Source organism: Streptomyces sp. NPDC086777 (genome assembly GCF_040702065.1).
Taxonomy (GTDB): Bacteria; Actinomycetota; Actinomycetes; order Streptomycetales; family Streptomycetaceae; genus Streptomyces.
Window position 1 is genome coordinate 112809 of sequence record NZ_JBFBJI010000005.1, and the last position, 114731, is coordinate 227539.

Annotated in this window: 100 protein-coding genes and 11 pseudogenes (2 of these 111 cut by a window edge); 57 read left to right on the plus strand and 54 right to left on the minus strand. The window is 69.5% G+C overall.

The window, feature by feature from the left end; translation table 11 throughout:
* Both AB0472_RS09430 and AB0472_RS09435 read left to right on the plus strand, forming a co-directional pair.
* Positions 1 to 783 carry the 3' portion of a hypothetical protein gene (locus AB0472_RS09430; RefSeq protein WP_366354840.1) on the plus strand. It extends 222 nt beyond the left edge of the window, so only the last 783 of its 1005 coding nucleotides appear in the window; the start codon falls outside the window, past its left edge; the stop codon is at positions 781 to 783.
* Between the two features lie 87 nt (positions 784 to 870).
* Positions 871 to 1437 carry a hypothetical protein gene (locus AB0472_RS09435; protein ID WP_366354842.1) on the plus strand — a complete coding sequence of 189 codons (567 nt, stop codon included), beginning with the start codon at positions 871 to 873 and terminating at the stop codon, positions 1435 to 1437.
* A 28-nt stretch (positions 1438 to 1465) separates the two neighbouring features.
* On the opposite strand, the gene AB0472_RS09440 is transcribed toward AB0472_RS09435, so the two are convergent.
* The 4 genes from AB0472_RS09440 to AB0472_RS09455 form a co-directional block, all read right to left on the minus strand.
* Positions 1466 to 1885: an SRPBCC family protein gene (locus AB0472_RS09440; RefSeq protein WP_366354844.1), complete on the minus strand. Its 420-nt coding sequence runs from the start codon at positions 1883 to 1885 to the stop codon at positions 1466 to 1468.
* A gap of 30 nt (positions 1886 to 1915) precedes the next feature.
* On the minus strand, positions 1916 to 2929 hold the full coding sequence (locus AB0472_RS09445) for an aldo/keto reductase (RefSeq protein WP_366354846.1): 1014 nt from the start codon (positions 2927 to 2929) through the stop codon (positions 1916 to 1918).
* Positions 2930 to 2996: 67 nt separating this feature from the next.
* A complete protein-coding gene (locus AB0472_RS09450; RefSeq protein WP_366354847.1) occupies positions 2997 to 3767 on the minus strand; it encodes an SDR family oxidoreductase in 771 nt (256 codons plus the stop codon).
* Positions 3768 to 4183: 416 nt separating this feature from the next.
* Positions 4184 to 4711, minus strand: coding sequence for a hypothetical protein (locus AB0472_RS09455; RefSeq protein ID WP_366354849.1), 528 nt, complete (start codon positions 4709 to 4711; stop codon positions 4184 to 4186).
* Positions 4712 to 4855: 144 nt separating this feature from the next.
* Between AB0472_RS09455 and AB0472_RS09460 the strand changes: the two genes are divergently transcribed.
* Positions 4856 to 4987 (plus strand): hypothetical protein, encoded by a 132-nt coding sequence (locus tag AB0472_RS09460; protein WP_366354852.1) that lies wholly within the window; start codon positions 4856 to 4858, stop codon positions 4985 to 4987.
* A 439-nt stretch (positions 4988 to 5426) separates the two neighbouring features.
* Here AB0472_RS09460 and AB0472_RS09465 read toward each other — a convergent pair whose 3' ends face one another.
* The 3 genes and pseudogenes from AB0472_RS09465 to AB0472_RS09475 all read right to left on the minus strand — a co-directional run bounded on the left by AB0472_RS09465 (position 5427) and on the right by AB0472_RS09475 (position 7939).
* Complete coding sequence (locus AB0472_RS09465) at positions 5427 to 6029, minus strand: hypothetical protein (protein ID WP_366354853.1); 603 nt, start codon at positions 6027 to 6029, stop codon at positions 5427 to 5429.
* A gap of 22 nt (positions 6030 to 6051) precedes the next feature.
* Positions 6052 to 6270, minus strand: a pseudogene (locus AB0472_RS09470) (ATP-binding protein); the annotation flags it as partial.
* Between the two features lie 106 nt (positions 6271 to 6376).
* Positions 6377 to 7939 carry a hypothetical protein gene (locus AB0472_RS09475; protein ID WP_366354854.1) on the minus strand — a complete coding sequence of 521 codons (1563 nt, stop codon included), beginning with the start codon at positions 7937 to 7939 and terminating at the stop codon, positions 6377 to 6379.
* A 904-nt stretch (positions 7940 to 8843) separates the two neighbouring features.
* On the opposite strand from AB0472_RS09475, the gene AB0472_RS09480 reads away from it, so the two are divergent.
* Complete coding sequence (locus AB0472_RS09480) at positions 8844 to 9101, plus strand: hypothetical protein (protein ID WP_366354856.1); 258 nt, start codon at positions 8844 to 8846, stop codon at positions 9099 to 9101.
* A gap of 223 nt (positions 9102 to 9324) precedes the next feature.
* On the opposite strand, the gene AB0472_RS09485 is transcribed toward AB0472_RS09480, so the two are convergent.
* Both AB0472_RS09485 and AB0472_RS09490 read right to left on the minus strand, forming a co-directional pair.
* The gene (locus AB0472_RS09485; RefSeq protein WP_366354858.1) at positions 9325 to 10227 is read right to left on the minus strand and encodes an SDR family NAD(P)-dependent oxidoreductase; all 903 of its coding nucleotides are present in this window, start codon (positions 10225 to 10227) and stop codon (positions 9325 to 9327) included.
* Between the two features lie 73 nt (positions 10228 to 10300).
* Positions 10301 to 10864: a TetR/AcrR family transcriptional regulator gene (locus tag AB0472_RS09490; RefSeq protein ID WP_366354860.1), complete on the minus strand. Its 564-nt coding sequence runs from the start codon at positions 10862 to 10864 to the stop codon at positions 10301 to 10303.
* 132 nt (positions 10865 to 10996) lie between these two features.
* On the opposite strand from AB0472_RS09490, the pseudogene AB0472_RS09495 reads away from it, so the two are divergent.
* Positions 10997 to 11122: pseudogene (locus tag AB0472_RS09495) on the plus strand (IS110 family transposase); the annotation flags it as partial.
* A gap of 107 nt (positions 11123 to 11229) precedes the next feature.
* Here the strand turns inward: AB0472_RS09495 and AB0472_RS09500 are convergent.
* Complete coding sequence (locus tag AB0472_RS09500) at positions 11230 to 12198, minus strand: hypothetical protein (RefSeq protein WP_366354862.1); 969 nt, start codon at positions 12196 to 12198, stop codon at positions 11230 to 11232.
* A gap of 145 nt (positions 12199 to 12343) precedes the next feature.
* Between AB0472_RS09500 and AB0472_RS09505 the strand changes: the two genes are divergently transcribed.
* The 3 genes and pseudogenes from AB0472_RS09505 to AB0472_RS09515 form a co-directional block, all read left to right on the plus strand.
* Positions 12344 to 13108 carry a helix-turn-helix domain-containing protein gene (locus AB0472_RS09505; protein ID WP_366354864.1) on the plus strand — a complete coding sequence of 255 codons (765 nt, stop codon included), beginning with the start codon at positions 12344 to 12346 and terminating at the stop codon, positions 13106 to 13108.
* 41 nt (positions 13109 to 13149) lie between these two features.
* Positions 13150 to 13704 (plus strand): dihydrofolate reductase family protein, encoded by a 555-nt coding sequence (locus AB0472_RS09510; RefSeq protein ID WP_366354866.1) that lies wholly within the window; start codon positions 13150 to 13152, stop codon positions 13702 to 13704.
* Between the two features lie 32 nt (positions 13705 to 13736).
* A pseudogene (locus AB0472_RS09515) lies at positions 13737 to 14078 on the plus strand (ATP-binding cassette domain-containing protein); the annotation flags it as partial.
* Between the two features lie 234 nt (positions 14079 to 14312).
* Here the strand turns inward: AB0472_RS09515 and AB0472_RS09520 are convergent.
* Positions 14313 to 16346, minus strand: a complete 2034-nt coding sequence (locus AB0472_RS09520; protein WP_366354868.1) for a fibronectin type III domain-containing protein — start codon at positions 16344 to 16346, stop codon at positions 14313 to 14315.
* Between the two features lie 73 nt (positions 16347 to 16419).
* On the opposite strand from AB0472_RS09520, the pseudogene AB0472_RS09525 reads away from it, so the two are divergent.
* Positions 16420 to 17067, plus strand: a pseudogene (locus tag AB0472_RS09525) (NmrA family NAD(P)-binding protein); the annotation flags it as partial.
* A gap of 104 nt (positions 17068 to 17171) precedes the next feature.
* Complete coding sequence (locus AB0472_RS09530; protein ID WP_366354870.1) at positions 17172 to 17567, plus strand: hypothetical protein; 396 nt, start codon at positions 17172 to 17174, stop codon at positions 17565 to 17567.
* Between the two features lie 400 nt (positions 17568 to 17967).
* Here AB0472_RS09530 and AB0472_RS09535 read toward each other — a convergent pair whose 3' ends face one another.
* The 6 genes from AB0472_RS09535 to AB0472_RS09560 are packed head-to-tail and all read right to left on the minus strand — an operon-like array spanning position 17968 to position 23661.
* Positions 17968 to 18732 carry an ABC transporter ATP-binding protein gene (locus AB0472_RS09535; protein WP_366354872.1) on the minus strand — a complete coding sequence of 255 codons (765 nt, stop codon included), beginning with the start codon at positions 18730 to 18732 and terminating at the stop codon, positions 17968 to 17970.
* Positions 18729 to 19529, minus strand: a complete 801-nt coding sequence (locus AB0472_RS09540; RefSeq protein ID WP_366354874.1) for an ABC transporter ATP-binding protein — start codon at positions 19527 to 19529, stop codon at positions 18729 to 18731. The genes AB0472_RS09535 and AB0472_RS09540 overlap by 4 nt, the downstream gene beginning before the upstream one ends.
* Complete coding sequence (locus AB0472_RS09545; protein ID WP_366354876.1) at positions 19526 to 20395, minus strand: ABC transporter permease; 870 nt, start codon at positions 20393 to 20395, stop codon at positions 19526 to 19528. The genes AB0472_RS09540 and AB0472_RS09545 overlap by 4 nt, the downstream gene beginning before the upstream one ends.
* Positions 20392 to 21357 (minus strand): ABC transporter permease, encoded by a 966-nt coding sequence (locus tag AB0472_RS09550; protein ID WP_366354878.1) that lies wholly within the window; start codon positions 21355 to 21357, stop codon positions 20392 to 20394. The genes AB0472_RS09545 and AB0472_RS09550 overlap by 4 nt, the downstream gene beginning before the upstream one ends.
* Complete coding sequence (locus tag AB0472_RS09555) at positions 21357 to 22871, minus strand: ABC transporter substrate-binding protein (protein WP_366354879.1); 1515 nt, start codon at positions 22869 to 22871, stop codon at positions 21357 to 21359. Before AB0472_RS09555 ends, AB0472_RS09550 begins: the two co-directional genes overlap by 1 nt.
* Before the next feature lie 49 nt (positions 22872 to 22920).
* Complete coding sequence (locus AB0472_RS09560) at positions 22921 to 23661, minus strand: DUF1684 domain-containing protein (protein ID WP_366354881.1); 741 nt, start codon at positions 23659 to 23661, stop codon at positions 22921 to 22923.
* A 428-nt stretch (positions 23662 to 24089) separates the two neighbouring features.
* Between AB0472_RS09560 and AB0472_RS09565 the strand changes: the two genes are divergently transcribed.
* Positions 24090 to 24470 carry a hypothetical protein gene (locus AB0472_RS09565; protein WP_366354883.1) on the plus strand — a complete coding sequence of 127 codons (381 nt, stop codon included), beginning with the start codon at positions 24090 to 24092 and terminating at the stop codon, positions 24468 to 24470.
* A gap of 290 nt (positions 24471 to 24760) precedes the next feature.
* Here the strand turns inward: AB0472_RS09565 and AB0472_RS09570 are convergent, their stop codons facing one another.
* Positions 24761 to 25330: a GNAT family N-acetyltransferase gene (locus AB0472_RS09570; RefSeq protein WP_366354884.1), complete on the minus strand. Its 570-nt coding sequence runs from the start codon at positions 25328 to 25330 to the stop codon at positions 24761 to 24763.
* A gap of 293 nt (positions 25331 to 25623) precedes the next feature.
* Positions 25624 to 25749, minus strand: a complete 126-nt coding sequence (locus AB0472_RS09575; RefSeq protein WP_366354886.1) for a hypothetical protein — start codon at positions 25747 to 25749, stop codon at positions 25624 to 25626.
* Positions 25750 to 26126: 377 nt separating this feature from the next.
* Here AB0472_RS09575 and AB0472_RS09580 point away from each other — a divergent pair, with 377 nt between their 5' ends.
* Both AB0472_RS09580 and AB0472_RS09585 read left to right on the plus strand, forming a co-directional pair.
* A complete protein-coding gene (locus tag AB0472_RS09580; protein WP_366354888.1) occupies positions 26127 to 27155 on the plus strand; it encodes a LacI family DNA-binding transcriptional regulator in 1029 nt (342 codons plus the stop codon).
* A 141-nt stretch (positions 27156 to 27296) separates the two neighbouring features.
* Positions 27297 to 28457: an extracellular solute-binding protein gene (locus AB0472_RS09585; RefSeq protein WP_366355182.1), complete on the plus strand. Its 1161-nt coding sequence runs from the start codon at positions 27297 to 27299 to the stop codon at positions 28455 to 28457.
* A gap of 398 nt (positions 28458 to 28855) precedes the next feature.
* On the opposite strand, the gene AB0472_RS09590 is transcribed toward AB0472_RS09585, so the two are convergent.
* The 3 genes from AB0472_RS09590 to AB0472_RS09600 form a co-directional block, all read right to left on the minus strand.
* Positions 28856 to 29344, minus strand: a complete 489-nt coding sequence (locus AB0472_RS09590) for a lipocalin-like domain-containing protein (protein ID WP_366354890.1) — start codon at positions 29342 to 29344, stop codon at positions 28856 to 28858.
* 79 nt (positions 29345 to 29423) lie between these two features.
* On the minus strand, positions 29424 to 31001 hold the full coding sequence (locus tag AB0472_RS09595; protein WP_366354892.1) for an aldehyde dehydrogenase (NADP(+)): 1578 nt from the start codon (positions 30999 to 31001) through the stop codon (positions 29424 to 29426).
* Entirely contained in the window at positions 30998 to 31627 is a 630-nt protein-coding gene (locus AB0472_RS09600; protein ID WP_366354894.1) for an isochorismatase family cysteine hydrolase, read from the minus strand. Before AB0472_RS09600 ends, AB0472_RS09595 begins: the two co-directional genes overlap by 4 nt.
* A gap of 170 nt (positions 31628 to 31797) precedes the next feature.
* Between AB0472_RS09600 and AB0472_RS09605 the strand changes: the two genes are divergently transcribed.
* Positions 31798 to 32412 (plus strand): TetR/AcrR family transcriptional regulator, encoded by a 615-nt coding sequence (locus AB0472_RS09605; RefSeq protein WP_366354896.1) that lies wholly within the window; start codon positions 31798 to 31800, stop codon positions 32410 to 32412.
* A gap of 453 nt (positions 32413 to 32865) precedes the next feature.
* On the plus strand, positions 32866 to 33348 hold the full coding sequence (locus AB0472_RS09610; RefSeq protein WP_366354898.1) for a hypothetical protein: 483 nt from the start codon (positions 32866 to 32868) through the stop codon (positions 33346 to 33348).
* A gap of 11 nt (positions 33349 to 33359) precedes the next feature.
* On the opposite strand, the pseudogene AB0472_RS09615 reads toward AB0472_RS09610, so the two are convergent.
* A pseudogene (locus tag AB0472_RS09615) lies at positions 33360 to 33573 on the minus strand (IS5/IS1182 family transposase); the annotation flags it as partial.
* A gap of 1135 nt (positions 33574 to 34708) precedes the next feature.
* On the opposite strand from AB0472_RS09615, the gene AB0472_RS09620 reads away from it, so the two are divergent.
* Positions 34709 to 35449 carry an SGNH/GDSL hydrolase family protein gene (locus tag AB0472_RS09620; RefSeq protein ID WP_366355184.1) on the plus strand — a complete coding sequence of 247 codons (741 nt, stop codon included), beginning with the start codon at positions 34709 to 34711 and terminating at the stop codon, positions 35447 to 35449.
* Between the two features lie 106 nt (positions 35450 to 35555).
* The gene (locus tag AB0472_RS09625; RefSeq protein ID WP_366354899.1) at positions 35556 to 36272 is read left to right on the plus strand and encodes a hypothetical protein; all 717 of its coding nucleotides are present in this window, start codon (positions 35556 to 35558) and stop codon (positions 36270 to 36272) included.
* A 54-nt stretch (positions 36273 to 36326) separates the two neighbouring features.
* On the opposite strand, the gene AB0472_RS09630 is transcribed toward AB0472_RS09625, so the two are convergent.
* The gene (locus AB0472_RS09630) at positions 36327 to 37334 is read right to left on the minus strand and encodes a hypothetical protein (protein ID WP_366354901.1); all 1008 of its coding nucleotides are present in this window, start codon (positions 37332 to 37334) and stop codon (positions 36327 to 36329) included.
* Positions 37335 to 37560: 226 nt separating this feature from the next.
* Here AB0472_RS09630 and AB0472_RS09635 point away from each other — a divergent pair, with 226 nt between their 5' ends.
* The gene (locus AB0472_RS09635) at positions 37561 to 38421 is read left to right on the plus strand and encodes an aldo/keto reductase (RefSeq protein WP_366354903.1); all 861 of its coding nucleotides are present in this window, start codon (positions 37561 to 37563) and stop codon (positions 38419 to 38421) included.
* Between the two features lie 48 nt (positions 38422 to 38469).
* Positions 38470 to 39402 carry an aldo/keto reductase family oxidoreductase gene (locus AB0472_RS09640; protein ID WP_093508572.1) on the plus strand — a complete coding sequence of 311 codons (933 nt, stop codon included), beginning with the start codon at positions 38470 to 38472 and terminating at the stop codon, positions 39400 to 39402.
* A gap of 107 nt (positions 39403 to 39509) precedes the next feature.
* Here AB0472_RS09640 and AB0472_RS09645 read toward each other — a convergent pair whose 3' ends face one another.
* Positions 39510 to 43745 carry a S8 family serine peptidase gene (locus AB0472_RS09645; protein WP_366354905.1) on the minus strand — a complete coding sequence of 1412 codons (4236 nt, stop codon included), beginning with the start codon at positions 43743 to 43745 and terminating at the stop codon, positions 39510 to 39512.
* 213 nt (positions 43746 to 43958) lie between these two features.
* Between AB0472_RS09645 and AB0472_RS09650 the strand changes: the two genes are divergently transcribed.
* Positions 43959 to 45008 (plus strand): helix-turn-helix domain-containing protein, encoded by a 1050-nt coding sequence (locus AB0472_RS09650; protein ID WP_366354907.1) that lies wholly within the window; start codon positions 43959 to 43961, stop codon positions 45006 to 45008.
* Positions 45009 to 45259: 251 nt separating this feature from the next.
* Here AB0472_RS09650 and AB0472_RS09655 read toward each other — a convergent pair whose 3' ends face one another.
* A complete protein-coding gene (locus AB0472_RS09655) occupies positions 45260 to 45853 on the minus strand; it encodes a helix-turn-helix domain-containing protein (RefSeq protein WP_366354909.1) in 594 nt (197 codons plus the stop codon).
* A gap of 99 nt (positions 45854 to 45952) precedes the next feature.
* Between AB0472_RS09655 and AB0472_RS09660 the strand changes: the two genes are divergently transcribed.
* Positions 45953 to 46927, plus strand: a complete 975-nt coding sequence (locus AB0472_RS09660; protein WP_366354911.1) for a zinc-binding dehydrogenase — start codon at positions 45953 to 45955, stop codon at positions 46925 to 46927.
* A 166-nt stretch (positions 46928 to 47093) separates the two neighbouring features.
* Here the strand turns inward: AB0472_RS09660 and AB0472_RS09665 are convergent, their stop codons facing one another.
* The 3 genes from AB0472_RS09665 to AB0472_RS09675 form a co-directional block, all read right to left on the minus strand.
* A complete protein-coding gene (locus tag AB0472_RS09665) occupies positions 47094 to 47912 on the minus strand; it encodes a transferase (RefSeq protein WP_366354913.1) in 819 nt (272 codons plus the stop codon).
* On the minus strand, positions 47909 to 49174 hold the full coding sequence (locus AB0472_RS09670) for a glycosyltransferase family 4 protein (RefSeq protein ID WP_366354915.1): 1266 nt from the start codon (positions 49172 to 49174) through the stop codon (positions 47909 to 47911). Before AB0472_RS09670 ends, AB0472_RS09665 begins: the two co-directional genes overlap by 4 nt.
* A gap of 194 nt (positions 49175 to 49368) precedes the next feature.
* The gene (locus AB0472_RS09675) at positions 49369 to 50397 is read right to left on the minus strand and encodes a LacI family DNA-binding transcriptional regulator (RefSeq protein WP_366354917.1); all 1029 of its coding nucleotides are present in this window, start codon (positions 50395 to 50397) and stop codon (positions 49369 to 49371) included.
* Positions 50398 to 51063: 666 nt separating this feature from the next.
* Between AB0472_RS09675 and AB0472_RS09680 the strand changes: the two genes are divergently transcribed.
* The 4 genes from AB0472_RS09680 to AB0472_RS09695 all read left to right on the plus strand — a co-directional run bounded on the left by AB0472_RS09680 (position 51064) and on the right by AB0472_RS09695 (position 56663).
* On the plus strand, positions 51064 to 52374 hold the full coding sequence (locus AB0472_RS09680; RefSeq protein WP_366354919.1) for an extracellular solute-binding protein: 1311 nt from the start codon (positions 51064 to 51066) through the stop codon (positions 52372 to 52374).
* Entirely contained in the window at positions 52371 to 53273 is a 903-nt protein-coding gene (locus AB0472_RS09685; protein ID WP_366354921.1) for a sugar ABC transporter permease, read from the plus strand. The genes AB0472_RS09680 and AB0472_RS09685 overlap by 4 nt, the downstream gene beginning before the upstream one ends.
* Before the next feature lies 1 nt (position 53274).
* On the plus strand, positions 53275 to 54171 hold the full coding sequence (locus AB0472_RS09690) for a carbohydrate ABC transporter permease (RefSeq protein ID WP_366354923.1): 897 nt from the start codon (positions 53275 to 53277) through the stop codon (positions 54169 to 54171).
* A 110-nt stretch (positions 54172 to 54281) separates the two neighbouring features.
* A complete protein-coding gene (locus AB0472_RS09695) occupies positions 54282 to 56663 on the plus strand; it encodes a glycoside hydrolase family 3 N-terminal domain-containing protein (RefSeq protein WP_366354925.1) in 2382 nt (793 codons plus the stop codon).
* Positions 56664 to 56820: 157 nt separating this feature from the next.
* On the opposite strand, the gene AB0472_RS09700 is transcribed toward AB0472_RS09695, so the two are convergent.
* On the minus strand, positions 56821 to 58008 hold the full coding sequence (locus AB0472_RS09700; protein WP_366354927.1) for a fumarylacetoacetate hydrolase family protein: 1188 nt from the start codon (positions 58006 to 58008) through the stop codon (positions 56821 to 56823).
* 47 nt (positions 58009 to 58055) lie between these two features.
* A complete protein-coding gene (locus tag AB0472_RS09705) occupies positions 58056 to 59792 on the minus strand; it encodes an IlvD/Edd family dehydratase (RefSeq protein ID WP_366354929.1) in 1737 nt (578 codons plus the stop codon).
* A 102-nt stretch (positions 59793 to 59894) separates the two neighbouring features.
* On the opposite strand from AB0472_RS09705, the gene AB0472_RS09710 reads away from it, so the two are divergent.
* Entirely contained in the window at positions 59895 to 60671 is a 777-nt protein-coding gene (locus AB0472_RS09710; protein WP_366354931.1) for a FadR/GntR family transcriptional regulator, read from the plus strand.
* A gap of 268 nt (positions 60672 to 60939) precedes the next feature.
* Here AB0472_RS09710 and AB0472_RS09715 read toward each other — a convergent pair whose 3' ends face one another.
* The 4 genes from AB0472_RS09715 to AB0472_RS09730 form a co-directional block, all read right to left on the minus strand.
* Complete coding sequence (locus tag AB0472_RS09715; RefSeq protein ID WP_366354933.1) at positions 60940 to 64056, minus strand: family 78 glycoside hydrolase catalytic domain; 3117 nt, start codon at positions 64054 to 64056, stop codon at positions 60940 to 60942.
* Between the two features lie 721 nt (positions 64057 to 64777).
* On the minus strand, positions 64778 to 65287 hold the full coding sequence (locus AB0472_RS09720) for a hypothetical protein (RefSeq protein ID WP_366354934.1): 510 nt from the start codon (positions 65285 to 65287) through the stop codon (positions 64778 to 64780).
* On the minus strand, positions 65284 to 65835 hold the full coding sequence (locus AB0472_RS09725) for a SigE family RNA polymerase sigma factor (protein WP_366355185.1): 552 nt from the start codon (positions 65833 to 65835) through the stop codon (positions 65284 to 65286). Before AB0472_RS09725 ends, AB0472_RS09720 begins: the two co-directional genes overlap by 4 nt.
* Positions 65836 to 66626: 791 nt before the next feature.
* Complete coding sequence (locus AB0472_RS09730; RefSeq protein WP_366354936.1) at positions 66627 to 68465, minus strand: GAF domain-containing protein; 1839 nt, start codon at positions 68463 to 68465, stop codon at positions 66627 to 66629.
* Positions 68466 to 68635: 170 nt separating this feature from the next.
* On the opposite strand from AB0472_RS09730, the gene AB0472_RS09735 reads away from it, so the two are divergent.
* From AB0472_RS09735 to AB0472_RS09750, 4 genes and pseudogenes are all read left to right on the plus strand, one after another.
* Positions 68636 to 70021 (plus strand): MFS transporter, encoded by a 1386-nt coding sequence (locus tag AB0472_RS09735; protein ID WP_366354937.1) that lies wholly within the window; start codon positions 68636 to 68638, stop codon positions 70019 to 70021.
* 148 nt (positions 70022 to 70169) lie between these two features.
* Positions 70170 to 71651 (plus strand): AMP-binding protein, encoded by a 1482-nt coding sequence (locus AB0472_RS09740; protein ID WP_366354938.1) that lies wholly within the window; start codon positions 70170 to 70172, stop codon positions 71649 to 71651.
* A gap of 668 nt (positions 71652 to 72319) precedes the next feature.
* Positions 72320 to 73756: an ATP-binding protein gene (locus tag AB0472_RS09745; RefSeq protein WP_366354940.1), complete on the plus strand. Its 1437-nt coding sequence runs from the start codon at positions 72320 to 72322 to the stop codon at positions 73754 to 73756.
* Between the two features lie 313 nt (positions 73757 to 74069).
* Positions 74070 to 74201 (plus strand): annotated as a pseudogene (locus tag AB0472_RS09750) (IS5/IS1182 family transposase); the annotation flags it as partial.
* A gap of 500 nt (positions 74202 to 74701) precedes the next feature.
* On the opposite strand, the gene AB0472_RS09755 reads toward AB0472_RS09750, so the two are convergent.
* The 3 genes and pseudogenes from AB0472_RS09755 to AB0472_RS09765 all read right to left on the minus strand — a co-directional run.
* Complete coding sequence (locus AB0472_RS09755; protein ID WP_366354942.1) at positions 74702 to 75073, minus strand: PRC-barrel domain containing protein; 372 nt, start codon at positions 75071 to 75073, stop codon at positions 74702 to 74704.
* Between the two features lie 196 nt (positions 75074 to 75269).
* Positions 75270 to 75431: a hydrophobic protein gene (locus AB0472_RS09760; protein ID WP_356377247.1), complete on the minus strand. Its 162-nt coding sequence runs from the start codon at positions 75429 to 75431 to the stop codon at positions 75270 to 75272.
* Between the two features lie 194 nt (positions 75432 to 75625).
* Positions 75626 to 75802, minus strand: a pseudogene (locus AB0472_RS09765) (RNA polymerase subunit sigma); the annotation flags it as partial.
* 266 nt (positions 75803 to 76068) lie between these two features.
* Here AB0472_RS09765 and tkt point away from each other — a divergent pair.
* Positions 76069 to 78237, plus strand: coding sequence for a transketolase (tkt, locus tag AB0472_RS09770; RefSeq protein WP_366355186.1), 2169 nt, complete (start codon positions 76069 to 76071; stop codon positions 78235 to 78237).
* A 318-nt stretch (positions 78238 to 78555) separates the two neighbouring features.
* Positions 78556 to 79197: a hypothetical protein gene (locus tag AB0472_RS09775; RefSeq protein ID WP_366354944.1), complete on the plus strand. Its 642-nt coding sequence runs from the start codon at positions 78556 to 78558 to the stop codon at positions 79195 to 79197.
* Positions 79198 to 79217: 20 nt separating this feature from the next.
* On the opposite strand, the gene AB0472_RS09780 is transcribed toward AB0472_RS09775, so the two are convergent.
* Both AB0472_RS09780 and AB0472_RS09785 read right to left on the minus strand, forming a co-directional pair.
* A complete protein-coding gene (locus tag AB0472_RS09780) occupies positions 79218 to 79358 on the minus strand; it encodes a hypothetical protein (protein WP_366354945.1) in 141 nt (46 codons plus the stop codon).
* Positions 79359 to 79764: 406 nt separating this feature from the next.
* Positions 79765 to 80352: a DinB family protein gene (locus AB0472_RS09785; RefSeq protein WP_366354947.1), complete on the minus strand. Its 588-nt coding sequence runs from the start codon at positions 80350 to 80352 to the stop codon at positions 79765 to 79767.
* 103 nt (positions 80353 to 80455) lie between these two features.
* Here AB0472_RS09785 and AB0472_RS09790 point away from each other — a divergent pair, with 103 nt between their 5' ends.
* From AB0472_RS09790 to AB0472_RS09820, 7 genes and pseudogenes are all read left to right on the plus strand, one after another.
* Positions 80456 to 80758, plus strand: a complete 303-nt coding sequence (locus AB0472_RS09790; protein ID WP_366354949.1) for a transposase — start codon at positions 80456 to 80458, stop codon at positions 80756 to 80758.
* Positions 80759 to 81234: 476 nt separating this feature from the next.
* Positions 81235 to 81702, plus strand: a complete 468-nt coding sequence (locus AB0472_RS09795) for a hypothetical protein (RefSeq protein WP_366354951.1) — start codon at positions 81235 to 81237, stop codon at positions 81700 to 81702.
* 232 nt (positions 81703 to 81934) lie between these two features.
* A pseudogene (locus tag AB0472_RS09800) lies at positions 81935 to 82282 on the plus strand (alpha/beta hydrolase); the annotation flags it as partial.
* A 328-nt stretch (positions 82283 to 82610) separates the two neighbouring features.
* Positions 82611 to 83171: a winged helix-turn-helix domain-containing protein gene (locus AB0472_RS09805; RefSeq protein ID WP_366355188.1), complete on the plus strand. Its 561-nt coding sequence runs from the start codon at positions 82611 to 82613 to the stop codon at positions 83169 to 83171.
* Positions 83099 to 83658: pseudogene (locus tag AB0472_RS09810) on the plus strand (transposase). Before AB0472_RS09805 ends, AB0472_RS09810 begins: the two are co-directional and overlap by 73 nt.
* A gap of 77 nt (positions 83659 to 83735) precedes the next feature.
* Entirely contained in the window at positions 83736 to 84374 is a 639-nt protein-coding gene (locus AB0472_RS09815; protein WP_366354952.1) for an SMI1/KNR4 family protein, read from the plus strand.
* A gap of 143 nt (positions 84375 to 84517) precedes the next feature.
* Positions 84518 to 85282, plus strand: a complete 765-nt coding sequence (locus AB0472_RS09820; RefSeq protein ID WP_366354954.1) for an alpha/beta hydrolase — start codon at positions 84518 to 84520, stop codon at positions 85280 to 85282.
* Between the two features lie 57 nt (positions 85283 to 85339).
* Here AB0472_RS09820 and AB0472_RS09825 read toward each other — a convergent pair.
* From AB0472_RS09825 to AB0472_RS09835, 3 genes and pseudogenes are all read right to left on the minus strand, one after another.
* Positions 85340 to 85454: pseudogene (locus AB0472_RS09825) on the minus strand (IS630 family transposase); the annotation flags it as partial.
* 83 nt (positions 85455 to 85537) lie between these two features.
* On the minus strand, positions 85538 to 86188 hold the full coding sequence (locus AB0472_RS09830; protein ID WP_366354956.1) for a hypothetical protein: 651 nt from the start codon (positions 86186 to 86188) through the stop codon (positions 85538 to 85540).
* A gap of 210 nt (positions 86189 to 86398) precedes the next feature.
* On the minus strand, positions 86399 to 87508 hold the full coding sequence (locus tag AB0472_RS09835; protein WP_366354958.1) for a hypothetical protein: 1110 nt from the start codon (positions 87506 to 87508) through the stop codon (positions 86399 to 86401).
* Positions 87509 to 87926: 418 nt separating this feature from the next.
* Between AB0472_RS09835 and AB0472_RS09840 the strand changes: the two genes are divergently transcribed.
* Positions 87927 to 88649, plus strand: coding sequence for a hypothetical protein (locus AB0472_RS09840; RefSeq protein ID WP_266637508.1), 723 nt, complete (start codon positions 87927 to 87929; stop codon positions 88647 to 88649).
* 121 nt (positions 88650 to 88770) lie between these two features.
* Here the strand turns inward: AB0472_RS09840 and AB0472_RS09845 are convergent.
* The 4 genes and pseudogenes from AB0472_RS09845 to AB0472_RS09860 form a co-directional block, all read right to left on the minus strand.
* A pseudogene (locus AB0472_RS09845) lies at positions 88771 to 89590 on the minus strand (transposase family protein).
* A gap of 53 nt (positions 89591 to 89643) precedes the next feature.
* Positions 89644 to 90522 carry a hypothetical protein gene (locus tag AB0472_RS09850; RefSeq protein WP_366354960.1) on the minus strand — a complete coding sequence of 293 codons (879 nt, stop codon included), beginning with the start codon at positions 90520 to 90522 and terminating at the stop codon, positions 89644 to 89646.
* A gap of 376 nt (positions 90523 to 90898) precedes the next feature.
* Entirely contained in the window at positions 90899 to 91735 is an 837-nt protein-coding gene (locus AB0472_RS09855) for a YihY/virulence factor BrkB family protein (protein WP_366354962.1), read from the minus strand.
* 56 nt (positions 91736 to 91791) lie between these two features.
* Entirely contained in the window at positions 91792 to 93000 is a 1209-nt protein-coding gene (locus tag AB0472_RS09860) for a phospholipase D-like domain-containing protein (protein ID WP_366355190.1), read from the minus strand.
* A gap of 233 nt (positions 93001 to 93233) precedes the next feature.
* Here AB0472_RS09860 and AB0472_RS09865 point away from each other — a divergent pair, with 233 nt between their 5' ends.
* The gene (locus AB0472_RS09865; RefSeq protein WP_366354964.1) at positions 93234 to 93659 is read left to right on the plus strand and encodes a DUF4259 domain-containing protein; all 426 of its coding nucleotides are present in this window, start codon (positions 93234 to 93236) and stop codon (positions 93657 to 93659) included.
* 53 nt (positions 93660 to 93712) lie between these two features.
* Complete coding sequence (locus AB0472_RS09870) at positions 93713 to 93991, plus strand: hypothetical protein (protein WP_366354966.1); 279 nt, start codon at positions 93713 to 93715, stop codon at positions 93989 to 93991.
* Here the strand turns inward: AB0472_RS09870 and AB0472_RS09875 are convergent.
* The 3 genes from AB0472_RS09875 to AB0472_RS09885 all read right to left on the minus strand — a co-directional run bounded on the left by AB0472_RS09875 (position 93988) and on the right by AB0472_RS09885 (position 95812).
* Positions 93988 to 94272 (minus strand): hypothetical protein, encoded by a 285-nt coding sequence (locus tag AB0472_RS09875; protein ID WP_366354967.1) that lies wholly within the window; start codon positions 94270 to 94272, stop codon positions 93988 to 93990. The genes AB0472_RS09870 and AB0472_RS09875 overlap by 4 nt on opposite strands.
* 380 nt (positions 94273 to 94652) lie before the next feature.
* A complete protein-coding gene (locus AB0472_RS09880; RefSeq protein ID WP_366354969.1) occupies positions 94653 to 94862 on the minus strand; it encodes a hypothetical protein in 210 nt (69 codons plus the stop codon).
* Between the two features lie 17 nt (positions 94863 to 94879).
* Positions 94880 to 95812, minus strand: a complete 933-nt coding sequence (locus tag AB0472_RS09885) for an NmrA/HSCARG family protein (RefSeq protein ID WP_366354971.1) — start codon at positions 95810 to 95812, stop codon at positions 94880 to 94882.
* 42 nt (positions 95813 to 95854) lie between these two features.
* Here AB0472_RS09885 and AB0472_RS09890 point away from each other — a divergent pair, with 42 nt between their 5' ends.
* Positions 95855 to 96643 (plus strand): TetR/AcrR family transcriptional regulator, encoded by a 789-nt coding sequence (locus tag AB0472_RS09890; RefSeq protein WP_366354973.1) that lies wholly within the window; start codon positions 95855 to 95857, stop codon positions 96641 to 96643.
* Positions 96644 to 96758: 115 nt separating this feature from the next.
* Here the strand turns inward: AB0472_RS09890 and AB0472_RS09895 are convergent, their stop codons facing one another.
* Positions 96759 to 97127, minus strand: coding sequence for a hypothetical protein (locus tag AB0472_RS09895; protein ID WP_366355191.1), 369 nt, complete (start codon positions 97125 to 97127; stop codon positions 96759 to 96761).
* A 410-nt stretch (positions 97128 to 97537) separates the two neighbouring features.
* Here AB0472_RS09895 and AB0472_RS09900 point away from each other — a divergent pair, with 410 nt between their 5' ends.
* Positions 97538 to 97960 carry a transposase gene (locus AB0472_RS09900; protein ID WP_366354974.1) on the plus strand — a complete coding sequence of 141 codons (423 nt, stop codon included), beginning with the start codon at positions 97538 to 97540 and terminating at the stop codon, positions 97958 to 97960.
* 133 nt (positions 97961 to 98093) lie between these two features.
* Here AB0472_RS09900 and AB0472_RS09905 read toward each other — a convergent pair whose 3' ends face one another.
* Positions 98094 to 99443, minus strand: coding sequence for a GAF domain-containing SpoIIE family protein phosphatase (locus tag AB0472_RS09905; protein WP_366354975.1), 1350 nt, complete (start codon positions 99441 to 99443; stop codon positions 98094 to 98096).
* A gap of 242 nt (positions 99444 to 99685) precedes the next feature.
* On the opposite strand from AB0472_RS09905, the gene AB0472_RS09910 reads away from it, so the two are divergent.
* The 12 genes from AB0472_RS09910 (at position 99686) to AB0472_RS09965 (ending at position 112695) form a co-directional block, all read left to right on the plus strand.
* On the plus strand, positions 99686 to 100132 hold the full coding sequence (locus AB0472_RS09910) for a hypothetical protein (RefSeq protein ID WP_366354977.1): 447 nt from the start codon (positions 99686 to 99688) through the stop codon (positions 100130 to 100132).
* Positions 100133 to 100449: 317 nt separating this feature from the next.
* Entirely contained in the window at positions 100450 to 100818 is a 369-nt protein-coding gene (locus tag AB0472_RS09915) for a YrdB family protein (RefSeq protein ID WP_366354979.1), read from the plus strand.
* 542 nt (positions 100819 to 101360) lie between these two features.
* Entirely contained in the window at positions 101361 to 101555 is a 195-nt protein-coding gene (locus AB0472_RS09920; RefSeq protein WP_366354981.1) for an EF-hand domain-containing protein, read from the plus strand.
* A gap of 23 nt (positions 101556 to 101578) precedes the next feature.
* Positions 101579 to 101884 carry an EF-hand domain-containing protein gene (locus AB0472_RS09925; RefSeq protein ID WP_366354983.1) on the plus strand — a complete coding sequence of 102 codons (306 nt, stop codon included), beginning with the start codon at positions 101579 to 101581 and terminating at the stop codon, positions 101882 to 101884.
* 1265 nt (positions 101885 to 103149) lie between these two features.
* Positions 103150 to 104142, plus strand: coding sequence for a LacI family DNA-binding transcriptional regulator (locus tag AB0472_RS09930; RefSeq protein ID WP_366354985.1), 993 nt, complete (start codon positions 103150 to 103152; stop codon positions 104140 to 104142).
* 113 nt (positions 104143 to 104255) lie between these two features.
* Positions 104256 to 105527, plus strand: a complete 1272-nt coding sequence (locus tag AB0472_RS09935; protein WP_366354987.1) for an extracellular solute-binding protein — start codon at positions 104256 to 104258, stop codon at positions 105525 to 105527.
* 9 nt (positions 105528 to 105536) lie between these two features.
* Positions 105537 to 106496 carry a sugar ABC transporter permease gene (locus AB0472_RS09940; protein ID WP_366354989.1) on the plus strand — a complete coding sequence of 320 codons (960 nt, stop codon included), beginning with the start codon at positions 105537 to 105539 and terminating at the stop codon, positions 106494 to 106496.
* A 1-nt stretch (position 106497) separates the two neighbouring features.
* A complete protein-coding gene (locus AB0472_RS09945) occupies positions 106498 to 107391 on the plus strand; it encodes a carbohydrate ABC transporter permease (protein ID WP_366354991.1) in 894 nt (297 codons plus the stop codon).
* 6 nt (positions 107392 to 107397) lie between these two features.
* Positions 107398 to 108471, plus strand: coding sequence for a glycosidase (locus tag AB0472_RS09950; protein WP_366354992.1), 1074 nt, complete (start codon positions 107398 to 107400; stop codon positions 108469 to 108471).
* On the plus strand, positions 108468 to 109685 hold the full coding sequence (locus tag AB0472_RS09955; RefSeq protein ID WP_366354994.1) for a Gfo/Idh/MocA family oxidoreductase: 1218 nt from the start codon (positions 108468 to 108470) through the stop codon (positions 109683 to 109685). The genes AB0472_RS09950 and AB0472_RS09955 overlap by 4 nt, the downstream gene beginning before the upstream one ends.
* Positions 109682 to 111322 (plus strand): glycoside hydrolase family 13 protein, encoded by a 1641-nt coding sequence (locus tag AB0472_RS09960; protein WP_366354996.1) that lies wholly within the window; start codon positions 109682 to 109684, stop codon positions 111320 to 111322. Before AB0472_RS09955 ends, AB0472_RS09960 begins: the two co-directional genes overlap by 4 nt.
* Positions 111319 to 112695 carry a phosphomannomutase/phosphoglucomutase gene (locus AB0472_RS09965; RefSeq protein WP_366354998.1) on the plus strand — a complete coding sequence of 459 codons (1377 nt, stop codon included), beginning with the start codon at positions 111319 to 111321 and terminating at the stop codon, positions 112693 to 112695. The genes AB0472_RS09960 and AB0472_RS09965 overlap by 4 nt, the downstream gene beginning before the upstream one ends.
* 45 nt (positions 112696 to 112740) lie before the next feature.
* On the opposite strand, the gene AB0472_RS09970 is transcribed toward AB0472_RS09965, so the two are convergent.
* The gene (locus AB0472_RS09970) at positions 112741 to 113673 is read right to left on the minus strand and encodes a pyridoxamine 5'-phosphate oxidase family protein (protein WP_366354999.1); all 933 of its coding nucleotides are present in this window, start codon (positions 113671 to 113673) and stop codon (positions 112741 to 112743) included.
* Between the two features lie 165 nt (positions 113674 to 113838).
* Between AB0472_RS09970 and AB0472_RS09975 the strand changes: the two genes are divergently transcribed.
* Positions 113839 to 114459, plus strand: coding sequence for a CGNR zinc finger domain-containing protein (locus AB0472_RS09975; RefSeq protein WP_366355001.1), 621 nt, complete (start codon positions 113839 to 113841; stop codon positions 114457 to 114459).
* Between the two features lie 239 nt (positions 114460 to 114698).
* Here the strand turns inward: AB0472_RS09975 and AB0472_RS09980 are convergent, their stop codons facing one another.
* On the minus strand, positions 114699 to 114731 hold the 3' end of the coding sequence (locus tag AB0472_RS09980) for a BTAD domain-containing putative transcriptional regulator (protein WP_366355003.1). Its footprint extends 2844 nt past the window's final position; the window shows 33 of its 2877 coding nt (coding positions 2845–2877); its start codon lies beyond the right edge, outside the window; its stop codon occupies positions 114699 to 114701.

Sequence of the window (114731 nt, forward strand, 5' to 3'; positions counted from 1 at the left end):
ACGGTCTCCCGGTACGGCGTCGACGTCCGTGTCGGCATCGGCCCGACCGTCACCGTCGCCGCGACCGCCTCGGCGCAGGTGGAGCGCCCCGGCGGCGTCCTGGCCATCGAGGCCGCCGACGCCGCCGGCTGGCTCGCGCTGCTTCCGGTGGAGGACCTGCACGGTATCGGGCCCCGACAGGCCGCCACCCTCAAGCGCTACGGCGTCGACCGCGTCGGCCTGCTCGCCGCGCTGCCGGCCGCCACCGTGCAGCGCCTGCTCGGCAGAGCAGGCCGTTCGGCCGTCGACCGGGCCCGCGGCATCGACCCCCGCACCGTCACCCCGCGCCGGCTGCCGGCTTCCGCCAGCGTCTGGCACCGATTCCCCCACGACGTCTTCGACGGCGCCGCCGTGCGCGCGGCCCTCCTGGGCCTGGTCGTGCAACTCGGTGCCGAGCTGCGCCGCCGCGGACAGGCCGCGCGCGCTCTCACGCTCACGCTGACGTTCGCCGGCGGACCGGCATGGGAGAAGACCCGCCGCCTGACCGACCCGTCCGGGCACGAGGACGACCTGCGCCGGCTCACCTACCAGCTCATGGACGCCGCGGGCCTGCAGCGGGGCCGGCTGACCGCGCTCGCGCTGCGCGCCGAGGACCTCGTCGACGGTGACCAGGTCGCCGAGCAGCTCAGCCTCGATGCCGCCCGCCAGGCCCGCCTCACCGTCGAGCAGGCGGCCGACCGGATCCGGGAGAAGTTCGGGCCCGGCGCGATCGGCCCGGCCGCCACCTACCGGCCCGCCTCCTGACCACCACGCTCACACCCGCTCAAGGCACCGCGCCGGCACCTGCCCGCCGGGGACCACCCGCCACAGGCTGCCGCCGCACTCGCTGTAGTGCGACCACCCGCCCCGGCCGACGGCGGCGATGCACGACGTCACCCGCTCGCCGCGGCGCAGGTGCCGCACGATCCGGGAACGCGTCGTCGCGACCGGTCCTCGTTCCAGGCCGGCTTGCGTACCAAGACGCGCTGGACGGCCTTCCATGTACCGGCGCCCGGCGTGGTTCCGGCGGCCACGGCCGACGGCGCGGTGCTCGGTGTGGCGCCCAGTGCGACGGCGCCGGCCGCCGTGGTGAGCAGGGCTCGGGTCAGCTGCCTACGGGATCCGCCCAGAGACGACCAAGATCGGAACGAGGCAGAGGCATGGTTCATCGAGCCTGCGCTCTACGCATTCGGGCGCCGACAAGTCGCGGCGGCCCTGCTCAACCATGCGCTGCCGGGCACGGACGCCGAGCAAGCGGGTGCAGAGCGGGCCTGCTACTGCGCCCATTTGCCGCTGCGTGCCGACCGCTCACCGGCCTACGCGCCCAGCGGGAGTCGCGATCCGGCTCTCGACGACTCCCACGACGTGGTGGATAAGTGGCTGCAGGGCACCATCTCACCCGACCGCAACGAATCCTGATCCCGCGCACGCGGTTACGGGACAAGCTTCAGCCGCTGAGGTGCTTGTGCAGAGCATCCAGGCCGTTACTGTAGATTCCGGTGAAGAGATCGACGACTTCTTCTTCCGTGGCTCCGTCGGGAACGAAGCGGCCCGACCACTGCACCTCGGCTGCGTTCTCATTGCCGCTGATGCCGTACACCTGCAAGGTCGACAGATAGTCGACGACCGGGAAGGGCGCCTGCACGATGTGGTAGCTGTAGTACCGCTTGTCCTCGTCGAACGACATGAGCCGTTCCACGATTGCTTCACCGTCGGGGTTCTTGAGGTGTCGTACCCGGCCGCCCGCCGAGAAGGTGCTTTCGGGTATGTAGGGAAGCCAGTCGGGCAGTGATCCGAACCCCCCGATCAGTGCCCATACCCGAGCGGGTGAGGCTGGGACGACCCTGCTCACCGATGTGGATGCCATGTCGCTCCTCCAGAACTCGCGGGCTGGCTGTCATGCCCCGTCGGGCAGTGGTGCCAGGTCGCTGACCAGGCCAGAGGCGCGCAGGTCAGCCCAGAACTCGACGGGAACCTTTTCGTTGAGCGCGGCATGGTCCTCGATGGTGTGGGCCGGCTGCGTCGCGCCCGGGATCACGGCTTTGGCAACCGGATGCGCGAGCGAGAACTGGAGAGCGGCGGCTTTGATGCTCACACCGTGCCTGTCGGTGAGTTCCTTCAACCGGTCGACCTTTACCACGATCCCGGGCGGAGCAGCGACGTACTCGAAGTGGGTGCCGCCGGCGAGGATGCCGGAGCTGTACGGGCCTCCGACAACCATCCCGACGTCCTGCTCCTCTGCCATGGGCAGCAGTCGTTGCAAGGCGTGGGCGTGGTCGAGCAGGCTGTATCGCCCAGCCAGAAGGAATCCATCCGGTTGCGGCTCTTCGAGTGCGAGAGTGATTTCGATGGGTTCGGTGCGGTTGACGCCGAGTCCCCAGGCTTTTATGACGCCTTCGTCTCGCAACTTGGTGAGGACACGAAAAGCTCCGGTGCGTGCCTCTTCGATTTTCTGCAGCCATACGTCGCCGTGAAAGTCCTGTGCGATGTCGTGCACCCACACGATGTCCAAGCGGTCGGTTCGCAGTCGATTCAAGCTGTCCTCGATGGAGCGCTTCGTGGCATCGGCCGTCCACACGTGGAGCATCTTGTTGGGGCGCCCGTAGGCGAAAAGGTTTCCCTTCTCTCCCAAGTCGCGCTCGGTGGGATCCTCTTCCTCGTCCAGAATGACGCGGCCGACTTTGGTGCTGAGCACGTAGTCGTCACGGCGACGGCCGGACAGGGCCTTCCCCAGGCGAATCTCCGACAGTCCTGAACCGTAGAACGGTGCGGTGTCGTAGTAACGTGTTCCTTGCTCCCAAGCGGCATCTACCGTCGCTACAGCTTCTTCCTCGGGAACCGAGCGGAACATGTTTCCGAGCGGTGCGCAGCCAAACCCTATATCTGCCGGAAGTATTTGATCGAGTTTCACAACATTTTCCTTCCGTATGACTGGTGGTGTGCGGAAATCTCAACTCATTCCAGTTCAGCCGGAAGTGTCATGGGTAAATCGTGGGCACCATGCCGCCGTCCACACTCAACGCCGCACCGGTTGTAGCCGATGCCTGCTCGGACGCGACGTAGGTGACGAGATTCGCTATCTCCTCGGGACGTATCAAGCGTTTGAGCAGAGAAGCCGAGGCGCGACCTGTGGACACATATCGGCGTTCCTGCTCGTCGTCCGGTAGCTCTGGATAGAGCCTCGACAGCATCGACTGCACGCCCTCGGTCAGAGTCGGCCCTGGTAGCACGCAATTGACGGTCACGCCCGTACCGGCGACTTCCTGAGCAATACCCCGGGACACGGCCAACTGGGCAGATTTCGTCGCCCCGTAGTGGACCATCTCGGTCGGGGTTTGGATACCGGCCTCACTGCTCACGAAGACGACACGACCCCATCCTCGGTTCACCATTCGAGGCGCGTAGTGACGTGTCAAGCGTATTCCTGAAAGCACGTTGACTTCGAACAGTCTGAGCCAGTCGTCGTCGGTGATCTCGAAAACAGGTTGGATTTCGAACACCCCGGCACTGTTCACGAGAATGTCCACGTCGGGCAATCGACCTACCAGACCCGCGGCCCCCGCTGCCGTACCGACATCCCCGGCGACGCCGCGAACACCCAGTTCCTTCGCAACCTGTTCCACCGTCTCGGGCCTGCGTCCATTGATGACAACGTCCGCTCCGACGGCGGCGAGCCCTCGCGCGATGGCTTCACCGATACCAGAGGTCGACCCGGTGACCAAGGCGCTACGGCCATGCAAGTCGATCATCGTCAGCCTTCCATCCGGCGGGCGAGCGGGATGACGGTCGCCGTGAGACTCTGTGGCCGGCACAGTCCCTCTCCCACTCATAGAGGGCCACTTCGTAGTTGTCAGAAGGCGGGAGGCCGCTCCGGTGTGAGGACTTGAGGATTTCCGCACATGCGCTTGATCACGAAACGTGACCCCGGCACGCCCGGGGTATCCGTGACGCCGTGAGGTCCGCCCCTGCGTTGGCCCACCGGTGACGCCGCCGGCGACTGACACCGTCAGAGAAAAACGGTCCTGGTCAGTGGCTCTCCCGCACTGGTAATCGTAGACATAACCTCAGCAGAGGCGCATCCCGAGAGCCGACGAGGCGACGTCGGGCGGCCTTGTCCACGAGCTGCCGAACTTCCGCTACGGCGATGGGACTTCCGAGGGCCGCGTCATCGAGTCGAACCTTTCAGGTCGCCTGCCGCTCTTCCCGCACGGACGGACGCACGGCGTTCATGAACCAACACGTCGGACAGCCGCCGGGAGTAGCCGTCACTCGCAGCGGTCCAGGACGCGTACGGGTTGACCTGTACGGGCGCCCGCAGCCAGCTTTCGAGTTCGGCGGCGAGGCCGCCGATCGGCTCGTGCTGGTGGTCGACCTGGTCGATCGCGAGGGAGGCACCCTCGACGAGGCTCTGGTGCAGCTGGGCCGGGTGGACGGGCTGCCACACCGTGGATCGGCGGGTGGTGGCGGCCGCCGGGTACCGGTGCAACGGAAGCGTGTCGCCGTCGCGGGCCAGGCGCAGACGGGGCGGCTCGAGTCGGTGTTGCGCCACCATGTCGTTGACGACGTCGAGGGAGACCAGGGCGCCCAGTTCGGCCCTGGACAGGGCTCCGGGAATGTGTCGGTAGCCGCGGTGCAGCGTCTGGGCCAGGAACGCGTCCTGGCCCAGACGCTCCGCGATGCCCAGCTGCGTCATCGTCGGTTTCGGCCCGTCAGTCGTTGCCGTCGGAACGGCCGGTGCGGCCGCCGTCGGACGGAGTCGTCCCGCGGCTGCCGGCCGCGGCGATGGCCCGCCGACCGCGGGATCAGTCCGGCGGACTGCCCCGCTACGGTCGGGGTCGTGCTGGTGTTCGTCGACATGGTCCGTCCATACGTGCCTGCCCCGCGGGATCTGACGGACACCGTCCCCCGCGCCCGCCGCTCCGCCAATCAGCGTGCCGCGCGGCGCATCCAGATGCGCTGCCGGACGTGAGCGCCCTGGAGGCCTGGCGTCTGGCATTGGGCTGGTCACGCGCAGAGGCCATCGAGCGGGTCGCCGCGCTCCACGTGGCCGCTGGGCTGCGGCCACGTGGTCTGACGGACGGGATGCTGTGCCGCTGGGAGCACGATGCGGGCCGGTGGCCGGACGACGAGTACACCGTGATGCTGTGCCGGGTCTACGGGGCCCGCCCCGAGCAACTCGGACTGGACCGCTGCCGGTGGCCGTCGGACAGGACAGGTTCCGGTACGGCGGGATCACACCGCCGCCGATGACGGGCACGGCCCGCGCGAACAGGAGCCGGTGCACATGACCACGGACGCGGGACTGCCGGCGGTCCGCGAGAGCCTGTGCCTGGCTCTCCTCGCCAGTCCCGAGGCCAGTGAGTGCTCCACCAAGTACGGAGATATTTGCACCAGAGAGGTCGGGACAGTCAGTGCCCTCTGGTGAGCATGGCGGTGGTAGGGAGGTGAATCTCCAGCACGACTGCGGTGCCGGCCACGGTACGGTCCTCGTGCATGTTGATCCGTTGGCCAGCTTCGATGTGCGTCCAGTGAGCGGGGGTGAGGGGAACGAGGCGGACAGTGGCTCGGCCGCCCGGCTCCAGAACAGGCATGTCCTCAACCCAGAGCCCGGCAATGCTCACCGAGGCTCCCCCGGTGGGTGAGGGGTTCCCGATGTCCCACATGGGCCGCAGAACACCGTGACCGGAGATTGGTGTCTTGCGTCGAGCCTCTGCGACTGGACGGAGCGTCAGATCCGCCCGGATCATTCCGTTTCGGATCTCGGAGCATCGCCAGTGGCACCAAGCCGCGCTCCGCTCGAGGCCAAGTTGCTCAGCCGCCTCGGCAAGTCGCTCCCAGAACGTCAGGGGCAGCGGTTGCCTGTTGCCGAGTTCCTCGAGCAGGCTCAGAGCGATCTGCCATTCGTCGTGGGCCAGGTAGTCCCAAACGTCTCGCACCGAGATGTCGTTTTCGGTGGCGACCTCTTCCGGGACCAGGAGGGAAGCCGACTCGAGCATCTCGGTGACATCCATGGGGTCATTGTCGACCACGGCGTCAGGCTGCGTCGTCCCGCTCGTGTTCGGTGCCGGCGAGCCGGTTCCTGAGCCGGTAGCTGTGTCCGTTGCTGGAGATCACTGCGCAGTGGTGCAGGGGGCGGTCGAGGATGGCGGTGGCGAGGACCTCGCCGGCGAACGGCTGTCCCCGTTCACTGAAGGTCTTGTGCGAAGTCAGGATGATCGAGCCCTTTGCGTAACGCTTGGAGATCACCTGGAAGAAGGCCAGTTGGCGGCCGCGCCCGGAGCCCGGGACGGCACAGCGTGCGCCGAACTGCTCGCCAGCACGGGGGCGGCCGCCTGAGGCCACCCCCGCACGCCGCCCGTCAGTCGTCGGTCACCGTGATGCGCAGTGGTCCGCCGGGCACGGGCAGGCCAACGCCGTTGGAGTAGCCGTACTGGCTGTACAGGTCACCCGCGTCCGTGAGCGTGAAACCGACCGTGTACACACCGGGCGTCAGGCCCTCGTACAGAGGCACCAGCAACTTGAGCGGGCCGTTCGTCACGGAGCTGATGCCGCCGGACATGCCGCCCACCGGTTCCCCGGATGCGTCGTACACGGTGAGGCTGAAGCGGTTGACGCCCACGAACGACGTCACGTCCAGGGTCAGTACGGCGTTGCGCCGCAGGGTGCTGGCGGGTACGGACGTGACATCGAGCGAGGCGGAGTTCACCACCGGTGCCGCCGTGTCCGGGATCTGGGTGGCGACCAGGTCCAGCACCGGCCCGTGGAAGTCCGTGCCGTACGCCGCCGTGTCACCGGCGCCGTCGGTGATGCCGATCCCCGTGACCGCGCACTTCCTGGTGTAGATGGGCGGCACGGTGGCCGCCACTGAGATCGAGCCGTCGTCCGCGATCTCGGGGTTCTCCGTGACCGACCCGCCGCAACCATCCAGCAGCACCGTCACGGAGGCGATCCCGTCGCGGAAGTCGGCCGGCTTCATGGTGACCGCCAGCCGCGCGGTGCCGTTCCAGTTGTTGTACTGCCCGGGGCTGATGGCGAAGTCGGTCGCCCGCACCGTGCCGTTCTGCGTGACGTGCACCGGGTCCTGGGAGAGGTCCCGGGAGACACTGACGGTTCCCGAGGCGTCGGTCAGCCTGAGCCGCGAGATGGACCAGGACCCGGCGGGGGCGCCGGCGGGGATGGTGACGTCGACCGTGCACCAGACGTCATGGCTGTCGTAACCGGGGTAGTCTCCGCACTGCTGTGAACCGTCGGTGTTCGGCACCAGCCGGAACGTTCCGCTCGCTGTCGCGCCCTGCGGGCCGGCGAGGACGAGCCGCCCGCGGAAGAACCCGGACTCGTCGTCGGTGATGTTCAACCGATACCGGGCGGTGACGGAGGCATCGGCGTTGTACAGGTACTCCGGCTGGTCCACCACCTGTCCGAGCTGGTCGTACGCCGGCCCGGTCGAGTCGACGAGGTGCGTGGCGGTGAACTCTGCACCGTACCGGGCCAGCCCCTGCCGCCCCACGGCCAGCGTGGCGCCCCGGTCGTCCTTGGCCTCGGCCCTCACCACGGCCCATCGGGCCGTGGGCTGAGCGGCGTACTGCGGTACGGGGAAGGCGTAGCTGTAGTGCGCGGACGCCATACTGCCGTCGACCGGGTTCGCCTGGTAGGGCCACTCCGGCTGGAAAGAGAACGTCAGGGCTTGCGGCGCCCCGACGAGACGTCCGTCGGTCCCGACCTGCTGCACGGTGAGGGATCCCAGCATGTCGGTGGCCGCCGTGTCACCGTCCTGGACCGTCCAGTCGATCGTGACCGTGCCGTCGCCGGAGGAGGCATCGACGGTGCTCGACTCGACGGACAGCGCCGTCAGTTGGATTCCGGTCCGCTGTTGCCCGTTGTCCGCCTGCGCTGGTCCGGCCGCCAGCGTTGCGAGCAGCATCCCTCCCACGGTTGCGGCGAGCAGTCCGAATCTCCACGGTCTCTTCCTGACCTTCACGACGAGAGCCCCTCCCTGCACGGTGAGATCTTGCTGAGCCGAGGGATGGTAACAGCGCAGGTCTGGCGACCCCTTGCGAATTTACGATGCCCTGCGGGCATCATGGTGGACAAGACGTCCCAGACTTCGGTCCGTTGGGGTCTCGCTGCGCCCTCACCCGCCAAGAAGACGAGGCTGCCGCGCCAACAATGCCGCGGCAGCCGCGACACCTCCGCGAACACGGAGCGGACAGACGGGCCACGGACCGGGCGAGGGTCCAGGGCGGGACACCTCCGCAGGCGCAGACCAGACAAGCTGGACGCCGACAAGGGATACGGCTACGACCACATGCCGCGACGGTTACGCGACCGGCCCGACCGAACGGAACGGGCGATCGCTCGGCTTCGTGTCGCATCCGCCGCGGTCGGACGGTCGGCCCTTGATACTGGCGCCTGCACGTCAACCTCTTCGTGGCCATTTCGCCTGACGGTTGCGTCGTAGCCATCCGGAGAGAGGTCAGCGGCCGCGATCCGGGGGCGGCGCCCGCGGATATGATGATGGCATGTACACACGGGGGCGTCGGCTCAAATTCACAGCGGTATCGGTCGTAGTCGTCTTGGCCTTGACCGGATTCTCGTCGGGGCACGGGCACGGAAGCCGCAGTCATCACGACAGCGACGGGGGCGGGTGCAGCAGTTCCCGTCAGGATCACGACGCTTCGACGCCCGCATCCGGAGGCAGCAGTTCGCACGGGGGTGATGCACACGCCAGCACGCCCAGCGGTTCCTACCCTTCACACCCCACCCGGCGTTCCACCCCCTCCGCGTCGCCCTCTGCGTCCGCCCTGCCGCTCAAGGACGGCACCGCGGTGCTCGTGCGGTGCGCGAGTGCGGACGACCCGTACGCCACCATCAAGGTCAGGAATCCGAACGCACGCGAAGTCGTCTTCACCACGAAGATCAGCTTCAAGGACCGAAACGGCTTCACCTTCATGGACGGCGTCCATCAGGTGTCGGTACCCGCGAAGGGCACGAAGAGCCTCCGCGTCGCCGCCGCGGGTGCGGGAGCGGCGCTGGCCCAGCTCGATCACTGCGAGGTGCAGCCGACCGCCACCGCCGACTGGTAGGCAACCGCGGTGGCAATCCGCGGCGTGGACGGCATCCGGGTCATGGACGACGCGGACACGAACCGGCGAATCGCGGAGGTGACGTGGTGGTGAGGGCGCAGGGCTCCTGCTCTCGCTGCTCGGCCTGAGGCCCTGCGGCCGGCGCGCCGACAGGGTCGTCCTCCGGAGGCTCACCGCGTCGAGGCGGGTTCCGCGTCCGCTGGTCGCGGCCAAAAGTCCTTCCTCAGACGTGCACCGTCTCCAGTAGTGCACGGGTCTCGGCGACTACCCGCGCGTTGAACGCCGGGTCGTGCACCTGTGCGGAACCCCGCATGGGTTGTCCCTTCTCGTCGTAGTAGACGCCGGTGGTGTCCGATTCGTCGGTGAGTATCCGGGTGATCATGCGCGCAGCGGTGCCCGGGTTGGTCCAGTACTTGATGAGCGGGGCCAGCGGTGAGAGCACGTACTTCGACAGCAGACGCAGGAACAGGCCGGCATCACGGCCGAGATTCGTGCCGGGAGCGAAGCCCGGCTCGATGGCGTTGAATCGCAGTCGGGGTGTTTCGCGGGCGAAGGCGAGTACCGTTGCCAGGTTGCACTGCTTGGACGTGGCGTAGGCGTCTCCGCCGGGCAGTTTCGAGCCGCCGGGCTTCCACTCGCCACGCGTGCTCGCGTCGGCGGAGATGTATCGGGCGCCGCGGAAACCGGACATGGTGGCGGCCCTGCGCTCCGGATCCTCTACGGCCGAGACGATGAACACCACCTGTGTGCCGTCTTCGAGGTGGGGCACGAGCGTCTCGGTGAACACGAAAGGCCCGATGTGGTTGGTCGCGTAGGCGATGTCCCAGCCGAGGGCGTTCGTGCCGGGACGGTTGGGGAAGATCCCGGCGTTGTTGAGCACGCCAGTGATCGGAAGGCCGAGCTCGGTGATCTGAGCGACGGCGCGTCGCACGCTCGTCAGGTCCGAGAGGTCGCAGAGGACGGACACGGCCTTTCCGCCTTCGCCTTCGATGCTGCTGCGTACGTCATCGAGCTTGGCGGCGTTGCGCCCGACCAGCACGACGGTGCCGTGTTTGGCCAGTTCGAGGGCGGTGCGGCGGCCGAAGCCAGAGGTCGGGCCGGTGATGACGTAGACCTTGTCGGGCATGATACTCCTTAGATGTCTGACTAGTCAGTCATTGATGGGTGCGCGTGAGCTTGAGGGAGTGACTCGGGGCGGGTCAGCCGATCATGCGCCAGAGTGCGTCGAAACCGGACTGCTTGTGCTCGTCGGCGCGGTCCGGGTCGCCGATGATGTAGTCGATGGTGGCCTCGGCCAGGGCATTGGACAGCGTGAACACCAAAGCCGCCGGGGTGTCGCGCATCGGGCCGTTCGCCCTGCTGCGCTCCAGGATCTCTCCGATGCCTGCCATGGCCCGATTGGCCAACTCGTGGGTGGCCGCCGTGATCTCGTCGGAGACCTGGAGGTGGGCCAGAGTGCGGCGCTTCAGGGGATTGGCCGTTGCCCAGTCCATCCATCGCAACCACATGTGCAGCATCTGGGTGCGCGCATCGGCTGCGGGCAGGCCGCCGAGTGCGGCTGCCCCCATGTCGCCCTTCAACTCCAGGTAGAGCTGGTTCAGCAGATCCGCTTTGGTGTCGAAGTAGGTGAACAGTGACCCGTTCGAGACGCCGGCCTCCTTCGCGATCGCCGCCGTCGCCGCCCCCAGCCCCTGAGCAGCGATGATTCGCGTTGCGGCGGCGATGATCGCCGCGCGCTTGTCGTCGCTCCTCGGTCTGGGCATGAGGACAGTCTGTAGGAGAGTGGTTAGTCAGTCAAACCTAGAGGGTCACTCTTCCCCCGACGTACACCCCATCAGATATCAACGCGGCCACCCGCTTGAGCTTCGGTCGACTCGGTGGCGGTTGATCGGGTCTCTCGCGCCTACTGCGACAAGAAGATCACCCAGGGCAGGCACCACACCCAGGCCCTGCCCTGGCTCGCCCAGCGCCGGGTCGGCGTCCTCTTCGCCATGCTCCGCGACGGAACCTTCTACGAACCCGGACAGCCGCGGCCAGCAGGACTTCGACGGCCGCAGGCACTTGCGCCTGAGCGGCAAAATGCAACGGTGTCCAACCCTCGGCGTGAACAGCCCCCAGGTCGGCGTCCTCAGCCAACAGCGCGCTCAGGCCGTCCACGTCCCAGCCCCCGGCCCCCGGCCCCCGGCCCCCGGCCCCATGGTGCACCGCGGTCCGCCCCAACCGATCCCGATGCGCCATCCCGGCCATCCTCACCCGGCTTGACGAAGCAGATAGGGGCACCCCCGGGGGCCGGGCAGACCTCAGAACGGGGGCTCGTCGTGCCATGGGCCGACCGATGGCTCGGCGGGCGGCCAGGAGCTGGTCCGTTGGAGAACGATGATGGCGTCCTCCTCGCCGCTGCGGCGTGCGGTGTGTGGCGTGCGGCGTGCGGCGTGCGGCGTGCGGCGTGCGGCGTGCGGCGTGCGGCGTGCGGCGTGCGGCGTGCGGCGTGCGGCGTGCGGCGTGCGGCGAGGGCATCGAGGTGGGCCAGGCCGTCCTCGGGGTGGTTCTGGTCGGTACACAGGGTGCTCAGTGTGTGAAGGATCCAGTCGTTCCCGCTGCGGGAGTCGGCCTGTGCGCGCATCACGTCGATCGCCTCGTCGCCCCGGCCGTGCCGGGCCAGGAGGTGCGCGAGCAGCACGGCCGTGTTGGTCCGGTGAGCAGCTGATTCGTCGGTCTGCCGGTACACCGCGATCACGCCCTCGACGTCGCCGCGCTCCTCCAGCAACGCCGCGAGCCGCCGCGCGGCGTGCCCGAGGCCATCGGCCGTCGCGTAGGCCCGCGGTTCTTCAATCCGCCCATGCCGCGCGAGCAGGTCGGCGAGCTGGTCACAGCCGTTGAGCGAGGTGCCATTTCGGGTGTGCAGCAGGGCGACCGCCTCATCGACGTGGCCCCGGCGCTCGCGAATCGCGGCGAGCAGGCTGACTGCCGTGTCAGGGTCCAGAGCCTGGCAGCACCACGGGGAGTGGTCCGCGTCATGCTTGAGGACGTGGCTACCAGCCCACTGGACCCGGACGAGTGGGACGCCCGGCAACGCGTTCTGGCCAGGATCCGCCATCGCTCGGTGATCGCCCGGACTGCCGCTGTACCCGGACTCTCCACAGCGACTCTCTGTGCTACGTCTTCGCCCCGCCGGACGGCGGATGCGGTGCAGCCGTGCTCCTCCTCGCGCATCTCGCACGCGCTCTGGCCGTCCGGACGACGTGGCACACTGGCTGCTCGGCAGCGGTGAACGGGAGGTCATCCGGTTGGGTCTGGAGATCGAGAGCAGGCCGTCGGAGCTGCCGTACATCGAGCGGGTATGGCGCAGCCACAGCGACGAAGTGAGCCGGATGACGTCGGTCGCGGCATCGCACTGGGAGCTCGTCTTCTGGGAGCACCACGGCCAGGTCCAGGCGGCCGTACTGGGTCCAGAACCCAAGGCATGCCTGGCCCCCGTACCCGAGAACGCCACGTTCTTCGGCATCAGCTTCGCCCTCGGCACCTCGATGCCGCACGTCCCGATCAGCCGGCTCGTGGGCAGTAGCGCGGAAATACCCGACGTGACGCGGCGCTCCGTCTGGCTGAAGGGCTCCGCTTGGCATCCGCCCGATTACGACAACGCGGAGGCGTTCGTGCGGCGCATGGTGCGTGAGGGCGTCGTGGACTGCGACCCGATCGTCCCCGCCGTGCTCGCCGGCGCCACCCCCGATGTCTCGGAACGCACCCTCCAGCGCCGCTTCGTCGCGGCGACGGGCCTCACACGGGGCGCCATCCGGCAGATCCACCGCGCCCGCGAGGCGGCGGTACTGATCCAGGAAGGTGCGTCGGCCCAGGACGTCGCGCACCGGCTGGGCTACTTCGACCAGCCGCATCTGGCGCGGTCCTTGACCCGGTACATCGGCCGTACCGCCACTCGGCTGAGCTGTCCGGACAGGTCGGAGCCCCTGTCGCTTCTGTACAAGACCTCGGCCACGACGCCCGCGTAGTTTTCCTGACGTAGCCGACGGGAACTCATCACGGAGGAATCATGCGCAAGGTCGTTTCGGGCCTGTTCGTCTCGCTCGACGGCGTCGCCCAGTCGCCGAACGAGTGGCAGTTCGCTTTCGACGAGGAGATGGGCGCGGCCCTGGGGAAGACGCTGGAGACGGCCGACACGATTCTGCTGGGCCGGGTGACCTACACCGAGTGGGCCGGATACTGGCCTTCGGTGACCAGCGGCGAGGACGCGGGTTTCGCCAAGTGGATCAACGATTCGCCCAAGTACGTCGTCTCCTCCACCCTGGACAGCGTCGAGGACTGGGCGAACAGCGCGCTCGTCAACGGCGATCTGGCGGCCGCAATCGAGGAACTCAAGGCCGGAGAGGGCAAGGACATCACGGTCGCGGGGAGCCCGACGCTGGTACGTTCGCTGCTGGAGCAGGACCTCCTGGACGAACTGGTACTGCTGATCCACCCGGTAGTGGCCGGCGAGGGCCGCAAGAAGCTGTTCGCCGACGATGCCGCCCTCAGGAAACTGGAGCTGGTGAGCGCCCAGCCGACCAGCAGCGGAGTGATCATCGCGACCTACCGTCCGGCGCACTGAGCACTGCTCGGCGCGGGCTTGCCACAGCAGGGTTGGACCGGTCGCGCTGCCTGCGAGCCACGCCGGCGCCGGTGCCGTCCGTGCGGGACCTGAACGTCTCCCTCCCCGGCAAGGCCGGTCCGGTACGAGCCGTACGGGCCGTGAGCTTCGACGTCCACCCCAGGCACATGCTCGGCATCGTGGGCAAGTCGGGGTCAGGCAAGTCCGCGACGGCGATGGGCATCATGGGGCTGCTGCCCGGGTCCGCGAGCGTGTCGGGCCGGGTGCTGCTGGGCGGCCGTGACCTGGTCGGACCTGACGACCGACAGCTGTCCGCAGTCCGCGGCGACGACATCGGCATGGTCTTCCAGGATCCGCTGTCCGCGCTTGCCCCATGTTCCCCGTCGGCCGGCACCACCATCTCACCGGGCTGGGCCCATCCCTCGGAGGACCGCTGTCTCTTCTGCGGCTCCGGGCCGAGACACACATGCCGCAACGGCGGGCGGCCTCATCCTGACGAGACCGCCCGCTGCACCGGTCACCTGCGGCTCCGGTGAGGGTGTTGTCGGCTTGTTCCCGGGCGGAGGCAGAACGCTCCTCGGTCCGACGCCGGGTGTGCATCGCTCCTGTCAGGCCGGCTGCCAGGAGAGGATCGCCTGGTACTGCGACTCGATGCCGGCTGCCGCGATGATGCTCGACGGAACCTGGGCCGCTCCCGTGATGGCATGATTGTTCTGTATCAGGACTTTCTTGTTGTCGTAGTCGGACGGACCGTTCGGCCAGTAGTCGCCCTCGATGTCCGTGGGGTCGTACGTTCCGTCTTCCGCGGTGTAGTTGACGTGTTTGCTGCCCCACGGCGAGACGTTGATGTTCCACACCGCGTTGCCGAGGATCGACACGTAGGTGGCGCCGTTGTCGGTGTACAGGACATGGCCGCCGGAGGTGTTGAGCTGATCGTGGACGACGTTGCCGGTGACCTTCTCGCCGCTCGCCATCGAAGTGCCCGTGATGCCGTTGGTGTAGACGGCACCGCCGTCGCCGAGCAGTGACATGTGGTCATAGATCAGGTTGTTCGAGACCGTGTTGTCGTTCGAGTAGTTCGGCTGTGCGGGCAGGCTCACCTTGTCGGGCCAGCCGCCCCAGCCGATGGAGATCGCCGTGTAGGGCACGTGGTCGATCTGGTTGTGGGTGATGGTCGACGTCTCGATGTATCCGGCGTCGATGGCGACCCCGCCGTGGTATTCGGCGGCGGTGTCGTAGAAGTGGCTGTCTTTGACGGTTATCCCGCTGGTGTGCTGTAGCGAGTTGCTGGGCTGTGGGATGTCCACGCCGCCCAGGTCGAGGCCGTTGCCGGAGATGTCGGTGAACACGCATGCGGTGACGGTGTCGTTCTGCGAGCCGTTGCCGAGATCCAGTCCGGCCGCGCCGAGATGGACGAAGTAGTCGTGGTCGAAGTGGATGCTGCTGTCATAGGTGAACCGCACCGCGCCGGGCATCTTCGTCCAGTTGCCGTAGGGGCAGGTGCCGCCTGACACGAACGTGCACAGTCCCTGGGTGGCATAGCCCGTGCTCCCGGTGACCTGGTACGTCGCCTGGATCTCCGAGAAACCCGTGCCGGTGTTGGAGGTCGTGTAGTTCGCGTAGCTGAACTGGATGCCCTGGAAGCCGACGTGGCTGGGCTCGTCCGAGGACTTTCCGGAGGTCGCCATCAAGGTGTCCAGCGAGGGCGCCTCGACGTCCGCGGTGGCCAGGTTCTCCCCGGAGCGGGGAATGTAGTAGAACCGGTGCTCGGTCCTGTCCAGGTAGAACTCGCCCGGCTTGTCGAGGAGTTCGTAGGCGTTCTCCACCGCCGTCGGCGCCTCGGTGATCGACTTGCGGCCGACCAGGTTGTAGGTGCGGCCCGAGTCGTCGGTACGCATGACCCGCTGGGTGGAGTTGTTCCAGCAGGGCTGGGCCATGGTGATGGTGGTACTGGTGACCGAGGCGACCGGGCAGCGCGGCTCGGTCCACAGTCCGAGTCCGCCCCGGTAGACGAACTCCATCGCCGACGGATTGCGCCAGTCGGCCATCGGGTCACCGGACGCCGTGGTGTATCCGGTCGCCGTCTGCTTCACCGACACCGGCAGAGCGCCGGTCGCACGCTGGGCGCGCACACCGTCCACGTACAGTTGCCGGGTGTCCAGCCCTGCGGGGGCCGGGGCGGCCCAGATGCTGCTGCCCGCGCCGGTCCGCGCCCAACCGGTGATCTGGACACCGCCGCTGACGACCGGGGACTCTCCGGACGCCGCCTTCCACCAGACGGTACCGGCCGTACCGCCGCCGGAGTCCGCAGCGGTGAAAGTCAGCGTCTTGGCCAGCCTGTAGACGCCCCCGGCCAAGGTCACGGTGATCGGTCCGGACGTCGACCTGTCGATCGCGCGGACCGCCGTCTGCGCCTTGGTCAGCGTCCGGAAGGGAGCATCGGCACTGGTCCCCGGGTTGCTGTCACTGCCTCCGGGCGAGACGAAGTAGGTGACCGCACTCGACGCGCGTGCGGGCAGGGTGAGCGCCCCGACGGCCAGGAGCGTGCACAGAAAGGCCGCGACGATCCTGTAAGGCCCGATGAATAAGCGGAACGCATGGGCGGGTTGCGCGAAGCGCACCCGGTGTCTGCTTGTAAACATGCAGGCAAAGTAGAAGCATGATCTTGAGGCGTCAATGACGAGAGATGGAAACATCGGATCAATACTCGGGTGCGTCGACCTCATCGAAGGCGCGAGGGCCGCCAGAGTGCCGCAGTTCGTGCACACGTCCGTCACCGGCGCCGGCCAGCACACCGAGACTCCCGGCCGGGCCGGAGGCCGCTGGGCATTGATGGAACCCACCCTGGGCGCCAAGAGCGCGATCCAGGACCGGGTCCGCGCGGCCGGCTTCCCCGCCTGGTGAGCGTCCTGAACCCCGAGACCCAGCTGTCCCTGGTCGCGGTGGACGACATCGGCAGGGCAGCTGCCGCGGTCATCACCGCGCCGGAGCGATTCGCCGGGGTCGAAATGGAGTTGGCGAGCGACTACCCGTCGATGACGGAAATCGCCGAGGTCCTCTCACGTGCTCTGGGCACGCAACTGCCCGCGCAGGACATGACCGAGGAGGCAGGACATGACCGAGGAGGAAGCCCTCGCCACCGGAATGCCGGCGACGGGCGCCACCCACGAGTGGCTGAACGTGGCCGGCCAGCCGGGCCGCCCGCAGTACGCGACGGACCTCGGCATCCCAGTCACCGGCTTCGAGGAATGGACGCAGCAGCACATGCGGCCCACCGCCTGGTCCGTCACAGGTGGGCCGGGTCCGCTCCGGCTACGACGCCCCCCATCCTCACCCACGTTTCGATCCCCTTCGAAACGTTGATGGGAACAAGCCCCTTGGACTTACGGTGCTATCCGTCAGCACGAACGGACTGTCGTGGCACGCCTCGTCGCAGCAACGAACCAGGAAACCCAGGGGGACCATCCATGGCCACACGCACTCTGCGCAACGGGCTCCTCGCCGCGCTGGCCGCGGTCGGAATGCTCACCGTCACCGCCCAAGCCGCCTCGGCACAGCCCAGTTCCGGGACGACGGCCGCGGCGCCGCAGTCCGCCTCACTGGTCTACATGACCACACTCGTCAGCCAGTGGACGCACTGGACGCCCGACTGGCACGACTCCTCCCACGCAGGCACCCTCTACGCGGGCAGCAGCTACTTCTTCTGCTACACCTACGGCCTCACGTACTCGGACCTCGGCCGCCAGAGCTCGGTCTGGCTCAAGACGGACGACGACTTCGGCAACCACAACGTGTATGTGAGCGACGTCTACCTCAACGCCGAAGGATTCCGCAACGACATCCTGTGGCTCCCCAAGTGCTAGCCGGAGAGCCTCCCACGGACCCCGCCGCGTTTGCGTAGGAAGAACACGGATACGCCCACCTCCTCGCCGCTGGAGCTGTCCTCGCGGCGGCGTCGGCAACATCCCCGTGCGGCCGTCCGCTGACGGTGACAGCCACCTTCCGCGTGCTCGACCCTCATTCCTCTCCGCGTTCGCAGCCATGGGGCGACCCGGCATCGCGGGCCTGCTACGACATGGAGATCAGTCCAGGGCAAGCACCGCACCCCGCCCGTGCTCCGCCTCGCCGGACGCCGGACCGACGTCCTCATCATGCAAGGGACCCCAAATTCCCGCGTTCGAGTTCGAGCGGTTGTGGGCCGAAGCACGGCGGGCTCTCGGCGGTTCGGCCTGACTCGATGCCAGCCCTCGTCATCAGCCTGACTCAGGCGGGCAGCCGGGGCACGCTGTCGATCAGCCGCTGGGTGTACGGGTGCTCCGGTGCGCCCAGTACCCGGTCGGTGGCGCCCTGTTCGACCAGTCGGCCGCGTTCCAGCACCGCGGTGCGCTCGCACAGGGAGGCGACCACCGACAGGTCGTGGCTGACCATGACCAGGGTGAGGTCGCGCTCCTGCTTCAGTTCGGCGAGGAGGTCGACGACCTTCACCCGGGTCGTAAGATCGAGCGCGCTCACCGGTTCGTCGGCGAGCAGCACGCGCGGGTCGCAGACGATGGCGCGGGCGATGGCAATGCGCTGCCGCTGGCCGCCGGAGAACTCGTGCGGGTAGCGGTCGGCCGCGTCGGCGGGCAGTCCTACCCGCTCCAGGGCGGCGGCCACCTTCGGTGCCGCTGTCGTATGGCTGTCCAGGCCGAGGGAGCGCAGCGGTTCGGCGACGATGGCGGCCACGCGGCGGCGCGGGTCCAGGGAGGAGTACGGGTCCTGGAAGACGCACTGGACGCCCCGCCGGAAGCGGCGCAGCTGCCGCCGGTCGCGCGGGGCGAGGGGGTCGCCGTCGAAGCGGACCGTGCCGCGGGTGGGGCGGGCGAGGCCGAGCAGGAGGCGCAGCACGGTGGTCTTGCCGGCGCCGGACTCGCCGACCAGCGCCAGCGACTGTCCCGGTTCGACGGCGAGGGACACGCCCTGGACGACGTCGGTGCCGGCGCCGCGGTAGCGGACGGCCACGTCGTCGAGTTCGAGTACGGGGGTCATCGGGCGCTCCTCAGGTCCAGGGCGGCCTCCAGCTTGCGGGCTCCGGCGACGAGCGTCCTGGTGTACTCGGCGGACGGCGTGCCGATCACGTCGAGGACCGGCCCCTCCTCGACGGCCCGGCCGTCCTTGAGGACGAGGGCGCGGTCGGCGATCTTCGCGACGACGGCGAGGTCGTGGCTGACGAACAGCACGGCCATCCCGCGCTCGCGCACCAGGGTGTCGAGCAGGTCGAGCACCTCGGCCTGCACGGAGACGTCGAGGGCGGTGGTGGGTTCGTCGGCGATGAGCAGGTCGGGCTCGCAGGCGAGGGCCATGGCGAGGGCGACGCGCTGGCGCTGGCCGCCGGAGATCTCGTGCGGAAAGGCGCGGGCGATCCGGCCGGGTTCGGGCAGCCGGACCTGGTCAAGCGCCTCCCCCACGGCGGTCCGCAGCTGCCTGCCCTTGAAGCCGGTACGTCGGGCGAGCGGCTCGGCGATCTGCCGGCCCACCCGCATCAGTGGGTCGAGGGCGGTCAGCGGTTCCTGGAAGACCACGGCCGCCCGGCGTCCGCGGACCGCGGTGAGCTGTTTCTCGGTGGCGCCGACGACCTGTGTGCCGGCCAGTGCCACGCTCCCCTCGGCGCGCATCCCGTCGGGCAGTAGGCCCAGCAGGGCGAGGGTGGTCAGGGACTTGCCGGAGCCGGACTCGCCGATCAGGCCGAGCCGTTCGCCCGCGTCGATCCGGAAGGAGAGGTCGTCGACCAGGGTGCGGCCGTCGGCGGTGCGCACGGTCAGGCCGGCTACGTCGAGGAGGGTCATGACCGCCTCTGTCGGGTCGCCGGGTCGAGGGTGTCGCGCAGCCCGTCGGCGATCAGGTTGACGCCGACGACCAGCAGGACCAGCAGGATGCCGGGGGCCAGCGCGCCGGCCGGGGCGGTGGTGAAGGTGGCCTGGGCCTCCTGGAGCATGCGGCCCCAGGAGGCGTTGGGCGGCGGCGCGCCGAGACCGAGGTAGGACAGGCCGGCCTCGGCCAGCACGGCGAGGCCGAACTGGAGGGCGAGGTTGACCACGAGGGTGGGCCAGATGTTGGGCAGCACGTGCCCGGCGACGGTGCGGGGCCAGGAGGTGCCCGAGGTGCGGGCGGCGGTCACGTAGTCCTGCGCGAGGACCCGCTTGACCAGGATCCGCACCAGCCGGGCGACCACGGCGCTCTGGGCCAGGCCGATGGCGAGGACGGCGGAGCCGAGGGTGGCCGAGCGGGCGGCGACGACGAGCATCGCCAGCAGCAGTGTCGGGAAGGCGATCAGGATGTCGAGGAAGGCGGCGAGGGTGTCGTCGAGCCATCCTTGCGCGAACGCGGCGAGCACCCCGAGGGTGACGCCGAGCAGCGCGGCGATCAGCACCGAGCCGAGACCGGCCTCGACGGCGATCCGCGAGCCCGTCATCAGCTGGGTGAACAGGTCCCGGCCCAGCTTGTCGGTGCCGAGCAGGTGTCCGCCGCCGGGACCGGCGAGCCGGCCGCCGGAGGTGTCGTCGGTGGCGTACGGCAGCCAGACCAACGAGACGAGCGCGAGCAGCACGATCAGGCCGGTGAGGGTGCAGCCGGCGAGGAGGGTCGCCGAGCGGCGGCGGCCGCGGGCGGGCGCGGTGACCGGGGCCTTGTCCAGGACGTCGGTCGTGGTCATCGGGCGCCTCCCGACAGCCGGCCGCGCAGCCGCGGGTCGACGATCCGCTGCACGAGGTCGGCGACGAACCCGATCAGCAGGACAGCGAGCGTGGAGACGAACAGGACGCCCTGGATCACCGGGTAGTCGTGCTGGGCGATGCCGGTGGCGAGCAGGGAGCCCAGGCCGGGCAGGGCGTAGACGGACTCCACGACGACCGCGCCGAGCAGGGTGGAGGCGAGTTCGATGCCGAGTACGGAGATCACCGGTACGGAGGCGTTGCGCAGCCCGTGCCGCCACATGGCCGCCGGGAAGGACGCGCCGAGGGCGCGGGCGGTGCGCAGGTGGTCGCTGCCGAGGACGTCGAGGGTGGCCGAGCGGACGTAGCGGATCAGGGAGGCGCTCATCACCAGGGCGATGGTCACGACCGGCAGGACCAGGGAGCGGACGGCGTCGGCGGGCGCGGCCCAGCCGTCCTGCGGGAAGCCACCGGAGGGCAGCCAGCCCGCGTTCAGTGCGAACACCGCGATGAGGATCATGCCGAGCCAGAACACCGGTACTGCCATGCCCAGCTGGGAGACCCCGCTGAGCAGGGCGCCGTACCAGGTGTGCCGTTTGTGGGCGGCGACGAAGCCGACGGGCACGGCGACGAGGACGGCCAGCACGAACGCGGCCAGCGTCAGGGGGACGGTGACGTTCAGGCGGGCGGTCACCTCGGGGCCGACCGGCAGCGAGCTGACGAAGGAGGTGCCCAGGTCGCCGCTCGCCAGCTGCCCGAGCCAGTGGGTGAACTGCTCGGGCAGCGGCCGGTCGGAGCCGATCGAGTGGCGGGCCGCGGCGATCTGCTCCGGGCTGGCGCCCACCGCGGTGAGCGCGTTGGCCGGGTCGCCGGGCAGCAGGCGCAGTAGAACGAAGAGCACCACGCTCGCCATCACCAGCGACACCACCAGGAAGGCGAGGCGTCTGAGGAGGTAGCGCCCCATCAGTCCTTCTTCTTGATGTCGAAGGCGTAGAACTGGGAGTTCAGGCCGTTGAGCGGGTAGCCGGAGAGCTTGGTGCTCGCGACCACGATCTGCGGGTACAGGTACAGCCAGTCACTGGCCGCGTCCTCGGCGGTCTGACGGTTGACCTTCTTCAGCAGGTCGGTCTGCTGCGCGGTCGTGGTGGCCTCCTCGGCCTGCGCGACCCACTTCGTGACCTGCTTGTTGTCGTAGCCCCAGTAGAAGTCGGGGTTGCCGTACCAGACCAGGTCGCGGTCGTTGACGTGCTCCTGGAGCGTCGCCGTGAAGTCGTGGTTCTTGTAGACCTTGGTGTACCACTCGTCGGGCGTGATCGTGTTGATCTTGACGTCGATGCCGACCTTGGCCAGCTGCGCCTTGATGAAGGTCGCGGCCGTGGGGTGCGGGTCGTAGTTGGGGGTGTCCAGGGTGAAGGAGAAGCCCTTGGCGTAACCGGCCTCGGCGAGCAGCTGCTTGGCCTTGGTGACGTCGTAGGCGTTGACCTTGGTGAGGTCCTCGTACCAGGGGTCGGTGGGCGGCACCATCGAGCCGATGAGCTTGCCGTAGCCGCCCCAGACCGACTCCAGGAGCTTCTTGTCGTCGATGGCGGCGGAGACGGCCTGGCGCACCTTGACGTCGGTGAAGGGCTTGGCCTTGTCGTTGAAGGCGAGCAGCAGCTTGGTGGTGGAGTTGCCGTCGTTGACCTTGTAGTTCTGGTTGCTCTTGAACTGGTCCAGGGCGTCCGGGGACTGTTCGCTGGTGACCACGTCGACGGCGTTGGTCAGCAGGGCGTTGTTGAGGGCGGTGGCGTCCTTGAAGTAGTGGAAGACGACCTGCTTGTTGGCGGCCTTGTCGCCCCAGTAGCCGGCGAACCGGTCCAGGCTGAGCGCCGAGCCGCGCGTCCACTTGCCGAGGGTGTACGGGCCGGTGCCGTCCTCGCTGGTCTTCAGGTTCTTCGCCTGGGAGTTGATGATCCAGACGTAGGAGAGGTTGTAGACGAAGGAGATCGACCGCTGGGACAGCGTGACCTTGACGGTGTGCGCGTCGGGGGTGGCGATGTCCTTGACGACCTCGAGGTTGCTCTTGCGGGCGGACTGCGAGTCGTCCGCGAGGACCTTCTGGAGGCTGTACTTGACGTCGGCGCTGGTGAGTTCCTTGCCGCTGTGGAACTTCACGCCGCTGCGCAGGGTGAAGGTGTAGGTGAGGCCGTCGGCGCTGGTCGTGTAGTCCTTCGCGAGGAGCTTGTCGACCTTGCCGTCGTCGGTGAGACGGAAGAGTCCTTCGTAGACGTTGCCGTTGAGGGCCTCGGTGACGCCCTGGCCGCCGCCCGCGGTGTTGTCGAGGTTCTGCGGCTCGTACAGGGAGCCGATGTTGACGGTGGCGTCCTTGTCCCAGGTGCCGCCGGAGGCGCTGGTCGCGGAGCCGCCGCAGGCGGTGAGGGCGAGCGCGAGGGTGGCGGTGGTCGCGGCGGCGTACAGGGCGGGCTTGTTCAGTCTCATGGCGTGCGTGCGCTTTCGTGCTGCGGTACGGGGAGGGGGCGTCGGGCGATCAGTGCTGTGCGGCGAAGCCGTCGCGGAAGACGGGGCGCTTCTCACCGGCCTCGACGGGCAGGTGGAAGCGGTTCTGCCGCGGCGGCATCGGACAGTTGTACTGATCGGAGAAGCCGCAGGGCGGCACGAAGGCCCGGTTGAAGTCGAGGACCACCCGGCTTTCGTCGGCGGTGCGCTCCACGAACAGGAAGCGGCCGGCGCCGTAGGTGGTGTCCCCGTTGGTCGGGTCGCCGAAGACGAGCAGCAGGGTGCCGTCGTCGTCGAAGGCGCTGAGGGTGTACTCGCGGCCGTCGACGGTGAGCGTGATGTCGCCGGGGACGACGAGGTCGCGGCTGCCGCCGTTGTCCCGGATGTGTTCGAAGGCGATCCGGCGGGCGCCCGGGACCGGGGTGTAGGCGGCTTCCAGGACCCAGGCGGGGTCGTACGGGAAGGTGTCGACGCCTTCGAAGTGGCGGATGGCGGGCGCGTCGGCGTCCCAGAAGCGCAGGCCGTGCTCGGGCTCGCCGGTGACGAGGTCGGTGCGGCTCAGCGTGGTGACCGTCACAGTGTCGGGCTGCCCGGCCCGGGCGGCGTCGGCGTCGGCCTCCTCCCCCGCCGGGAGCCAGCGGGTCTCGACGAGGGCGAGGTTGCCGGTCGGCGAGGTGAGCGCACGACGGCGCCCGGCACGCCAGGCGTCCCAGTCCTGTCGCGGGTCGACGGGGGCCGGGGAGGCGAAGGAGACGGACACGTCGGTACTCATTCGGCTAGCTGGGGTGGACCGCCACGGAAAGTCACAACGTGGCCAAAGCAAGTACTTTATCCGCCATAAGATCGCCTAATGTCAAAACCCGTCTCGGTCATTGAGACGGCTGATGGACGACGTCACGGCCGTTCGCGCCATGGCCACGGCGGTCCGGGTGGACGCCATTCGAGTCGCATGCTCGCAGTCGACGAGATGTCGTTACTATTGGTAATCATCCGGCTTCGAGGATCCGGTCCCACAGCAAGGAGATCCGTGACGCCCGAGCCCGCGCGCTCGCACTCCCGCCGGACGTTCCTCTCCACGTCGGTCGCGGCCATGCCGACGCGGCGACCAGGGCCGCGACCGGGGCCGTCGGCATGCGGGCCCGGGAGAGCCCGGCCAAGCCGGTCCCGGCGAGCGAGAGACAGAGCATCCGGCCCTTTCGCGTGCACGTTCCGGAGCAGGACCTGGCCGAGCTGCGCCGCCGGATACGGGCGACCCGCCGGCCCGGCCGCCGGACGGTCCACGACCAGTCCCAGCGCGTCCAGTCGGCGACGCGTGCGGGCGGAGCCACCGCGGCGACGCTCGGGGCATGGCTGGTCTTCGAGAACGAGGCCGCCGTCTCGATGGCCGCACTGGTGTGCTTCAAGTCCGGCGAACGGAGCCGGGTGATCCACCGTCCTGGTGTCCAGGGCCGTCACCGAGGTGCCCACCGTGGCTTCACCTCGCAGGACCACCGCGATCTACTCGTGCGGGCTCACCTTCAGCTCGGCGGTCCCATCGTGGTGGTCTGGGACCATCTGAATGTTCATCGCCGCGGTCGATGACGTGCATACGCGGCGGAGCACGGCTTGCTCACCATCGTCCAGCTGCCAGTTGTGCGCCCGGCCGCAACCCGGTCGACGAACACCAGACGATGCTTCGGACCGGCACCGGCCTCGCGACGGCGACCCGCCGCGCCGTTCCCGCAGCGCAGAATCCTGCTGCGCCTCCCCTGCCGGGGCGAGCTCAGCGACGTGTTCGGCAGGATGCCGCCGGGATATGCCCGACAGGGCACGGTGAGACGAGGCCGCGCAGGCTGATGACTTCACATCCAGGGCCCCGCGCCCCACAGCGCCTACGCCTGCCGCCGCTCCCACTGCTCCTTCGTGATCTCGTACCGCACACCCCCGTGTTCGGAACCCTCGACCGTCATCATGTCGTCCGGCGTGGGGATGCTCTCCACGAGCGTCATCCCGAGCTTCTCCATGACGTTGCGCGAAGGGCGGTTCACGGTCATCGTCTCGGCCCAGACCATACGGATGCCGAGCTCGGCGAACCCCTTCGCCAGCAGCGCCTGCGAGACCTCCGTGGCGTAGCCCCGTCCCCAGGCCGCCTGGCGCAGGCGGTAGCCGAGCTCGGCCTCCTCACGCGGGCCGCTGCGCAGCGGACGCAGGCAGAACCAGCCGACGAACGCGCCGCCGTCCTTCTCGTGCGCGGCGAACAGGCCGAGGTCGTGATCCCAACGCTCGTAGCCGGCGAGGATGCCGGGGATGGCGAGGTCGCGGACCTCCTCCGGCGGGGTCGGAGCGCCGCCGGTCAGGTAGCGCATCACCGCCGGGTCGCTGTCCAGCTCGATCAGCAGGTCCGCGTCGGTGGCCGCGAAAGGGCGCAGGATCAGGCGCTCGGACTCCAGGTAGGTGGTCACGGGAGGATCATGGCCGAGACGGGTCGGACGGTCCAGGGAGTTTTCGAGCCGCCTCCGTCACCGGGCGGGGTGCTGGAGGAGCAGCATGGCACGGCCGCCTGCACGGTCACCGCCGAGGACCCGACCTCTGTCGCTCCCCAAGTCGTAAGTCCTACAGCGCTTGAGCTCGACTCGGTCGGGGGTCTCGGTGTCGGCGGGTCAACTACGCAGGGTTCGGCAGGACTTCGGCGAGGAGTCTCGCGCCGGCCGAGGTAGTTCTGGAAGGCAGTCGGCTGGCTGGGTGCGGGGCTTCCTCAGCCGGTGACAGTCCGGCCGAGGCGCTCGATGGTGACGGCGATGGCCGTCACCACGTGCTGAGCATCATGGTGACAGTTCTGCATCATGATCTGCCGCACGGCCTGAACGCGAGGGCCGGTCATGCGGTCCGCTCCGTACCGGCAGAGCTGTTCCACGAGCCGGACGGCGTCGTTTCCGGTGGCAAGGATCCTGGTCGTGGGCTCGGTGGGGTTCCTCCCAAGAAGGATCGCTTCGTCGAACCGGTTCGCGGGTACCTAGCAGTGGGAAAAGCCTTGCGGCAACACATCTGGAGCCGGCGGGACCATGGACAACTCGGGTTGCAGCACTGCTTCGAGAAGTTTCGGCGCAGGCATTGACAGCCCTCCGAGTCGTTCCTACCTTCGCTTCACCGAACCGGTTCGACAATCAGTGCTCGATGAGTTTCACCGCAGTACCCTCTCCCATCAGCCTCTGCGGCCGGACGGTCCGGGGCGTGAATCGGTTCGAGTAAGGAGCCGCTGTGAACATCGGTGAGATCGCCCGGCGAGCCGGTGTCTCGCGCTCCACCGTCTCGTACGCGCTGAGCGGCAAGCGTCCCGTGTCGGACGGTACGCGCCGCAGGATCCAGGAGGTCATCGACGAACTGGGTTACCGTCCGAACGCCAGCGCACGGGCCCTGGCGAACGGCCGGACCAGCACGATCGGCCTGGTGTTTCCGCCGGCCGGAAACCACTACACGGGCATGCAGCTGGACTTCATCGGCAGTGTGGTGGAGGCGGCCGCGGTCTACGACTACGACGTGCTGCTGTCCCCGAGCGGCGCGAACAGTGACCGCTCTTTCCAGCGGCTGCTGGGAGAGCGACGCGTCGACGGCGCGATCCTGATGGAGATCAGGCTCGAGGACGACCGGATCGATCACCTGGCCGCCCTGGACCTTCCCTACATCGCCATCGGCCGCACCGCTCATCCGGACGGCGGCTGGTGGGTCGGCCTGGACCACACCGCGCTGGCGGCGGCCTGCGTCCATCACCTCGCGGACCTCGGTCACCGCCGGATCGCCCTGGTCAACCGGCCCAATCAGCTGCTGCGGGCCGGGTACGAGTCCGCGCACCGGGGCCTGGACGGCTTCACCAAAGCCGCCGCCGAGCGCGGGCTGACCGTACGCACCTACTGCTGCGGAGACGACGCCGCCTCCGGCCAGGCCTGCCTGGAGCAGATCCTGCGCGACGACCCTGCCACCACCGCCCTGGTCACCCTGAACGAGGCCGCGCTGGGCGGTCTGTACCGGGGGCTCGCCCGGGCGGGCCGCCATGTGCCGCGCGACTTCTCCGTCACCGGGATCGTCGCCGCCCGTTGGGCGGAGACCGTCACCCCGCAGCTCACCGCGGCCGACGTGCCGGCGGAGGAGATGGGCCGACTCGCCGTCGACCTGCTGGTGGAGCGGCTCGACCATCCCGAGGCGCCGCCTCGCCACCACCTCCTCGTCCCGCCGATCTCGCTGCGGGCCAGCACCGGCCCGGTCACCAGTACACCGTCCGCCGACGCCTGACCCCGTTCGCCCGCTCGCCTCTTCCCTGCCGGCCCCACGCATCCCGAGCACCCGATACCTGACCGTCGGCATTCGGCATGTCCGCTTCCCGCTGTCTCCCCAGCAACGGCACACGTGTGCCCGAACATCAAGGAATGGGCGCTGAACAGATCTGCCAGACGCCGTCTCACCGCCGCAGCGCTGACCGCCGTCGCCGTGACCACCAGTGCGTCCGCTTGCTCCTCGGGGTCGGGCGGCACCGGCACCAACGGCGCCGACGGCGGCTCGTACGCCATCTGGGATCCCTATCCGCAGTTCGACAGGACGTCGGCCTGGGCGAAGCTGCTGGACGGTTGCGGCACCGAAGCCGGGGTGAAGGTCAAGCGGACCGCGTTCGACACCAGCGACCTGGGCAACAAGACACTGCTCGCTGCTCAGCAGGGCAACTCACCGGACGTCCTCATCGTCGACAACCCCGTGGTGTCGACGCTGGCCGAGGCAGGGGTGCTCACCTCCACCGGCGACAACAAGCTGGACACCTCGAAGGTCGACCCCAACCTCCTTGCCGCCGGACAGTCCGACGGCAAGGTCTATGGCACACCGATCGGCGCGAACACCCTCGCCCTCTACTACAACAAGAAGGTCCTCAAGGCGGCGGGTGTGGACATCGCCTCCGTCAAGGACTGGACCTCACTGACGGCGGCGCTGGCGAAGGTCAAGCAGGCCGGCAAGAAGGGCATCACCTTCTCGGCGATCGGCACCGAGGAGGGCAGCTTCCAGTTCCTGCCCTGGTTCTGGGGTGCCGATGCCAAGCTGACCCAACTCGACTCCCCTCAGGCCGTCTCCGCTCTCTCCCTGTGGAAGAACTGGCTGGACAAGGGCTACGCGCCCAACTCCGTGCTCAACAACACCCAGACCACCAGCTGGCAGGAGTTCGCGAGCGGCGACTTCGCGTTCAGCGAGAACGGCACCTGGCAGCTCGCCAACGCCGACAAGGCCGGCTTCGACTACGGCGTCCTGCCCATCCCGGCCGCCGCAGGAGGCAACGCCGCGGCTCCTACAGGCGGCGAGCTCGTCACCATCCCCGTCCAGAAGGACACCGGTCGCTACGCCACCGCGCAAAAGCTCGTGTCCTGCCTGAGCAACAGCCAGAACCTGCTCCACACCGACACGACCCTGTCCTACGTGGCCCCCACCAGCGACGACCTGGGCACCAAGTACCCCAAGATCTCCGAGCAGATGTGGAAGGCGGTCCAGTCCGCCCTCAGCGGCTCCACCTCGCCCAAGGACGCGCTGACTTCGGCCCAGTCCGCGGCCAAGTGACGTGAGTTCCATGAAGCAGACGACCCGTCCGCCGGACCGCCGGACCGCGGGCGTCCGGGACGGGGCGGCCACCGCCGCCCCGTCCCCGGCCCGCACCAGGAAACGCCGCCGGCGCTCACCGACCGTCTGACCCCCACTCTGTAACCACGGGGCGGCCCGGCACCGCCGAAGCGCCCGGCCGCACCCACCCCGACCTCGCCCCCCTGACACCGTCGCGCGCGAATCACGCCGACGACCGAGGAGCGGGCGGTGTCCACCAACTTTCCGAGTGCGGCCGGAGGCATCGTTTCCCGAATCCGACTGCCATGGCACGTACCGCCCATCCAGACGCCCCGCCCGAAGAGCCGCGCTGCAAGCACGCCCGACCGGGCCGGCCCGGCAGTGGCCGCCGGTCCGGTTCAGGGCAGTCTGCTCCACGTGAGTTCAGCGGTGCGGTCCGCGCCCCACAGGCGGGTGGGGGTGGCGACGCGGAGCACGAGCAGGGGGCCGTCGAAGCTCACCTGCCGGACCTGGGACCGTCCGATCCAGTTCGGGAAGAGGCTGGTGGTGACGTGGTGCTCGACGGTGGCCGGCCCGACGACCTCGAACGGGCCGCCGTACGCGAGATAGCCGGCCGCGGCCCGGGCGAGCTCGTCGTCCGCCGCGTCCTCCAGGCGCGCCGACCGCAGAGGTGGGCGGTCGCCGCGGCCCAGTTGGGCGGACATGTATCCCTCGGGGGTGTAGACGATCAGGCCGTACGGCGTGGGGCCCAGCGGACTGATGACCTCGCCGTCGGTGCTCGTGGCGGTGTACGACACGAGCCGCCAGGCGCCGAGCAGCCTTTCCCGGACACGGTCACGCGCCGCGCGCGGCCGGTTCTCCGTCTCCGTTCGGTCGGTGAGGGACATGACAGGGATGCCTTTCGTTTCGGGAGAGCGGACGGGCTCCGTCCTGGAGGGGCGGACGGAGCCCGTAGGGAGTCGTCGGTCAGTGCCGACCGGGTTCGCCGTCGACGAGCCGCCAGACGCGCAGCGGGTTCGCCTGGCGCAGCGGCTCAGGCAGGAGGTCGTCCGGGAAGTTCTGGTAGGTGACCGGGCGGACGAACCGTTCGATCGCGCCCATGCCCACGGAGGTGAAGCGGCTGTCGGAGGTCGCTGGGAACGGGCCGCCGTGGGTGGTGGCGTGGGAGACCTCCTGAGGGATCGAGAAGGCGTTGAACACGATGCGTCCGGTGCGCCGTTCCAGGATCGGCAGGAGCCGTTCGGCCGCGGCGCGGTCGGCGCCGTCGGCGTGCAGGGTGGCCGAGAGCTGTCCGCGGAAGGCACGGGCCACCTCGAACAACTGCTCGGCGTCGGTCAGCCTCACCAGCAGGACCGCCGGGCCGAAGACCTCCTCGCGCAGGGCGGGTTCGGCCAGCAGCCGCTCGCCGGTGACCTCGTACAGCAGGGCCTGGCCGTCCCCGGCGCGGGCCGGGTCCGTGCCCGTGCCGACCAGGGCGGCGCCGCCGTCCTCCATACGCCGCGCGTTGCGGGTGTAGGAGTCGTGGATGCCGGGCGTGAGCATGGTCCGTGCCGCCGCCTTGCGCACCTCGGCGGTCGCGGCGTCCCGCAGCTCCCCGAAGCCGGGTCCGTCGACGGCGAGGAGGACGGCGGGCTTCAGGCAGGCCTGCCCGACGTTGTACATCGCGCGCTGCACCAGGCCGCCGCCGATCTCCGCGCCGCGGGCCACCAGGGCCGCGGGCAGGACGAACGTCGGGTTGACGCTGGTCATCTCGGTGAACACGGGAATGGGGTCGGGCCGCAGCTGGGCCCGGCGGTACAGGGCCATGCCGCCGCCCTCGGAGCCGGTGAAGGTGACCGCCCGTACCAGAGGGTGGTCGACCAGCGCCTCGCCGATCTCGTTGCCGGCGCCGCGGACGAGGGAGAAGACGCCTTCGTGCAGTCCCGCCTCGGCGACCGCCTGCTGGATGGCCCGGCCCTGGATCTCGGATCCACCGGGGTGGGCGTTGTGGGCCTTGACGACGACGGAGCAGCCGGCGGCGAGCGCGGAGGCGGTGTCGCCGCCCGCCACGGAGTAGGAGATCGGGAAGTTGCTGGCGCCGAAGATCACGACCGGGCCGAGGGCCACCTTCTGCAGCCGGTGGTCCATGCGCGGCGTGGGCCGGCGGTCCGGCTGGGCGGTGTCGACGGCCGCCTGGAGGAAGCGGCCCGCACGGACGACGTCGGCGAACCTGCGGAAGACGCCGGCCGTCCGGGTCGCCTCGCCTTCCAGCTGGCCGGCCGGCAGACCGGTCTCCAGCGCGGTACGGGCGGCGAGCTCGTCCCTGACCGCCTCCAGTTTGTCCGCGACGAGGTCGAGGAACGCGGCCCGCTCGGCGAGTGAGGTGTGGCTGTAGCTGTCGAAGGCGTCGTCCGCGAGGCGGACCGCGCGGTCGACCTCGGCCAGGCCGCCGAAGGCGAACTCGGGCTCGATAAGTCCCCCGGTGGCGGGGTCGAGCGCCTTCATGGTCCCGGCGGTGGCGGACACCCGGGCCGCGCCGATCAGCAGTTCTCCGGTCAGGGTCATGCGTGTGCTCCCTCGAACGCGGCGATGAGCTCGTCCGCGGTGGTGATGGCGTGGGCGTAGGTGGGGCCGTTCAGCTCGTGCGCGGCGTGCATCATCTCGGGCTTGAAGGCGGCGGTGGCGTCGCGCACCAGCGTCACGTGGTAGCCGAGTTCCATGGCGAACCGGCCCGTGGACTCGATGCAGGTGTTCGCCAGGAGCCCGACCAGCACGACGTGGGTGATGCCGTGCTGCTTGAGCTGGAAGTCCAGGTCGGTGTTGGCGAACCCGCTCTGCGCCCAGTGCTCCGCGACGACGACGTCCGCCGCCTGCGGCTGAAGGTCCGGGTGGAACTCACCGCCCCAGGTGCCGCGGGCGAAGCTGTGCCGCTCCATGATGCTGAGCTGGGTGGGGTTGGGGTGGTCCCACGTCTCGTAGTCACCCGGCTCCCAGCGGCGGTGCGGAACGAACACCACGCGTACGCCCGCCTCGCGGGCGCAACCGATGACGGAGCGCAGGTGGTCCAGCAGACCGGTCTCGTGCGCCATGGACTCCAGGCGCGGCCAGATCAGGCCGCCCTCGGACAGGAAGTCGTTGTAGGGGTCGATCAGGAGAACGGCCGTGCGGTGTGGGTCATAGCTCTGGGACATGGTTCCAGCTCCAATCTGGCTTATGCCTGACATCCAGATTAAGGATTATGGGCATCATCCTGAAAGTCAAGCGCATGACCTCCCACCTCACCTTCGACGTGCTGGTGTATGATGACCGTCATCCAGATGTGTGAGGCGCACCGCGTCGATCCACGAGAGGCAGGCACGGCATGGGCCACTCCCAGGCGGAGAAGGCGGCGAGCCGCGAGCGAGTCCTGCGGATCGCCGCGCGCAAGGTCCGCACCGACGGCATCGGCGGCCTCGGCATCGCGGACCTCATGAAGGAGGCCGGGCTCACGCACGGCGGCTTCTACAAGCACTTCGCCTCACGCGACGACCTCGTCACCCAGGCCGCCGCCGCCGCCCTCGCCGAGGGTTCCGCCAAGATGGAGCGGGCCGCGCGGAAGAACGACCAGGACGCGCGGGCCGGCCTCCTCGACGCGTACCTCGCCAAGCAGCACCGCGACACACCAGGCACCGGCTGCGCGCTGGTCCCCCTCGGCGCCGCCGCCGGACGTGACGACACCGGGGGCGACCTCCACCTCAAGGAAGCCTACGAGCGGCAGGTCCGCGCCTACCTGGACCTGATCGCGGGCCTGGACGATGACACCGACGACGCCGACGCCACGGACGCCAGGGCCGAGGCCGTACTCACGCTCAGCGCCCTGGTCGGCGCCGTGCTCATGTCCCGGGCCGTGGCCGACGAGGGACTCTCCGACGAACTCCTGGAAACGGTCAACGCCCAGCTCAAGAAGCGCGGCCGGGCCCTGCCCCCGTCCGCCTGACCCGTCCGCGGGGACCGGCTCGCTCCGCTCGCGTACGAGGTGCCGGAGCCGGACTCCCGGCACGTCCCTCACGGACGCCGCCGTCCCCCTCACCGACGCCCGGGCGCCGTCCGCGGCCGGCCGGTGCCCCTACCCGCACCCTCGGACCGCGGCGGAATCCCGCCCGCGCGGGGATCGGACCGTTCTTCCCACGCCTGCCGTGACGGCACCCTGCGGGGCGAAGCAGCCGGTCCGGGGAGTCCGGCCGGATCCGCTTCCCGGCTGTGTTCGGGGAGCCCTCGACGGGCGCACAACACCGAGACCGGGCTCCGCGCCTTCCCGCGGGGTTCCAGCCTCGACGCCGCGGCCTGGCCCCTGCAAGCGCGCCGACGCCGTAGGTCGCGGCCGACAATGATCACGCGCGGCGGTTCTTCTCGGTGGAATCGGGTGACTTCCTGTGGGAGGGTCTCGCACGTGATCAGTCAGGATGGCGTCCGGGTCCGCGAGCTCGTACTCGTGGAGGGAGTTCGCCCTGCGGACGTTGTGCGTGCTCATCGCGAAGCGCTTGACGTGCTGCGTTCAAGCATCGACACAGCCCATATCGACGCCTACAGCGATGACGCCTGGCCGACGGAAGTCCTGCCCTCGTACGAGCACGCGCTGTCACTGGCTCGGCAGGAGGTCGTGAGCGGTGCCCGGTCCAGGCGGTCCGATCCTGGAATGGGGATCGACCTCGATGTCCGAGACGACGGGCACTTCAAGGTGCTGACGGACTTGGCACCCTACACAATCCACGCCGAAGGCCGGCGGCACGGCCGACTGGTCTTCAGCGCCAGCGACTCGGGAACGGCCCTGTGGATTGAGGTCACGCAGGAACAGGAAGCAGAGCTACTGTCCCGGTTGGGTCGGCTCGGGATCCCATCGGATGTTCTCACTGCCCTGCCCCCTGGGCGCTGAGTACCTGCCAGTCAGGGCTCGCGAAGCCAGAGGCTCAGCCAGGCAATCCGCAGCCCGGCCCGGTAGGTCCGCGGGCTTGTTGGAGTGGGTTGCCGGCCGCTGCCGCACGGTACTGCCGAGTCGGCTGAAGCACCTCTCAACGACGTTGCGGCACTTGTACGCCTCCGCGTCGAAGGCGGGTGGTCGGCCGTCGCAGAAGGCTCGACGGAGCCCATTGGCCCCTACCGGCGCCTGGCCCCGGACTACGAGACCGGCGCGGCCCACTCCGAAACCATGATCCGCCGGACAAGGATCGGCAGCATGGTCCGCCGACTCACCCGGGGCCGCTCGGCAACCCGACCAGGTCCTCGACCGCTCTCACGCGTCGTCGGCCGACACAGCGCACGTCCCCTCACGTGTCGCACAACCCGCCCCACGGCGCGCTGAACCCGAGCCGGTTCGGGTAGAACTCGGCCCAGTCGTCCTGCTCCTCTCCGGGCCCACGCCGTCGGCACCAACCAGCAGTTCGGCCTGCCGACCTGACGGGGCAGAAGGCAGTAAGGACCCCCTGCAAAATGCTCCGTCGCACACGCGTGTGACGGAGCGCGGCGCACTGCGAGTGAGCGCAGGACGCGCGCAGGTCGCATTGCGACGGAGGGCCAGGTGTTACGCGCGTAAATTCTGCGACCGACGGCTTGCCGACAGCCTCTGGGGTCACGATACTTCAGAATTGAACTTGTCAGGAGCACGTCCAGCCTGTCCAACCGGCGGGCCCGTATGCCGCACCCACTCGCCCCTCTGACCCGCATCCCCCCACAGGAGGAACGCATGCGGATCAAGAAGCCCAGCACCGCGAGACGCACGGAACCGATCGCCACAGCGCCCGGCCCGATGACGGCAACCACCCCGACGACCCTCCCCATCACCCGCACGGACGGATCTCCGCCGAGGATCAGCCCGCCCTCCCGCGACCATGCGGCGGGAGCACCTCACGGAGGCCGCCGACCCGCCACCGTCGCGTGCGCACCTCGACTCCCACTTCAAGGCCCGTGACCGGCATACCGAACCCGTACGGCACCGGCATGCACTGACGGCCGCCCTGCCGCGCCCTCGCGGCACGCACACCACCCCCACCGGCCCGCCGGGGGTGTCTCACCGCCCTCTCGCGGCGGCCCTCCCTGTTCACCGGCGCCCTGGTCCCGCTCCCCCGAGACCGGAGCGCGAAGGCGGAGTGCCGCAAGAGGGTTGACCTGTCATGCACACAGCAAACTCACGCTCCTTTCGTGCGCCACCCGATGGAATCCGACATTCCACTTCTGGAGGTCCCGTGAGATCGACCAAGTCGCTGTCCCTGCTCGCAGCTCTGGGCGCCGCAGCCCTCATCGGCCTGGGCCTGGCCGCTCCCGCCGAGGCCGCCGGACCGGTGTACGTCGCGCTCGGCGACTCGTACTCCGCCGGCAACGGCGCGGGCAACTACGACAGCGCGAGCGGCAGCTGCCACCGCAGCCTCAGCTCCTACCCCTACCTCTGGAAGAACGCGCACGCCCCGTCGTCCTTCGCGGACACGGCCTGCTCCGGCGCTGTCACCACCGACGTGACGAACTCCCAGCTCGGCCCCCTCAACTCCGCGACCACGCTGGTCTCCGTCACCATCGGCGGGAACGACGCGGGCTTCGCCGACGTCATGACGGCCTGCGCCACGGATTCGGACTCCGACTGCGTCAACAGGGTCAACCAGGCGGAGACGTTTGCGCAAAACACCCTGCCCGCCCGCCTCGACGCCACCTACGCCGCGATCCGCGCCAAGGCCCCCAACGCCAAGGTGGTCGTCCTGGGTTACCCGCACCTCTACACCCTCAACGTCTTCTGCATCGGGCTCAGCGACACCAAGCACCGCAAGATCGACGAGGCCTCGGACGTCCTCGACAGTGTCATCCAGGGCAGGGCCGCCGCGCACGGCTTCGTCTTCGGCGACGTCCGCACCACGTTCAACGGGCACGAACTGTGCTCCGGCGACGACTGGCTGCACTCCATCGTCATCTCGCCGACCTGGGAGTCCTACCACCCCACCGCCACCGGCCACGCGTCCGGCTTCTACCCCGTCCTCAACGCCAACAGCTGACCGGCCCACGACCGCGCGCAGGCACCGGGCTCCCGGGGTGCCTGCGCGCGAGGCACAATGACCCATGGATGCCCGCCGCGGCGGGCCGGGGCGAGGGGGCGGCGACGTGGCGCACTGGCAGGGAACCGACTTCACCGTGGACGGTCGCGAGCCGACCAGCGCCGAGGACCACTACCAGATCGGTCTGCACTGCTGGAACAGCGCGCAGCACCGCGCCGCGGCCCCCTATTTCCTGGAGACCGCCGCCTCCGCCGGTCACGACGCCGCCGTTGAACTCTTCGGGCACATCGCCTATCTGCAGGGCCACTACGCGATCGCGGTACCGCTGCTGCGGCGGAGCACCGAATCGCCGCGGGCGGCCTACTACCTCGGCACGCTGTACCACCAGGGCTGCCCCGAGGCGGGTATGGCCCAGTCGCTCGACGACGCAGCCCGCCACTACCGGGCCGCGGCCCGGCTGGGCGAACCCGAAGCCATGCTGGCCCTGGGCGAGTTGTACCTGGAGCGGCTGCTGCCGCTGACCCGGACGCCCGCGGAACACGCGCTGGAGCACTTCCTGGCGGCCGCCGAGCGTGGCCACCCCTACGCCCAGTACCGTGCCGCCGAGCTCTACCGCACCCTCTACCAGGACACCGGACGCGCCGCCGCCCTCTACCGGTCCTGCGTGGACAACCCGATGACCGGCCGCCATCCGCTCGGGTCGATGATGACCCTGCAGAGCCAGGCACACCTGCGCGAGGAGGCGGCGACGCGGGCGGCCCGCGCGGCGCAGCAGCGGCGCGACGCCGTCAACCCCGTGGAGCGACGGGGCGACTTCATCTGAGCGGTGCGGCCGGGCAGTACCTGCCCCACCCCCCTGGTGCCGCGCACCGGCCGGTCACGCGCACGCCAGCTCCCACAGGAAGGCCGAGAGCGTCCGTACCAGCTCCCGCGTCTCCTCGGTCTGGACCCGCAGGGTCTCCGGTACGCGGGACAGCTCCCAGTCGGCCGCATCCCGCGGCTCCTGCCGCTCGGCCGCCCACAGCAGCCGTATCTCCTCGGTGCTGGTCCGCAGCTCGGCGCAGGCGCGAGCCGTGGCCTCCAGGGCCTGCGCCGGCGGCTCCGGGGTTCCTGCGTCGTCGCGCGGCATCGCCTCTGCGGCCCCGGTGAGCACGTCGGCGAGGACGACCAGATGCGTCGCGCGGGCCAGCCAGCCCGGGGCCCGGCCACCCCGCGCGCCGGTGACGGCGGCCGGTTCCCGGTCCAGGGACAGGCGGCCGTACAGGGACCGCTCCCGGGCGCCGGGCCGCCAGGTCCCCTGCTCCCGGAGCACGTCGGCCCGCCGCATCGCCTGCCGGGCCAGCGCGATCACCGCCGGCCAGTCGCCGCGCTCCCAGTCGGGGGTCGCCAGGATCTCCCGGACGCGGTAGCCGACCGTCGCCACCGGCCGCACTCCGGCCGGGGCGGCCCGCGGGAGTTCGGGGGTGAGATGGGCGAGCAGGACGGTTCTGGCCCTGGCCACCGCCTCGACGCCGCCCACCCCGATCCCGCCGTCGCGGGCCGCATCGGGCATCGGGCCCGCCGCCGGCGGAGCGGCCGCGGGGTCGCAGTGGCGCAGGACATCCGCCAGGGGGACCTCGTCGACGAGGATCCCGGCGTCGTAGGCGGTGCGCCACAGCAGGAGACCAAGGGTGTGCGGGCCGCTCCCCCACGGCCACTTCACGCGTGCGCCCGGATCAGCGACGTGCCGCCGGGACGCCGACGCGCCGAAGAGGAGATCCTGCTCCTGGTACCACGCGGTCATCAGGCCCCCCTGACGACAGGCCCGCTCCCAGGCGCCGCACCCGCACACGGCCCGGTGCCGCGACTCCCACCCGTCCGCGTCCAGCTCCACCTCAGCGTCCACGCGACGAACCGTACCCGTGCGGCGGGACGGTGCCGCACACACCGTCCGGGCGTCCGGCAGGGGCGGCGACGTGGACGCGCCGGACACATTCAGCGATTCCCTTTCTCAATGTCATGACCAACAACTGTTGGACCTCTGAATCATCGATTCCTAGGCTCGGCCGAGCAGGCCTTCCGTACGGGAAGACCTCGACCACCTGTCTTCCACACCCCGGAGGAAACGTCCGATGAAGCAACGCACGATCGGCGGACGGACGGTTTCGGCGATCGGGCTCGGCGGTATGCCGATGTCCATCGAGGGCCGCCCCGAAGCCCGCAGGTCGATCGCGACGATCCACGCCGCGCTGGACGCCGGTGTCACGTTCGTCGACACGGCGGACGCGTACCACCGCGACGCCGCCGAGGTAGGACACAACGAGGAGCTCATCGCCGGGGCCCTGCGCACGTACGGCCGGGGAGCGGACGACGTGCTGGTCGCGACGAAGGGGGGTCACCTGCGGCCCGGCGACGGCAGCTGGACCGTGAACGGTGACCCGGCCTATCTCAAGCGGGCCGCCAAGGAGTCGGCCAAGCGCCTCGGCGTCGAGGCGATCGGCCTCTACCAGTTCCACCGTCCCGACCCGCGGGTCCCGTACGCCGATTCGATCGGCGCGATCCGTGACCTGCTCGACGAGGGCGTGATCCGCATGGCGGGCATCTCGAACGCCACCGTCGACCAGATCGACGAGGCGAACCGGATCCTGGGCGGTCGCCTCGACTCGGTCCAGAACCAGTTCTCGCCGAGGTTCCGCTCCAGTCTGCGCGAGCTGGAGCACTGCGCCGAACTCGGGATCGCGTTCCTGCCCTGGAGCCCACTGGGCGGCATCGCGAACGCGCCCGAACTCTCGGCGCAGCAGGCCACCTTCCGCGAGGTCGCGGACGAGGTCGGCGTCAGCGTCTACCGGGTGACCCTGGCCTGGCAGCTCGCCCTGGCGCCCGTGGTGGTCCCGATCCCCGGGGCCTCCCGCCCCGAAAGCATCCGTGACTCGGCGGCCGCCGCCGACGTCGAGCTCACCGCGGAGCAGATTTCCCGCCTGTCGGCGGCCTGAGGTGCCCGGCACCGCACCGCCCACCCACTGATGGACAAGGACCCGATCGTGAAGACGTTCAAACTGCCCGGCACCGACATGGTCGTCCCGAACATCGTGCTCGGCCTGATGCGCATCCAGGACAAGAGCGACGCCGAGGTACGCGAACTCCTCGCCACCGCGATGGACGCCGGCATCACGTTCCTCGACCACGCCGACGTGTACGGCAGCGAACTGCACGGCTGCGAGCGCCGTTTCGCCGAGGCGATGCGGCTGAGCCCCTCGCAGCGCGAAAAGCTGATCATCCAGTCGAAGGCGGGCATCGTCCGCGAAGGCCCGTACTTCGACTTCTCCTACGAGCACCTCGTCGAGTCGGTGGACGGTTCGCTCAAGGCTCTCGGCACCGACTACCTCGACATCCTGCTGCTGCACCGTCCCGACGCCCTGGTCGAACCCGAAGAGGTCGCGCGTGCCTTCGACGACCTGGCCGCGGCGGGCAAGGTGCGGGCCTTCGGCGTCTCGAACCACACCCCCCGCCAGATCGACCTGCTGCGCCGCCATGTCAGTCAGCCGCTGGTGGCGAACCAGCTCCAGCTGTCGATCACGCACGCCCCGCTCGTCGCGCAGGGCGTCGCGGCCAACATGCAGGGCCTGGACCAGTCGGTCAGCCGTGACGACGGTCTCCTGGACTACTGCCGACTGCACGACATCACCGTGCAGGCCTGGTCGCCGTTCCAGGCCGGATTCTTCGACGGGCCCTTCCTCGGCTCCGAGCGCCACCCGGAGCTCAACGCCGTCATCGACCGCCTGGCGGCGAAGTACGGGGTGCCATCCCTTGCCATCGCGACGGCCTGGATCACCCGCCACCCGGCCCGGATGCAGGTGGTCATCGGCACGACCACCCCGCAGCGCGTCGCGGACGCCGCCCTCGGATCGGACGTCCCCCTGACCCGTGCGGAGTGGTACGAGCTGTTCCGCGCCGCCCAGTACATCGTTCCCTGACCGTCGCCCCACCCGGACAGCGGCGAGCCGTACGCTCGCCGCTGTGCGGCGGGTCCACGGGCGCTTCGAGCCGCCCGCGGACCCTGACGGCCGACCGGTGGACCCGGTCAGTAGGAGAACTGCTGGATCTGGCTGCCGTCGCCCGCGTAGGTCCAGCCCGTGCGGGTCGCCGGGTCGAGCTGGACGGCGCGTTCGTGATGCGAGTCGAGCCGTCCGTTGTAGGCCCCGAACTGTGGGTACTCCACGCCGCTGACCGTTTCCACCGTCCTGCCGGTCCTCAGGTCGACGACGGCGATGCGGCCGGTGGCGTTGTTGTCGGTGAAGCCGTACTGCTGGAAGCCTCCCGTGGGTTGCAGGTCCGGGTAGCGGAAGCCGAGGAGCGCCAGGTGGTGCCGGCCGTCGACCGCGAGGGCGACGGGTGCCTGTGCCGTCCCCACGTCGACCGGGTCACCGCCGCCCAGCGGCGCCAGATACCCGGTGCCGGGGAAGTTGACGCTGATGGAGTGGTACCACGTCTCGTAGAGGTGGCCCTCTTCATCGGAGGCGAGGGTTCCGGCGCACGGAGTTCCGCCCGGCCCCTGGGTGACCGTTCCCGTCTCCAGGTCGACTTCCGCCACCGTGCCGGAGCCGCTCGCGGCCAGGCAGTTGACGGTGGACCCGGTCTTCTGCGCGGTGAAGACACCGGTCGTCCGGTCCAGCTCCAGCAGCCCGTAGGGGGCGCCGCCCACCGCGGCGGAGTCGAGCTGGAGAGGTGTGCCCAGGGTGCCGGTCGCCGTGTCCACGGGCAGGACGAAGCCCGCCCGGTCCCCGACGCGGGACGCCAGCACGGCGGCCCGATGGCGTTTGTCGTCCACTTGTCCGCCGGTCACGACGTACTGGTCGTCGACGCGGGCGGGACGTCCGACGGCGTCACCGGTGCTCGTGTCGTAGGTCTCCAGCCACTGTTCGCCGGTGGTGGTCTGCTTGTGCAGCACGAGTACGTGGTGGGAGGAGTCGACGCCGAACACCTCGTAGATCGAGCCGTAGGCGGGGTCGCCGGTGAGCTTGCGCCCGTAGGTTCCGTCGGCGGCGTCGTAGTCGTAGACCGAGCCCTCTCCGGTGGGGCTCTCGACCGAGGCGACCGACGTTCCTCCGGGGACGATCGCGAAGTCGGTCAGGTTGGTGCCGTCCGGGGCCGGTCCGTCGTCGTAGGCCAGCAAGGACGTCGGCGACGCCTGTCCGAGGATCCCGCCGTTCCTGTCGAGGGCGAAGACCCGTACGTCGTAGGCGGTGGACGAGGGCAGCCTGAGCGCCTGCGCGTCGAACTTCGCCGTGCCCCGCGTGCCCTTCAACGAGCGGTGCAGCGTGGCCGGGCTGTCCACTCCGTCGTGGTCGCGGACGGTGCCGTTCTGGTTGCTGACCAGGTTGTAGGAGCCGTACATGTTCGGGCCGGGGGCGGAGAACTCCAGGAGCGTGCCGGACGCGCCCTTGACCCGCGACACGTCGTAGCTCACGGAGAACCGGGGCGCGGCCCGGGTGATCTCCAGCAGATGTCCGGACCCGGCGGACGGTCCGGCGGACGGCCCCCCGGACGGCTCGGCGCCCAGCGCCGGTGCGTCGGGGCGCTGCGCGATGCTTCCGCCGTCGACCCGGACCGAGGCGAACTCCCCGTACAACGGCACGCCCTTGGCGCCGCCGGTGGGATTCTGGACGACGCCGATCCCGTAGATGCCGCCGCCCGCCGTGAAGGCGCCGGCCGGGACGGTGACCGTCCCGCTCGGTGCGGTCAGCGGGACGCGGTAGGAAGCGGAGAAGATGGGAGCCGCGGCCGGGCTGAAGTGGCCGACCCCCGACACGACCAGCTCGGGCGAGCTGACGTTGCGCACTCCGGTGAGGTCGTAACGCACCCGCACCGAGTGCCCCGCCCCGACCACGGGCTGGACCACCGGGGCGAGTGCCTCGTCGTATCCCCCGTCGGTGGGGCCGAAGGTCAGCTCGTGGCGCGCGGCGGCGAGCACCTGGCGGCCACGGCGCACCTCGAAGGTGAGGGAGAGTCGGCGGTCGGTCGTGGCGGTGACGGGCAGACCCGCCGCGGTGAGCATCTGTGTGGGCGTCAGCCGCACCGCGGGAGTGGCGGAGGTGAACTCCCGCTTCCCGATGCGCAGCACGTACTCGATGCCCTTGTCTCCCGTCAGGCCGGTCACGTCGGCACCGATCGTCACCGGTCCCACCAGGCCCTCCCCGGTGGCACCGGAGCCCGTGCCCGGTCCCGCCAGGTCGATGCGGCCCGGATCGGTGGATTCCAGGAAGCTGCCGCCGAGGCCGCCGATGGTCTGGCGATGCGCCACGGACAGCCGCACGATCCTGGCCGCTCCGGTGCCGGCGGGTCCGGTGCCGGTGGCTCGGCCGTGTGCCTCGGCCAGTACGGCCTGGACGGCCGCCGTGACGTCGAGCTGCGGGCCCACGTGCAGTGGCCGGTCGATCTGCGGCGGCGTGGGGACGGCGCGGCCCGTCCGTGCCAGCAGCGAGCGCACGTCGTCGGGTGACGGGTGCCGGCCGGTCAGCCGCGAGGTCTGCAGGACGACCGCGGCGGCGGCCGCAATCTCGGGGGCGGAGGCGGAGGTGCCGCCGCTGAGGACCTCCGCGACGGACTGCGCGGTCTGCCCCTGGTGTTCGAAGGCGGGTATGCCGTCACTGGGCGCCGAGACGTCCACGCGCGTGCCGAAGCCCGAGGAGAAGACACCGGAGCCGTTGAGCCGGGTGGTCGCCCAGGTGCCGGCCGTCGAGGCGGCGCCGCCGTCCTGCGGGGGAACGGACAGCGTGTCGTCGGTGGTCGTGCCGCCCGCGGCGATCGCCCCGGAATCCAGGACCCGGGTGGGCGTGGTCGACATCTGGTCGTCGTCGATACGGGTGGTGTCGGCGGGCTTGCGTGTCACGTCGGTCGGTGTGCTGCCGCCGTCCGGTCCGACGGCCGCGTTGGTGTACAGGCGGGTGCCGTCGTTCGACGAGACGACGACGGTGATGCCGTACTGCCGCACGATGGAGGCGATCACCGACTGCTGGACGGGGTCGTCCTCCAGATAGCGGCCGGGCATGCCGTAGGCGTCGGTGCCGTAGCCCAGGCTGGCGGTGATCACGTCGGGCCGTGGTGTCTGCCGGGCCGCGGCCAGCAGGGCGACGGCGATCTGACTGAACGTCGGCTCCTGCGGGACGACGAGCCGGTACTTGGCGCCCGGGGCGATGCCCAGCAGATCGGAGTCCCCGCTGCCCTGCATCCCCGGGCGCTGCGCCTCGTGCGGGAGCGGCGACATCACGGAGAAGTCCAGGAGCACCTCGCCGAGCGCCGGGTCCTGTCCCTGGGTCGAGCCGGCCGGGTCGAGGGCACCGGTGGCGTCCGCGGTGTAGGTGGGGATCAGCGGCATGGTGGGGACGTCCAGGTACCGGTGGCCGTCGCGCAGGACGGTCGTCGGACCGGTCGAGCCGAGGTCCGGCGTGGACTCGTCGGTGAGGTCGCCGATCGAGACGTTGGTGATGGTCTCTCCGGTGCCCGGCAACTGGCCGAACTTTCGCTTGAGCAGGCTGTAGGCACCGGTGGCGTCGACGCCGCCGGCGTTGAGGAAGCTCTGCGTCGAGGTGGCGAGGGCCGCGTTGCCGGGGATCCCGTCGGAGCCGGTCGTGCCGCTGTGCCCCGCCTTCGGCGTGTCCCGTCCGTCGACGTCGGCGCCGCCGGCCGCGGTCGCGGTTCCCGGTGCGCGCAGGGGTACGGCGCCGGTGTTCATCGGCGAGACGGTCTGGTCGGGTTCCGCGTAGACGACGCCCGGTGTGGCGGCCAGTGTCCGGGCGGCGGCGGTGGCGTCGCCGCCGGCCAGCTGGACTACCTGGACCTTGGACAGGTCGATTGCGCCGGCGCCGAGCTTCGCCCGGGCGGCCGTGTGCAGTGCGCGGCCCTGCGCGGCGGTGAGTCCCGGGACCAGGGGCCGGATGGAGACGGCACGGGCGCGTCGCAGGGCGGCGTTCACCCCGGCGTCGGAGGTGAGCGGGGTGCGGACCCGGAGGTCGCTCCGCGCGCCCTTCGGTTCGCCGGTCACCTGGGCGTCGGGCCCCAGCACCACGAGGACCTGGTGGGGGCTGTCCGCCTTGGTCCGCACGGGATCGGGCTTCAGGAAGGAGCCCAGGGGACCGAGCGCGGAGGCACCCGGCACGGCTGACGGGGCGGGCGCGGCGAGCGCGTCCTTCGAGCCGGTACCGGACGCCGTGGCAGCCGCTCCGGACGCGGCCGCGTACTGCACGGGCGCGCCGAGCAGCAGGGCCGCGATGGCTATGGCTCCGACGCCACGAGCGACCGCTCGTCTCCGCCGTTTCATGGGCACTCCACTTCTTGCGTGAGGAGATCGGGGAAAGAGTGGGCGTCGGCCGTCTGAACGGCGCCGACGCCTGGGGAATCTGTCAACCCGTGGGAGCCGGCACAAGGTGGGGGCCGTGGCGGACTTCCGTCAGCTGGCAGCGATCGGCCACGGGAGCCGCGGGGCGACGCGGTCCGCCCTTGGCCCAGGGGCGGACGCGGGCGGGAGCGGACCGTGCGCGAGGATGGCGTGGTGGCCGCGTCGTGGCAGGTGACGGCCGGTGGAAAGCGGATACCGGAGCTGGAATTGGAACTTGACGTCGTCGGCCTCAGCGACGGATCGCAGCTGGTCTACACCGCCCTGGTCGGGCTGCCCCGGGGTAGCGCCTCCGAGATCGCCGAAGCCTGCGGCATGGGTGCGGCGGTGGCCGGCCGTCATCTGTCGGCCCTGGTGAAGAACGGCCTCGCGATCAGGTCGGCGGGCCGCCCGCCTCGTTTCACGGCCGCCGCTCCGGACGTGGCCGTCACCGAGCTCATCCGGGAGAGCGAGCGCCGGCTCGACACGGCCCGCTCCCTGGTCCGGCAGCTCGCCGAGACGCATCGCGAGGCCAACCGGATCAGCGACCCGAGCATCGCCGTGGAACTGCTCACCGGTCACGAGGACATCAATTCGGCCTTCCAGCGGCTCACCGGGAGCGCCCAGCACCGGATACGCGCCTTCGACCGGCCCCCCTATGTCAACCGCCCCGGCAGCGATCTGGACAACCAGCGCCGGCGGCAGCACACCGGTGTCGCCCATCGCGTCATCTACGACCGGGCCGCCGTGGCGTGGCCGGGCCGGCTCCGCGACGACATCCTGCCGAGCGTGCGGGCCGGTGAAGAAGCCAGGGTGCGGGCGGAGTTGCCGCTCAAACTGGTGATCGCCGACGACCGGTCGGCGATCATCCCCTTCAGTCTCGCCACGGGCGGCCATTCCGTGGCCTATCTCATCCACCGCTCGCCCATTCTCGCCGCGCTGGAAGCGCTCTTCGAGGCCGAGTGGGAACGTGCGACCCCGCTGCGGGACACCAGCCCGCCGGCCGCGCGGAGCGACGGCCCGGACGCCGACACGCGTGCCCTTCTGGGCCTGCTCGCATCCGGCTGCACGGACGCGGCCATCGCCCGCACCCAGGGCTGGAGCGAGCGCACCACCCAGCGCCGTATCCATCGCCTGATGACCGAACTGGGCGCGGCCACCCGCTTCCAGGCGGCAGCCCAGGCCGCCCGCCGCGGCTGGCTGCAGTGAGCGGCGCTCCGGCGTCGCCGCCGCCGTCCACCCTTCGGTCGTCCCCCGGGCCGCTGCGCCCGTTCCGCCTCACGGAAGACCTCCCAGGCGTCCGCCACGACCACGCATCCTGGACATCCACGTCGCCCCAGACGGCTGCAGCGCCGAGATCGATGAATTCCTTGTCGATGCCCAGCCCGTCCGCTTGGTCAAGTTGAAGCCGCGTGCCTGACATCACGCCGGGGTGGCCGACCCGGCGAACACCCTTCTCCCTACGCGCTACTGATCCGGGTGTCTGACGCAGCGTCGGCGACGCGGAGGCCGTCGATCATGAAAGCGGCGAAACGGCGTACTGCCGCGTCACGCGTGGAGGCGGGTGCGGCGGTGAGTCCGCGGCCGGCGAGGAGGATGACGACGAAGTCATCGAACACGAAGTCCGGACGTAGCCGACCTGCAGTCTGCGCGCGGCGGATGATGGTCGAGACGACACGGCCCAGCTCCTCGCGGTGTGCCGCGAGGTCGAGGACGTCGGGGTGCGCCGACATGAACGCGTCTGTGAAGCCCTGGTTGCGGGCGTTGAGGAGCAGGGTGCGCTCGACGACGTCACAGAACCCGCGCCACGGATCCGGGTCGGCGGTGCCGTCGTAGACGATGGAGCTGCACTCGGCGAGCTCTTCCTCGAACGCCTCGAGCACCAGGTCCCGCTTCGTCGGGAAACGGCGGTACAGGGTCGCGGGCCCGACGTCCGCACGCCTGGCGACCTGCCGCATCGTCACCTCCAGCCCGGACTCCGCGAAGAGCTCCCGGGCCGCGGCGAGGACACGGTCGCGATTCTCCCTCGCGTCGACACGCAGCAGGTGAGTCATCCTTCAGGCGATCCCTCTCACAACAGCAAGTGGACGCATGCGTCCGGTTACGTTCGATCGTACGGGAGTCAACCGGCTCGAACCAGCAAGGAGCAATGCATGCGAGCAGTCTCAATCCGTGCCTTCGGCAGCCCGGACGGCATGGAGGTCGTCGATGTCCCTGTCCCCAGCCCGAGCGCAGGCGAGGTGGTCATCCGGACCGCGGCGATCGGGGTCGGCGGAGTCGACGCGGTGATCCGACGCGGCACGCTGGGTGCACTCGGCCCGGCCATGTCTCGCGACGGTCTGGTGCCGGGAAGCGAGGTGGCTGGGACGATCACGGCCGTGGGAGCAGGCGTCGAGGCGTCGTGGCTCGACCGACGCGTCTGGGCGTTCACCGGCGTCTCCGGCGGCTACGCCGAGCACGCGGTCGCGAGGATCGGGAACGTCACGCTGCTTCCCGCCGACCTGACGCCCGTCGACGCGGTGACACTCGGCAGCGCGGCCCCGGTGGCGCACTTCGCCCTGCAGCAGGCGCACTTCGCCAAGGACGAGACCGTGCTGGTACGTGGCGCGGCCGGCAGCATCGGCATCGCAGCCGTCGAGATCGCAGCCCGAGCCGGCGCACGGGCAGTCGCGGTGACCGCGTCGTCGGCCGAGCGGGGCGAGCGGCTGAAGGAGTACGGCGCCACACACGTGCTCGACCGTGACGGGAACAGTACGCGCGCTCCCGAGCCGGCCGACTTCGATGTGATCGTCGACGTCGTCGCCGGGCCGGCGCTGCCCTCGTTCCTCGCGCGGCTCGCACCCAAGGGTCGACTGGTGCTGGTCGGCCTCGTCGCCGGGCCTCCTCCGGCGGACTTCGGGTCGGCGCTGCTGAGCCGGTTCCGGCAGTCGGTGTCGGTCGCGACCTTCAGTCTGGACACGGTGCCGCGAGCTGACCTGGCCCGGGTACGTGCCGACCAGTTCGAGACCGCGGCGCGAGGCGATCTCAGCGCCGTCGTCCACGCCGTCCTCCCGCTCGAAGCCGCGGCGGACGCCCACCGGCGGATGGATGCCGGCGAGGTCTTCGGGCGTATCGTCCTGACACCGTGACCCACTGCCGCCCGGTCTCAGGCTGGTGCACAGTCGCTCGACACAGCGGTGCCGCATCGCCTCCAGGCGCCTGCCGGGCACGTTCCCCACCAGTGACCGACCGAGTGCGGCCGCTGCCGACGAACTCACGGCCGGATCCGGGGGAACGACCGCAGGAGACGTACGGTCAGATCCTGTCCGCACGTACGGAGAGAGCGTTGTCGACCGTGTAGTAGGGCCGCACGACCACGCCGCCGATCACCGCCGCGGGGAGAACGAAGATGTCCTTGCGGTCCGCGACGTCGTCGAGGAGACGGCCGATCCGGACGGAGGTCTCACCGTCGACCCTGACGGACAGGTCCCAGACACGGTTCCCGGGACCGGCGTCGCCGGCCAACTCCCCGTAGTCCACGGTGAAGGAGAACCCACGGCCGTCCTTCTCGGCCACCGGCACGACGGTCCGCCCGGTGTCGCCGCCCCGCACGCGCAGCAGCACGGCCGGGGCCTCACCGACGGTGGCGCCGTGCAGCCGTGCCCTGACGGTCATCGAGCGGTCCGTGACATCGACGCCCTCGACCTCTGCGTGGGCGGTGCGCAGCCACGTCCGCAACGCCAGGTAGCCGTTCCTGGTGACGTACGGGACACGTACGGCGACCGGTGCCGGCCAGTCGCGCAGGTGGCCGTCGACGAGGGTCCGAAGGTCCCGCAGTCCGGGACGCAGTCGCTGCCGTGGCGCGCCGGGTTCGGGGACCAGGTAGACGTCCCACCGGCCCTCGGCGAGCACGGGCCCCGGCTCCAGGACGGCGCACGGTCGGCCGTCCGCCGCCGGCTCCAGGTCGAGGGCGTGCAGGACCTCCTCGGGCTGCCCCTCCTCGGGGCGCAGCCGCAGCAGCAGACGGCCCGTGGCCGACGGTGCCCGCAGCGAGAAGGTGAGGCGGCCGTCCGTGTCTGCCGTGCAGTCGGTGCGGAGGTCGGCCATGGCCGTCGTGCTCTGTCCGGTGGTCATCGCTTTCCCCTCCGTACCGTGCGCAGCGCGCCTGACGCCACGGTGTACGCGACGTCGCGTGCGGCAAAGCCCCGGCTGACCAGGGCGTGTTGTATCCGTCCGCGTTCAGCGGACACCTCTCGCCCGGACCCGCGTGCGGCCATGGCCTCGTCGATCAGGCGCTCGGCCTGCTCCACGACCGGTACCGGGCCGAACCGTCGCGCGTTCTCCAGTGCCCTGCGGCCCATGTGCCGACGCCGCTCCTCGTCCTGTACGAGTTCCAGCAGTGCGGCGCTCATCGCCTCGCGGTCTGCGACGGGGACGAGCCGGCCGTCGGTGCCGTCCTCGATGATCTCGCCGGGTCCGTACGGGCAGTCGGTGCTGACGACCGGCAGACCGCAGCGCATCGCCTCCACGATGGTCATGCCGAACGGTTCGAAGTCGGCCGCGGTCGCGCCGATCGAGCCCTTGACCCACTCCGCCTCCATGGGTGCGGCCGCTCCCATCAGGAAGACACGGTCGCTCAGGCCGAGGTCCTCGATGAGCCGGCGCAGCCGCGCCTGTTCCGCGCCCTTGCCGTAGATGCGCAGTCGCCAGTCCGGGTGGGCGGCTGCGACCGGGGCGAACGCCTCGATGAGGAGGTCGTAGCGCTTCACCGGGACCAGTCGGCCGGCGGCGACGATCACCTTCGCGGTGCCGTCCGCCGCGGGCAGCACCGGGTCGGGGACACTGTTCGGGAGGGCCTCCACCCGGACGCAGGGCAGGCGCATCTTGCGTCGGTAGGAAACGGCGTCCGCCTCGGTGACCGTGGTCAGCACGTCGAGCCGGCGGTAGGCCCGGCGCAGCGCGGTGCGCAGCCGGGGCGAGTGGTTGTCGAGGGTGAGGTGCTCCTGCCCGATGCGGACGACGTGCTCCGGCGCCTGGCGTGCGAGGTGCACGTTGAGCCCCGGCCGGGTGCCGATGACGACGTCGGCGTCGGTCCGCGCCAGATGTTCGCCGATCCGCAGGTCGGTCAGTTCGCTGTACTGCCGGTAGCGGTATTCGGCGGCGGGGAACACCCGAGCCGGTTTGAGATGCAGAGGATGTTCCTTCTCGTGTCTCAGATCCACCAGCGGCCTCAACGACACCCGCGGGTCCAGGGCGAAGTCCGGGCGTTCCCGGTGCCGCAGTACCGAGACGATCTCCACCTGGTGCCGGTCGGCGAGTGCCTGGGCCAGGTTGAAAGTGGTGGTGATCGTGCCTCCGATCCCGAATGCGTTGTGGAGCAGGAAAGAGATCTTCATGGCGGACTAGACCGCGCCGGGGGCGGCTTCGTTGCCCCCTGTTATCCGTCTGTTGTCTTGCACGTCATGTGCCGGACAGACGCAACGGCACAACGCCGGGCGTAGGCGGCAGTCACCCGCAGTGCCCCGTCTCCCGCCCGGGCCGTCGAACCGGCCGGCGCCGAGGACGCGTGGCGGACGCCTCTCACCCGCGATCACCCGCGCGCCTGAGTGCCTGCGCGGGGCGGTGCGGTGGAGGTGCGGACCACGAGCTCGGTGGCAAGTTCGATGTGATGGGACTCGACCTTCTCCCCGTTGGCCAACCGAAGGGCGGTGCGCAGGGCCGCACTGCCCATCTCGCGCAGAGGCTGGCGCACTGTGGTGAGTGGCGGTGAAGCCATCTGGGCCAGGCTCGTGTCGTCGAAGCCGACCACACTCAGGTCCTCGGGAACACGCAGACCTCGGGTGCGAGCGGTCTCGACGGCCCCGAGGGCGATCTCGTCGTTGCCCGCGAAGATCGCCGTCGGCGGCTCACGCAGATCCAGCAGCGCCGTGGCACCGAGCAATCCGCTCTCGTACGTGAACTCCCCGGGCCGGATGTAGACGTCGGGGACCTGCTCTCCGCCCGCCTCCATCGCGGCGCGGTAGCCGTGCATCCTTGCCTGGTTGCACACGGCCATGGCCGGTCCGCCGAGATACGCGACGCGGCGGTGGCCCAGTGAGAGCAGGTGCTGTGTCGCTGCCAGGCCTCCGGCGAAGTTCGTCGCCCCCACGCTGTTGACCCGGCCGTCCGGCAGGTGCAGCGGGTCCAGCACGACCAGGGGCAGCCCGGACCGGGCCAGTTCGTTCAGGTGTGCCGTGGTGTAGACGCTGGTTATCGCGATAACGGCCCGCCGTCCGGCCGAGACCAGGTCGCGGGCCCAGTGGGGGGCACGGGACGCCCTGCTGATCACGACCGAGGCTCCCAGCTCAGCAGCGGAATCGATGATCCCTTCCAGGGTCTCGGCCACGTACGACTTGAGCGCGCCCTTGAACTGCACCTCGATGGTGGGACTCTCGACAGCCTCGATGTGGCGTAGCACGGGTGCGAGATACTCGTGCTGATGGAGTAGTTCCTGCACCCGGGTGCGTGTGTGCGGCGCCACGTCACCGCGGCCGTTGAGCACTTTGGACACGGTCGCGACGGAGACCCCGGCTGCCTGGGCGATGTCCGCCAACGTGGTCCGCCTGGCGTTCGGTCGCATCGGTTCCTCTCACCTGTAGTCCACCCGTCGGGCGAGCCGGCGGGCGAGCCGGCGACACGGGTGGAACCGGTCAACAGTACGGCAGTCTCGGCCCTGAGCTGGACCGGACGGCCGGGTCTCCGTCCGGTACGGCGCCGGCCTACGGGCGGCAAGGGCCGTCACCCACTCCGTGTCCGTGGGCACCGGGGCCACGACGAAGCCCGTGGTCGGCCTCGTGCGCGGGCAAGCCCCCGGATCCCCCGCGAACGCATGCTCCGCGTGGGCCAGTTGCGGCGGGGACCCATCCGCCGTCCCGTGGACGATCACAGACCGGGCCGCTGTGGGGTTCCGCAGCGGCTCGGCAAGGGGGTCTCGTCCTCGTCCTGCACCCGGGGCACCGGCTCCGGTCGGCACCCAGTGACCTGCGCCGACAGTGCGGCAACCAGCGAACCGCCCACACTCCGACGAACGTTTTCGAAACTGTTTCGGTCTGACACCGGATGCTCTTCACGCCATGTCGCCCCAACAGATCCAGCTCAAGAGCCACTGACAACATCCCTACACACATCTTGACACTGCGTCAGCTCGAAACCTAATTTGCACAACCAGAGCTCTGCGAAAGAGATTTCGAAACGTTTTCACCATGACTCGCGAGAAGCCGACGGCTCTCGAGTGCGGAGAAAAGACATGGCGCTCTCCCGACGCACCCTCCTTGGCCTGGCCACCGGCGTACCGGTCTCCGCGGCACTGGCGGCCTGCGGATCGTCCGGCCCCAGCAAGGGCGCAGGCGTGGCCACGTACTGGTATCTGAACGGCCAGCCGCAGGAAGGCGTCAGAACCGGTGCGGTGAACGCGTTCAACGAGGCCCACCCCAAGCAGCACATCAAGGGCACCACCTTCCAGAACGACGCGTACAAGACGAAGATCAAGACCGCCATCGGTGCCGGCCAGGCGCCCACCATCATCTGGGGCTGGGGCGGCGGGACGCTGCGCACCTACGTCGAAGCAGGCCAGGTCGAGGACCTCACCTCGTGGTTCGAGGAGCACTCCGAGGTCAAGAAGCGACTGTTCCCGTCCTCGTTCGGTGCCGCGACCGTCGACGGCAAGATCTACGCGATGCCGTGCGAGACCGTCCAGCCGATCATCCTCTACTACAACAGGAAGGCCTTCGACCAGATCCACGCGCAACCGCCGCAGTCCTGGGACGACGTCATGGCGCTGGTGCCCAGGTTCAACGCGAAGGGGATAGCGCCGTTCTCCCTGGGCGGCCAGTCCCGGTGGACCAACATGATGTGGCTGGAGTTCCTGTTCGACCGCATCGGCGGTCCCGAGGTGTTCCAGGCCATCATCGAAGGCGAGAAGAACGCCTGGTCCAACCCCGACGCCATCAACGCGCTGACCAAGGTGCAGGACCTTGTCAGGGCCCACGGGTTCGTCAAGGGCTTCTCGTCCATCACCGCGGACTCCAACGCAGACCAGGCACTGCTCTACACCGGCCGGGCGGCGATGATGCTGCACGGCGCCTGGTCGTACGGCATCCAGCAGGCGGACGGCGGGGACTTCGTCTCCAGCGGCGCGCTGGGCTACATGACCTTCCCGCCCGTGGAGGGCGGCAAGGGAGATCCGAGCGACACCGTCGGCAATCCCGCACAGTACCTGTCCGTCTCCTCGAAGGCGGGTGCCGAGCAGAAGAAGATCGCGAAGGACTTCTTCGCCACCGGTGTCCTCCAGGACGCCGAGGTGAAGAGGTGGATCGACAACGGGTCCGTTCCCATCCGGCTGGGCACGGAGAAGCTGCTGGCCGCCTCGAAGAGTGCCGATTTCCTGCAGTTCACCTATGACATCGCCAGCAAGGCCAAGGTATTCGGCCAGTCCTGGGACCAGGCCCTCCGCCCGACGGCCGCCGAGACCCTGCTGGACAACATCGTCAAGCTGTTCCAGCTGTCCGTATCGCCGCAGCAGTTCGCTCGCAACCTCAACGAGGTCACCGGCAAATGAGTGCACTCCACGACCATCCGCCACGTCCTGGGTCCCCCGGCGTCCTGACCTGGCTGGCCATGCCGGCGCTGGTGGTGTTCGTCGCCTTCGCGGTGATTCCGCTGGTCGGTGTCTTCGCGCTGAGCTTCACCACATGGGACGGGATCGGCGCGATCCACCTCTCGGGCCTCGCCAGCTGGCGTGCGGTCCTCACCGATCCGGGACTGCCCCACGCGCTCTGGGTGACCTTTCTGGTCATGGCGGTGTCCTGGGCCGTTCAGACACCCGTGAGCATTCTGCTGGGCTCGTTCCTGGCCGGCCGTCAACGCTATCGAGCGGTGCTGGGCGTGGTGTACTTCGTTCCCCTGACGCTCAGCTCCGCGGCGATCGCGATCGCGTACAAAGCGCTGCTGGACCCCAACTTCGGGCTCGGGGCGGGGCTGAAGATCCAGGCGCTCAGCCAGGACTGGCTGGGGAGGCCGGGCCTCGCCTTCGGGGTCGTCGTGTTCGTCGTCTCCTGGCAGTTCATCCCGTTCCATTCACTGATCTACCAGGGCGGCGTCCAACAGATCCCGAAGTCCCTCTACGAGGCGGCGCAGTTGGACGGAGCAGGACAGGTCCGGCAGTTCTTCAGCATCACGCTGCCGCAGCTCAGATACACGATCGTCACCTCGTCCACGCTCATGGTGGTCGGATCCCTGACCTTCTTCGACCTCATCTTCGTCCTGACCGAAGGCGGCCCCGGCGATGCCACCCGCGTGCTGGCACTGGACATGTACAAGCGAGGATTCCAGGCCAGCCTGATGGGACCGGCCAGCGCCATCGCGGTCATCCTGGTCCTGATCGGCCTGGCCCTCGCCCTGCTGCTGCGCCGGCTGGGGGGCCGGGATGCCGGAGCGAGCCAGCTCGAGGGGGCCTGAGGTGCCCACCACGGTGACCGAGCCGCGCCGACCGCGGGAAACCACCCTCCGCAGGCGGCAACGGCCCTTCCCGCACCCGGCCCGCCGGCGCAACTGGGTCGGTGGCCTTGCCGGATGGCTCTGGTTCGTCGTCGTCGCCGTACCTCTGTACTGGACCCTCATCACCAGCCTCAAGGCGCAGAGCCGCTACTACACGAGCAACCCCCTGGTGCCCTCGGCCGGCCCCACACTCGACAACTACCGGCTGGTCGTCGAGTCCGACTTCCTACGCTATTTCCTCAACAGTGTCGTGGTCACGGCCGGCGCAGTCCTCCCGGCGGTCGTCTTCTCCTTCATGGCCGCCTACGCGGTCGTCCGCGGTTGGCGCATGCGGATCCTGCGGGTGATGAACGGGCTCTTCCTCATGGGTCTGGCCATCCCGCTCCAGGCCACGGTGATTCCGGTCTACCTGATCATCATCAAGCTTCACCTGTACGACAGTCTGCTGGCGCTGATCCTCCCGTCCATCGCCTTCGCCATCCCACTGTCCGTGCTGGTGCTCAGCAACTTCGTCCGGGACATCCCGAAAGAGCTCTTCGACTCGATGCGTATCGACGGCGCCTCCGAGTGGACCGCACTGTGGCGGTTGGCGGCACCCCTCACCCGGCCGGCCATCATCACGGTGACCATCTTCAACGCACTGACCATCTGGAACGGTTTCCTGCTGCCGCTGATCCTCACTCAGAGTCCTGACCGTCGAACCCTGCCGTTGGCGCTCTGGACCTTCCAGGGCCAGTACGGCGTCAACGTCCCTGCCGTCCTCGCCGCGGTCGTCCTCACCACGCTGCCCGTCCTGGTCCTGTACGCGTTCGCCCGTCGGCAACTGCTGAGCGGTCTGACCGCCGGCTTCGGCCGTTGACTACGTCGTGCCGCCGGGCCGCCCCGCGATCCGGGTGCATACCCAGCTCCGCCCGTCTACCCGTTCGCCCATCGGTCCCCGCTCAGGGGGCCGACAGGCATGGGAGGAAAGTGAATTCCCACGTGGCTGCAGACAACTCCCCCGCCGTCCCGGTCTGGAACGACCCGACCGTCCCTGTCACCGCCAGGGTCGACGCCCTGATCGACGCGATGACCTTGCAGGAGAAGACCGCCCAACTGTACGGAGTGTGGGTGGGCGCCTCCGATCAGGGCGGTGAAGTAGCCCCCCACCAGCACGACATGGAGGAAGCCGTCGATCTCGACGCGCTGCTGCCCGACGGACTGGGCCAGCTGACCCGCCCCTTCGGCACAGGCCCGGTCGACCCCGCCCTGGGCGCACTTTCCCTGGCTCGCACCCAAACCCGCGTCGCCGCCACGAATCGGTTCGGCATCCCCGCTCTCGCCCACGACGAGTGCCTGGCCGGTTTCGCCGCATGGGGAGCGACGGCCTATCCCGTTCCGCTGTCCTGGGGCGCCACCTTCGATCCGGACACGGTGCGGCGCATGGCGGCCGCCATCGGCCAGGACATGCGCTCCGTGGGCGTCCACCAGGGACTCGCGCCGGTCCTGGACGTCGTGCGCGACGCCCGCTGGGGCCGCGTCGAGGAGACCATCGGCGAGGACCCCTATCTCGTGGGCACCATCGGGACCGCCTACGTGCAGGGCCTCGAGTCCGCCGGGATCGTCGCCACCCTCAAGCATTTCGTCGGCCACTCCGCTTCGCGTGCCGGGCGCAATCTCGCGCCCTCCTCCGTAGGACCCCGTGAACGCGCCGACGTGCTGCTGCCCCCCTTCGAGATGGCGGTCCGTGAAGGCGGCGCCCGGTCCGTGATGAACGCCTACACGGACACCGACGGCATGCCCGCCGGGGCGGACGAGGAACTGCTCACCGGACTGCTGCGCGACACATGGGGCTTCGGTGGAACTGTTGTCTCGGACTACTTCGCCGTCGCCTTCCTCCGAACCCTGCACGGCATCGCGGCCGACTGGGACGACGCCGCCGGAACGGCACTGCGCGCGGGCATCGACGTGGAACTCCCCAATGTCAGGGCATACGGCGTACCCCTCACCGAAGCCGTCGCCGACGGCCGTGTGCCGGAGGCGCTGGTCGATCGCGCGCTGCGCCGAGTGCTCACTCAAAAGGCGATGCTCGGGCTGCTCGACCCCGACTGGAGCCCTTTCCCCGCCGCACTCGACGGAGCGGACCTGGTCGATCCGGCCGCGCTCCGCGGCCGGATCGACCTGGACGGACCGCAGAACCGCGCGCTGGCCCGTGCGGTCGCCGAGAAGGCGGTCGTGCTGCTGAGCAACGACGGCACCCTGCCTCTGGAGAGGCCCCGACGTATCGCCCTGCTCGGCCCCAACAGCGACGAACCCGTCGCCGTACTGGGCTGCTACTCATTTCCCCAGCACATCGGCACGCACCATCCTGCGACCCCCCTCGGTATCGAGTTGCCCACGCTTCGCGAAGCTCTCACCGAGGAGTTTCCCGACGCCGAGATCACGGTCGCCCGCGGAACCGGTGTGGACGACGGAGATCTCCTCGATATCGGCGAGGCGGTCGGGGCGGCGCGCGAGGCCGACGTCGCCGTGCTGGTGCTCGGTGACCGCGCCGGGCTCTTCGGGCGCGGCACCAGCGGCGAAGGCTGCGACGCGGCGACCCTGCGGCTGCCCGGTGCGCAGCAGCAGTTGCTCGACGCCCTCCTCGACCTCGAGACACCCGTGGTCACGGTGCTGCTCTGCGGACGACCGTACGCTCTGGGCCGCGCCGTCGAGGAGTCCGCAGCGATCGTGCAGTCCTTCTTCCCGGGGGAAGAAGGCACGCGCGCGATCGCCGGAGTGCTCAGCGGCCGCACCAATCCCTCCGGCCGTCTCCCGGTCAGCGTCCCGCGCGGGCCGGGCTCCCAGCCGGCCGGCTACCTCGGGGCCCGGCTGGCGCACGCCAGCGACGTGTCCAACATCGACCCGACCCCCGCGTTCGCCTTCGGCCACGGGCTGACCTATACGCGGTTCGACTGGACGGATCTGGTCGTGGACGTGCGGGAGACACCGACGGACGGCGAGTTCGCCTTCGCTTTCACGGTCCGCAACTCGGGTGGGCGGGCCGGCACCGAGGTCGTCCAGCTCTATCTCCACGACCCTGTCGCGTCCGTCGTCCAGCCGGTGCAACGCCTTGTCGGATACACGCGGGTGGACCTCGAACCGGGCGCTGCACGGCGTCTGCACGTCACGGTCCCGGCCGACATCGCCTCCTTCACCGGACGCGACGGGCGACGGGTCGTCGAACCGGGTGAGCTGGAACTGTGGTTGGCCGCCTCCAGCACGGATCGACGCCTGACGGCCGCCGTCACGCTCACCGGGACCGTTCGTCACGTGGATCACACGAGGCGCCTGCACGCCTCGATCCGCCAGGAGCCAGTCGGCCAGGCGTGAACCCGGGTGCGCAGCGCACATCGCGGCGGCGCTGCGCACGCGCGGTCCGGGGCGTCCCCGTACTGGCCTGGCGCGACGGAGACGGGGAACCTCGGTGTCGGCGGCATCAGGGGATGGCCGCCAGGCTCGCGTGGCCAGGCGGGAATCCGGGGTTCCGTCACAGCACGCCTCGCCGGGCGAGGTTGCGCATCAGGGCTCCTACACCGTATGTCCACGGCGCGGCCTGCTCGCTGGGGATGACGGTGTTGACCAGAGCGCCGAGGCGCGGGCTGGAGATCCGCACCAGGTCGCCGTACTCGTGGGTGAAGCCCGCGCCCGGCGCCTGCCGGTCCTCGGTGGGAGCGAACAGCGTTCCGGTGAAGAGCACGAAGCCGTCCGGATGCTGGTGGTGCGGACCATGTGTGGCGGCCACCAGGTCCATGACGTCGCGGCTGATCTCCCGCATGGAACTCCTGCCGCGCAGCACGTATCCGTCCGTCCCCTCGACCCGCAGGTCGACGTCGAGACCGCGGACGGCTTCGAGGTCGAAGCCGTCGTCGAGCAGGCGGACGAAGGGGCCGATCGCGCACGAGGCGTTGTTGTCCTTGGCGCGGGACAGCAGCAGGGCGCTCCGTCCCTCCACGTCGCGAAGATTGACGTCGTTGCCGAGTGCCGCTCCCCGGATCCGGCCGTGCGAGTCCGCGACGAGGACGACCTCGGGCTCGGGGTTGTTCCACACCGAGGTGCCGAGAACCCCGATGTACGCGCCGGTACCGACCGCGGACAGTACCGGGGCCTTGGTGAACACTTCCGGGTCAGGACCGATCCCGACCTCCAGGTACGGCGACCACAGTCCTTCGGAGACCAGCACTTCCTTGGCCTTGGCCGCCTCCGGGGACCCGGGGCGGACGCCTTCGAGCGTGCCGCCCACCACCTGTCCGAGGCGATCCCGGACCATGGCGGCCAGGGCCGGGTCGCCGCCCGTGCGTTCCTCGATGACGCGTTCCAGCAGGCTCCGGGCGAAGGTGACGCCGGCGGCCTTGATCACCTGCAGATCGACCGGGGCGAGCAGGTGCGGAACGTCACGGCGGCCGACCGGTGCCCCGAGCAGGTCGTCCAGGCGCCAGACGTGTCCGCCGTCGGCATCGCGGACGACCGCCGCCGCGTCGTCGCGTTCCATGAGGTCGGAGACGGTGGGTACGACGGCCGTCAGGTCGACGACATGCTCGCCCCGGACCGCGGCCACGCACGGTCCGTCCCACTCGGGGTGATGGACGCGTGCGACGAGCGCGGCTCGGTCGGCGTCCTCCGGCAGGACGGTTCCGGCGGTCAGGACCGGCCGCGGATGCGCTGCTTGCGGTTCCACGATCAACGCTCTCCTGGATTCGAGGTGTGCGGCGCCTGGATCGGTGCTCAGTGGGAGTCGCGGGGGACCTCGTGTCCGCGGTTGCCGCGCAGGAAGCCGAAGTCCGCGCCCTCGTGGGCCTGTTGCACGTTCTGGGTGTAGAGCCAGGTGTAGCCGCCGGTGTACCGCTCGGCCGGCGCGCGCCACGCCAGCCGCCGGCGTGTGAGTTCGGCGTCGTCCACGTCCAGGTGCAGGGTGCGGCTCGGGACGTCGAGAACGACGAAGTCCCCGTCGCGCACCAGGGCGAGTGGCCCGCCGACGGCGGCCTCGGGTGCCACGTGCAGGACCACCGTCCCGTACCCGGTGCCGCTCATCCGTCCGTCGCAGACGCGCACCATGTCCTTGACGCCGGCCTTCAGGAGCTTCGCGGGCAGCGGAACGTTGGAGACCTCGGGCATGCCGGGGTAACCCTTGGGGCCCGCGTAGCGGATCACGATCACGGTGTTCTCGTCGATGTCGAGTTCGGGGTCGTCGACCACCTCGTGGTACGCCTCCGGGGTGTCGAAGACGCGCGCGGGTCCACGGTGGGTGAGCAGGTGCGGGGACGCGGCGGACTGCTTGATCACGGCACCGTCGGGGCAGAGGTTCCCCCGGAGGACGGCGATACCTGTGCCGGCCGGCTGGAAAGGGGCGTCGAGGCCGGTGATGACGTCGGAGTCGGCGCGTTCGGCGTGCTCCGTGTTCTCGGCGACGGTGCGGCCGGTGACCGTGATCTCTTCGCCGTGCAACAGTCCGCCGCGCAGCAGTTCGGCCATGACCACGGGCAGTCCGCCCGCGTAGCAGAAGTCCTCCATGAGGTACTTGCCACTGGGCATCAGGTTGACCAGGGTCGGCACCTCCCGGACGAGGTCGTCGAAGTCCTGCAGACCCAGGTCGACACCGACGCGCCCGGCGATGGCGATGAGGTGGATGACGGCGTTCGTGGAACCGCCGATGGCCGCGTTCACCCGGACGGCGTTCTCGAACGCCTCCGGCGTCAGGATCCGCGAGGGGCGCAGGCCCTCCTCCACCATGCGAACGATGCGCTGCCCCGCCGCCTGCGCGGTCTCCATCCGACGTGCGTCGACCGCCGGCCAGGCCGCGGACCCCGGCAGTTGCATGCCGAGCGCCTCGGCCAGACAGGCCATCGTCGACGCGGTCCCCATCGTCATGCAGTGCCCGTGGGAACGGGCCATGCACCCTTCCGCGAAGAAGCACTCCTCCGCGGTCATCCGGCCGGCTTTGAACTCCTCCTCGAACTTCCACACGTGGGTGCCGGATCCCACGTCCTGCCCGCGGTACTTTCCGTTGAGCATCGGTCCGCCGGTGACCATGACGGCGGGCAGGTCGACGCTCGCAGCGCCCATGAGCATGGCGGGTGTCGTCTTGTCACAGCCTGACAGCAGCACCACGCCGTCCAGGGGGTTGGCCCGGATCAGTTCCTCGACCTCCATCGCCATGAGGTTGCGATAGAGCATGGCGGTGGGGCGCATGAGGGTCTCGCCCGTGGCCATGGTGGGGAACTGCAGAGGCAGCCCGCCCGCCTGCCACACTCCCCTCTTGACCGCTTCCGCGACCTGGGTCAGATGTGTGTTGCACGGTGCGAGTTCGGAGGCGCTCGTCGCGATACCGATGACGGGACGCCCGTCGAACACCTCGTGGCCGAGCCCTTGGTTGCGCATCCAGGAGCGGTACACCATGCCGCTGCGCCCCTGTGCGCCGAACCATGCCTGGCTCCGGCTGCCGGCTTCTCGACCGTCGGTCATGCACACACTCCCGTGGCTGTGACGTGGTCCGCTTCGGGTGTGGCCATGGGGTGGGGACCCGCAGGCCTTACCCTGTGAGGCAATCATTGAATGATTCGATGAATGGCGTCCAGGGGGTGGGCGGACATCGTGATGGACTTCCCGACCATGCACCAGCGCGTGGTCGACGAACTCGGCCGACGGATCGTGGGCGGCGGCTGGAAGCCCGGCGACTCGCTGCCGGTCGAGGACGCGCTGGCCGCCGAGGTCGGCGTCAGCCGAGGGGTCCTGCGCGAGGCGGTCAAGGCACTGGTGGCGAAGGGGATGCTGCACGTGCGCCCGCGCACGGGTACACGCGTGCTGCCCCCGAAGCAGTGGAACCACCTGGACCGGGACGTGCTGCGCTGGAAACAGGCCGAGAACGCCACGGCTCTGCTGCGTGACACCGGTGAACTTCGCCGGATCGTCGAACCCGAAGCGGCCCGGCTCGCTGCCGGCCGGGCCACTCCCGACGATGTCCGAGCCCTGTACGGCCATGTGGCGGCCATGGAGGCCGCGGCGGCGGAGCCCGGCGGCACGGGGTACATCGAGGCCGACATCGCCTTTCACCAAGCCCTGCTCGACGCCAGCGGCAACCCTCTCCTCGGCTCACTGGGCCGGGCTGTCGACGTCGCGCTGGAACACAGCTTCCTCGTCAGCACCCGGACCCCCGGTGCGGTGGAAGCCTCGATGCCGGGTCACCGGGCCATCGTGCGAGCCGTCGAGGCCCGGGACGGCGCGGCCGCGGCGGCCGCCGTACTGGCTCTCATCGAGGCAGCGGAAAGGGACATCGCGCAGAGCCCGATCAAGGGATCCGCTTCGAAACGGCCCGACACCCGAACGACGCGGACACAGAGGTGAACGTCGGCCGGGACGGGGTGTCGGCGCCCCGGACCGACCGCACCTGACCTACGAACGGTCCACGCCGACGGGGCCTGAAATCCGGGCCCGGGGAGACCACCAGCTGATGCTCCGCACTGGCGCCGCCGGTGGGTTCTGACTCCGGTTGCCGATCGGTGATGACACCGGCCCCTGCCGGCCTGCGCTCTGGTGGCGGTGGAGTGGCGTGCGCCGGTTCCGTCAGAGAGGCGGAGTCCTCTGACGGAACCGGACGGGACGGGTGAGTGTCTCAGCTGTGGCCGGTCACGGTGAACTTCCAGTGGCCGGAGCCGACCGTGTAGACGCTCTCGTCGTCGCCGCTGTTCCGCGGTCGCGCACCGGAAGTGGCTCGGACGGTCACATGGGTCTGCCCGAGGTGCGGGACATGGACGGTCGCGGTGCTGCCGACCGGGATGGTGACGTCAAGGGTGGTGCGGTCGCCGTCGTTCGTCCAGGAGCTGGAGACCCGGCCGCGGACGGTCGCGACGGATGCCGCCGCGTGGCGCAGGCCCGGCGGGATCTGCGGGTCGACGGCCAGGGTGCTGTAGCCGGGGCCGGTCGGCCGGATGCCGCCCAGCTGCGTGTAGAAGGACGTGTTGATACCGGCGAACATGGCGTGGTCGTGGCTCTCCATGCTCGAGGCGTAGGTCCACTCCTCCCACGAGGTGGTCGCCCCCTTCGTGATCTCGTAGCCGAAGCCGGGGTAGGTGCGCTGGTCCAGTACCTTCAGCGCCACGTCGGTCCGGCCGACGACGGCGAGCGCGTCCATGAGGTAGCGGGTGCCGAAGATGCCTGTGTCGAGGTGACCGGCGTCCTTGGTGAGGATGGTGTCGACGAGCTGGGCACCGACCTTGTCGACGTTCTCCGCGGGGACCATGCCGAAGGCGAGCGGCAGCACGCTGGTCGTCTGGCGTCCGTCGCCGTAGGTGTCGCCGGCCGCGTTGAGGAACTCGGTGTTGAACGCCTGTTTGATGGCGTCGGCGAGGTCGGTGAAATGCGCGGCGTCGTCGCGCCGGCCGAGTGCCTCGGCCGCTTTGGCGACATCCACGGCCTGAAGGTACGACAGGGCGGTGTTCACCACCGAGACCTCGCTGGTGCAGTTGCCGGCGTTCGGGTTGCCGAGGCCGCCGTTCGCGTTGGAGCTGCGGTCGGGCGGGCACCAGTCGCCGAACCCCCTGTCGGCCGGCCAGATGTGTCCGGGCACGTCGGTGGCGTTGGTGTCGACGAACTTCTTCATCGCCGGGTAGGCGGTCGCGAGTGTGGCGCGGTCGCCGTACTGCTCGTAAAGAGCCCAGGCCAGGGTGATCTGGTCGCCGCCCATGTCGGGCTGCTGTGCGTTGCCCCCGTCGTTGGGGAGCGGAGTGCCGGGCGGCATGTCCTGGAGGTAGTCGGCGTAGAAGCCGTCCATGCCGAACTCCCGGACGGAGGCGTCGTGATAGGCCTGTACGTCCATGCCCGGCGGGGTCCGTTCGTCACGGACCGGGTTGTCGGTGGGCAGGCTCATCGAGTTGTTCAGGATGGTCCACCTGTTGTTCTGCCAGATCCGGTCGAGCAGCGCATCGGACGAGGAGAACGTGCCGGTCGACGCCACGTCGGCGTGCGCCACTCTGGCGTCGAGGCTCTTCGTTGTCGGAGTGCCCGGGTAGCCGGTGACCTCGACATAGCGGAACCCGTGGTAGGTGAAGCGGGGTTCGTACGTCTCGGTACTGCGAGCACCTGCCAGGGTGAAGCTGTCGGTGGCCGCCGCCGCCCGGTTGGTGGTGGTGTCGAGCATGCCGTCGGCACCGACCTCCTCGGCCGTCCGCATCCGTACGGTGGTGCCCGCCGCGCCCTTGACGTGCAGCCGCTCCCAGCCGGCGATGTTCTGACCGAAGTCGTAGACGTAGACGCCCGGTTTCGGCTCGGTGAGCCGCACCGGCGCGAGCGTGTCGGTGACCCGGATCGGCGGCAGGGTGGCGGCCGCCAGTGTGCCGGTCGGCGCCTGCACGGTCCGCACCGGCTGCCAGCCGGTCGCGTCGAAGCCGGGCTTGTCCCACCCGTCCTTTTCCGACTGCGCGTTGTAGGACTCGCCCGCGTAGATGCCGTTGCTGGTGATCGGGCCGGTGGACCAACTCCACTTGCTGTCGGTGGTGATGGTCTGCCGACGGCCGTCGGCGTAGGTGACGTCGAGCAGCATCACCGCCTGCTGAGGGCCCGACCAGCGGAAGCCGTAGGGGCTGAACCGTTCGTCGTATCCGTTCCCGAGCCACAGCCCGACGGTGTTCGCACCGCTCCTGAGGTCGTCGGCGACGTCGTACGTCGTGTAGAGGTCGCGCTTGTCGTACGGGGTGGCGGCCGGGGCCAGCACCTGGTCGCCGACCTTGGCACCGTTGAGGTGCAACTCGTAGAAGCCCAGGCCGAACACATAGGCTCGGGCGGTCGCGATCTTCGTTCTGTCGAGGGAGAACGCGCGGCGCAGCATCGGCGCGTCGGGTTCCGCGTCGAGCAGTGTCGGGTCGCCCCGGGGTTCGAGCTGACCGCCGGTGACCGGGCTGTCGGGGAAGAGCGGGTCGGGTGAGGTGCTGAAGCCGTCGGAGAAGAGAGCGGCGCCGTCCAAGCCGTGAACCGCGATGTTGTCGTACAGGGCGTCCTCGGCGACACCGTTGGTCACTGAACTGCGGAAGCCCAGGGTGCCCGTGCTCAGGGTGGTGTCGGTACGGGAGTCGACCTGGGCGCCGTCTATCGAGGTGGTGATGCGGCTGCCCTCGGCTCTGATGGTCAGGTGGTGCGGGGCGTTGACGTTCGCGGTGGTGATGACCGGACTGAGATCTACTTCGCCGAGGTTGGTGAACCGGCCGCCGGACTGGACGTGCGGACGCAGCAGCACCTTGCCGGCCGCCTGTGCGGCGTTGACCTGCCACATGTAGTAGTCCTGTGCGTCCTTCACCCGGAACAGGACACTCGCGGCACCGGTCTTGATGGTGAAGTCCGCGTCGAGGGTGAAGTCCGACCAGGAGTAACTGTTGCCGGTGTCCGGGCTGATCCACTGGGCGCCCTGCCAGTCCGCCGCGTTCAGCAGACCGGTCTCCCAGTGCCCGGTCGGGCTCCAGCGGGAGGCCCTGCCGTGCGCGTCCCACACCCGCACGGTCCAGTAGTAGGCACGCGAGGAGGTCAACTCCGGTCCCCCGTAGGCCACTCCGACCGAGTCCGCGTCGGACACCCGGCCGCTGTCCCAGACGTCCGCATCCTCGGTGGTCAGACGCTTCGGGCTGCTCGCCACCAGGATGCGGTATGCGGTCTGCCGGTCTCCACGGGCGGAGGAGTGCAACTGCCAGCCGAGGCTGGGCCGGGTGTCGTCGGTGCCGAGCGGGTTCGCCGCGTGGTCCACGGTCAGTTGTCCGACGGAGATTCGGCCGGACGCGGCTACCGCGACTCCCGGACCGCCAGGCGACACCCCGAAGACCACCGCCCCCACCAGGGTCACAACCGTGAGCCATCGTGATGACTTCCAGCGCCAGCGACTGTGCACGGGCTTCCCTCCAGGTCTCGGCAGAACCACCACCGCGGAATGAAACGTTTCAATCGACTTGGACGTTGGCAATGTACGAGCGCGTACCGTCGGGGTCAATGGATCAGACCAGTCGGCTCTTCCTGTCGCGACGGCGTCTGCCGCGGCGAAGGCCGGCCATTCGTCGCGTTCTCACGGTCAGGCGATCTCCGCGAGGCGGACTCACGGGCCGGAGAGGGGGCGAGCTGGATGACCACGTGTGTATCGGTTCAATCCGACGGCGCCGTGGTCGGGCAGGTGGCGCGGAGTGTGCCGGGTGGCTTCCGGGAATGCCCTGAGAAAGCCCGGGTCCGGATACCGGTACGGCATGATCCGGCGGCTGTCGGCCGCGACGGCGGGGGCGGGGCAGGTGAACCGGTGGGTTGCGACGTCCTCCTGATACGGCTGGTCGACGATCTGTCCGGGTGATCCGGGCGGACGGACATCGTCCGGGGGTGGACGCATGCTGGAATGCTGGGGGTTGGTGGCCCCGGTTCCGACGGGGCCACCAACCTCTCGACCTCCGTCCGGCCTCGGTGCGGTCAGGCCGGTTCCGTCAGGGTCAGCGGTAGCAGGTGGTCACGAGGACCGTGTCACCCGCGTGGACGACCGTCGGGGCGTGCGGCGAAATCGCGACGACCGCGTCCTCCTGCTTCTTGCAGTCGGACATCTTGACCCGGGTGAAGGTGGGCGTGAGGTCGAAGTGGACGAGCGCCACCCTCGCCCTGGACGCGCTCGCACCGGCCAGCTGCTCCTTGGCGATCCTCCCGTCGCTGGTGCGGACGAGCAGGGTGGTGCTGTCGGCGGCGTTGCTGCCGGCAGCGGCCTGCTGTGAGGAGTGCGCAGTGCCGCCGACCGCACCGGCGGCCAGAGCGGTGCCCGCACCGCAGGCCACGGCCAGCGCGGTGGCGATGCCCGCGATGGCGGTGGCCCGCTTGCGGCGGGCCCCGCGCTCGATGACGGCCGTGTCGAAGTGCGGCGCGTCGGCGGTGTTCACGAAGTCGTTCATGGCGTTCACCAGTTCCTGTTCGAAGAGTGTGCAGCCGGAAGGCTGCGAATCGCGTGAACTCATCGGATTCCTTCCGTGGGCTGCTGTGGCGAAGAGCCGGAGAGTGCGGGGAACTGGCCTCTGAGCTTGTCGATGCCGCGAGCGAGCTGGGACCGCACGGTGCTCGGTGAGATCTTCAGGTCGGCCGCGATCTCGTCATCCGACAGGTCGTGGAAGTACCGCAGTACCACGACCGTCCGCATGCGCATCGGCAGCCCCTGCAGGGCCCGCACCAGTTGGTCCCTCGTGTCCACCTGCCCGTACTGGTCCCCGGGGGCGGCACGGTCGCCGCCGTCCTGGTGCGGGACCGTGCGACGAAACCTCCGCCACCGGTCGTTGACCAGGTTCACCATGATCCGCCGCACGTAGGCCTCCGGAGAGTCCTTGCCGGCGATGGTGCGCCACTTGCGGCACGCCCGCTCCAGGGTCTCCTGGACCAGGTCCTCCGCGGTCTCACGGTTTCCCGTCAGCACCAGGGCCCCACGGAACAGCACGGCCGACCGGGCGACCACGAAGTCGTGGAAGTCGTACTCCGACTCCGACCCCGACTCCCCCGGTGCGGGCTCACTGATTCCGACACGGACATCGCGCTCGGTTGCCAGGTCCACATCCCCATCCCTTCCTGTCACCCCTCCTCGACGGGGAAGCGGTCTCGTGTGCTGCACGCACATCGTGAGACCTGGCTCACAATGCCCGGCCAACAGGATGTTTCTGCAGACCATCGCCTCCATCCGCCGGTTCGGCCGGCCCGTCCCGACCCCGACCTCGGCGTGTGGCCCGGCGACCACCCCCTCGACCTGCGGTCCGTCTTCGCGTCCCCGATCCCCACCACGGTGATCTCGCACGGTCCAGCGCGACGACTCCGGGGCCCTTCTTGCGAGCCGGATGCCGGATGCCGGATGCGGCGGCGTGGCTCTCGCCGAGCCATCCCTGGAGTGTCTCGGCGGATGCGAACGTGACGGTCTCCAAGCCCTGACGTACCCGTGCGGCGAACCACATGCGGCCGATCACCACGACATGTTCGGGCACGGTCCCGCATGCGGGCCGTCCGTGGACACTCGTGATCATCCCGGTTCCCGCCGCGGAACGGTCATCCAGGGGCTGCGTGCTCGCACGGGCTACGACCTGGCCGCCCGACCTTGACAGGGTGTCGGCACTCCCCGTCCCGGCGCGCCGCTCCGCCGGGCGGACGGCGGCCGCGCCGATGTCGAGGTCCCGGCCCGGTTCGCCACCACCGGCCCGGACCGGAGAAGGGGTAGCGTCCGCGGCGGCCCGACCGCGTCACGTTCGGCGGAGCGCGGGGCCGGCGGCTTGGCCGGCGCGCGGAACCCCGTCCGGGACCGCGCGGTACGGGCGACGCCGCTCACCTTCTCTCCGGTACCGGTCCGTCGGGCACCCGCCTCAACTGATGCAGCCGCAGCGCGAGATGTACGCGCAATCCCCGGTCACCGGCGCGCCAGTCCTCTCCCAGGATCACGCCGATGCGGTCCAGCCGCTTCAACAGGGTGTTCGTGTGGATGTGGAGGGCGTGGGCGGTCCGGCTGAGGTTGCCGGAGTGGGTGAAGAAGGCGCCGGCGGTGGCCACGAGGTGCGTGCAGCGGCGGCGGTCGTAGTCGAGGAGGGGGCCGAGCGTGTCGGAGATGAAGTCCCGCAGTTCATGGGCGCGTCGGGGGTCGAAGGCAAGGGCGTACATGGCGTAGTGGCGGGTGGTGGCTCCGCGGTCGTTGTCGCCGAGGGAGCGCATGACGTCGAGGCAGCGTTGGGCGAGGGTGAAGGAGCGCGCGCGGTCGTGGCCCGTGACGCGGTCGACGACCACGAGGGTCGGGGAGCCCAGGCGGTGCCGGAGCCGGTGGTGCAGCGCCGCGGCCGCCGCCTCCGGGTCGTCGGTGTGCAGCAGCATCGTCCCCCGGCCCAGGTATTCGCCCGCGAGTCCGGACCACTCGGGTGATGCGGCGTGCAGTTCGCGGACGACGTCGGCGGCGGGACGCCCGGGGCAGTCGGCGGCCACGAGGACGTCCAGGCGGTCCACGTCGACGCCACGGGCGAGCGCGCGGTCGCGCAGGGTCGGGTGGACGGGGTGGAGCGGGGGGTGGGACAGCAGTTCGGTGAGCAGTTCGCCCCGCACCCGCTCCTCCGCCTCGACGCGCGCCTCGCGCATGAGCACGAGCAGGCCCGTGATCTGCGCGGAGCGCTCCAGCATCCGGACGTCCGCCGAGTCCGTGGCCGCCCGCCGCCGCAGGGACAGGGAGCCGAGGTGGCTGCCGTCGGCCTGGATGGCCGCCACGCTGAGGACCGTACCGTCGTCGCCACGGCCGTGGACGCACCGGCCGGTCCGCCGTGCCTCCTCCAGCAACTCCCGTTCCGGTGGCGGGTCGACGTCTGGCGTCGCGGCTCCGGGGAACCGGCTCGCGACGACCTTGTCGTCCCGGTCCCGTATCGTGACCGCACCCCCGAGGTGGTCCACGAGCGACTGCGCGATGTCACCGGGCCCGCCGCCCGTCAGCACCACGTGGGTGAGCGCCTCGTGCACCGCCGCGGCCAGTTCCATCGTGGCGACCTGGTCCTCGATGACGCGGTAGGCGTCCCGCAGCCGCCGCAGTGCCACCCGGCTCTCCTCGTAGAGCCGGGCGTTGTTCAGGGCGATGGCGGCGTGGTCGGCGAAGGCACTGAGGAGGGCCACCTCGTCCTTCGGGAAGGGGCGTTCGGTGCGGTCGGCGGCGAAGAGGACACCGATCACCCGGTCGCCGACCAGGAGCGGTACGCCGAGGAGCGCCACGAGCCCTTCGTCGCCGACGAGCCGGTCGAAGCCCGAGTTGTGGTCGATGCCGTCGGCCGCGCGGTAGTCGCTGACCCAGTAGGGGGCCCTGGTCTCGATCACCCGGCCGCCCAGACCGGCCCCCGGGGGCATCCGCGCGGACGAGAACTCCGGTGAGATGGTGCCCGCGGACGCCCTGAGCATGAGGTTGCCGTCGGCGTCCAGGAGTGAGAGGTACGCGAAGTCGCTGCCGATCAGTTCGTGTGCCTCCCGGACGATCGACGGGAGCACCACGTCGACCTCCCCGAGCACTGCCAGCGAACGGGCCGTCGCGTACAGGCTGGTCAACTCGCGCTCGCGGCGCAGACGGTAAGCGGCCAGTTCGTGGTGTTCGGCGTCTCCACCCTGATCGCGAGCACCCTGCGCGTCAGAGTCGGTGCGTGGCATCGGTCCGGCCTCCACGAGAAGCGAGCAGGTGGAGATTTCCTCCACCGTGTGAGGGCCAGGAGTGTATCCCCGTCCCATCCTGCAAAGCGCTTGCTCAGCTCTACTCTCGCCGCACGACACAGAGCTGTGACGCGGGTCGCAGCCCTACCGAGAACCGAGGGATGCCTCCCATGGCCTCTTCCGCGCAGGCCCCCATCCAGGGCGACAGCTCCGGCCCCGCCACCGCCTCCGGACGCCGCACCGGCTGGCAACTGCTCGTGGCCGGACTGATCGGCAGCTCGATCGAGTGGTACGACTTCTTCCTGTACGGTACGGCGGCGGCCCTGGTCTTCCCGCACGTCTTCTTCCCGCACTCATCCGCCTTCATGGGCACCCTGCTGTCCTTCAGCACCTTCTGGGCGGGCTTCGTGGCCCGGCCGCTCGGCGGGCTCCTCGCCGGTCACTTCGGTGACAGGTACGGCCGCAAGCCCACGGTGGTCGTGTGCCTGACGGGCATGGCCGTCGCGACGTTCCTCATCGGCTGTCTGCCGAGCGCCGCGCAGGTCGGCACGCTCGCCCCGGTTCTGCTGGTGCTGCTGCGCTTCGTGCAGGGTGCGGCCGCGGGCGGCCAGTGGGGCGGCATCGCGCTCCTGCTCACGGAGTCGGCACACCCCAAGCGCCGCGGCTTCGCCGGCACCTTCGGCCAGACGAGCGTCCCGGTGGCGGTCATCATCGTGAACCTGATCTTCACCACGACCAGCACCGTCGTATCGAGCGACGCGTTCCTGAGCTGGGGCTGGCGCATCCCGTTCCTGCTCAGCGCGGTCATGTTCCCCGTCGTGCTGCACATCCAGCGCAAGGTCGAGGACACCCCGGACTTCCGCGAGCTGCAGGAGGCGGCGGCCAGGACCACGCAGGCACGGGTGGTACGGGCTCCGGTCGCGGAGGCCGTTCGCCGCAACTGGCGTAGGATCCTGCTCGGTTGCGGCACGCTGTCCGCCACGAACAGCCTCTTCTACGTGAGTGTCACCGGCCTGCTCAGCTACGGCACCACGACGCTGCACATGGACCGCAACTCCCTGCTGACCGCCACCCTGCTCAGCTCGGCCCTCATGGCGGGCATACTCCCCTGCGCCGGCCACCTGTCGGACCGCTTCGGCCGGCGCAGGCTCATCCTCGTCGGCGGGCTCGGCGTGGCGGCCTGGGCGTTCCCGTACTTCGCGCTGGTGGACACCGCGTCGGTCCCGCTGGTCTTCGTCGCCGTGACCGTCGGCTTCCTCTTCCAGGGGCTGACCTACGCCCCGATGGCCGCGTATCTCGGCGAGCTGTTCGCCCCCGACGTCCGCTATTCCGGTGTCTCCTTCGCCTACCAGCTGTCCGCCATCGCCGTCAGTGGCAGCACGCCGGTCCTGATGACCACCGTGATCGCCAAGACCGGAACGACCACCCTGGTCGCGCTCTACATCACGCTCATGGGTCTGATCACCTTCCTTAGCGCGTGGTTCCTGCCCGAGACGAACCCGGCGGAGGTACGGGCCGATCCGGAGAAGCTGCCCGGAACCCAGCTGTACGCCTGAACGGTCGGCCGGAAGCCCTCTGGACGCCCCGGACACGCTCGGCTTCCCGAATGCCCCCTATGTTGTTTACGCCCCGTCCGCTCCGAGCCTTGCGGACGCCACCGGCGGCCCCGGCATCCCGCACCCGGAACCACGAGGAGAGATCGTCATGTTCACCCCCCGACCGGGGTTCCCCCTCGGTGACATCCCCAAGGCGTACGCGGCCGAGCGTCCCGAGGCCGTCGCGATCCGCTCCGGGAAGGACCAGCTGACGTGGGCGGAGCTGTTCCGGGTGAGCGGCGAGATCGCGCGGGGACTGACGCAGTCGGGCGTGACGAAAGGGCGCATCGTCCCGCTCGTACTGCCGAACGGCGTGGACGTCGTGGCCGCGGCCTTCGCCTGCCTGAGACTCGGTGCCGTACCGCAGCCGCTGTCGACGCGGCTTGCGCCGCCCGAGGAGGAGGCGATCCTCACGCTGTCCGATCCGGCGGTGGTCGTCGGCCTCGATCCGGGCGCACCGGTGGGGAACGGCCGGTTCAGGGCGACCACGGTCGCGGAACTGCGCCGTCAGCGGGCCGGGGGTGCCGACCTCGTGACAGAAGTGGGTCCCTCGTGGAAGGCGCCCACCTCGGGAGGATCGACCGGCAGGCCGAAGATCATCCTGTCGGGGGCCGAGGGGGCGTTCAACCCCTTCGACATGGAGGCGTGGGGCCTCAGGCCCGGCGAACAATCCCTTGTCACCGCGCCGGTGCACCACAACGCGCCCTTCTCCACTGCCATGACCACGCTGTTCAACGGCGGCACGGTCACCCTTCTGGAGCGATTCGACGCCGAGCGGGTGCTGGCCGAGGTCGAGCGACACGGGATCACCTGGGTGTATCTGGTGCCGACGATGATGCGACGCATCCTGGCGCTGCCCGAGAGGACCCGCGACCGCTACGACCTCTCCTCGCTGGTGTCGGTGTGGCACTGCGCCGAACCGTGCCCGCCGGCGACCAAGCAGGCGTGGATCGACTGGCTCGGCCCCGACCGGATCTGGGAGCTGTACGCCGGGACCGAGGCTCAGGCCGGCTGCACCATCTCCGGTACCGAGTGGCTGGCGCACCGGGGTTCGGTGGGCCGCCCCACCTGGGGCGAGATCAAGATCATGGGCTTCGACGGCACGCCGGTGGAGGAGCCCGGGGTGGCCGGTGAGATCTTCATGCGTGTCGCGGAGGGCAAGCCCCCCGCATTCCGCTACATCGGCGCCGAGACGGAGGAACGCGACGGCTGGTCGACCCTCGGCGACATCGGCGAGTTCGACGCGGACGGCTATCTCTACCTCCACGACCGCCGCTCGGACATGCTCCTGGTCGGCGGGGTCAACGTCTATCCGGCCGAGATCGAGGCCGCGCTCACCGAGCACCCGCACGTCCTGTCCGGAGCGGTCATCGGCCTGCCGGACCCGGACCGCGGCAACCGGGTGCACGCCATCGTCCAGATCGAGGAAGGCCGTCCGACGACGGCCGAGGAGATCGACGCGTTCCTGGCCACCCGCCTGTCACCCCACAAACGGCCTCGGTCCATCGAACTGGTCACGACTCCCCTGCGTAACGCAGCAGGCAAACTGCGGCGCTCCGCGCTACGCGCCGAGCGCCTGTCGTCGCCGTGACGACCGGCTTCGAGGCCCCCAACTCGCCCTCGCCGCCCGCGACCTCCAAGACGGCCGCCGCACCACCGCCGGCCGGCATGGTGATGGCGAGGTCCGCCAGGCCGGTCGCGCCGGCGTCCGGGCCGGGCAGCGGACCGGGTTACCTGGGCACGTGGATACTTGGGCACGTGGATCGCCCACAGGCCCAGCGCGTCGTCCGGGAGCGCACGCGGTCGGCACGGGTCATGCTCCAGGTGGAGGGGCCGCTGCCGTAGCGGTGGAGGGTGCCGGCGTTGGCCGCGGCGTACCCGGCGCGGCGCCCCGAGTACCGCTCTGGTTTCCCGCCCGGCTCTTGCGACCGTAGGTCTTGGTCATACGGCTCTCGCATTTCCCGCGCCCGACGCCATGACCCGGCGCGCGCGACGAAGAGCAGCATGTGGATGGCTTCAACAGCCTTATGGACGTTCGGAGTTGACGTACGCCTCGCAGGCAAGGTGACCACCGGAACGCGCGCCGAAGTCCGCGCACACGCCGTCTCGGCAAATATGCCAGAAAGGGAAATTTGCGCTAATTTGGCGTCCATTGACTACGTTCCGGGCGGTAGGCACGAGAAGCGACGGCGGCAAGGAGGTGGCTTGTGAGGTGGACGTCCGGGAAGCGTCACCACCGTGCCGAGATCTGGAGAAGACGTGGGGTCTCCGCGTGAGCATCTGCAATGCGACCTCGACGAGTTGCGTGGCCTGTTCCTCTTCGAGGACCTGACAGAGACCCAGCTCTCCGTGCTGTGCCGAAAGGGTCATGTCGAGTTGTTCGGGCCCGGGTACGCCTACCGAGAGGGCGAGCCCGCACGGTGCTTCTATGTGATGCTCGAAGGCGACATCGCCCTGTACCGCCGAGTGGGCGAAGAAGACGTGGAGCTCAGCCGCACGCGCCGGCCGGGTGTCCACGCGGGCGCCTGGCGGGAGGTCCTCGGTGACCGCGTGCCCCAGGTGTACGACAACTCACTGCGTGTCCTCGCCCCCACCCGCCTCTACGTGCTGGAGGCGGAGCTCTACGGCCGGCTGATGCGGCAGTGGTTTCCGATGGCGCTCCATCTGCTGGAGGGACTGTTCTTCAACCTGAAAAACATCCAGCTCGAGGCCGGGCAGCGTGAGCAGTTGCTCGCCCTTGGGTCTCTGGCAGCGGGACTCACGCACGAGCTCAACAATCCGGCCACGGCCGCAGTGCGCGCCAACGCCCTGCTGCGCAGGCGGGTCGACGACATGTACGACACCATCGAGGCAGTCGCGGGGCACGGCAGGGAAACCTTCGTCCAGCTTGTGGCGCTGCAGCGGCGGACCGTGCTCCATCCGCTGCCGGCGGCTCAGGAGAGTCCGCTGGACGCGGCGGCCCGGGAGGACGAGTTGGTGGACTGGCTGCAGACGCACGGTGTCGCGGACGGCTGGGCCATGGCGGCGACACTCGCGCAGGCGGGCCTGGATACCCAATGGCTCCGGCAGGTGGAGCGGACCGTGGCCAGCCCCGCCGCGCTGACGGACGCACTGCGCTGGCTGCACTGCACCCTCGACATCCGCCTGCTGACCAGCGAGGTGGAGGACGCCACCACCCGTGTGTCCGCGCTCGTCACCGCAGCCAAGGGGTACGCACAGCTGGACAGAGCGCCGGAACGCGACGTCGATGTCCGTGAACTCCTTGACAGCACGCTGCTGACGCTCACCCACCGAATCGGCCAGGGTGTCCGTGTCGTGCGTGCGTACGATCCGGCTCTGCCGCGGGTGCCGGGACGGCCCGCCGAGCTCAACCAGGTGTGGACGAACCTCATCGACAACGCTGTCGAGGCGATGAACGGACAGGGCACGCTGACGGTTCGCACCGGCCACGACGACGACTGGGTGTGGGTCGACGTGTGCGACACGGGACCCGGTGTGCCGAAGGACCTCCGGACACGCGTGTTCGAGCCGTTCTTCACCACGAAGGACCCGGGCGCCGGCGTCGGCCTCGGCCTCGACATCGCATGGAGGATCGTCGCCAACAAGCACCACGGCGCCCTGTCGGTCGCCTCCGAACCCGGCGACACCCGCTTCACGGTCCGCCTCCCCCGACGACTGCCTCCTACCGCTGGCTGATGACCAGTCTCCCGAGCCCGACCCGTCAGCTCGCTCCGAGCAGGAGCCGGGCCTCGCCAACCAGGGGCTGTGGTTCTTGAATGGCGATGATCATGGTGTGGCGCCAGGGGATCTGACGGGCCCGCAGTGGGCTCAGTTTGAGCCGTTGCTGCCGGTGAGAAAGAAGGCGGGCAGACCGCGGACGTGGACACGTCCGCAATTGATCCACGGGATTCGGTGACGGCCCCGAGCACACACCCCGTGACGGGACGTCCCCGAGCGGTACGACCCCTGGGACCGGATCTACGACCTGTTCCGCCGGTGGCAGCGCGTTGGCACCTGGAAGCGGATCTTGGAGCAACTGCAGGTCCAGGCCGACGCGCAGGGGCTGATTACCTGGGACGTGAGCGTGGATTCGGCCGTCTGCCGTGCCCACCAGCAGGCCGCCGGTGCGCGCAGAAAAGGGATCTGCAGCGCGAGCCGCCCAGCGGGATCGACACCGAGCCGGACGACCACGGCCTCGGACGTTCCGGCCCGGCCTTGGACCCGCTCGCCGCCGCCATCGACGGTGAATCCTTGCGCCTCAATGCCGTTCGCGGCCTTCAAGAGCGGCATACTCCCATCCTCCACAGCCCTTACATACGTTCGACTCCCCTCGGCACCTGCCGGGGCCGAACGCCGCGGCGGGAGCCCACCAGGCCCGTCTTTCGATTGGCCGGACTGGCGCCACCGACGGTGGGGCCAAGTTCGTCGCCGACCCTGTCTCTTCGGACCTGACGGGTCCCTGATCCGCGTCGCGGCCCGGGCCTGGCAGGTCGGTAGAGGGAAAGCCCGATCGGGCGCGGAAGCTAAAGACGCGTGGGGGCTCGTTCCAGGTGCGCATACATCGCCCGAACGTGTACCCGATACACGAGAGCCCCGGGACTCGCCGAGGAGTCCCGGGGCGTGCTCGGGGCGAGCACCGGATCACACCAGCGGGCCGCCGAACGGGAACCCGCCCGCGCCGTAGTACGTGACCAGCTCGTCGCGGTAACCCTGGTCGCCGAGATGCTTCTCCCGGTGGAACTCAGGGGCATCCTTGATCTGTTGCCTGGCGAGACCGACGAAGATCTTCTTCTCGTCCGGGTCGATGCTCACGACCGTACTCGCCGGCAGCATGACCTCCTTGCCGAAGATCCACACACCGGTGTCGACCACCAGGTAGGCATCATCGACCTCGTCGGAGTGCTTGTCGACCTTGCCGATGCTGCCGTCCGTGGCCTCGACCTTGTAGCCGGTGAGGTCGGCGCCCTCCAGACGGCCCGCGGTCGGCTTGTAACTCCACACGTTCTCAGTCACGCGAAACACAACTCCTTCGGTAGGCGGGGGATGATGGGGGATTACCCGCCGATCCCCCTTTTCTGTACGTCGTCGAGAGCCGATTCATCGCCCGCCTTGGTTGCGAGTGCCCGCCCTCCCGAGTTGCATCCCTCATATCCACGCCAGAATCCATAGATATCGACGACTTCGCGCGGGCAGTCTTTTCACCCGTCAACTACCAGCGATACCAGCGGCCACTACCGCCCTTCGGGCGTGCGACGAAGCCGACGAGCCACAGGACAAGCACGACGATCGCGACCCACCAGAGAATCTTTAGCGCGAAACCTGCACCGAAGAGAATCAGGGCCAGCAGAAGAACGAGAAGCAGGGGAACCACGGTTATCAACCTCCGGTCCACCGTGTGCCCGTCAATTCTCCGTCCACGCCTGGGAGGCCGTAGCGGGATCTTGTCGAAGAGTCCCGTGGGGGGCGGTGTCACGATTCGGCGACTCGCCGGTGTGTACCCGGCCGCGGGTCGTGGACGACGGCTCGCGGGAGCCGACGGGACCGCATCGGGCAGCCTACGCAGGCACGTCGTAGCTGCTCGCACTCAAGCCGCGCCTTGACCTCCTCGGTGTTGTCCCGGGTGACCGCGGCTTCGGCCGAGCACATCCGGTCGATGACGCGGCGGTGGGCCGAGCTGAGGATCCAGTTGACGGCCGCCCCTCGGTCGAAGCGGTATCGGGGCGCGACGCGACATCCCTCGACTCGACGTGGCCAGGCGCGGCAACAGACGCCCTTCGGATGAGTCGGACGCGCTGCCGGGGGTAGCCGGAGCGTGCAAACCGATCGGCTTTCCGTACTCCACCGGCGAAAACACAGACTGTTTCGCCGGACGTGTCGAACAACGCGAAGGCGGACTCCGGCTCCGATCGGTCCCTGCACGGCAGAGCCGACCACCGGAATGTCCGAGGAGCAACGCCATGACAAGTGAGCAGCCCGCCCGTGCGACCGGGCTCGACCGGTCCGTGACGATGCCCGTGACGGATCGGGTGGGGTGGGACGCGACGGACATCCGGGCGGTGGACACCGTGCGGGTGCTGGCGGCCGACGCGGTACAGAAGGTGGGCAACGGCCATCCCGGTACGGCCATGAGCCTCGCCCCGCTGGCACACCTGCTGTTCCAGAACGTCATGCGGCACGACCCGGGCGACGACCAGTGGCTGGGCCGCGACCGGTTCGTGCTCTCCTGCGGGCACTCCAGCCTGACTCTCTACATCCAGCTCTACCTGACCGGCTACGGCCTGAAGCTGTCGGACCTCCAGGCGTACCGTACCTGGGGATCGGCCACCCCCGGCCACCCCGAACACCGGCACACCCGAGGGGTCGAGATCACCACGGGTCCGCTGGGCCAGGGGCTGGCCAGCGCGGTCGGCATGGCGATGGCGGCCCGGCGCGAGCGCGGTCTTCTCGACCCCGACGCCGAGCCGGGCAGCAGCCCCTTCGACCATCACGTCTATGTCGTCGCCTCCGACGGCGACATGATGGAAGGCGTCACCGGCGAGGCCGCCTCCGTCGCCGGCCACCAGGAACTGGGCAACCTCGTCGTCTTCTACGACTCCAACCACATCTCGATCGAGGACGACACCGACGTCGCTTTCAGCGAGGACGTCCCCGCCCGCTTCGCCGCCTACGGCTGGCACGTGCAGACCGTCGACTGGACGAGCACCGGTAGGTACGTCGAGGACGTCGACGCCCTGCTGGCCGCCGTCCGTGCCGCACAGGACGAGGACGGCCGGCCCTCGCTGATCATGCTGCGCACCCTGATCGGCTGGCCCTCCCCCACCAAGCAGAACACCGGCAAGGCCCACGGCTCCGCGCTCGGTGAGGACGAGGTCGCCGCGACCAAGCGACTGCTGGGCTTCGACCCCGAGCAGCACTTCGCCGTGGAGGACGCCGTCCTCACGCGTACCCGCCAGGCCGCGGATCGCGGGCGGCAGGCGCACGCCGAGTGGGACGAGGCGTTTGCGGCCTGGCGGACGGCCAACCCCGAGCGGGCCGCGCTGCTGGACCGCCTCCAGGCGCAGCGGCTGCCGGACGGCTGGGCCGGGGCCCTGCCCGACTTCCCCGCCGACCCCAAGGGGATGGCCACCCGCGCCGCGTCGGGCGAGGTGCTCAGCGCCCTCGCCCCGGTCCTGCCGGAGTTGTGGGGCGGCTCGGCCGATCTGGCCGGGAGCAACAACACGACCATGGACGGCGAGCCGTCCTTCGTGCCCGCCGACCGCCAGACCAACGACTGGAAGGGTGGCCCCTACGGCCGCACCCTGCACTTCGGCATCCGTGAGCACGCCATGGCCGCGATCCTCAACGGCATCGCGCTGCAGAGTCTGACCCGCCCCTACGGGGGCACGTTCCTGACGTTCTCGGACTACATGCGCCCAGCGGTACGCCTGGCCGCCCTGATGAAACTGCCCACCACCTATGTGTGGACCCACGACTCGATCGGCCTGGGCGAGGACGGCCCCACTCACCAGCCCGTGGAACACCTGGCCTCCCTGCGAGCCATCCCGGGCCTCGACGTGGTCCGCCCCGCCGACGCAAACGAGACCACCGCCTGCTGGCGCACCGTACTCGAACACCGGGACCGTCCCGCCGCCCTGGTCCTGACACGGCAGAACGTACCCGTGCTGGAGCGCGGCAGCACCGCACACGCGCCCGCCCGGCACGCCGCCCGCGGCGGCTACGTCCTCGCCGACACGGCCGGAAACGGTACGGCCCCGGATGTCATCCTCGTGGCGACCGGCTCCGAGGTGCACATCGCCCTGGCAGCGCGCACGCTGCTGGAGGCCGACGGCCTCGCGGTGCGGGTCGTGTCGATGCCCTGCCGGGAATGGTTCGCCGCCCAGCCGTCGGCCTACCAGGACGGGGTCCTCCCTCCCGCCGTGCGGGCCCGGGTCAGCGTCGAGGCCGCCGTGGGCCAGGGCTGGCGGGAGGTCGTCGGCGACGCCGGACGAATCGTCAGCCTGGAGCACTACGGCGCCTCCGCCGACTACGAGCGCCTGTACGCGGAGTTCGGCATCACACCCGAGGCGGTGGCCACAGCCGCCCGCGACAGCATCCGCGACGCCGACGGGACCCCGCGCCCCGGCGGCGACCGCCAGTCCTCCGCCCCCGCCGGCGGCGGCACCGCGGACCGCCCCTGACAACGCGAACGCCGGTCCCGCATCCGTGCCTGCACGTGACGGGAACCAACTTCAGCGCCACGATCACGATGCCCGTTCCCGATCCTGGGGCGTGCTCCCAAAACGCGGCCCCGGCTGTCGACAACGGCGCGTGGCCGACGACAACACCTTCGACGTCCCCTCCGGCCAGGCCCCTGTGAGGCGCGCCGTGATGCGGACGAGCCGATTTCCTCGCTCAGGTGAGGACACAGTGGAGGATCAATCGTGCCGCGAACACGTGAGGAAGCCCGGTTCAGACATCCGCGGCACGAACGCCGAGGAGAGGCGCGGCTGCCAGGCGTGGCAGCGATCCTCATCGCCATCGCGCTGTACCTGTTTCTGCCCCAGCGGCTCCTGATCGCCCCCCGCTACGTAGTGCCCGCCCTGGAGGGGGTCCTGCTCATACCTCTCGTAGCGATCAATCCGCGACGGCTGACCCGGCAGACGCGGGCGTTTCGCGTGCTCTCGCTGACGCTGGTGGCCGTCATCGCGGCCAGCAACCTCCTCGCGCTCGGAACGCTGATCCATGAACTGGTGTCCGCGGAAGTGAAAGACGGCCGGGAACTGCTGGTGGCCTCGTTGCAGATCTGGCTCACCAATGTGATCGTCTTCGGTCTGGCGTACTGGGAACTGGACCGCGGCGGACCGGTCAGCCGGACCCAGGCGCCCCGTGAGAAACTGCCGTTGGCCGACTTCCGATTCTCACAGGACGAGAACGACGACGCCGTCCAGGAGATCTCCGACGGCTCCAGCAAGACCTCTGACTGGGTGCCCACGCTGATGGACTACCTCTACGTATCGGTGACGAACTCCACGGCCTTCAGCCCCACGGACACCATGCCGCTCTCCTCACGCGCCAAGTTCCTGATGAGTGTGGAAAGCGTCGCCGCTCTACTGACGTCGCTCCTCGTGATCGCCCGCGCGGTCAGCATTCTGCGCTGAAGGCGTTTGTCGGTCCGTTCTCATGGGCGGCCGACGCAGACGCGCCACACCAGGACGGGGCCGCCGGTGGTGCCGTCCGCCCGGGCCGGCGAAAGTCCTGTGAACAGAGAGGCGGACAGCGCGGTCGCTGTGGCGGCGGCCAGGAAGTCGCTGCGTCTCATGATGGTCCCCCAGAGAATCGGTCGACTCTGCGATCAAGAGCGCAAGGCCCGGACTGCGGTCCCTCGGCGCTCTTGGATCGGTCAAATGATCGAGAACTGTAGTGGTGTGCTCGGACAGTTCGATACCCAGGTGTGCCACGCGATCGCCCGCGGGCTCGGCAGTCGCTCGATCGACGCGAGAACTTGCAGAAGATGCCCGCCGGCATCCCGTTCACCGACGATGAACGTGCCGCCGTCGACGAAGGCCAGGTCGCCCTAGACCGACTGCTGGAACGGCTCAACGATGTCCCCGCTCCAGCCGGACCGACGCCACAGCAGATCGGAGTCCCCGCCATCGCGACGCTGCTGCCGGTCGTCGATGTTCGCCGAGAAAGAGGGGACCGAGCGTGGCCAGAGGGCACTTGATCTACAAGCGTGAGCCAGCTTCCTTGGCCAGCTGCTCCAGACGGCTTCGATACTGCTGCCACCAAGCCGAGTCGCCGGGCGGCACATTGTCGCTCCCGGGCCGCTGTCCCGTAGTCCCGTCGATGAGTTCGCGGACGATGTCGGCATGGCCGGCATGCCGCTGAGTCTCGGCGATCACGTGGACAAGGATTCGGCGGAGTGGCAGCTCAGGCCGCGGTCCCCATGGCACCTGGCCGACAGCGTCGAGGGGAACCGACTCGATCGTCTCGTCCGAGTGGGCGCACACTCGGCGGTAATCGTCGACGATCTGCTCACGCGTCTCTTCGGCAGTCGCCCACAGGTCAGCGTTCGGCTCAGCAGCCCCTACGATCCAGAGCGGCGGCGCCTCAACCGGCCGGCCGAAGGTCTCGCCGAAATACGCCGCTTCGGCGCCGGTCAGGTGCTTGACCAGTCCCAGCAGGTTGGTACCTGTCGCCGTCATGGGCCGGCGGATGTCGTACTCCGACAAGCCTTCCAGCTTCCACAACAGCGCGTCACGGGCGTCCTGCAAGTAGAGACGGAGATCCGCCTTCACATCTGATTCAGTCATCGAACCAGTGTCCCGTTCGCGTGATCACCGTCCACGGCGTTTCTTTACGGCAAAGAGGCTGCAATCTTGACAAATCTGATTCCACAGAACGCCCTGGCAAACGGTGTACTGGCACTTCGTAGGCTGGCACGACGCGGGCACCGTCATCCAGGTCCATGACGCCCTGCGGGCACAGGTCCGCCGGACCGAGGGGCGAAGCGAGGAGCCCAGCGCTGGGCTGATCGACTCGCAGTCGGTCCGCACCGCCGCCACCGTCCCGGCGGCCACGCGCGGCTTCGACGCGGACAAGAAGGTCAAGGGTTGCAAGCGGTTCCTGGTAACCGACACCCTCGGTCTGCTGCTGGCCGTTCACGTTACGGCCTCGGGTGTCCAGGACCACGACGGAGCCAAGCGCCCGCTGCTCTAGCCTCGCGCTTTCACGAGGTGGCTGTCCAAGGGTTGATCAGAAACGCGGAAGGTACCCTTGAACTGCAATGATAGGACTCACTGAGGGTCCTGTTGACTGCAATGGGAAGAGCACTTTCCAGGTGAGAGTGCCTATCTCGTCGGTCGACGGATGGTCTCACGGGCCGGTGTGATCCTGCTCGTCGTGAGCTGGCCGTCTTCGGCCCGGTCGCTTCCGACCCGGGTCAAGTCCGTGGGGCGCCGAGCTCAAGGGCAAGCTCATCGAGTCACCGGCCCGCGCTCACCACCCGCCTGGGAAAACGGAAAGGCCCGCCAACTCCGTCGACGGACCCTCAAGCAAGATCGAGGCTGGCGTCCATCCGTCTCTGCTCCTGGTGACGGCGGAAATGTAATGATCCCCGTACAACCGGGGCGATCAAGGTCTCCGTTGACACCTGGGGTGAGGTGCCCCATTGACAGCCTCACTACGATTTGTGCATGTGTGATGACGGATCATATGTGGGCGAAGACGAACCTCTTCCCCCCGTCACCGACCGCTACGACGACAAAATGCAGGCAGTCGTGAGTACATTCACGATCGATGCATCATTTGTCATGGGCTGCAAATATTGCGAAGATCAGCGGAGTATGCCTGCCACGTTCGAGGTGAGCGTGCTCGCCAACGGGCACTGGCGAGCGCACATGAAAGTCGCTCCTGAGACTGGGGTCCATGGTGTAGCTGTCAATCGGTGGCTCGTTGGCCTGAACCCTGGATACCTGTACTTTGACGGCAGGCGGTACCAGATCGAATATTGCTCGGACCAAATGGATGGTTCTCATGGCGGCTTCGAGAACACGGTGTACGGCGTCGATGGTGTATCTCCGCCCGATGCCCCTTGCCCCGCAAACCCCTCCGGGAGCCCTGGCAACTGGTGGCGCATGCTGTTCCGGCGGGGAAACTCCTAGCCTTTCGCTGTCGCGAGTGGGCATGCCCGAGTCTTGATCAAATAAGCGGAGAGTGCTGCTGACCTTCAACGATGGGACTTGTCGAGGGTCCTGTCGCTGCAAGGAAAGAAACTCTCTCCAGGTGAAGAAGAGTAGCGGGTCGCACCCACGTATCCGTGTCGAGGGCAGCGACCGTGGAGTTGTCGCCCAGGCCGGGACAATGCTGCTGGTCGAGACGGTCCGCAAGTCCGGCCTGGACTCGGGGACGCTCGGGCGGGGAGTACCCGACGATGTCCGTGCGGCCTTCGTCGACGCGTACACCGGGGGTGAGGCCCTGCGGTGCGCGTTCTCCTATTACCGGGCCCTGCCCACCAGCGCGCAGCAGATCCAGGACGCGGTCGCGACGGCTCGGCTGACCATGCCGACCATGGCCGTCGGCTCTCACCCCGTCGGCGGCGGGCTCGAACGCCAACTCCGGCCCATCGCCGATGACCTGGTCGGACACCACCTCGAAGACTGCGGCCACATCATCCCCCTCGACCGGCCCGACGCGTTGTTCGCGCTCCTTGCTCCTTTCCTCTCCGCCGATCTGCCCAAGTGACCGGAGCGGGGCTGATGGTTCACGGTCGGCGGGTCGGGCGTTCGTCGGCGATGCAGGGCATTCAGCGCCGTCCACCCCTAGCTCACCTCCTCGCAGGTCACCTGTCCGTCAGGGCTTCCGCGCTCGCCATCCGGCCAACGACGCCGTCGCTAGTGCTATGACTGAGATGGTTCACCGAGTTGGTGAGCGGGTCAGCAGTGGTGTTCTTCGGGAGGTGTTTCGCGTACTACTGACTTCGGCTCGTCAGGGTGAACTTTCGTGAAGTCCCTGATGGGCCGGGTGCGGTGGCTGTATTCCGTGGTGTGTGAGGTATGCGGATGGGGGCGGACTGACCGCTGCGGGCCGACGGCGCCGGGAGACGGTACGGCTGCAGGCGGCCACGTTATTCGAGCAGAAGATCAAGCCGTCGGCGGTGGCGCGGCGTCTGCGGGTGAGCTCGAAGTCGGCTTATCAATGGCATCAGTTGTGGCGGGACGGCGGTGCTCAGGCTCTGGTCTCCCGTGGCCCGAGCGGATCCCGATGTCGTCTGTCCCCGCGCTGTCTGGAGAAGTTGGCTGCGTACCTCGAGCAGGGCCAGGCCGCGCACGGCTGGGTGGAGGACCAGGTGTGGACCGCAGCAAGGGTGGCCACCTTGATCGGCAGGAAGTTCCACGTCTCCTACAGCGTCTCCGGGGCGACGAGGCTGATACACAGGCTCGGCTTCAGCCCGCAGGTCCCCGCGCGGCGGGTCGCTGAACGCGACGAGCAGGCCGTCACCACATGGAAGGAGGCGACCTGGGAAGAGATAAAAGAGCCCGGGCGGCTTGTGGGGGCTACATCTGTTTCGAAGACGAGGCAGGTTTCACCCGCCGGCCGCCCAAAGGGCGTACCTGGGGCCGACGCGGGGTGACTCCGCAGGTGACCGTGAGCGGACGACGTTCGGAACGGCTGTCCGTAGCCGGGCTGATCGCCATGCGGCCCGGCTCCCGGACCCGACTGTGCCACCGCCTGCGCACCCACCCCTCGGGCAAAGGCAAGCGTCCCAGCATGGCAGAGCGCGACTTCATCGCGCTCATCGACGGCACCCACCAGCTCATCAAAGCGCCGATCGTGCTGGTGTGGGATCGCCTGGATACCCACGTCTCTCACGCCATGCGTGAGCAAATCGCCGAGCGTGCATGGCTGGCGGTGTTCCTGTTACCCGCCTACTCGCCCGACCTCAACCCCTCGAGGGGGTGTGGGCGCACGTCAAACGCAGCCTGGTCAACCTCGCCGTCGTCGCCCTCGACCGCCTCGAAGCCCTCGTCCGCAACCGGCTCAAACGACTTCAGTACCGGCCCGACACCCTCGACGGCTTCATAGCTGGAACCGGCCTGACCCTCGGCAGTCCAAGGTAACTCTGACGGGCGGAAGTCAGTCCGCAGACGTCATCAGTGCATGGCGGTGCCACCACTGTGACTCGTAGCGTTGTCATATGACCGACGACCTTCATGCTGTCCTTGCCCGCCTCGACGCGTGGCTGGAGGCCAACGCGCCCGCGGACCACGCCGCCCTGAACCCACTCGCCGCGCAGGACGACATCGACGCCATCGCCGACCGCCGGTTCCCCCTGCACCCCGACCTGGTGACGTGGCTGGGACATCACGACGGGGTCACCGCCACGAAGGGCCATGGCGGTCCCGGCGTGATCCTCCCCGGAGGGTTCATCCTGCACGGCGCCGAGGGAATGCGCGCCGGTCAACGAACGATGGAAGAAACGATCGCCGAATGGGCCGACGAAAACGAGTCGGAGGACCCCGAACTGCGGGACATCTACGACGGGATGTACGGGTACGCGTTCCATGTCCGATGGGTCCCGCTCGCCACGGACATCACCGGGGGCAAGCTCATCCTCGACCACCGGGGTGGAGACCGGTTCGGAAACGTGCTCTACGGTCTACACGCCGGGGACACGGAGGGTCCGGTGAAGGTGTGGGACAGCCTGTCGCACATGTTCCAAGACCTCCTCGTCGCTCTGACCGAGGGGACGGAGATTCGCCTGCCCGACTATGCCGATCCGGTGGCACCACACCTGTCCAGCACCGGCAAGGATGCCTTCGTGAGGTGGGAGTAGGACAGGGCTACGCCCGAAGCGTGACGAATCGGACGCAGGCTTGACGGGCAGGTCAGAAATTACACCGCCAGCACGAACCATCAGGAAGTCCAGCAAAAGTCACCCTGACGAGCCGAAGTCAGTAACTGCGTAGGGTCTGTCGGATGACGCTCTCTCATGACGTGGCCGGAGACGGTCCTGTGCTGGTGTTGCTGCATTCCGGGGTGTGTGACCGACGGATGTGGGATGCGCAGTGGCCGGCCTTGATCGACTCCGGTTACCGGCTGGTGCGCTGTGACTTTCGCGGCTTCGGTCGGACCCCTGCGCCGGACCGGCCCCACAGCGACGCCGAGGATGTGCTGGAACTCCTGGACACTCTCAGCATCGGACGAGCGGCACTGGTGGGAGCCTCGTACGGCGGGCGGGTCGCCTTGGAGATCGCAGCGCGTTGGCCGGACCGGGCGAGCGCCATGGTGTTGATCTGTTCCGGCCTCCCCGGGCATGAACCCTCTAGTGATCTGGGCGTGCTCGGTGAGCTTGAGGACGCGCTGATCGAGGCGGGGGACATCGCCGGGGCTGTGGAACTCATGGTCGAAACCTGGCTGGGCCCGGAAGCCGACGAGGCCGCCCGGGAGGCTGTGCGTCAGATGCAGCGGAGTGCCTTTGAGGTGCAACTGGCTGCCGCCGGGGAGTTCGAGCCGATCGAGGCCGAGATTGACCTGGCGGCAGTTCAAGCTCCCTGCCTCGCCCTGTCCGGCGGGCATGACCTGGCGGACTTCCGGCAGATCGCGGCCCAACTGCCGGATCTGCTCGCGAACGCCCACCATGTGGAATTGCCCTGGGCAGGCCATCTTCCCAGTTTGGAGCGGCCTTCCGCCGTTACCGATCTGCTGGTCGGCTTTCTGCGTGAGCGAGTCCCTATAGGTTGAGTCTCCTCACCGCATGTCCTGTCACGCGGCGTTGGTGAGAGGGCGTCCGCCCCAGCGGAGGCCCATCATCGCGCGCCTGAAGCACCGAGCTGGTGCTGCCCCGGCGCACGATCTGCTGCAGCTTCTGCCCCTCTTGGTCGGTCAGTCTCCGCACACGGACAAGCTCGGCCACCGCGCCTCCGGCGGTCGGATCGGACGTCACCTCACATCCAACCGCCGCGGCCACCAACCCGGCGAACCAACCCGGTCAAAGCACTAGTGACCGGTCGTGCGGAGCCACTGCATCGTGGTGACGAGCTCTTGGCCGAGGTCCTCGCAGAGCGCGAGCAACTCGCGGCCTATGGACGAGTCGAGCAGCCCTGCGGAATCGGGGAGAGCCCCGAGAGCACCGTGGCAGGCGATTTCGACAGCGAAGTGGCGTGCCGCGAAATAGCCCTCGCTCGAACGCCCCGCCAGGTCGGCGAGGTACTGGCGGTGGGCTGCCTCCGATGGGTGAGGGTAGAGGGAACCCTCAACGAGACCGTCGAGGTAGTTCGCCAGGCCGGCCGAGGCTTCGATCACTCGCTCGGCTCCGTCCACGCCAGGCCTGTCCAGCAGTTCACCAAAGGTCAGCAGGTTGCTGATGGTCTCCAACCGGAAGAGCTGGACCGCGTCCGGGTCGACTTCAGAAGTGAAGAGCGGGGCCGTGCACAGCTCGGCCATCGCTTGCAGGTACGCGCGATCTGACGGTTCGCCGACGGGTGCGGCTGCCATGCGGAACAGCGACTCCAGCACGGACTGGTCGACGCCCCACTCTGCATCCCATTCGAACGCGAGTATCGGCGCACGCCACCGCCACAGAGCCAGGGCGGCCGCCTGACGCCGGTGGACAGGCTTCAGGTCCGCCAATCTCTCGATCCGCACCACGTTTTCGAGTCAGCCCTTCTGAGCTACCGCCCGCGCCCGCATTACCTCGGGACACTGTAGAAGCCGCCGAAGCGCCACGTGACGGCCAGGATGGTGCCTGCACCAGGCGGACTTCGGGAAGCCGGCATACAGGTTCAGAATGCCCTCTCAGCCCAACCGCCCGGCGGACGGGCCATTTCGGGAGTCTGGTGCCGTTCGACTGCCTGACGGCTAGAACAGGGCGGCCGAGGCGGCGCCCTCCTTGTGGCCCTCCAGGATCCTGCGTAGCCATGGGCTGCGCACGGCCGGCAGCCGGACCAAGGTGTGCAGGAACGTGCCCTGGTCGGGCCGGAACAGGTGGTTGGGGAGCAGCGGGAGCGGGTCGTCGCGGAGTACGTCCATGGGGATGCGGCCCGACGGTGGAACCGGGAAGTACGGCGGAGGAGAGATCAGCCGCAGCCACACGCCCAGCGGCAGGGGCACGACGTATGCCGGCGGGGTCGGGTCGACGGGGGTCCAGGTCCGGCCCGTCTGGGGATGGACGGGTACGAGGAGGATGTCGGCGCCCGCGTCCTGGGAGGGCTGTCCCGGTCCGGCCAGGAGAGCGCGCCGCTGCGGGGGGCCTGCGGGGAGCAGGGCGTCGAGCGCTCGTTGGAACACGTCCGCGGTCAGACCGCCCGGGACCTTCACCGGCTGTCCTTGGGAGGCAACCAGCAGGTGGGCGAGCGCATGGCCGGCTGCCGCCTCCCACCGGGGGCTCCACGACCAGTAGTGGTCCGTCCCCAGGCGCCCTCCCCACGTGGCAATCGGCTCGAACAGGGGTGTTTTCTCTCCGTTCTCGACCAGTTCCGCCCAGGAGAGGGGCGCACCGTGGGTGCCGTCGACGGGGACACGGTGCACGACGTCCGGGCCGAGCCGCACCACCTGCCACAGTGAGCAGTCGTCGACCCTGGTCGCCACGGGGAGGTCGCATCTCTCGCAGGCCATGTTGGGCCCGTCGGCTCCGTCGAGGCCGCAGCAGGCACCGCCGCGCTTCCCGGGAATCAGCCGGGTTCCACGGACATCACCGGGCGCGATGACGCTCGACCCGGGCGTGCCGTAGGACAGGGCGTAGACCGCTGCGTAGATGCCGCGTGCCGCTGCCTCGCCCGGATCGACCTCGTCCCACATCCGCCACGGCCCTCCCCAGGGCTCCGGGTCCACGGCAAACGTCCCGGGCTCCATGAGCACCGGCAACTGGGCCCCGTTCCCGTACTTCTGACGTGCGTGGACCGGCAGTGCGACCTGGGACAGCGCGGTGGTCAGCATGGCGCCGCATCCCGCACACACGAAAACGAACAAACGTCCTCCAGCTGGGAAACAGACGCATCGTCGCAGCCGGTCGGCGGCCGGCCAACTTGTTTTCCGTTGCGGGAAACGGCCCTGCCACCGTCGTGGAGTGGCCACGCTGCGGGGGGAAATGCCAGCACGTGACCCTGACTGCGGCCAGCGACTCAATGAGTCATTCCCGGTAAGCGGTGGTTGCTCGCTGTGATCGCGAGGCTGGTGATGTGGCCCGCGGCATCCCCAAGTCCGGGCAGGAGTAAGGCCAGAAAGGCGTGAGTGCCACCGCGGAATCGGTACGGAACAGCGTCCGCTGTCCGGCGTCCGCGCCAATACGACTCCGCCGTCGGGACGGAGTGCCCAGGGAGCCGGTGGTGCTTCCGGTTCGTCGACGGCTGGCTACCATCTTTCGGAAGCTGGGGGTTAGAACTTGAACGTGACGTCCCGAACGAAGCGGGGGATCGCGGCCGCGGCCGGCATCCTGTTGCTGGGCATCGCGGTGTTCTCCAGTGTTGAGTCGATCCGTGCACTTTCCTTGGAGAAGGACTTCGCGCGCGCCCATGTGTGCCCGACGTTGGCGCCCAACTCGCCGGACTGCGCACGAGTGACCGTCGCGACCGTCGCGCAGACCTATGACGTCGGCGGCCGGGTCCCGGCCCACGCCATGACCTTCGCGCCAGGTGCCGGCACCGCACGGGTGGAACTCGGCAAGGACAGCACGCTTCTGGAGGACGCCTTTCCAGGGGAGACGGTCGACCTGGTGTGGTGGCGCGGGTCGGTGGTCGAGGTCGAGGCCGCCGGTCTCAGCGTGCCGACGGAGGACACCCCGTCCATGGACTCCACCCAGAATCTCGGCTTCACGCTCGGCGCCCTCGCCGGTGCGATGTGGTGCCTCATGGGTGCCTTCCTCCGCGCTAATCGGCCTTGGTCACCGCGCGGCACCGTGGCACGACTCGGTGGCGCCCTGGGCGGGGGCGTGCTGCTGGTCTCCGGTTACGTCCTGCTCAACGCCCCGGTGTCATCCGCCTCCGTTATGGAAGTGGTAGGAGCTCTCCTCGCCGTGGTGGGCCTGCTGTGCGTCCGGGCGGCGAAGTCGATGGAGCAGCGCGTTCGGGCGGCCGAGTCCGCGAATAACGGGGGGAAGCGGCGGAGGCGGTGACCCGCGATGAGACAGTGCAGGGGGAAGCGTCGCAGGCTATGACGGCCTCCCTTCCGTTTCCCGCCGGGCGGCGCCGTCCACTGAGCCCTTCCCAGTGACGGATCCTAACGTTGTGTGATGTTCAGAAGGTGCGGTCGTACTCGAGTTGGAGCAGGACGAGGGCTGCGGCGGCGATCTGCGTGATTCGCCTGGGGTCCAGGCTGACCCTGCGTAGGGCCTTGAAGGTCGTCTTGAGGAGGGAGTTGGCGCGCTCGCAGATGCCGCGGATGACCTTGTTATAGGTCTGCTGGGCCTCGGTCAGCTTGCCGCCTGCCGGCTTCTTGAAGGGGTGGCGGAAGCCGTCGCCGGCGTTCTCGTAGCCGAGGTCGACCAGGGGGGGCATGTCCAGTTCGGCGGCGAGGCGGCCCAGGGGTGTCGATCAGGCCATGGTGGCGGGCGCAGGTGGTGTCGTGTTCTCGGCCGGGCCTCACCGGCGAGACCCACAGCGGCCAGCCGTCTGGAGTGGAGATGACCTGCACGTTTCCTCGGTGATGCTTGTGTTTCCCGGACCACCACAAGTCCGCGCCGTTGGGGCCTGGGACGGCGACGCGGTCGGTGCGGATGACGGTGCCGTCGAGGTTCAGATGCGTCAGCCCGGCTGTCTTTGCGTGCTCCAGCACGGTCGCGAGGTCCGGCGCCCCGGCCGCCAGCACGGTCAGCCCTTCGTGCAGGTACCGGTAGGCGGTGGTGGTCGACAGGCCGTTGTCACAGGCGAGTTGGGCCATCCTGGTGCCGTCGAGGAACCAACGCAAGATGAGTACCGCCTGCTTGAAGCAGCCCAGCGCACGCCGCCCCTTGCGGGTCCTGGCCGCGATCCGGTGGTCGCGCAGCAGTCGGGACAGGTGTTCGGCGGTGGACAGCTTCACATCGAGCACGGCGGTGTAGGTGACACTGGTCGACACGTGAGGCCCCTCAGTCGGATCTTTTCTTGGCAAGATCGTTCCTACCCGGGGCCTTACTCCTGCCCGGACTTGGGGATGCCACGGGCCATAGCGCCAGCCTCGCGATCACAGCGGCCCCGGCCGCTGATCAGGTGGTCGCGCGCCTCCTTCAGCGCGCGTCTCTCGGTGCGTGGCAGGGACTTCGCCTCGCGCGAGGCCAGCCATGTCTGCAGGACGGCGATGGTCTGATCGCGCGGCTCGGGGTCCGTCGGCTCACCGTCGGCCATCAGGACCGCCAGCACGGCCCGGCTCATCGTGCTCCGGTCGCCGGAGAACTCGCCCCGGTCCATCGCCGCGAGTGCCGCCAGGCCGTGCTCGAGGGCCCTCCCCCGGTCGTCGTCGTCATCGTCCCATTCATCGCCGGACCGCCACAGGTCACGAAAGGCCAGGGCCGCGTTGTAGCGGGCCATCGCCCGCAGGTCCGCCTCCCCGTCCGGCAGCAGCGCGAGCGCGCTCTCCAGATGGCCGGCGGCACGCCTCAGCACGGATCTGTCGACTCCGCCCTCTCTCCACGACAGCCTGGGGAGCGCGCCGCCGAGCTTCAGGTGCGCGCCGGCCGCGGTGACGGGGAAGCGGGCGGCGTCCACGTGCCGCAGGATCGCCTCGCTCTGCCGGACGCCCGCTTCCCGGTCATCCGCCGCGTCGGACGCCTCGGACTGGCGGAGTGCGAAGAGGACTTGCCGGGCGGGCTCGATCTCGGCGGGGTCGTCGGAGAAGGCCTGTTCGGCGAGGGCCGCGATCTCGGGGGTCATCGGCGAGCCCGACCAGTCCGAGGCCGTCTCCCGATCGGCCGGCTCGCTCGCCCGCATCAGGACGATCATGTCCGTGCCGTTGGGTTCCATCTCGCCCTTCATCAGCATCAGGATCAGGTCGTCGAAGTCGGCAGGTCTCATCCGCGTCCTCCGGTCGGCGAGTCCGGTGGGGCATGGTGCACACGCACGAGGCCCCACCGGCCGCGACGCCAATCCTGGCCGGTCACAGCACGGGCGCGTCCGATCACTCCACCCTCTGTGTGCCACTGCAGGCGCGGTAGGAGAGGGTTCACGATGCCGCCGGGGCCTTCTTGGTCGCGAGGGTGCAGTAGTCCGTCGGCGAGCGGTTCGGAGTCACATCCAGTACGCCGAGGAGAGGGCTGCCGTGCTCTCCGGTCCGGGCCCGCACAGGCTCATCGGCGGCGCTCCGAACACCTGGCGCGAACGAGATGGGCCAACACCTCGATGGGGCACCGATCATGCCCGCCGGCACACCCCGGTCGGGACTGCGGCGGGTTCACTTGGCCAGTTCTGCGTTGAACTGGGCGCCGATCAGGAGGGCCAGGTTGGACAGCCACAGCCAGATCAGGAACACGACGACGCCCGCCAGTGAGCCGTACAGGCGGTGGTACGTGCCGACGTGCGAGGTGTAGACGGTGAACCCGAGGGAGACGGTCAGCACCAGAACCACCGCCAGCGCGCCGCCCGGCGCCATCAACCGGACCGCACGGGTGGACTCCGGGCCGGAGCGGTAGAGGACCAGCACCAGGACGACCGCGACCACGGCGACCACCGGCCACCGCAGTGTGTCCCACGCTCCCTGCGGTCCGGTGCCCAGGTCCAGCACCCGGCCCAGCCGCCGAGCCAGGCTTCCGCTGAGTGCCATCGCGATGGTGGACGTCAGCAGCAGGGCGACCAGGACGAGGGCGGTGGCGACGATGCGCGGCGCGGTGCGCCAGACCGGCCGGTGCGAACTGATCCGGTGCATGGCGTGCAACGCCCGTCGGAAGACGCTCAGATAGCTGGACCCCGACCACAGGGCCGCCGTCCCGCCCAGGACGATCACCGTCCACGCCGTCGACGACTGTCCGGCCATCTGCCGCAGGGTGCTGCGCAGCAGTGCGCGGGAGGCGAGCGGGGCTGCCTGCGCCATGCGGTCGATGACCTGTGGCTTGGCCGTGGGGATGGTCAGGCCCAGGATCGACAGGACGACCAGCAGGACCGGGAACAGCGCCAGTACGGCGTAGTAGGTCAGCGCGGCGGCCCAGTCCGTGATGTCGTCGTTCCAGACGGCCGCCGGGGTCCGGCGCAGCGCCCTCCACCAGCGGGCCGTACGGCCGTCCGTCTTATCCATGAGGCGGATGTTCTCACTACCGGCGCCCCACCGCCCAAAGGGGCGGCGGGGGCTGGTCACAGGAAACGCCTGATCGGGGTGACTGCGGCCTCCTTGACGCGCTGCAGGACCGCCCGCCGCCTCCACCTGTCGAGGTCGATGTCGACGCTGTGCTCCAGGTCCGCCTCGTAGTCGCGGTCGAGCGTCGCGGTGAACCCCTCGTCGAGGACGGTGAGCATGACCTCTTCGTCATGGTCCATGGAACGGCGGTTGAAGTTGGTGGATCCGATGAGGGAGGCGACCGAGTCCACAGTGATGATCTTGGCGTGCATCATGGTCGGCTGGTACTGGCGGATGTGCACACCCGCCTGCAGGAGACGCGCGTAGTGGTGCTGGCCGGCGAGCTGACAGGCTCGCTGGTCGGTGTGCGGGCCGGGCAGCAGTATCTCGACCCGCACACCGCGGCGGGCGGTCTCGCACAGCAGGTCGATGAAGTAGGTGTCGGGCGCGAAGTAGGCGGTCGCCAGCCGGAACCGCTCCTCGGCGGAGGTGAGCATGACCCGGATGAGCGTCTGCATGTCCTGCCAGCCGATGCTCGCGGAACCGCGCACCACCTGTACCACCGCCGAGCCGCTCTGCGGGTGCTCCGTGAAGCGGTCGCGGTCGTCGAAGAGTTCGTCGTGGCACTCCGCCCAGTTCTGCGCGAACGCCGCCGCGATGCCGTCCACGGCCGGACCGCGCACCTGGACGTGGGTGTCCCGCCATTCGGCGGGGTTGCGGGCGTCGCCGCACCACTCCTGAGCGATGCCGACGCCGCCGGTGAAGGCGGTCTCCTCGTCGACGACGAGGGCCTTGCGGTGACAGCGGTGGTTCTGCTTGAACGGGGACAGCAGGACGGGTTTGCGGAACCAGGCGACCTGCACGCCCGCCTCGCCCATGAGGTCCAGCAGGCGTCGCTCGATCTTCTGGGCGCCGAAGCCGTCGAGCAGCAGGCGCACGCGCACCCCGGCGCGGGCGCGGGCGGCCAGCGCGGCGGCGAAGTCCTGGGCGATCTGTCCGCGCCAGTACACGAACGTCATCATGTCGATGGTGTGCCGGGCCGAGCGGATCGCCCCGAGCATCGCGGGGAAGATCTCGTCCCCGTTGCGCAACGGCACCAGGTCGTTTCCCTCGGTGGCGGCCACGCCTATCAGCCGTTCCAGACGGCGGCGCAGCCGCTGTTTGCGTACCGCCGTGTCGGACGTGACGTCCCTGTGAGCCGGAGTTGCCGGTACGTCGTCGAGTATCACGCCGAATCCCCCCACTGGGCCATGAAGACGGAACGCCGAGGGCTGCCGGACGAGCCGAGCCCGGAAGACCGAATGCCCGGCGGGCGCCGCGTTACTCCGCGAACCCGCCCTTCAGAAGCAGCTCGACCACACCAGGCAGCACGTCCTGCTCCGGCCTGGTCCGGATCACGCGGCGGTTGTCAGTGGCCTCTGTCAGGATTCTCCGGTCAACGCCGTGATCAGGAGAATCCATGGGTACTTGGGACGTCGGCCCCTTCAGCAACGACACCGCAGCGGACTTCTGCGGTGACCTTGACGAGGCGCTCTCGGTCGAACGTGAGGGCATGGTTCGCGGCGCTTTGACATCTGTGATCGACTGCGCCGACTACCTCGAAGCGCCCGCATCAGATGGAGCGGTGGCCGCCGCCGCCCTTGTCGCGGCGCAATGTCCGGGGGGTGAGCCTGCCGGTCCGGTCTACGGGTCGAAAGAGCCTCTTCCCGATCTCACCGGCCTGCGCGATCTGGCCCTCAGCGCCCTCGACCGTGTCATGACCGAGCCGTCCGAGCTGATGGAGCTGTGGGCCGGACCTGATGGCGAGCCCTGGCGTGCGGACATGCGCCGGTTGCGGAACGTGCTCCTGCCACGGCCCCACGGAGGACAGCTCAGCCTGGCCTGACCCACCGCAACCCCTACTCGAGTCCTGTCTGAAAGGCCCCCATCTGCTGGGATGTGCTCCTCCTCCGCCTGCCCGACGACGTCACCTCGGTGCACGGGCTTCCCGCCGACCGCGCTGCGGCCCCCTTGGGCCGGCCGTACGACGTGCTCGCGGCTGTCGCCCGGGCCGTTCCCAAGGCCAACCTCACGAGGCACAGCCTCGATCAGCTCACCGCACTGGTGGAGACGCGGCCGAAACTGATGCAGTACCGCCCCCGCCTCATCGAGGGACTCACCGCCAGAACCGGACTCGACCTCCAACCACGGCAGCCGCAGCCGGTAAAAATCTTCTAGCGGGCGCCAGGGGGCAGCAGGTGCGGGGCGCGGACGCCGAGAATGCCGAAGACCTCGTCCTTCGCCAGGCTGCGCAGTTCCGCCAGGAAAGCGGGGTCCACGTGGCCCTCCCTGGCCCAGATTCCGGCGAGGGACTCGGCGCAGCGCTGGGCCAGGTCGCTGTGGAAGTCCCCCGCCCGGATGGCCCGGATCAGGGCCGCCTCGACAAACGGACCGGAGAGGAACTCAAGATCCGACGCCGCGTCGTCCTGCTCGTCCTCGCGCGCCGTGGAGTCTTCCATGAGGCGTACAAGCAGAACCGCACGCTCTTCGTCCGGGATCTCCGGATCCCTCCATACGGGGCCCGGCGACGAAACCACCGCCGAGTCCTCAATCACGATGCGGGGCCGTTCCTTCCCGAACAGCCTCACCGGCCAAGTCCCCATCTAGGACAGATCCTCGATCCCGTCCACGCTGCCGATGCCGACCACGCCACCGACGACACCTGCCGAGGTCCCGCCGCCGACCACGGACCCCACAGCCCGGAGGTCTGCCCCGAACACGGAACCGTGACCGTGACGCGCGCCCGCGAGGCGGCCCGCCGTGCTGACACTGTCGTGGAGGCCGCCTGGATCCGCTCGGCTCGGCCATCACATCGTAGACGTGCAAGGCGACGGTGCGATCAGCAGCCTGCCGCCGATCCTGGCGGTCGACTTTCCGGTGAGTACGGGTGGCCGTTGTACATCATCTGCGAGCTGATGCCGATACCGAACTCTGTTGCGTCCGCGGTGTACGTCTCATCGGCGTCCCAGGAGGCCCGGCACAGCAGGTGCTGCATGCCGTGCGGGTCGGTCTCCCCGGCCCAGCTCGGCGATGTTCCAGCAGAGATCACGGCCAACACCTGGGGTACTAGGCGGTTTCGAAAAGTCGCTTCCGCAACAGGGCGGCGCCGGATTCGGCGAGCCAGTCCGCGAGCGTACGCAGTCCGGGGTGGATGATGCGCAGCACCTCGATGTCGGCATGCCAGCGCGATCCGGCTCCCCAACGCTCCCGGACCTGGGCGATCTCGGGGTTGAGTGCAGCGGCCTCGGCATGGGTGATCTGCTCGTAGCGCACCGTGCAACCGGTGGCCTCGCCGATGGCAGCGACCGCCTCGACCGGGGTGAGGTCGTCCCCGGCCAGCTCCAGAGTCCGCCCAGCGAACCGGTCCGGCTGATCGAAGGCCAGCGCGGCGAATTCGGCGATGTCCTCCACGGCGATGATCTGTACAGGTTCGTCCGGCGGGAAGATGTGCCGGTGCACGCCGTGGACGATGCCGTCGAGGCCCATGGGCGTCGAACCGAGATAGTTCGACATGAAGCGCACCGGACGCAGCACGGTCACCGAACGGATCCGCTCACGCAGGTGGTCCTCGATGCGTTTCTTCCCCTCGGAGCCACCCGGACGCCCCGGCGTGGACGCCACGCCCGTGAACACGACGTGCTCGACCCCCACGGCGGCCGCGGCATCGATCAGCGCTCGGCCCCGGTCGAACTCCCGCTCCACGTCGGCGCCGGCCGGCCCAAATGCCACGGGCGGTACGGCGAACAGTGCCGCTGCTCCCTCCAGCGCCGCAGGCAGACTCGACGGGTCGTCGAAGTCGCCGCGCACGAGCTCGGCTCCGGCGGTTTCGAGTGCCTTGGCGGCGGGAGCGGTCGTGGCCCGCACGAGCGCGCGCACCGGCCTGCCGGCCGCCAGAAGCCGACGCGCGGTGGCGCCGCCCTGCCGACCGGTCGCACCGGTCACGACGACCAAGCGGTCAGTGGTCATGTCGTCCTCCGCCCCGGGATTGTCGGTGGGCACGATCGGGTTGGGCCCGGGGTCGATGTGGAATGCTCCACCCGGTTGAGTCCGACGGACAAGGAATTACGTGACATGACCGCAGCCCCCCACGATGTCGGCCGGGCTGATGCCCGCCGCAATCGCACGAAGGTTCTCGCCGCCGCTTCCATGGCGTTCGACGAGCACGGCCTGGACATCTCGCTCGGCGCGATCGCACGGCAGGCAGGGGTCGGCGCCGGCACCGTGTACCGGCACTTCCCGAGCAAGGAGATCCTGCTGGAGGCCGTACTCGTCCAGCAGATCGATGACCTGGTGGACGCCGCTCGACGGTGGACAGCCCGTACTGACCCTGTCGCGGCGTTCTTCGGCTTCCTCCTGGAGGTCGTCGACACGTCCCACGGGCGCAAGCACGCGTGCGACGCCTTGATCACGGAAACGAGCTGGCCGCGCCCGAGCCTGGCCGCGTCGGCGCGACGGTTCCGCCAGGCACTCGACGAACTGCTCCGCGCAGCCCAGCAGGCCGGCGGGGTTCGCATTGACGTCGGCGCGGACGACGTCGCCGCGCTCACCGTCGGGTGCGCAACCATACGGGGTGCCCACCGCGACCGGAACGGCGGCGCCCGCATGGTGCGGCTGACGTTGGAGAGCTTACGGAGTCCCGGATACGTCACGGAAGGGCGGGTGTTTCGTGACGCGCCCGGCACGCTCCACGCGGCACCACGGTGCGAGCAGTGCGGGGCCCGGCTCGACGCACGGCCCACTGGCCGCCCGGCCCGCTACTGCGGAGCGACCTGCCGACAGCGAGCACGCCGCCGTCGTCTCGGACCGGCAGGATTTCCTGGCGGAGGATGATTCGCTGGAGCCGGAAGGCACCACGCACTGCAATGGCCGGTGCCCACGCGACGTTGCTGTTTGCTGCCAAAATGTTGCATTCCAGGCATGAGAATCACGATCTACGGCTGGAGTATCAGGCGTCGAGGTAGTGGTAGTCCCCGTCCGGGAGGCCGATCACCAGGTCGCCGTTGTGGACCCTCCACTCGCTCATGCCGTCGACGTCGTGGCTGACCAGGAACAGCCCACGGGGCCTCTCGTCGTATTCGTCATCCTGATACGAGGCCGGGATCCGGGCGATCTGACGCAACCTCTCCTCGAACCAGTCGAGGGACACCGCGCGGATGTTGCCCCCGTAGAAGGCCCACCTGACGTAGTTGTACTGCCGAGCGGGGAAGGCCCAGCCCCCGCTGTAGGTGCGCTCCGGATCGTCTGCTTCCACGATCTCCTTGATCTGGGCCAGCTGCCGGTCGTCGCACTCCAGCCAGCCCCTGACCGAGACCATGATTCCCACGGCGGTTGCTCCTCATGTCGTGTGGCGCGCTGCCCTCGCGCACGGTTCCTCTGCGCTTGCAGGCTAGGGACGACCTGCTCGGTCACGCAAAGGAATTGAGAGGTGGATCAGCCGCCTCGGGCGGGAGCGCGCCCTCCTCATCCGGTCGGCCCTCGCGAGCATGGACGCGGCCCGCCGGCAGGCGATGTTCGACCAGGCCACGGCCCGCGTCGCGGGCCGGCTTCGCCCGGCGGAACGGCGGGCAGCGGCAGGGGCGTTCATCCTCGGACTCCTGTCCAGCGTCGAACGCAGGAACTGCCGGCAGCCGGCCGAAGAGGCTCGCCATGCCGGCCCTGGATCGATGCAGAGGCTGCTGCGAAGCGCACGACGGGGCGCCGACGGGGCGCGCGTCGAGGTCCGGGGTGTTCCTCGCCTACGCGTCCTTTCGAGGCCAGGCCCTGATAGACCGTCGGCTCTGCCTCCCCGAACACACCGGGTCCCAGGATCTCGATCGCCGCTCGGGCTCCGGGATTCCCGAGAAGATCGAGTTCGCCACCAGACCCCGCCCGGCCTGGCAGGAGATCGAAGCGGTCCTGGACGCCGGGTGCCCCTCCAGCTGGGTGGCCGGTGACGAGGTCTCCAGCCAGGACCCACCGCTTCGGTCCGCCCGGGAGGCACGCGGAATCGGCTACGTCCTGGCAGTCGCCCGCACCAGCAAGGTGCGGATCAACAAGAATCGCGCGGTGGTCCAGCCCGCCACCGTGTCCGCCTCGCTGCCCCGGGACACCGGGCACCGGCAGAGCGCCGGCGCCGGAGCGAAGCCCGCCGGGCGATCGTCCTCATGAGCGACAAGTGAGGCTCGGAGACGCCGTCCCCCGCACGACCGCGCCGGGCGTGACGTGGGCAGGCGGCTGGGCGCTCGCAGGCGTGCCGGGGCAGGCGGTCGTGGCACGCGTGGACCCACGCTGCCGGCGGGCCCTATCCGTGCGGCGGGGTTCTGATGGCGAGGAGGGCCATGTCGTCGTGGCCGTCACTGGGGTGCTGATCGGCCAGCGTCTCGACGAGTTCCTGAAGCGGCAGGTGCTCCAGGCGGCCGGCGCGTTCGGCCAGCCGGGCCATGGTCTGTTCGATGGAGCGCCCGGGGTGTTCGGTGACGCCGTCGGTGTAGAAGATCACTGTCGCGCCGGGAGGCAGCGAGCGCGTGTGCTCGTGGCGCCGTATCGCACTGTCCACGCCGAGGGGAAGGTCGGGCTGGGCGAAGAGGAAACGGGGGCTTGCGCCGGCGGTGAGCAGGAGCAGCGGGGGGTGGCCGGCGGTGCTCCACCCCATCCGGAACAGGCCTGCGTCCACACCGTCTGGGCTTCGTTCGGGTTCGAAGCGGGCGAGGCAGATGGTGGTGACGGGGTTGGCGGTGAGGTCCTCGACCGTGTGGTCCAGGGCAGTGAGGATCTCCGCGGTGGACTCGGCGGGGGCGTAGTGGAGGAGGGCGAGGAGCATGTTGCGGGTCTGTGCCATCGCGGCGGCGGCCTGCAGGTCGTGGCCCACCACGTCGCCGATGACCGCGGCGACGGTGCCGTCGGGCAGCCGAACGGCGTCGTACCAGTCGCCGCCGATGTGCCGGGGGCTGGCGGCAGGACGGTAGGCCGCAGCGCTCGCCAGGGGGTGCAGGTCGGGCAGGCGGGGCAGCAGCATGCGCTGGAAGTGCTCGGCGTCCGTCCGGGTCTGTCGCATCAGCGCGGCGTCGTCGATGGCGAGGCCCGCGGCCTCGGCGAACGAGGCGATCATCGCTTCGTCATGGGCGTCGAACGGCCGTCCGTCCTCACGGTCGCAGAGGTACAGGTTTCCGTAGACCCGTCCCCGGATACTGACCGCGGCCCCGACCATGCAGTGCATCGGCGGATGACCGGTCGGGAAGCCGACCGATGCGGGATGCGCGGCGATGTCCGTGACCCTGACCGGCTCCGGATGGGCGATCAGATATCCGAGCAGCCCGCGCCCGGACGGCAGCCCCGTGCCCGACAGCGCCTGCACCTGCGCGTCGGACAGGCCGACGGGAATGAACTCGCGGAGCTGCTCGCCCGAGTCGTCCAGCACTCCCAGCGCGCCGTAGCGGGCACCGACCAGGTCCATGGCGGTGCGGACGATCAGTTCCAGGACCTCGGACAGGTCCTGGTCCCGGCTGATGACCGCCTCGTACAGTTCGTGCAGCCGGTTCTGACCGCGCGCCAAGACGACGAGCTGCTCGGCGATCTGCGCCAGCTCCGTCCCCAGCCGCAGTCTTGTGCGAGGTGCACGGTCCGAGCCGCCCGTCACTGAAAACCCACCCATGCTCTGTGAGAGAACACTTACGCCAGGGAAAGAGTCGCAGCCGCCTGCTCGCACCCGGGGCATATCCGCCTTTCGGCGGCGCGTCTCCCTCGCTGATGAGATTCGTTGAGGTGACTCGTCGATGTGACTCGTCGACGATGGCTCTGACCGCGGGTGCGACAAGGATCTTGTTGTGGCGAGCCGTCCACCTCGTCCCACGGGACCCCGCGACACGTCCCAGGCCAACGCGTACAGTGCGCGGCGTGTACTTTCCGGGCTGGCGGAGCTTCTGGTGGCGTTACATCGCCGGGCCAGGCGCAGTAGTGGTCTTCGTGGCCCTGATTGCCCTGATGATTCCGGCCCTGTCCGCGCACGACGGTCACGGGCAACGTGGTCGCTGGACAGCGACGAACATTCCGTGCAGCCGCAGCGGATGCGGCGAAGTCGGCACCTTCTTGTCTGCCGACGGCAGCGACAGGCGTACGCGGATCAGCATGTTCGGAAGCCCGGACCTTGCGATCGGTCAAGCCGTTCCCGCCGTCGACACGGGTGGTGACGAGGTATACCCGCCGGGCGGGGGCGATGCCTGGTGGCACGATCTCATCGGGGTGATCGCTGCTGGGCTGGCCAGCATCGCCTGGCTGTGGGCGTTTCCCGTCCGAGTCCTGCGGCAACGTTGCCGGAACCAACCGGATGCCGTGGGCTCCTGACGCAGCCAAACATCTCGGCAACCCGTGGAAGGCCTGGCTGTCGGGCGCGTGTGCAGCTCGGTCGGGCGTCGCTGCGAGTGAGTCCGCGGGTCATCGGCGGGCTGCGGCGACCGCCACCGCCGTGACCTGGGTGGACGATCGCGTCATCACCCCCGGCGATCACGCAGCGAGACACCGGGACGGAATACCGCGCCGCCTCCTGTAAAGGGGAGCCTGGTGCGGCTCTTCGATGTCTTACGCTCAGGTCCAGCGGGGCTGCGAGCAGCGGCGGGCTCCGTTCTCTGTCGGCCCGCTGTTACGTCGAAAGGCGACGCCTGATGACGCTTTCTCCTCGCCTGCACGTGGTCAACGAGGGGCTGGCGTTCCTTCTGGAGATCGCAGCCCTGGCCGTCTTGGCCTGGTGGGGGTGGCAGAGCGTGGAGAGCAAGGCACTCGGTTTCCTTGTTGCCGTCGCCGCTCCGGCCGCCGCAGCCGTCCTGTGGGGCATGTTCGCCGCCCCGAAGGCTCGAATACCCTTGCCGCTGCCTGCAGTTCTCGCCGTCAAGGCACTCGTTTTCGGCGCGGCATCGGCCGCGTTGTATGCCATGGACCACGCCGCTTGGGCCACCACTTTCGCGGTCCTGGCCGTGGCCAACACAGCCCTTGCGACCCTGGACCGCCAAGCCGCAATGCACCGGGGCGCCTGACCTGTTGCGGCCTTGCCCCGTCAACGGCCAGGGGCCACCCTGCTTTACCGGCAGGTTGGCAGCCCGGCAGGGTGTCGCGTGGGCAGTGCGCTCCCCCGCCGATGCGGCGCCGTCCGGCGTACGGTGTCCCGCAGGTCTGGCCGCGATGGAACATGGCCGGAGCGCTCCGCTTTGTTCGCACGCGTCTTCGCTACGAGGAGCCCAGCCGGCGTCCGCGGTCCGACCCGGAGGACGGCAGCGGACCGCCCTGCCCCGATCGGCAGCGGACCGCCCTGCCCCGGAAGACCCGAATGACGACCCTCCCGGCCGGAGCGGATTTTTTGGGCCACTGAGGCGGCGGTCTGCGGTGCCCCCGCAGGGGGCGCGGATGTCGCGCGCGGGCGGGCCGGCACAGTCCTGGCCGACGGCACAGGAACAACGCGCGGGCCGCACACCTTCGGGTGATCACCGCTGGCGTCGCGGCAGCGGTCCGTTCCTCGCCGCCCAGCTCTCCTGATGATCATCAAATCAGCGGCAGCTTCTCACGGAAGGACGACACCACCATGGGCGCGTACCGGACGAGGGCTCTCCACCTCTTCGACCTCATCGACACCAGCAGGAACGGTTACATCGACTACGAAGATCTGCCGCGCGCCGCCGACGATCCGGGGAGTGCGCAGGCCCAGAGGGCCCGCATCCTCAAGATGTTCATCACGGGAGTCGCCAAGGCCGCCGACTCCAACGTGGACACCGGGTGACCAGGATGGAAATGATCTCGTGCGTGGAGAGGACGATGGCCGGGAAGTCGGCCTCCGACCTCCCCGGCTACGTCCGCGAGGTCACGGCCGGAGTCTTCGCGCTGATGGACGCCGACGGAAACGGCAGGATCGGCAAGAGCGAGTTCGAGAAGTACCTCAAAGCCCAGAACGTCACCGACCCGAGTGCGGTGGCCGAGTTCGCGCGCCTCCACCGTGACGGCGACGGGTCCCTCACCCTCGACGATCTCACCTACGCCACCCACCGCTTCTCCACCGCCCCGGAGAACGACGTGCCCGAGCACCGGCTCCTCGCCGCCGTCTCCGCCTGACGCCCCCGGGCACCCACGCCCGCCCGAGGTCACGGCCGTTCGCATCACCCCGCACCTCGTCGGGGCAGACAGCAGCGCGCGTTGCCGGATGCAAACGCCGTCTGCCGGACGGGCTCGGGCCGCCGTTGCACCACCGTGGGTACTCACGCCCGCGGCCCCACGCGCCAGGCAACGGAATGGGCCCGTCATGACAGCGGCGGCACCAACAGGCAAGACCTACAGGGCCATTACCGGGCAGCCGGAAGGGACTTCCCAGGAGCGCCGGATGCCGAACTCCCGTCCAGTGCTGCCGATCGAGCAGTGCGGGATCGCCGCTGCCTCGTAGCCGCCACTGACGCCGAGCCAGGTGCTGCTCGGCGGAGGCGGCGCGATCGGTGTCGGCATCGTCCTGGTCCTGCATGCGCTGCGGTCACCGGCGAACCGACAGTCGTGGGCTGCCTCTCCGGGACCACGTACGTTCGGGCAGCGCGCCGGTCGAGGGGGTTTCGGGCCAGGAAGCCGGCAGTACGCTCGGAATCGCCTCCGGCATCGAGCACGTCATGCGCCGAGCCCATTGCCCTGGCCGGACGGCACAGTCGGCTCGACGCCTGATCCGTGGACCCGCCTGCTGCGGCACTCGGTCACGCCGACTGGGCACGGTCCGCGGCCGGAGCGCACGGTCAGCAGTCGTGGGCCAGGTGATCGATGCCGTTGAGCCGTGCGCCCGGGAGTCTCGGCGTGTGGGCCCGCAGTCACCTGGAGGTGGCGCGGCTCGGATTCGGATCGACCTCGACGCGCCCCTGCGGCGGCCCCGTCCGAACGGTCGGCGGACCGGTGGCCGGTCCGCGTGCCGCCGGTGCTCGTCCACGGCGGCACCCGCCTCCGGCGATGTCCTTCCCGAAGCCACTGAGCGATCGCGACCAGGCGCTTCGCCGCAGCTCGACGGTCTTCGCGAGGGACACGTCCACCCACCCGAGGGCGATCTTCACGTCAGCAAATATCCAGCGAGATCGAGGCGGCACGTGTCGAATCCCACGAGAGTGGACCCTCGCGCTCGGCACCCATCGGACATTACGGTCCATATGTAAAACATTCAACGAGTTTCTCTCCACCCCTTGACTTGTCGCGTTCTTTGCGCGGAGGCTACGGACTTGTCATTCAAACCGGTTTAAACGCCGAGGCGGCCCCCGCGCCGCCGAGCCGGCACGGCACCCTCCCGGGGTGCCGTGAGCGTCTGCCGTCGAACGAAAGCGGTGCGTATGTCCCGTCGTCCCACCATCGGTGACGTGGCCAGACTGGCCGGAGTCTCCCGCGCGACGGTCTCCTTCGTGCTCAACAACCGACCGGGCGTGGCGGCGGACACCCAGCGCCGGGTACGGTCCGCGGCCGAGGAACTCGGATGGACCCCGAGCTCCAGCGCCCGCGCGCTGTCCACGGGCCGCGTCCGAGCCGTCGGACTGGTCCTGGCGCGCGAACCCGAGCTCATCGGCACCGACCCGTTCTTCCCCGCGTTCATGGCGGGGATCGAGACAGTGATCTCGGAGACCGGTGACGGTCTGATGCTGCAGATGAGCCGGCCCGAGAACGAGGTGGACACCTACCGCAGGCTCGCGGCCGACCGACGGGTGGACGGCGTGTTCCTCACCGACCTGCGCACCGGCGACCCCCGTCCGGCCCTGGTCGCCGAGCTCGGGCTGCCGGCCGTGGCCGTGGGGACGCCGGACACGGGGACCGGCCTGCCCTCGGTCGGTCTGGACGACCGTCCGGCCGTACGGGAGGCCGTGCGCCATCTCATCGCGCTGGGACATCGCGACATCGCCTACGTCGCCGGTCCCGACGAGTTCGTCCACGCCCGGCGCCGCAGTCAGGCCTGGAGCGACGCCCTCGCTGACGCGGGCCTGCCTGCAGGAACGTTACTGCAGGGCGGCTTCACGGCCGAGGGCGGAGCACGCGCCACCCGCGAACTGCTGCGGCAGCCGTCTCCCCCGACGGCGATCGTCTACGGCAACGACCTCTCGGCCACGGCCGGGATGGCGGTCGCCCAGGACGCCGGACTGCGGCTGCCCGAGGACCTGTCCGTCGTCGGCTTCGACGATGTACCCCTCGCTTCCTACACCAACCCGTCGCTGACCACGTGCCGGTCCAATCCGGTCTCCTGGGGCAGGGCGTCCGCCCAGGCCCTGGTGGAACTGATCGAGACCGGCAGCACAGCCGACCGGGAACTCGAGCCGGCCACTCTCGTGGTACGCGGCTCCACCGGCCCGGCGCCGGTGCGCTGAGCAAGTCGACCCGCGGCACGCCTGTTGCGCCCGAGCCCCCGGGACGGGGCGGGAGACCCACAGCAGCCGGGCCGTACCGCAAGACATTCATCCAGCAAGAAACGGAACCTCCAATGAAGAAGGCCCTCCTCGTCATGCTGCCCGTGGCCGCGCTGACGCTCTCCGCGTGCGGCAGCAGCGGCTCCGACTCGAGCGCCTCCGATGACGCGCACGGACCGATCACCGTCTGGTACTCCAACAACGCGCAGGAAGTCGCGTGGGGCAAGAAGATGGTGGCGTCCTGGAACGCGACGCACCCCAAGGAGAAGGTGACCGCCCAGGAGATTCCGGCGGGCAAGAGCTCCGAAGAGGTCATCGGCGCGGCGATCACCGCCGGCAACGCTCCCTGCCTGGTCCTCAACACCGCCCCGGCTGCCGTGCCCGGATTCCAGAAGCAGGGCGGCCTCGTCCCGCTGGACGACTTCCCCGACGGCAAGAAGTACCTGCAGGACCGCGTCGGCGGCAAGCTGTCGCAGTACGCCTCGCCGGACGGCAAGTACTACCAGATGCCGTGGAAGAGCAACCCCGTGATGATCTTCTACAACAAGGACCTGTTCAAGAAGGCGGGACTCGACCCGGAGCACCCCAAGCTCTCCACCTACCAGGACTTCCTCGACACCTCCCGCAAGCTGGTCGCCACCAAGGCGGCCAAGGCCGCGATCTGGCCGGCTCCGTCGTCGGAGTTCTACCAGTCCTGGTTCGACTACTACCCCATGTTCACGGCCCAGACCGGCAAGCAGCTGGTCGAGAACGGCAAGGCCCAGTTCGCCTCGGCCGACGGCATCAAGGCCGCCGAGCTGTGGAAGACCATGTACTCCGAGCACCTGGCGCCGAACGAGACGTACAACGGCGACGCCTTCGCCGACGGCAAGGCCGCCATGGCCACCGTGGGCCCCTGGGCGGTCTCCGTCTACGGCGACAAGGTCAAGTGGGGTGCGGTGCCGGTGCCGACCTCGGACGGCGCCCCGGGCAAGGGCACCTTCAGCGACGAGAAGTCCATCGGCATGTTCACGGCCTGCAAGAACCGTGCGACGGCCTGGGACGTCATGAAGTTCGCCACCAGCAAGGACCAGGACGGTCAGCTGCTGGAGGCGACCGGCCAGATGCCCATGCGCGCCGGCCTGACCAGCGCCTACCCGGACTACTTCGCCTCGCACAAGGACTACACGGCCTTCGCCCAGCAGGCGGATCACACCATCGAGGCGCCCAACGTCCCCAACTCCGTCGAGGTCTGGCAGACCTTCCGTGACGCGTACAGCAAGTCCGTGATCTTCGGCAAGGGCGACGTCGCCGCGACCCTCAAGGCCGCCGCGGCCAAGGTGGACGAACTGGCACAGGACAAGTGAGCACGCCCCATGTCCACCACCACCTCTGACGCCCGCCGGCGCCGCCGCGCCGGCGGGGGGACGGCGAAGCCGCCGACGCCACGCTCGCCGTGGCGGCTGCGGCTGGGCGGCCACCAGCCCATCGGCATGCTCTTCGTCTCCCCGTACCTGATCTACCTCGCGGCGATCTTCGTGTACCCGCTCGGCTTCGCCGTGTGGATGTCCTTCCACGACTACTACTTCGCCGCTCCCGGCGTGCAGGTCGACCGGCCCTTCGTGGGCCTGGACAACTACACGGCGGTGCTCACCGACCCGGACGTCTGGCGCTCCTTCCTCAACATCGCCGTCTTCCTGGTCATCAACGTGCCGCTGACCGTGGTCGGTTCACTGGTCCTGGCCAACGCGCTCAACAAGAAACTTCCCCTGCGGTCCTTCTTCCGCACGGCCTACTACATCCCCTACATCACGGCCAGCGTCGCGGTCGTCGGTGTGTGGCTGTTCCTGTTCAACAGCGACGGCCTGGTCAACCAGGCGCTGGGCCCGCTGGCCCCGAGCCCGTCCTGGCTGGTCAACTCACACCTGGCGATGCCGGTCGTGGCGATCTTCGTGGCGTGGAAGCAACTGGGCTTCTTCGTGGTGCTGTACCTGTCGGCGCTGCAGAACGTGCCGAACGAGCTCTACGAGGCGGCGGAAATCGACGGCGCCGGGCGGCTGCGCATCTTCCGCTCGGTCACGGTGCCCGCGGTGCGGCCCGCCACCCTGCTGGTCCTGATCCTCGCGACGATCACCGGCGCCAACCTCTTCACCGAGCCCTATCTGCTCACCAGCGGCGGCGGACCCGACGGCGCGACGACCTCGCCCGTGCTGCTGATGTACCAGCGAGGTCTTCAGCAGGGGCATCCGGACGAGGCAGCGGCCATCGGCGTGATCCTCGTCGTGCTGATCACCGCCATCTCACTCGTCTACCGACGCCTCGTGGAAAGGGACTGAGATGACCACCGACGTCGCAGCCCGCCCCTCCGACGAGCGCCCCGGGAACGAGCGGCCCTCACGCACCCACGCCCGGGCGATCGGCTCGCGGATCGCCCTGCTCATCGGCGCGTTCGCCTTCCTCTTCCCCTTCTACTACATGATCATCGGATCGCTGCAGAAGGAGCCGGACTCCAGTCCCACCGGGGCGTTCCCCAGTCCGTCCAACCTGACCCTGCACAACTACGCGGCGATCGACTCGGCGATCTCCCTGGGCCGTTCGCTGGTCAACTCCGGCATCTTCACCGGCGGTGTGATCATCTGCACCACCGTGTTCGGCCTGCTCGCCGGGTACGCCCTGGCCCGGTTGCAGTTCCGCGGCCGCGGGTCGACTTTCGCGCTGGTGCTGCTGGTCCAGGTCGTACCGTTCCAGCTGCTGCTGATCCCGCTGTACGTGCTGATCGTCCGCGACTACGGACTGGCCGACTCCTACATCGGCATGATCCTGCCTTTCGCGATCAACACGAGCGCCGTGTTCATCTTCCGCCAGTTCTTCCTCCAGTTGCCGGCCGCCATGTTCGAGGCCGCCCGCATCGACGGCGCGAACGAACTGCAGATCCTGTTCCGCATCGCGGTTCCGCTGTGCAAGCCGGCCCTCTTCTCGGTCGTACTGCTCAGCTTCACCGGCCCCTGGAACGAGTTCCTCTGGCCGTTCCTCGTCACCAAGCGGCAGGACATGCAGCCGCTGGCCGTCTCCCTGGCCAACTACATCAGCACGGTCGCGTCCGCCGCCGCCAACCCCTTCGGCACCATCCTCGCCGGAGCCTGCGTCCTGGCCGCGCCCGCGGTGGCTCTCTATCTCGTCTTCCAGCGCCGGTTCAACTCCACCGACATCGACTCAGCAACGAAGGGCTGACCTTCCGTGTCCCACAGCACCACCACCCCTGTCCCCTACACCCTGACCCGGGTCGGCGTCGTGATGTCCCCCCTGCCCGGCGAGGCCAACGAGGTCGAGGGCGTGCTCAACCCGGCCTCCGGCCGCACCCCCGACGGCACGCTGCACCTGCTGCCACGGCTGGTCGCCGACGGCAACGTCTCCCGTGTCGGCCTCGCCGAGGTCGTCCTGGACGACGGCGTACCCACCGGCGTCGAGCGGCGCGGTGTGGTCCTCGCGCCCGACGCCGGCTGGGAGCGCGGCAAGAACAACGCCGGCGTCGAGGACCCCCGCACCACCTGGATCGAGGACCTCGGCCGCTACGTCATGTCCTACGTGGCCTACGGTCCGCTCGGCCCCAAGCCCGCCCTCGCCGTCTCCGAGGACCTGGTCCACTGGGAGCGTCTGGGCCCGATCCAGTTCGCCTACCAGCCCGACCTCGACACCGACCTCAACCTCTTCCCCAACAAGGACGTCGTGCACTTCCCCGAGCCCGTGCCGGGCCCGGACGGCGCGATGTACTACGCCATGCTGCACCGGCCGATGTGGGACCTCGGGTGGTTCCGGCCCGGTGAGGGCGTCCACCTGCCGGCCGGGGTGACCGACGAGCGCCCGGGAATCTGGATCTCCTACGTCCCGGTGGACGAGGTCAAGCAGGACCTCGGCGCCCTGACCCGGCCGCGCCACCACCGCCTGGTGGCGCTGTCCGAGTACGCCTGGGAAGAGCTCAAGATCGGCGCCGGCCCGGCTCCGATCCGGGTCGACGAGGGCTGGCTGCTCATCCACCACGGTGTCTCGGGCACCATCGAGGACCCCTTCGCGCAGGTCCAGACGGTCAACTACGCGGCCGGCGCGATGATTCTCGACCCCGCGGACCCCTCCCGCGTCATCGCCCGCACCGCGGAACCGCTCATGGCCCCGGAGACCGAGGAGGAGCGCTCGGGCACCGTACCCAACGTGGTCTTCCCCACCGCCGTGGAGGAGATCGACGGCGTGCGCTACGTCTTCTACGGCATGGCCGACGCGCACATCGGCGTCGCCCGCCTGGACCGGTCCGCGTGACCTCCGGCCGTACCGGGCGCCGCGTCGCCCTGGTCGGCTGCGGGGCCTTCGGCACGTTCGTACTGGACGCGATACACGACATTCCCGCGCTGCGGGTCGTCGCGTGCGCCGACGCCGACCGGGGGCGGGCCCAGGTGCTCGCCGACCGGTACGGCGCGGCCGTCCACGCGAGCGTGGCGGAGGTCGCCGCGGCGACGGACGTCGACGTGGTCGTGCTGGCCACCCCGCCGGCCGCGCACGCGGACGCCGCGGTCACCGCACTACGGGCGGGCAAGCACGTCTTTTGCGAGAAGCCGATGGCCCTCGGCGTGGCGGACGCGGCGCGGGTGGAGGCGGAGACCCGCGGCTCGCGCGGGGTGTTCGTGATCGACCACGTCCTGCGCTACAACCCTCTCCTGCGGCTGCTGAAGCGGCTCGAGGAGGAGCGTCTGCTGGACCCGCTGCGGCGGTTCGCCTTCGAGAACGACGCCTCCGACGAGGACCTCGGGCCCGGGCACTGGTTCTGGGACCCGGCGTACAGCGGAGGCATCCAGATCGAGCACGGCGTGCACTTCTTCGACGCGGCCAACGCCCTGATGGGCAGCGTCCCGTTCCAGGTGCAGGGCACCGAGGTGCGGCGCGCCGAGGGTCCCGTGGACATCGTGGTGGCCACCGCCGTCCACCCCGGCGGCGCCGTCGCCACCCACACCCACTCCTTCACCCACGCCCACCGCGCGGAGCGCCAGTTGATGCGGCTCGACTACGGCTTCGCGGAGGCCCGTGTCACCGGCTGGATCCCGACCCGGGCGACGATCACCGCGTGGACCGACGAGGCGGGTGCGGTCCGTTGGGAGGCGCTGCCCGCACGGGCCGCCGAACTGCTCGCCGTCGACGGTCTGCGGCCGCACGGGCAGGAGCGCGTGACGGTGTCCGTGACCCGCGACGCCGGGTCGGCCGAACCGGCCCGCGGCCGGGGTGTGTCACGCAGCGTGCCGCACCGGGTGGAGTGCGTCGTCGACCTCGGCGGGGAGGACCGCAAGCAGTACGTGTACACCGAGAGCGTGCGGGCGGCCATGGCGGACCTCCTGCACTGCGCGGAACACGGTGGCACCCCGCAGGCCGACGCCACGGCGGGCCTGACCGCCGTGGCCGTGGCAGACGCGGCCACCCGTTCCGCACGGAGCGGCCGCACCGTCACCCTCACCGCGCCCGTCCTCGACGGAGCCGCGCGATGACCGTGACGCCCGTACCCGTCGCGCCCTCCCCCTGGTGGAGGGAGGCGGTCTGTTACGAGATACACCCGAGGGCCTTCGCCGACGGCAACGCGGACGGCGTCGGCGACCTCCCCGGTGCCACCGCCCGGCTGGAGCATCTTGCGGGACTGGGCGTGGACGCGGTGTGGATCACCCCCTTCTACCCCTCGCCGTTGGCGGACGGCGGTTACGACATCGCCGATCACACCGGCGTGGCAGCCGACCTCGGAACCGCCGCCGATTTCGCCGCCCTGGTGACGAAGGCGCACACGCTCGGCATCAAGGTCCTCGTGGACGTGGTCCCCAACCACACCTCGCACCGGCACCCCTGGTTCCGCGCGGCGCTCGCCGCCGGTCCGCGGTCTGCGGCCAGGGAGCGCTACCTCTTCCGGGACGGCCGCGGGGAGAAGGGTGAACTGCCCCCCAACGACTGGCAGTCCGCCTTCGGCGGTCCCGCCTGGACCCGGATCGACGAGGCGGACGGCCTCCCCGGCCAGTGGTACCTGCACCTGCACGCCCCGGAGCAACCTGACCTGAACTGGCGCAACCCCGAGGTGCCCGCCGAGTTCGAGCGGATACTCCGGCATTGGCTGGATCAGGGCGTCGACGGGTTCCGCGTCGACGTCGCGCACACCCTGTTCAAGGCGGAGGGCCTGCCCGACGCGGGTCCCGGCCAGCACCAGGACGTGCACCGCAACCATCTGATGCCCTACTACGACCAGGAGGAGCTGCACCCGCAGTTCCGAAGGTGGCGGACCCTCCTGGACAACCACCCCGCCCCAGCGGGAGCGGTGCCGCCGCACGAGCGGGTGATGGTCGCCGAGGCCGGCGTCTTCGACCGCGAGCGCCTGGCACGCTACGTCGCGCCCGGCGAGATGCAGCAGATCTTCAACTTCGCCTTCCTGGAGAGCGCTTGGGACGGACCGGCGATGCGTGACGTGATCGACCGGTCCGTGCAGGCCATGTCCGCGGTGGGCGCTCCCGTGACCTGGGTGCTGTCCAGTCACGATGCGGTGCGGCCGGTCACCCGCTACGGAGGCGGCCCACTCGGCGAGCGGCGCGCTCGTGCGGCGGCGCTGCTGATGCTGGCCCTTCCCGGGGCTGCCTACGTGTACCAGGGCGAGGAGCTCGGCCTGCCGCAGGCCCACGTTCCGGACGACCGGATCCGGGACCCCTTGTGGGAACGCTCCGGGCACCTCGTCCGAGGGCGTGACGGCAGCCGGGTGCCCCTGCCCTGGACGGGCGGTGTCCCGCCGTACGGCTTCAGCGACGCCGACCCCGACAGCTGCTGGCTTCCGCAGCCGCCGGACTGGGCGGCTCTCACCGTGGCGGCTCAGCGGGACGACGCCTTCTCCATGCTCACGCTGTACCGCGCGGCGCTGCACCTGCGGCGCGCCCACCCGCCCATACGCACCGGACTGCACCTGCAGGGCCCCGCGAGCGGCGAATGGTTCGCCTTCGACCGGTCGGCCGGCCTGCGGTGCCTGGTCAACTTCGGTGCGCACCCCGTCAGGCTGGACGACCGTGCCCGGGTGCTGCTGTCCAGCGCACCGCTCGACGGCAGGGATGTCCCGCAGGACACCACCGTCTGGATCGTTCTTGAGGAGTACCCGCAGTGAGTGACCTGTCAGGCGCCGACCTGTCCGCAGTGGTGAAGGCCTACGACGTCCGAGGCGTCGTACCCGAACAACTCAACGAAGATCTTGCCCTGTTGTTCGGCGCGGCCTTCGTCGAGACGACGGGTGCCGAGGCCATCGTGACGGGCCACGACATGCGCTCCAGTTCGCCCGGCCTCGCCGCGGCCTTCGCGCGCGGTGCCGCCGGGCAGGGAGCCGACGTCACCGAGATAGGCCTGTGTTCCACGGACGAGCTGTACTTCGCCAGCGGCACCCTGGGGCTGGCCGGCGCGATGTTCACGGCCAGCCACAATCCGGCCCGCTACAACGGCATCAAGATGTGCCGTCCGGGCGCGGCTCCGATCGGGCAGGACACCGGACTGCGCGAGATCCGCGCCCTCGTGGAACGCTGGGCCGCGGGTGAGGGCCTGCCCGAACCGCGACGCCCCGAGGGTTCCGTCGTCCGGCGCGACATGCTGGAGGAGTACGCGTCCCACCTGCTCTCGCTCGTCGACCTCTCCGGTATCCGCCCGCTCAGAATCGTGGTGGACGCCGGCAACGGAATGAGCGGACTCACCGCGCCGGCCGTCCTCGGCAAGGTTCCGGTCGAGATCGTCCCCCTCTACTTCGAGCTCGACGGGACGTTTCCGCACCACGAGGCCAATCCGCTCAACCCGGCCAACATCGTCGACCTGCAGAACGCGGTGCGGGAGAACGCAGCCGACCTGGGGCTCGCCTTCGACGGTGACGCCGACCGCTGTTTCGTCGTCGACGAGCGCGGCGAGGCGGTGACGCCGTCGGCGGTGACCGCACTGATCGCCGTCCGGCTGCTCGCCGAGCATCCGGGGAGCACGGTGCTGCACAACCTGATCACGTCGAGAACGGTGCCCGAGGTGGTCCGCGAGCACGGCGGCACGCCCATTCGCACCCGGGTGGGTCACTCGTTCATCAAGGCGGAGATGAACCGGACGAACGCGGTGTTCGGCGGCGAACACTCCGCGCACTACTACTTCCGGGACTTCTACAACGCGGACACCGGCATGCTCGCCGCCCTCCATGTGATCGCGGCTCTCGGTTCACAGCCAGAGGCGCTGTCCGGCCTGATGCGCCGCTATCAGCGCATGCCGGCGTCCGGCGAGATCAACTCCACCGTCCGCGACACGCAGTCCACCCTCGCGGCAGTCCGCGAGCACTTCTCCGCGCGTCCCGGTGTCACCACCGACGACCTCGACGGCCTCACCGTCTCCGCCCCCACATGGTGGTTCAACCTCCGTCCCTCCAACACCGAACCGCTCCTGCGGCTCAACGTGGAAGCGACGGAGTCGTCGACCCTGAACCGCATACGGGACGAGGTCCTGACACTCGTCCGCGCATGACAGAGGGGCCGGTGTCCTGACCGTGGCGCCTATGCATCCGGGGAGCTAGTCGGTCAGCGGAGGGGTGTCGGGTGCTGCGGCGACGGAGTCTGCTCTCAGGGGCAGTTCGAGGTCGGCCACCAGGTGCTCGGGGTAGAAGTGCACTCGGCGGCCGGTGCCGTCGTCGTCGCCGGTGACGCCCGGGCCCGTCCATTCCAGCTCGGCGTGTCCGGACAGGTGGAGGCCGCGTCCGGTGGCGAAGTCCAAGAAGACGAGCGTCGCGGCGGGGTCCGTGCTGAGGTTGCCGAGGGTGTTGAACATGTTGTTGCCGGAGTAGTCGGGCCACCACAGCCGCCCGTTCTCGGCCCGGACGAATCCCGGCGACCCGCCGCGGTGCGAGGCGTCGTTGCCCCGGGTGGGATGGGTGGTGCCGATCAGGAAGGTGTCGGACCGTCGGACCAGGGCGATGTCGTCCTGCGTCAAAGCGCTTCCTCGCCGTGCCGGCCCCGCGCCGACAGCCGAACCGGGCGCGGTGTGAAGGTGCCGGCCCTGGATGTACTGAGGGCAGTTGCCGTACAGCTGCTCCACGCTGACGTACAGCCCGCTCTCGTCGGCCCGGGTGAGGGTGCCGTTGATGCGCAGTCGTCGACGCGTGGCGAACTCGATGACGATCAGCCCGACCGGCTGATGCTCGGGAAGTCGCCGCAGCGGCGTCCCCTCCGTGGGCAGCGCCTGCACGTGCAGGACATCCGGTGAGACGGCGCGCAGGAAGCCGGGGGGACCGACGAGCGGGGTGATCCACAGCCGGCCGTCCATGTCACGGCCGGTGATCGCCGCGAAGGTGCGATCCGCCAAGAACTGCGAGACCCCGCTGCGCAGCTGCGCGGGAGCCAGCATGCCTCTGAGCCGGGCAGCCTCTCCGGCTACCCCCGCACGGCGTTGAACGGACAGCTCGCCGTCGTGAAAACCCTCATGCACGGTGCGCATCGAGTCGATCATCAGTCTTCCTTCCCCATGCGCCGGAATGGCGGCCACCCCTTTCCCGTCGCACGATCTAACGCTTACGAAGCAAGTGAAGCGTTAGATACATCTTGACGCGGCCCGGCGCCCGTGTCAAACGATTGGAGCCATATGTAACCGTTAGAAGTGCTGTAGCCTGGGCAGATGGACACCAAGGCACCCCTCATGGGCGAGCCGCTTCCCGTGGAGCTGATGAACACCATCTGGGCGGATCGCCACGGCCGGTACGACGCGCTGCGCGACCCGAGGGGCGTCGAAGCATGGCTGTCCTCCGTCTGCCCCCGAACAGACCTGATGACGGCGGACGACCTCGACGGACTCACCGCACCGGACCTCGACCGGCTGGGCGACCGGTTGATCAGCCTGCGTGACGCCCTCCGCCGACTGGCCGCGGAGGTCACCCAGGAGCCACGACCCGGAGCCGCGTCCGAGATCCTTGATCTGTCCACGGCGGTTCAGGTGCTCAACGAGGCTGCCGGCGAGACACCTCACTGGCCGGTGTTGCGCTGGTCCCCGGGTGCCGAACCCGCACGCCACGGGCACACCGGCGGAAAGGCGGCATGGGCAGTCCTGTCCGCCATCGCCGAAGAGGCGGTCGTCTTCTTCAGCCAGGACTCCCGCCACCAGCTCCGCGCCTGCCTGGCACCGGGCTGCGTCCTGTACTTCCTGAAGAACCACCCCCGCCGGGAATGGTGCTCCACGAGCTGCGGCAACCGGGCTCGCTCCGCACGGCACTACCGACGACACCATCGGAGCACGGCCTGACCGTTGCGCCGCGCACCGAGCAGAGCCGCGACCTCGATCGTGCGGCACGCCCGGAGCGTGCGCCTGTCTGCTCCCTGGTGTGCGCGGTGCCCCCCGCCCTGCAGCCTTGCACTCCGGGACACGCCTCCCGTTACCGTACGTGTCGGCGTATGGCCGATCGAGTCACCGGCGGGGCTTGGAGGGTGTGCTCGTGGGCGGGGCACCGCGCCGCCCTCCCGCGTGCTCGACGCCGACGCGGTTCACGGCGACGACGGGCGTGCGGGGGCGTGCGT

What these genes read in the sequence shown, in the direction of transcription:
- AB0472_RS09780 (WP_366354945.1), bottom strand. Translation starts at nt 79,358, where the DNA reads ATGAGACGCAGCGACTTCCTGGCCGCCGCCACAGCGACCGCGCTGTCC.
- AB0472_RS09740 (WP_366354938.1), top strand. Translation starts at nt 70,170, where the DNA reads ATGTTCACCCCCCGACCGGGGTTCCCCCTCGGTGACATCCCCAAGGCG.
- AB0472_RS09820 (WP_366354954.1), top strand. Translation starts at nt 84,518, where the DNA reads ATGACGCTCTCTCATGACGTGGCCGGAGACGGTCCTGTGCTGGTGTTG.
- AB0472_RS09920 (WP_366354981.1), top strand. Translation starts at nt 101,361, where the DNA reads ATGGGCGCGTACCGGACGAGGGCTCTCCACCTCTTCGACCTCATCGAC.
- AB0472_RS09855 (WP_366354962.1), bottom strand. Translation starts at nt 91,735, where the DNA reads ATGGATAAGACGGACGGCCGTACGGCCCGCTGGTGGAGGGCGCTGCGC.
- AB0472_RS09685 (WP_366354921.1), top strand. Translation starts at nt 52,371, where the DNA reads ATGAGTGCACTCCACGACCATCCGCCACGTCCTGGGTCCCCCGGCGTC.
- AB0472_RS09705 (WP_366354929.1), bottom strand. Translation starts at nt 59,792, where the DNA reads ATGACCGACGGTCGAGAAGCCGGCAGCCGGAGCCAGGCATGGTTCGGC.
- AB0472_RS09490 (WP_366354860.1), bottom strand. Translation starts at nt 10,864, where the DNA reads ATGCCCAGACCGAGGAGCGACGACAAGCGCGCGGCGATCATCGCCGCC.
- AB0472_RS09915 (WP_366354979.1), top strand. Translation starts at nt 100,450, where the DNA reads ATGACGCTTTCTCCTCGCCTGCACGTGGTCAACGAGGGGCTGGCGTTC.
- AB0472_RS09595 (WP_366354892.1), bottom strand. Translation starts at nt 31,001, where the DNA reads ATGACCCTGACCGGAGAACTGCTGATCGGCGCGGCCCGGGTGTCCGCC.
- AB0472_RS09550 (WP_366354878.1), bottom strand. Translation starts at nt 21,357, where the DNA reads ATGGGGCGCTACCTCCTCAGACGCCTCGCCTTCCTGGTGGTGTCGCTG.
- AB0472_RS09815 (WP_366354952.1), top strand. Translation starts at nt 83,736, where the DNA reads ATGACCGACGACCTTCATGCTGTCCTTGCCCGCCTCGACGCGTGGCTG.
- AB0472_RS09875 (WP_366354967.1), bottom strand. Translation starts at nt 94,272, where the DNA reads ATGGAAGACTCCACGGCGCGCGAGGACGAGCAGGACGACGCGGCGTCG.
- AB0472_RS09895 (WP_366355191.1), bottom strand. Translation starts at nt 97,127, where the DNA reads ATGGTCTCGGTCAGGGGCTGGCTGGAGTGCGACGACCGGCAGCTGGCC.
- AB0472_RS09970 (WP_366354999.1), bottom strand. Translation starts at nt 113,673, where the DNA reads ATGATCGACTCGATGCGCACCGTGCATGAGGGTTTTCACGACGGCGAG.
- AB0472_RS09635 (WP_366354903.1), top strand. Translation starts at nt 37,561, where the DNA reads ATGAAGCAACGCACGATCGGCGGACGGACGGTTTCGGCGATCGGGCTC.
- AB0472_RS09475 (WP_366354854.1), bottom strand. Translation starts at nt 7,939, where the DNA reads ATGCTGCTCGCAACGCTGGCGGCCGGACCAGCGCAGGCGGACAACGGG.
- AB0472_RS09670 (WP_366354915.1), bottom strand. Translation starts at nt 49,174, where the DNA reads ATGAAGATCTCTTTCCTGCTCCACAACGCATTCGGGATCGGAGGCACG.
- AB0472_RS09865 (WP_366354964.1), top strand. Translation starts at nt 93,234, where the DNA reads ATGGGTACTTGGGACGTCGGCCCCTTCAGCAACGACACCGCAGCGGAC.
- AB0472_RS09660 (WP_366354911.1), top strand. Translation starts at nt 45,953, where the DNA reads ATGCGAGCAGTCTCAATCCGTGCCTTCGGCAGCCCGGACGGCATGGAG.
- AB0472_RS09975 (WP_366355001.1), top strand. Translation starts at nt 113,839, where the DNA reads ATGGACACCAAGGCACCCCTCATGGGCGAGCCGCTTCCCGTGGAGCTG.
- AB0472_RS09455 (WP_366354849.1), bottom strand. Translation starts at nt 4,711, where the DNA reads ATGACGCAGCTGGGCATCGCGGAGCGTCTGGGCCAGGACGCGTTCCTG.
- AB0472_RS09665 (WP_366354913.1), bottom strand. Translation starts at nt 47,912, where the DNA reads ATGACCACCGGACAGAGCACGACGGCCATGGCCGACCTCCGCACCGAC.
- AB0472_RS09710 (WP_366354931.1), top strand. Translation starts at nt 59,895, where the DNA reads ATGGCGTCCAGGGGGTGGGCGGACATCGTGATGGACTTCCCGACCATG.
- AB0472_RS09960 (WP_366354996.1), top strand. Translation starts at nt 109,682, where the DNA reads ATGACCGTGACGCCCGTACCCGTCGCGCCCTCCCCCTGGTGGAGGGAG.
- AB0472_RS09575 (WP_366354886.1), bottom strand. Translation starts at nt 25,749, where the DNA reads ATGACCGGCCCTCGCGTTCAGGCCGTGCGGCAGATCATGATGCAGAAC.
- AB0472_RS09540 (WP_366354874.1), bottom strand. Translation starts at nt 19,529, where the DNA reads ATGACCCTCCTCGACGTAGCCGGCCTGACCGTGCGCACCGCCGACGGC.
- AB0472_RS09555 (WP_366354879.1), bottom strand. Translation starts at nt 22,871, where the DNA reads ATGAGACTGAACAAGCCCGCCCTGTACGCCGCCGCGACCACCGCCACC.
- AB0472_RS09450 (WP_366354847.1), bottom strand. Translation starts at nt 3,767, where the DNA reads ATGATCGACTTGCATGGCCGTAGCGCCTTGGTCACCGGGTCGACCTCT.
- AB0472_RS09945 (WP_366354991.1), top strand. Translation starts at nt 106,498, where the DNA reads ATGACCACCGACGTCGCAGCCCGCCCCTCCGACGAGCGCCCCGGGAAC.
- AB0472_RS09680 (WP_366354919.1), top strand. Translation starts at nt 51,064, where the DNA reads ATGGCGCTCTCCCGACGCACCCTCCTTGGCCTGGCCACCGGCGTACCG.
- AB0472_RS09605 (WP_366354896.1), top strand. Translation starts at nt 31,798, where the DNA reads ATGGGCCACTCCCAGGCGGAGAAGGCGGCGAGCCGCGAGCGAGTCCTG.
- AB0472_RS09560 (WP_366354881.1), bottom strand. Translation starts at nt 23,661, where the DNA reads ATGAGTACCGACGTGTCCGTCTCCTTCGCCTCCCCGGCCCCCGTCGAC.
- AB0472_RS09535 (WP_366354872.1), bottom strand. Translation starts at nt 18,732, where the DNA reads ATGACCCCCGTACTCGAACTCGACGACGTGGCCGTCCGCTACCGCGGC.
- AB0472_RS09520 (WP_366354868.1), bottom strand. Translation starts at nt 16,346, where the DNA reads ATGTTTACAAGCAGACACCGGGTGCGCTTCGCGCAACCCGCCCATGCG.
- AB0472_RS09600 (WP_366354894.1), bottom strand. Translation starts at nt 31,627, where the DNA reads ATGTCCCAGAGCTATGACCCACACCGCACGGCCGTTCTCCTGATCGAC.
- AB0472_RS09720 (WP_366354934.1), bottom strand. Translation starts at nt 65,287, where the DNA reads ATGAGTTCACGCGATTCGCAGCCTTCCGGCTGCACACTCTTCGAACAG.
- AB0472_RS09645 (WP_366354905.1), bottom strand. Translation starts at nt 43,745, where the DNA reads ATGAAACGGCGGAGACGAGCGGTCGCTCGTGGCGTCGGAGCCATAGCC.
- AB0472_RS09675 (WP_366354917.1), bottom strand. Translation starts at nt 50,397, where the DNA reads ATGCGACCGAACGCCAGGCGGACCACGTTGGCGGACATCGCCCAGGCA.
- AB0472_RS09500 (WP_366354862.1), bottom strand. Translation starts at nt 12,198, where the DNA reads ATGGCGGATCCTGGCCAGAACGCGTTGCCGGGCGTCCCACTCGTCCGG.
- AB0472_RS09935 (WP_366354987.1), top strand. Translation starts at nt 104,256, where the DNA reads ATGAAGAAGGCCCTCCTCGTCATGCTGCCCGTGGCCGCGCTGACGCTC.
- AB0472_RS09465 (WP_366354853.1), bottom strand. Translation starts at nt 6,029, where the DNA reads ATGGATGTCACCGAGATGCTCGAGTCGGCTTCCCTCCTGGTCCCGGAA.
- AB0472_RS09785 (WP_366354947.1), bottom strand. Translation starts at nt 80,352, where the DNA reads ATGACTGAATCAGATGTGAAGGCGGATCTCCGTCTCTACTTGCAGGAC.
- AB0472_RS09735 (WP_366354937.1), top strand. Translation starts at nt 68,636, where the DNA reads ATGGCCTCTTCCGCGCAGGCCCCCATCCAGGGCGACAGCTCCGGCCCC.
- AB0472_RS09730 (WP_366354936.1), bottom strand. Translation starts at nt 68,465, where the DNA reads ATGCCACGCACCGACTCTGACGCGCAGGGTGCTCGCGATCAGGGTGGA.
- AB0472_RS09940 (WP_366354989.1), top strand. Translation starts at nt 105,537, where the DNA reads ATGTCCACCACCACCTCTGACGCCCGCCGGCGCCGCCGCGCCGGCGGG.
- AB0472_RS09905 (WP_366354975.1), bottom strand. Translation starts at nt 99,443, where the DNA reads ATGGGTGGGTTTTCAGTGACGGGCGGCTCGGACCGTGCACCTCGCACA.
- AB0472_RS09545 (WP_366354876.1), bottom strand. Translation starts at nt 20,395, where the DNA reads ATGACCACGACCGACGTCCTGGACAAGGCCCCGGTCACCGCGCCCGCC.
- AB0472_RS09440 (WP_366354844.1), bottom strand. Translation starts at nt 1,885, where the DNA reads ATGGCATCCACATCGGTGAGCAGGGTCGTCCCAGCCTCACCCGCTCGG.
- AB0472_RS09850 (WP_366354960.1), bottom strand. Translation starts at nt 90,522, where the DNA reads ATGAGACCTGCCGACTTCGACGACCTGATCCTGATGCTGATGAAGGGC.
- AB0472_RS09590 (WP_366354890.1), bottom strand. Translation starts at nt 29,344, where the DNA reads ATGTCCCTCACCGACCGAACGGAGACGGAGAACCGGCCGCGCGCGGCG.
- AB0472_RS09530 (WP_366354870.1), top strand. Translation starts at nt 17,172, where the DNA reads ATGGCCACACGCACTCTGCGCAACGGGCTCCTCGCCGCGCTGGCCGCG.
- tkt (WP_366355186.1), top strand. Translation starts at nt 76,069, where the DNA reads ATGCCCGTGACGGATCGGGTGGGGTGGGACGCGACGGACATCCGGGCG.
- AB0472_RS09795 (WP_366354951.1), top strand. Translation starts at nt 81,235, where the DNA reads ATGTGTGATGACGGATCATATGTGGGCGAAGACGAACCTCTTCCCCCC.
- AB0472_RS09485 (WP_366354858.1), bottom strand. Translation starts at nt 10,227, where the DNA reads ATGCCCGACAAGGTCTACGTCATCACCGGCCCGACCTCTGGCTTCGGC.
- AB0472_RS09655 (WP_366354909.1), bottom strand. Translation starts at nt 45,853, where the DNA reads ATGACTCACCTGCTGCGTGTCGACGCGAGGGAGAATCGCGACCGTGTC.
- AB0472_RS09510 (WP_366354866.1), top strand. Translation starts at nt 13,150, where the DNA reads ATGCGCAAGGTCGTTTCGGGCCTGTTCGTCTCGCTCGACGGCGTCGCC.